At 72.5% G+C, this 109,878-nt stretch carries 114 protein-coding genes, 3 tRNA genes and 1 pseudogene (1 of these 118 only partly in view); 40 read left to right on the plus strand and 78 right to left on the minus strand.

Features of this window, described 5'->3' with window-relative positions:
- Positions 1-429 precede the first annotated feature (429 nt).
- Positions 430-1,695, minus strand: coding sequence for a tyrosine--tRNA ligase (gene tyrS, locus ASG76_RS05550; RefSeq protein ID WP_056601060.1), 1,266 nt, complete (start codon positions 1,693-1,695; stop codon positions 430-432).
- Positions 1,696-1,780: 85 nt separating this feature from the next.
- Here tyrS and ASG76_RS05555 point away from each other — a divergent pair, with 85 nt between their 5' ends.
- Complete coding sequence (locus ASG76_RS05555; protein ID WP_056601062.1) at positions 1,781-3,154, plus strand: serine/threonine-protein kinase; 1,374 nt, start codon at positions 1,781-1,783, stop codon at positions 3,152-3,154.
- 4 nt (positions 3,155-3,158) lie between these two features.
- On the opposite strand, the gene ASG76_RS05560 is transcribed toward ASG76_RS05555, so the two are convergent.
- The 5 genes and pseudogenes from ASG76_RS05560 to ASG76_RS19565 all read right to left on the minus strand — a co-directional run.
- Complete coding sequence (locus ASG76_RS05560) at positions 3,159-3,821, minus strand: response regulator (protein WP_056601064.1); 663 nt, start codon at positions 3,819-3,821, stop codon at positions 3,159-3,161.
- The gene (locus ASG76_RS05565; RefSeq protein ID WP_056601065.1) at positions 3,818-5,095 is read right to left on the minus strand and encodes a sensor histidine kinase; all 1,278 of its coding nucleotides are present in this window, start codon (positions 5,093-5,095) and stop codon (positions 3,818-3,820) included. The genes ASG76_RS05560 and ASG76_RS05565 overlap by 4 nt, the downstream gene beginning before the upstream one ends.
- 22 nt (positions 5,096-5,117) lie before the next feature.
- Positions 5,118-5,621: a hypothetical protein gene (locus tag ASG76_RS05570; protein ID WP_056601066.1), complete on the minus strand. Its 504-nt coding sequence runs from the start codon at positions 5,619-5,621 to the stop codon at positions 5,118-5,120.
- Positions 5,622-5,716: 95 nt separating this feature from the next.
- On the minus strand, positions 5,717-5,992 hold the full coding sequence (locus tag ASG76_RS19560) for a DUF2249 domain-containing protein (protein ID WP_235529466.1): 276 nt from the start codon (positions 5,990-5,992) through the stop codon (positions 5,717-5,719).
- 111 nt (positions 5,993-6,103) lie between these two features.
- Positions 6,104-6,505: pseudogene (locus ASG76_RS19565) on the minus strand (hemerythrin domain-containing protein); the annotation flags it as partial.
- Positions 6,506-6,547: 42 nt separating this feature from the next.
- Between ASG76_RS19565 and ASG76_RS05580 the strand changes: the two are divergent.
- The 4 genes from ASG76_RS05580 (at position 6,548) to ASG76_RS05595 (ending at position 12,483) form a co-directional block, all read left to right on the plus strand.
- Entirely contained in the window at positions 6,548-7,147 is a 600-nt protein-coding gene (locus tag ASG76_RS05580) for a helix-turn-helix transcriptional regulator (protein ID WP_157558975.1), read from the plus strand.
- Positions 7,144-8,271, plus strand: a complete 1,128-nt coding sequence (locus ASG76_RS05585) for a hypothetical protein (protein WP_056601069.1) — start codon at positions 7,144-7,146, stop codon at positions 8,269-8,271. The genes ASG76_RS05580 and ASG76_RS05585 overlap by 4 nt, the downstream gene beginning before the upstream one ends.
- Positions 8,268-10,904 (plus strand): multicopper oxidase domain-containing protein, encoded by a 2,637-nt coding sequence (locus tag ASG76_RS05590; protein WP_056601070.1) that lies wholly within the window; start codon positions 8,268-8,270, stop codon positions 10,902-10,904. Before ASG76_RS05585 ends, ASG76_RS05590 begins: the two co-directional genes overlap by 4 nt.
- Before the next feature lie 88 nt (positions 10,905-10,992).
- Positions 10,993-12,483 (plus strand): serine/threonine-protein kinase, encoded by a 1,491-nt coding sequence (locus tag ASG76_RS05595; RefSeq protein ID WP_056601071.1) that lies wholly within the window; start codon positions 10,993-10,995, stop codon positions 12,481-12,483.
- A gap of 233 nt (positions 12,484-12,716) precedes the next feature.
- Here the strand turns inward: ASG76_RS05595 and ASG76_RS05600 are convergent, their stop codons facing one another.
- The 3 genes from ASG76_RS05600 to ASG76_RS19360 all read right to left on the minus strand — a co-directional run bounded on the left by ASG76_RS05600 (position 12,717) and on the right by ASG76_RS19360 (position 14,504).
- Positions 12,717-13,034 carry a hypothetical protein gene (locus ASG76_RS05600; protein WP_056601072.1) on the minus strand — a complete coding sequence of 106 codons (318 nt, stop codon included), beginning with the start codon at positions 13,032-13,034 and terminating at the stop codon, positions 12,717-12,719.
- 170 nt (positions 13,035-13,204) lie between these two features.
- The gene (locus tag ASG76_RS19355) at positions 13,205-13,816 is read right to left on the minus strand and encodes an ankyrin repeat domain-containing protein (protein ID WP_200948078.1); all 612 of its coding nucleotides are present in this window, start codon (positions 13,814-13,816) and stop codon (positions 13,205-13,207) included.
- Positions 13,794-14,504: a hypothetical protein gene (locus tag ASG76_RS19360; protein ID WP_200948079.1), complete on the minus strand. Its 711-nt coding sequence runs from the start codon at positions 14,502-14,504 to the stop codon at positions 13,794-13,796. The genes ASG76_RS19355 and ASG76_RS19360 overlap by 23 nt, the downstream gene beginning before the upstream one ends.
- 519 nt (positions 14,505-15,023) lie before the next feature.
- Here ASG76_RS19360 and mobF point away from each other — a divergent pair.
- From mobF to ASG76_RS05620, 3 genes are all read left to right on the plus strand, one after another.
- Positions 15,024-17,669: a MobF family relaxase gene (gene mobF / locus ASG76_RS05610; protein ID WP_235529427.1), complete on the plus strand. Its 2,646-nt coding sequence runs from the start codon at positions 15,024-15,026 to the stop codon at positions 17,667-17,669.
- Between the two features lie 100 nt (positions 17,670-17,769).
- A complete protein-coding gene (locus tag ASG76_RS05615) occupies positions 17,770-17,979 on the plus strand; it encodes a helix-turn-helix transcriptional regulator (protein WP_056601073.1) in 210 nt (69 codons plus the stop codon).
- A gap of 115 nt (positions 17,980-18,094) precedes the next feature.
- Positions 18,095-19,330, plus strand: coding sequence for a tyrosine-type recombinase/integrase (locus ASG76_RS05620; protein WP_162254089.1), 1,236 nt, complete (start codon positions 18,095-18,097; stop codon positions 19,328-19,330).
- Positions 19,331-19,406: 76 nt separating this feature from the next.
- On the opposite strand, the gene ASG76_RS05625 is transcribed toward ASG76_RS05620, so the two are convergent.
- Positions 19,407-19,480, minus strand: a tRNA-Ile gene (locus ASG76_RS05625).
- A 114-nt stretch (positions 19,481-19,594) separates the two neighbouring features.
- On the opposite strand from ASG76_RS05625, the gene ASG76_RS05630 reads away from it, so the two are divergent.
- From ASG76_RS05630 to ASG76_RS05640, 3 genes are read left to right on the plus strand one after another with little or no spacing between them, the layout of a single operon-like run.
- Positions 19,595-21,043 (plus strand): DUF1800 domain-containing protein, encoded by a 1,449-nt coding sequence (locus tag ASG76_RS05630; RefSeq protein ID WP_056601083.1) that lies wholly within the window; start codon positions 19,595-19,597, stop codon positions 21,041-21,043.
- Between the two features lies 1 nt (position 21,044).
- A complete protein-coding gene (locus ASG76_RS05635; protein ID WP_056601084.1) occupies positions 21,045-22,334 on the plus strand; it encodes a DUF1501 domain-containing protein in 1,290 nt (429 codons plus the stop codon).
- A 28-nt stretch (positions 22,335-22,362) separates the two neighbouring features.
- On the plus strand, positions 22,363-23,112 hold the full coding sequence (locus ASG76_RS05640; protein ID WP_056601097.1) for a PIG-L deacetylase family protein: 750 nt from the start codon (positions 22,363-22,365) through the stop codon (positions 23,110-23,112).
- A gap of 16 nt (positions 23,113-23,128) precedes the next feature.
- On the opposite strand, the gene ASG76_RS05645 is transcribed toward ASG76_RS05640, so the two are convergent.
- The 6 genes from ASG76_RS05645 to ASG76_RS05670 all read right to left on the minus strand — a co-directional run bounded on the left by ASG76_RS05645 (position 23,129) and on the right by ASG76_RS05670 (position 28,367).
- Complete coding sequence (locus tag ASG76_RS05645) at positions 23,129-23,938, minus strand: hypothetical protein (RefSeq protein ID WP_056601099.1); 810 nt, start codon at positions 23,936-23,938, stop codon at positions 23,129-23,131.
- Between the two features lie 111 nt (positions 23,939-24,049).
- The gene (locus tag ASG76_RS05650) at positions 24,050-24,850 is read right to left on the minus strand and encodes a putative hydro-lyase (RefSeq protein ID WP_200948080.1); all 801 of its coding nucleotides are present in this window, start codon (positions 24,848-24,850) and stop codon (positions 24,050-24,052) included.
- Complete coding sequence (locus ASG76_RS05655) at positions 24,843-25,739, minus strand: biotin-dependent carboxyltransferase family protein (protein WP_056601100.1); 897 nt, start codon at positions 25,737-25,739, stop codon at positions 24,843-24,845. Before ASG76_RS05655 ends, ASG76_RS05650 begins: the two co-directional genes overlap by 8 nt.
- Positions 25,739-26,347 carry a 5-oxoprolinase subunit B family protein gene (locus tag ASG76_RS05660; protein WP_056601105.1) on the minus strand — a complete coding sequence of 203 codons (609 nt, stop codon included), beginning with the start codon at positions 26,345-26,347 and terminating at the stop codon, positions 25,739-25,741. The genes ASG76_RS05655 and ASG76_RS05660 overlap by 1 nt, the downstream gene beginning before the upstream one ends.
- The gene (locus ASG76_RS05665) at positions 26,344-27,117 is read right to left on the minus strand and encodes a LamB/YcsF family protein (protein WP_056602247.1); all 774 of its coding nucleotides are present in this window, start codon (positions 27,115-27,117) and stop codon (positions 26,344-26,346) included. The genes ASG76_RS05660 and ASG76_RS05665 overlap by 4 nt, the downstream gene beginning before the upstream one ends.
- A gap of 2 nt (positions 27,118-27,119) precedes the next feature.
- Positions 27,120-28,367 carry an NRAMP family divalent metal transporter gene (locus tag ASG76_RS05670; RefSeq protein ID WP_056601110.1) on the minus strand — a complete coding sequence of 416 codons (1,248 nt, stop codon included), beginning with the start codon at positions 28,365-28,367 and terminating at the stop codon, positions 27,120-27,122.
- A gap of 121 nt (positions 28,368-28,488) precedes the next feature.
- Here ASG76_RS05670 and ASG76_RS05675 point away from each other — a divergent pair, with 121 nt between their 5' ends.
- Positions 28,489-29,214, plus strand: coding sequence for a GntR family transcriptional regulator (locus tag ASG76_RS05675; protein ID WP_056601111.1), 726 nt, complete (start codon positions 28,489-28,491; stop codon positions 29,212-29,214).
- An 86-nt stretch (positions 29,215-29,300) separates the two neighbouring features.
- On the opposite strand, the gene ASG76_RS05680 is transcribed toward ASG76_RS05675, so the two are convergent.
- The 3 genes from ASG76_RS05680 to dnaG form a co-directional block, all read right to left on the minus strand.
- Positions 29,301-29,376 (minus strand) — tRNA-Asn (locus ASG76_RS05680).
- A 51-nt stretch (positions 29,377-29,427) separates the two neighbouring features.
- Entirely contained in the window at positions 29,428-29,970 is a 543-nt protein-coding gene (locus ASG76_RS05685; RefSeq protein ID WP_157558976.1) for a hypothetical protein, read from the minus strand.
- Complete coding sequence (gene dnaG / locus ASG76_RS05690; RefSeq protein ID WP_056601113.1) at positions 29,967-31,868, minus strand: DNA primase; 1,902 nt, start codon at positions 31,866-31,868, stop codon at positions 29,967-29,969. The genes ASG76_RS05685 and dnaG overlap by 4 nt, the downstream gene beginning before the upstream one ends.
- Before the next feature lie 129 nt (positions 31,869-31,997).
- Between dnaG and ASG76_RS05695 the strand changes: the two genes are divergently transcribed.
- The 3 genes from ASG76_RS05695 (at position 31,998) to ASG76_RS19040 (ending at position 33,088) form a co-directional block, all read left to right on the plus strand.
- On the plus strand, positions 31,998-32,405 hold the full coding sequence (locus ASG76_RS05695) for a phage holin family protein (protein WP_056601125.1): 408 nt from the start codon (positions 31,998-32,000) through the stop codon (positions 32,403-32,405).
- Positions 32,398-32,682, plus strand: coding sequence for a DUF3618 domain-containing protein (locus ASG76_RS05700; protein ID WP_056601127.1), 285 nt, complete (start codon positions 32,398-32,400; stop codon positions 32,680-32,682). Before ASG76_RS05695 ends, ASG76_RS05700 begins: the two co-directional genes overlap by 8 nt.
- A gap of 61 nt (positions 32,683-32,743) precedes the next feature.
- Positions 32,744-33,088, plus strand: a complete 345-nt coding sequence (locus tag ASG76_RS19040; protein ID WP_157558977.1) for a YtxH domain-containing protein — start codon at positions 32,744-32,746, stop codon at positions 33,086-33,088.
- A 31-nt stretch (positions 33,089-33,119) separates the two neighbouring features.
- On the opposite strand, the gene ASG76_RS05710 is transcribed toward ASG76_RS19040, so the two are convergent.
- The 6 genes from ASG76_RS05710 to ASG76_RS05735 all read right to left on the minus strand — a co-directional run bounded on the left by ASG76_RS05710 (position 33,120) and on the right by ASG76_RS05735 (position 39,241).
- Positions 33,120-34,394 (minus strand): deoxyguanosinetriphosphate triphosphohydrolase, encoded by a 1,275-nt coding sequence (locus ASG76_RS05710; RefSeq protein ID WP_056601129.1) that lies wholly within the window; start codon positions 34,392-34,394, stop codon positions 33,120-33,122.
- A gap of 53 nt (positions 34,395-34,447) precedes the next feature.
- Entirely contained in the window at positions 34,448-35,275 is an 828-nt protein-coding gene (locus ASG76_RS05715; RefSeq protein ID WP_056601131.1) for an SH3 domain-containing protein, read from the minus strand.
- 313 nt (positions 35,276-35,588) lie between these two features.
- Positions 35,589-36,728: a tRNA dihydrouridine synthase DusB gene (gene dusB / locus ASG76_RS05720; RefSeq protein ID WP_056601133.1), complete on the minus strand. Its 1,140-nt coding sequence runs from the start codon at positions 36,726-36,728 to the stop codon at positions 35,589-35,591.
- A gap of 37 nt (positions 36,729-36,765) precedes the next feature.
- Positions 36,766-37,395: a hypothetical protein gene (locus tag ASG76_RS05725; RefSeq protein ID WP_056601134.1), complete on the minus strand. Its 630-nt coding sequence runs from the start codon at positions 37,393-37,395 to the stop codon at positions 36,766-36,768.
- A gap of 51 nt (positions 37,396-37,446) precedes the next feature.
- Entirely contained in the window at positions 37,447-38,847 is a 1,401-nt protein-coding gene (locus tag ASG76_RS05730; RefSeq protein WP_082587300.1) for a glycine--tRNA ligase, read from the minus strand.
- A 64-nt stretch (positions 38,848-38,911) separates the two neighbouring features.
- Entirely contained in the window at positions 38,912-39,241 is a 330-nt protein-coding gene (locus tag ASG76_RS05735) for an antibiotic biosynthesis monooxygenase family protein (protein ID WP_056601139.1), read from the minus strand.
- A 74-nt stretch (positions 39,242-39,315) separates the two neighbouring features.
- Here ASG76_RS05735 and ASG76_RS05740 point away from each other — a divergent pair, with 74 nt between their 5' ends.
- Genes ASG76_RS05740 through ASG76_RS05755 form a run of 4 tightly spaced genes read left to right on the plus strand, consistent with a single transcriptional unit; the run spans position 39,316 to position 42,518 of the window.
- Positions 39,316-40,266 (plus strand): metal ABC transporter substrate-binding protein, encoded by a 951-nt coding sequence (locus ASG76_RS05740; RefSeq protein WP_056601141.1) that lies wholly within the window; start codon positions 39,316-39,318, stop codon positions 40,264-40,266.
- On the plus strand, positions 40,260-41,063 hold the full coding sequence (locus tag ASG76_RS05745) for a metal ABC transporter ATP-binding protein (RefSeq protein WP_056601143.1): 804 nt from the start codon (positions 40,260-40,262) through the stop codon (positions 41,061-41,063). The genes ASG76_RS05740 and ASG76_RS05745 overlap by 7 nt, the downstream gene beginning before the upstream one ends.
- Positions 41,060-42,124, plus strand: a complete 1,065-nt coding sequence (locus ASG76_RS05750) for a metal ABC transporter permease (RefSeq protein WP_056601145.1) — start codon at positions 41,060-41,062, stop codon at positions 42,122-42,124. The genes ASG76_RS05745 and ASG76_RS05750 overlap by 4 nt, the downstream gene beginning before the upstream one ends.
- Positions 42,111-42,518: a Fur family transcriptional regulator gene (locus ASG76_RS05755; protein ID WP_056601147.1), complete on the plus strand. Its 408-nt coding sequence runs from the start codon at positions 42,111-42,113 to the stop codon at positions 42,516-42,518. Before ASG76_RS05750 ends, ASG76_RS05755 begins: the two co-directional genes overlap by 14 nt.
- Before the next feature lie 3 nt (positions 42,519-42,521).
- On the opposite strand, the gene ASG76_RS05760 is transcribed toward ASG76_RS05755, so the two are convergent.
- The 3 genes from ASG76_RS05760 to recO form a co-directional block, all read right to left on the minus strand.
- Positions 42,522-43,298: an isoprenyl transferase gene (locus tag ASG76_RS05760; RefSeq protein ID WP_056601150.1), complete on the minus strand. Its 777-nt coding sequence runs from the start codon at positions 43,296-43,298 to the stop codon at positions 42,522-42,524.
- A 118-nt stretch (positions 43,299-43,416) separates the two neighbouring features.
- On the minus strand, positions 43,417-43,758 hold the full coding sequence (locus ASG76_RS05765) for a hypothetical protein (protein ID WP_056601152.1): 342 nt from the start codon (positions 43,756-43,758) through the stop codon (positions 43,417-43,419).
- Positions 43,759-43,822: 64 nt separating this feature from the next.
- Entirely contained in the window at positions 43,823-44,551 is a 729-nt protein-coding gene (recO, locus tag ASG76_RS05770; protein WP_056601154.1) for a DNA repair protein RecO, read from the minus strand.
- A 60-nt stretch (positions 44,552-44,611) separates the two neighbouring features.
- Between recO and ASG76_RS05775 the strand changes: the two genes are divergently transcribed.
- Entirely contained in the window at positions 44,612-45,913 is a 1,302-nt protein-coding gene (locus ASG76_RS05775; protein WP_056601156.1) for a serine/threonine-protein kinase, read from the plus strand.
- Positions 45,914-45,928: 15 nt separating this feature from the next.
- On the opposite strand, the gene ASG76_RS05780 is transcribed toward ASG76_RS05775, so the two are convergent.
- From ASG76_RS05780 to ASG76_RS05790, 3 genes are all read right to left on the minus strand, one after another.
- The gene (locus ASG76_RS05780) at positions 45,929-46,789 is read right to left on the minus strand and encodes an alpha/beta fold hydrolase (protein ID WP_056601157.1); all 861 of its coding nucleotides are present in this window, start codon (positions 46,787-46,789) and stop codon (positions 45,929-45,931) included.
- A gap of 75 nt (positions 46,790-46,864) precedes the next feature.
- A complete protein-coding gene (leuA, locus tag ASG76_RS05785; RefSeq protein WP_056601158.1) occupies positions 46,865-48,592 on the minus strand; it encodes a 2-isopropylmalate synthase in 1,728 nt (575 codons plus the stop codon).
- Between the two features lie 197 nt (positions 48,593-48,789).
- Complete coding sequence (locus ASG76_RS05790) at positions 48,790-49,548, minus strand: class I SAM-dependent methyltransferase (protein ID WP_056601160.1); 759 nt, start codon at positions 49,546-49,548, stop codon at positions 48,790-48,792.
- 33 nt (positions 49,549-49,581) lie between these two features.
- Here ASG76_RS05790 and ASG76_RS05795 point away from each other — a divergent pair, with 33 nt between their 5' ends.
- Both ASG76_RS05795 and ASG76_RS05800 read left to right on the plus strand, forming a co-directional pair.
- Positions 49,582-50,067, plus strand: coding sequence for a flavodoxin family protein (locus tag ASG76_RS05795; protein WP_056601162.1), 486 nt, complete (start codon positions 49,582-49,584; stop codon positions 50,065-50,067).
- Entirely contained in the window at positions 50,064-50,888 is an 825-nt protein-coding gene (locus tag ASG76_RS05800) for a septum formation family protein (protein WP_056601168.1), read from the plus strand. Before ASG76_RS05795 ends, ASG76_RS05800 begins: the two co-directional genes overlap by 4 nt.
- Before the next feature lie 61 nt (positions 50,889-50,949).
- On the opposite strand, the gene ASG76_RS05805 is transcribed toward ASG76_RS05800, so the two are convergent.
- The 11 genes from ASG76_RS05805 to ASG76_RS05855 all read right to left on the minus strand — a co-directional run bounded on the left by ASG76_RS05805 (position 50,950) and on the right by ASG76_RS05855 (position 61,628).
- Positions 50,950-51,936: a glycoside hydrolase family 26 protein gene (locus ASG76_RS05805; RefSeq protein WP_056601174.1), complete on the minus strand. Its 987-nt coding sequence runs from the start codon at positions 51,934-51,936 to the stop codon at positions 50,950-50,952.
- 109 nt (positions 51,937-52,045) lie between these two features.
- Positions 52,046-53,116, minus strand: a complete 1,071-nt coding sequence (era, locus tag ASG76_RS05810; protein ID WP_082587302.1) for a GTPase Era — start codon at positions 53,114-53,116, stop codon at positions 52,046-52,048.
- Complete coding sequence (locus tag ASG76_RS05815; protein ID WP_056601176.1) at positions 53,109-53,885, minus strand: siderophore-interacting protein; 777 nt, start codon at positions 53,883-53,885, stop codon at positions 53,109-53,111. Before ASG76_RS05815 ends, era begins: the two co-directional genes overlap by 8 nt.
- 20 nt (positions 53,886-53,905) lie before the next feature.
- Positions 53,906-55,207 (minus strand): class I SAM-dependent methyltransferase, encoded by a 1,302-nt coding sequence (locus tag ASG76_RS05820; RefSeq protein ID WP_056601177.1) that lies wholly within the window; start codon positions 55,205-55,207, stop codon positions 53,906-53,908.
- A complete protein-coding gene (locus ASG76_RS05825; protein WP_235529428.1) occupies positions 55,204-56,574 on the minus strand; it encodes an FAD-binding oxidoreductase in 1,371 nt (456 codons plus the stop codon). The genes ASG76_RS05820 and ASG76_RS05825 overlap by 4 nt, the downstream gene beginning before the upstream one ends.
- Before the next feature lie 88 nt (positions 56,575-56,662).
- Complete coding sequence (locus ASG76_RS05830) at positions 56,663-57,025, minus strand: hypothetical protein (RefSeq protein WP_056601180.1); 363 nt, start codon at positions 57,023-57,025, stop codon at positions 56,663-56,665.
- Between the two features lie 66 nt (positions 57,026-57,091).
- On the minus strand, positions 57,092-58,405 hold the full coding sequence (locus ASG76_RS05835; RefSeq protein ID WP_056601182.1) for a hemolysin family protein: 1,314 nt from the start codon (positions 58,403-58,405) through the stop codon (positions 57,092-57,094).
- 14 nt (positions 58,406-58,419) lie between these two features.
- Complete coding sequence (gene ybeY / locus ASG76_RS05840) at positions 58,420-58,881, minus strand: rRNA maturation RNase YbeY (RefSeq protein ID WP_056601184.1); 462 nt, start codon at positions 58,879-58,881, stop codon at positions 58,420-58,422.
- Positions 58,878-59,954 (minus strand): PhoH family protein, encoded by a 1,077-nt coding sequence (locus ASG76_RS05845; RefSeq protein ID WP_056601192.1) that lies wholly within the window; start codon positions 59,952-59,954, stop codon positions 58,878-58,880. Before ASG76_RS05845 ends, ybeY begins: the two co-directional genes overlap by 4 nt.
- Before the next feature lie 97 nt (positions 59,955-60,051).
- The gene (locus ASG76_RS05850; RefSeq protein WP_056601193.1) at positions 60,052-61,269 is read right to left on the minus strand and encodes a hypothetical protein; all 1,218 of its coding nucleotides are present in this window, start codon (positions 61,267-61,269) and stop codon (positions 60,052-60,054) included.
- Between the two features lie 5 nt (positions 61,270-61,274).
- Positions 61,275-61,628: an HIT domain-containing protein gene (locus ASG76_RS05855; RefSeq protein WP_056601198.1), complete on the minus strand. Its 354-nt coding sequence runs from the start codon at positions 61,626-61,628 to the stop codon at positions 61,275-61,277.
- Positions 61,629-61,703: 75 nt separating this feature from the next.
- On the opposite strand from ASG76_RS05855, the gene ASG76_RS05860 reads away from it, so the two are divergent.
- From ASG76_RS05860 to ASG76_RS05870, 3 genes are all read left to right on the plus strand, one after another.
- Positions 61,704-62,642 carry a Gmad2 immunoglobulin-like domain-containing protein gene (locus ASG76_RS05860; protein WP_056601199.1) on the plus strand — a complete coding sequence of 313 codons (939 nt, stop codon included), beginning with the start codon at positions 61,704-61,706 and terminating at the stop codon, positions 62,640-62,642.
- A 73-nt stretch (positions 62,643-62,715) separates the two neighbouring features.
- On the plus strand, positions 62,716-63,246 hold the full coding sequence (locus ASG76_RS05865; RefSeq protein ID WP_056601201.1) for a SigE family RNA polymerase sigma factor: 531 nt from the start codon (positions 62,716-62,718) through the stop codon (positions 63,244-63,246).
- On the plus strand, positions 63,243-64,331 hold the full coding sequence (locus ASG76_RS05870; RefSeq protein WP_056601207.1) for a Gmad2 immunoglobulin-like domain-containing protein: 1,089 nt from the start codon (positions 63,243-63,245) through the stop codon (positions 64,329-64,331). Before ASG76_RS05865 ends, ASG76_RS05870 begins: the two co-directional genes overlap by 4 nt.
- A 7-nt stretch (positions 64,332-64,338) precedes the next feature.
- Here ASG76_RS05870 and ASG76_RS05875 read toward each other — a convergent pair whose 3' ends face one another.
- Genes ASG76_RS05875 through hrcA form a run of 3 tightly spaced genes read right to left on the minus strand, consistent with a single transcriptional unit; the run spans position 64,339 to position 67,285 of the window.
- Entirely contained in the window at positions 64,339-65,079 is a 741-nt protein-coding gene (locus ASG76_RS05875; RefSeq protein WP_056601209.1) for a 16S rRNA (uracil(1498)-N(3))-methyltransferase, read from the minus strand.
- Positions 65,080-65,087: 8 nt separating this feature from the next.
- Entirely contained in the window at positions 65,088-66,266 is a 1,179-nt protein-coding gene (dnaJ, locus tag ASG76_RS05880) for a molecular chaperone DnaJ (protein ID WP_056601211.1), read from the minus strand.
- Complete coding sequence (hrcA, locus tag ASG76_RS05885; RefSeq protein WP_056601217.1) at positions 66,263-67,285, minus strand: heat-inducible transcriptional repressor HrcA; 1,023 nt, start codon at positions 67,283-67,285, stop codon at positions 66,263-66,265. The genes dnaJ and hrcA overlap by 4 nt, the downstream gene beginning before the upstream one ends.
- Before the next feature lie 68 nt (positions 67,286-67,353).
- Between hrcA and ASG76_RS05890 the strand changes: the two genes are divergently transcribed.
- A complete protein-coding gene (locus ASG76_RS05890) occupies positions 67,354-68,217 on the plus strand; it encodes an MBL fold metallo-hydrolase (protein ID WP_056601218.1) in 864 nt (287 codons plus the stop codon).
- 64 nt (positions 68,218-68,281) lie between these two features.
- Positions 68,282-68,602: a hypothetical protein gene (locus tag ASG76_RS05895; RefSeq protein ID WP_056601219.1), complete on the plus strand. Its 321-nt coding sequence runs from the start codon at positions 68,282-68,284 to the stop codon at positions 68,600-68,602.
- Between the two features lies 1 nt (position 68,603).
- Here the strand turns inward: ASG76_RS05895 and ASG76_RS05900 are convergent, their stop codons facing one another.
- Both ASG76_RS05900 and ASG76_RS19255 read right to left on the minus strand, forming a co-directional pair.
- On the minus strand, positions 68,604-68,912 hold the full coding sequence (locus ASG76_RS05900) for a hypothetical protein (RefSeq protein WP_056601225.1): 309 nt from the start codon (positions 68,910-68,912) through the stop codon (positions 68,604-68,606).
- A complete protein-coding gene (locus ASG76_RS19255; RefSeq protein WP_056601228.1) occupies positions 68,912-69,181 on the minus strand; it encodes a hypothetical protein in 270 nt (89 codons plus the stop codon). Before ASG76_RS19255 ends, ASG76_RS05900 begins: the two co-directional genes overlap by 1 nt.
- Positions 69,182-69,227: 46 nt before the next feature.
- On the opposite strand from ASG76_RS19255, the gene ASG76_RS05910 reads away from it, so the two are divergent.
- Positions 69,228-70,076, plus strand: a complete 849-nt coding sequence (locus ASG76_RS05910; RefSeq protein WP_056601229.1) for a DUF3097 domain-containing protein — start codon at positions 69,228-69,230, stop codon at positions 70,074-70,076.
- Between the two features lie 222 nt (positions 70,077-70,298).
- Here the strand turns inward: ASG76_RS05910 and hemW are convergent, their stop codons facing one another.
- The 3 genes from hemW to ASG76_RS05925 all read right to left on the minus strand — a co-directional run bounded on the left by hemW (position 70,299) and on the right by ASG76_RS05925 (position 74,501).
- Positions 70,299-71,516 carry a radical SAM family heme chaperone HemW gene (gene hemW / locus ASG76_RS05915; RefSeq protein ID WP_056601231.1) on the minus strand — a complete coding sequence of 406 codons (1,218 nt, stop codon included), beginning with the start codon at positions 71,514-71,516 and terminating at the stop codon, positions 70,299-70,301.
- Between the two features lie 47 nt (positions 71,517-71,563).
- On the minus strand, positions 71,564-73,384 hold the full coding sequence (locus ASG76_RS05920; protein ID WP_056601233.1) for an AMP-dependent synthetase/ligase: 1,821 nt from the start codon (positions 73,382-73,384) through the stop codon (positions 71,564-71,566).
- Positions 73,385-73,568: 184 nt separating this feature from the next.
- Positions 73,569-74,501: an aminoglycoside phosphotransferase family protein gene (locus tag ASG76_RS05925; RefSeq protein WP_056601235.1), complete on the minus strand. Its 933-nt coding sequence runs from the start codon at positions 74,499-74,501 to the stop codon at positions 73,569-73,571.
- A 104-nt stretch (positions 74,502-74,605) separates the two neighbouring features.
- On the opposite strand from ASG76_RS05925, the gene ASG76_RS05930 reads away from it, so the two are divergent.
- Positions 74,606-75,058 carry an XdhC family protein gene (locus ASG76_RS05930; protein ID WP_056601237.1) on the plus strand — a complete coding sequence of 151 codons (453 nt, stop codon included), beginning with the start codon at positions 74,606-74,608 and terminating at the stop codon, positions 75,056-75,058.
- Here the strand turns inward: ASG76_RS05930 and ASG76_RS05935 are convergent.
- The 3 genes from ASG76_RS05935 to lepA are packed head-to-tail and all read right to left on the minus strand — an operon-like array spanning position 75,055 to position 78,323.
- Positions 75,055-75,906, minus strand: coding sequence for an alpha/beta hydrolase fold domain-containing protein (locus tag ASG76_RS05935; protein WP_082587307.1), 852 nt, complete (start codon positions 75,904-75,906; stop codon positions 75,055-75,057). The genes ASG76_RS05930 and ASG76_RS05935 overlap by 4 nt on opposite strands.
- Positions 75,907-75,942: 36 nt before the next feature.
- On the minus strand, positions 75,943-76,449 hold the full coding sequence (locus tag ASG76_RS05940) for a HutD family protein (RefSeq protein WP_056601238.1): 507 nt from the start codon (positions 76,447-76,449) through the stop codon (positions 75,943-75,945).
- Positions 76,449-78,323: a translation elongation factor 4 gene (gene lepA, locus ASG76_RS05945; protein ID WP_056601240.1), complete on the minus strand. Its 1,875-nt coding sequence runs from the start codon at positions 78,321-78,323 to the stop codon at positions 76,449-76,451. The genes ASG76_RS05940 and lepA overlap by 1 nt, the downstream gene beginning before the upstream one ends.
- Positions 78,324-78,410: 87 nt before the next feature.
- On the opposite strand from lepA, the gene ASG76_RS05950 reads away from it, so the two are divergent.
- The gene (locus ASG76_RS05950; RefSeq protein ID WP_157558979.1) at positions 78,411-79,331 is read left to right on the plus strand and encodes a DMT family transporter; all 921 of its coding nucleotides are present in this window, start codon (positions 78,411-78,413) and stop codon (positions 79,329-79,331) included.
- Here the strand turns inward: ASG76_RS05950 and ASG76_RS05955 are convergent.
- From ASG76_RS05955 to ASG76_RS05965, 3 genes are read right to left on the minus strand one after another with little or no spacing between them, the layout of a single operon-like run.
- Complete coding sequence (locus ASG76_RS05955) at positions 79,307-79,837, minus strand: GNAT family N-acetyltransferase (protein WP_056601243.1); 531 nt, start codon at positions 79,835-79,837, stop codon at positions 79,307-79,309. The genes ASG76_RS05950 and ASG76_RS05955 overlap by 25 nt on opposite strands.
- A gap of 57 nt (positions 79,838-79,894) precedes the next feature.
- Positions 79,895-80,695, minus strand: coding sequence for a maleylpyruvate isomerase family mycothiol-dependent enzyme (locus tag ASG76_RS05960; protein ID WP_056601245.1), 801 nt, complete (start codon positions 80,693-80,695; stop codon positions 79,895-79,897).
- Entirely contained in the window at positions 80,692-81,333 is a 642-nt protein-coding gene (locus ASG76_RS05965) for a TetR/AcrR family transcriptional regulator (protein WP_056601246.1), read from the minus strand. Before ASG76_RS05965 ends, ASG76_RS05960 begins: the two co-directional genes overlap by 4 nt.
- 104 nt (positions 81,334-81,437) lie before the next feature.
- On the opposite strand from ASG76_RS05965, the gene ASG76_RS05970 reads away from it, so the two are divergent.
- The 3 genes from ASG76_RS05970 to rpsT all read left to right on the plus strand — a co-directional run bounded on the left by ASG76_RS05970 (position 81,438) and on the right by rpsT (position 83,772).
- Positions 81,438-82,400 (plus strand): phosphotransferase family protein, encoded by a 963-nt coding sequence (locus ASG76_RS05970; RefSeq protein WP_056601248.1) that lies wholly within the window; start codon positions 81,438-81,440, stop codon positions 82,398-82,400.
- A complete protein-coding gene (locus ASG76_RS05975; RefSeq protein ID WP_157558980.1) occupies positions 82,397-83,341 on the plus strand; it encodes an aminoglycoside phosphotransferase family protein in 945 nt (314 codons plus the stop codon). Before ASG76_RS05970 ends, ASG76_RS05975 begins: the two co-directional genes overlap by 4 nt.
- 170 nt (positions 83,342-83,511) lie before the next feature.
- Positions 83,512-83,772: a 30S ribosomal protein S20 gene (gene rpsT, locus ASG76_RS05980; protein ID WP_056601251.1), complete on the plus strand. Its 261-nt coding sequence runs from the start codon at positions 83,512-83,514 to the stop codon at positions 83,770-83,772.
- A gap of 61 nt (positions 83,773-83,833) precedes the next feature.
- Here the strand turns inward: rpsT and holA are convergent, their stop codons facing one another.
- From holA to ASG76_RS06010, 6 genes are all read right to left on the minus strand, one after another.
- The gene (gene holA / locus ASG76_RS05985; protein ID WP_056601252.1) at positions 83,834-84,820 is read right to left on the minus strand and encodes a DNA polymerase III subunit delta; all 987 of its coding nucleotides are present in this window, start codon (positions 84,818-84,820) and stop codon (positions 83,834-83,836) included.
- Positions 84,821-84,832: 12 nt separating this feature from the next.
- Positions 84,833-87,100 (minus strand): ComEC/Rec2 family competence protein, encoded by a 2,268-nt coding sequence (locus ASG76_RS05990; protein WP_056601253.1) that lies wholly within the window; start codon positions 87,098-87,100, stop codon positions 84,833-84,835.
- A 3-nt stretch (positions 87,101-87,103) separates the two neighbouring features.
- Complete coding sequence (locus ASG76_RS05995) at positions 87,104-87,958, minus strand: ComEA family DNA-binding protein (RefSeq protein WP_056601255.1); 855 nt, start codon at positions 87,956-87,958, stop codon at positions 87,104-87,106.
- A 168-nt stretch (positions 87,959-88,126) separates the two neighbouring features.
- A complete protein-coding gene (locus ASG76_RS06000; protein ID WP_056601259.1) occupies positions 88,127-88,984 on the minus strand; it encodes a DegV family protein in 858 nt (285 codons plus the stop codon).
- Positions 88,985-89,012: 28 nt separating this feature from the next.
- Positions 89,013-91,502 carry a leucine--tRNA ligase gene (gene leuS / locus ASG76_RS06005; RefSeq protein WP_056601261.1) on the minus strand — a complete coding sequence of 830 codons (2,490 nt, stop codon included), beginning with the start codon at positions 91,500-91,502 and terminating at the stop codon, positions 89,013-89,015.
- 294 nt (positions 91,503-91,796) lie between these two features.
- Positions 91,797-92,291, minus strand: a complete 495-nt coding sequence (locus ASG76_RS06010; protein WP_082587308.1) for a DUF4870 domain-containing protein — start codon at positions 92,289-92,291, stop codon at positions 91,797-91,799.
- A gap of 207 nt (positions 92,292-92,498) precedes the next feature.
- Here ASG76_RS06010 and ASG76_RS06015 point away from each other — a divergent pair, with 207 nt between their 5' ends.
- The 3 genes from ASG76_RS06015 to ASG76_RS06025 are packed head-to-tail and all read left to right on the plus strand — an operon-like array spanning position 92,499 to position 95,086.
- Positions 92,499-93,068: an ArsR/SmtB family transcription factor gene (locus ASG76_RS06015; protein ID WP_082587309.1), complete on the plus strand. Its 570-nt coding sequence runs from the start codon at positions 92,499-92,501 to the stop codon at positions 93,066-93,068.
- Complete coding sequence (locus ASG76_RS06020; protein WP_056601263.1) at positions 93,065-94,315, plus strand: MFS transporter; 1,251 nt, start codon at positions 93,065-93,067, stop codon at positions 94,313-94,315. The genes ASG76_RS06015 and ASG76_RS06020 overlap by 4 nt, the downstream gene beginning before the upstream one ends.
- Positions 94,316-94,324: 9 nt before the next feature.
- Positions 94,325-95,086, plus strand: coding sequence for an SDR family NAD(P)-dependent oxidoreductase (locus ASG76_RS06025; RefSeq protein WP_056601265.1), 762 nt, complete (start codon positions 94,325-94,327; stop codon positions 95,084-95,086).
- Between the two features lie 119 nt (positions 95,087-95,205).
- On the opposite strand, the gene rocD is transcribed toward ASG76_RS06025, so the two are convergent.
- The 8 genes from rocD to ASG76_RS06060 all read right to left on the minus strand — a co-directional run bounded on the left by rocD (position 95,206) and on the right by ASG76_RS06060 (position 100,177).
- Positions 95,206-96,441 carry an ornithine--oxo-acid transaminase gene (rocD, locus tag ASG76_RS06030; protein WP_082587310.1) on the minus strand — a complete coding sequence of 412 codons (1,236 nt, stop codon included), beginning with the start codon at positions 96,439-96,441 and terminating at the stop codon, positions 95,206-95,208.
- 92 nt (positions 96,442-96,533) lie between these two features.
- Positions 96,534-96,609, minus strand: a tRNA-Ala gene (locus ASG76_RS06035).
- Positions 96,610-96,663: 54 nt separating this feature from the next.
- Complete coding sequence (locus tag ASG76_RS06040) at positions 96,664-97,134, minus strand: DUF4112 domain-containing protein (protein ID WP_200948081.1); 471 nt, start codon at positions 97,132-97,134, stop codon at positions 96,664-96,666.
- Entirely contained in the window at positions 97,131-97,760 is a 630-nt protein-coding gene (locus ASG76_RS06045) for a histidine phosphatase family protein (RefSeq protein WP_056601267.1), read from the minus strand. Before ASG76_RS06045 ends, ASG76_RS06040 begins: the two co-directional genes overlap by 4 nt.
- Positions 97,757-98,116 carry a ribosome silencing factor gene (gene rsfS, locus ASG76_RS06050; protein ID WP_056601269.1) on the minus strand — a complete coding sequence of 120 codons (360 nt, stop codon included), beginning with the start codon at positions 98,114-98,116 and terminating at the stop codon, positions 97,757-97,759. Before rsfS ends, ASG76_RS06045 begins: the two co-directional genes overlap by 4 nt.
- On the minus strand, positions 98,113-98,694 hold the full coding sequence (nadD, locus tag ASG76_RS06055) for a nicotinate-nucleotide adenylyltransferase (protein ID WP_056601272.1): 582 nt from the start codon (positions 98,692-98,694) through the stop codon (positions 98,113-98,115). Before nadD ends, rsfS begins: the two co-directional genes overlap by 4 nt.
- Positions 98,695-98,743: 49 nt before the next feature.
- Positions 98,744-98,893, minus strand: coding sequence for a hypothetical protein (locus ASG76_RS19045; protein WP_157558982.1), 150 nt, complete (start codon positions 98,891-98,893; stop codon positions 98,744-98,746).
- Positions 98,894-98,926: 33 nt separating this feature from the next.
- Positions 98,927-100,177: a glutamate-5-semialdehyde dehydrogenase gene (locus ASG76_RS06060; protein ID WP_056601276.1), complete on the minus strand. Its 1,251-nt coding sequence runs from the start codon at positions 100,175-100,177 to the stop codon at positions 98,927-98,929.
- Between the two features lie 39 nt (positions 100,178-100,216).
- Here ASG76_RS06060 and ASG76_RS06065 point away from each other — a divergent pair, with 39 nt between their 5' ends.
- On the plus strand, positions 100,217-101,764 hold the full coding sequence (locus tag ASG76_RS06065) for a hypothetical protein (RefSeq protein ID WP_056601279.1): 1,548 nt from the start codon (positions 100,217-100,219) through the stop codon (positions 101,762-101,764).
- 63 nt (positions 101,765-101,827) lie between these two features.
- Here ASG76_RS06065 and ASG76_RS06070 read toward each other — a convergent pair whose 3' ends face one another.
- The 5 genes from ASG76_RS06070 to ASG76_RS06090 all read right to left on the minus strand — a co-directional run bounded on the left by ASG76_RS06070 (position 101,828) and on the right by ASG76_RS06090 (position 105,610).
- Positions 101,828-102,781: an electron transfer flavoprotein subunit alpha/FixB family protein gene (locus ASG76_RS06070; protein ID WP_056601283.1), complete on the minus strand. Its 954-nt coding sequence runs from the start codon at positions 102,779-102,781 to the stop codon at positions 101,828-101,830.
- Positions 102,782-102,794: 13 nt separating this feature from the next.
- Positions 102,795-103,577, minus strand: coding sequence for an electron transfer flavoprotein subunit beta/FixA family protein (locus ASG76_RS06075; protein WP_235529429.1), 783 nt, complete (start codon positions 103,575-103,577; stop codon positions 102,795-102,797).
- Between the two features lie 153 nt (positions 103,578-103,730).
- Positions 103,731-104,417 carry an Ig-like domain-containing protein gene (locus ASG76_RS06080; protein WP_056601287.1) on the minus strand — a complete coding sequence of 229 codons (687 nt, stop codon included), beginning with the start codon at positions 104,415-104,417 and terminating at the stop codon, positions 103,731-103,733.
- 44 nt (positions 104,418-104,461) lie between these two features.
- A complete protein-coding gene (locus tag ASG76_RS06085; protein ID WP_056601290.1) occupies positions 104,462-104,764 on the minus strand; it encodes a hypothetical protein in 303 nt (100 codons plus the stop codon).
- A 69-nt stretch (positions 104,765-104,833) separates the two neighbouring features.
- Positions 104,834-105,610 carry an enoyl-CoA hydratase/isomerase family protein gene (locus ASG76_RS06090; protein WP_056601292.1) on the minus strand — a complete coding sequence of 259 codons (777 nt, stop codon included), beginning with the start codon at positions 105,608-105,610 and terminating at the stop codon, positions 104,834-104,836.
- Positions 105,611-105,696: 86 nt separating this feature from the next.
- Here ASG76_RS06090 and glgX point away from each other — a divergent pair, with 86 nt between their 5' ends.
- The 3 genes from glgX (at position 105,697) to ASG76_RS06105 (ending at position 108,667) form a co-directional block, all read left to right on the plus strand.
- Positions 105,697-107,898, plus strand: coding sequence for a glycogen debranching protein GlgX (gene glgX, locus ASG76_RS06095; protein WP_056601293.1), 2,202 nt, complete (start codon positions 105,697-105,699; stop codon positions 107,896-107,898).
- Positions 107,899-107,999: 101 nt separating this feature from the next.
- Positions 108,000-108,311 carry a hypothetical protein gene (locus tag ASG76_RS06100; protein ID WP_056601295.1) on the plus strand — a complete coding sequence of 104 codons (312 nt, stop codon included), beginning with the start codon at positions 108,000-108,002 and terminating at the stop codon, positions 108,309-108,311.
- Between the two features lie 5 nt (positions 108,312-108,316).
- Entirely contained in the window at positions 108,317-108,667 is a 351-nt protein-coding gene (locus ASG76_RS06105) for a hypothetical protein (RefSeq protein WP_056601300.1), read from the plus strand.
- A gap of 7 nt (positions 108,668-108,674) precedes the next feature.
- Here the strand turns inward: ASG76_RS06105 and ASG76_RS19365 are convergent, their stop codons facing one another.
- The 3 genes from ASG76_RS19365 to ASG76_RS06120 form a co-directional block, all read right to left on the minus strand.
- Positions 108,675-109,181 (minus strand): hypothetical protein, encoded by a 507-nt coding sequence (locus ASG76_RS19365; protein WP_056601303.1) that lies wholly within the window; start codon positions 109,179-109,181, stop codon positions 108,675-108,677.
- Positions 109,182-109,186: 5 nt separating this feature from the next.
- A complete protein-coding gene (locus tag ASG76_RS19850) occupies positions 109,187-109,585 on the minus strand; it encodes a helix-turn-helix domain-containing protein (RefSeq protein WP_200948082.1) in 399 nt (132 codons plus the stop codon).
- Positions 109,586-109,649: 64 nt separating this feature from the next.
- Positions 109,650-109,878: the end of a MarR family winged helix-turn-helix transcriptional regulator gene (locus tag ASG76_RS06120; RefSeq protein WP_056601310.1), read on the minus strand. 245 nt of this gene lie beyond the right edge of the window; 229 of the gene's 474 nt are visible here — the last part of the coding sequence; its start codon lies off the right edge, out of view — the gene reads right to left on this strand; it ends in the stop codon at positions 109,650-109,652.

A 109,878-nucleotide genomic window follows, 5' to 3' on the forward strand; every position in this document is an offset into this window, starting at 1 on the left:
CCACCACCCAAAGGCAGCCATGACGTCAACGGGGCATAACAAACTAATTCGTCGACTAATCAAACACACTGTTGAGTTCTCAAGTATCAGACGCACCCACATCGCGATCCGGCGAGGATCTCGGTTGCGTGAGGCAACTGGTCAAACCTAGCGAGCGACTTTCTGTCCGCGCAAATCGCGGGCTGTTTCGCTCTGACCCGGTGGTGTCACCGTGACCGATGACCGCTTCGGGTTGTCCTGCCCGGGGCCGGGAGCCCGGCCTGACTGGCCTTGCTCCCCGCCGCTCCCTGGCGACAAAGAGAACATTAATGATCCCCGGGGGATCGTGCAAATCGAAACAGTGTGACCGCGGGCACATCGACGTCTTCGCAGGTCAGAGACCTGTTGTGACGCGTGGGACGGCGCGCGAGCGCGTCGCGTGGCCCCGGATCAGGGCACCTGGACGCCCGCGAACTTCTTCTTCCCGCGGCGCAGCACGAGCCAGGAGCCGGCGACCAGGTCGGACTCGGTGGGCCTGAGCTCGGGGTCCTCCACCCGCACGTTGTTGAGGTAGGCCCCTCCCTCCGCGACGGTGCGGCGCGCGTCGCCCTTGCTGCCAGCGAGCCCGCTGGACACCAGCAGGTCGAGGATGCCGGGCAGCTCGCGATCGGGGAGCGTCGTACCCCCGGCCTCGCGCAGCGCCGAGGCGAGCGTCTGGGTCGGGATGGCGGACAGGTCTCCCCCACCGAACAGCGCGGCCGCGGCGGCCTTGGCGTGCTCGACCTCCTCGGCGCCGTGCACGAGCGCCGTCACCTCGTCGGCCAGACGCTTCTGCCCGGCCCGGAGGAACGGCTTCTCCGCGGTCTGCTGCTCGAGGTCCTCGATCTCCTCGTGAGTGAGGAAGGTGAAGATGCGCAGCAGCTCGCCGACCTTCTCGTCCTCGACGTTGAGCCAGAACTGGTGGAAGGCGTAGGGCGAGAGCATCTCGGGGTCGAGCCACAGCGCGCCGCCCTCGGTCTTGCCGTACTTGGTGCCGTCTGCCTTGGTGACCAGCGGAGTGGCGAAGCCGTGGGCGCTCTCGCCGGTGACGCGGCGTACGAGCTCCGCGCCGCCGGTGATGTTGCCCCACTGGTCGGAGCCACCGAACTGCAGCGACACCCCGTGCTCGCGGAAGAGGCTGAGGAAGTCCATGGACTGGAGCAGGACGTAGGAGAACTCGGTGTAGCTGATGCCGGACTCGAGACGACGCCTGACCGTGTCGCGCGCCAGCATCCGGTTGACCGGGAAGTGCTTGCCGATGTCGCGCAGGAAGTCGATGGTGGACAGCGAGGCGGTCCAGTCGTAGTTGTTGACCGTGGTGGCGGCGTTGTCGCCCTCGAAGGACACGAAGCGCGAGACCTGCTGGCGCACCCGCTCGGTCCACTCCTTGACGGTGTCGAGGGAGTTGAGGGTGCGCTCGCCGGAGTCGCGCGGGTCGCCGATCATGCCCGTGGCCCCGCCGACGAGGATGTAGGGCGTGTGGCCGGCGAGCTGGAGCCGACGTGCCGTGACGAGCTGGAGCAGGTTGCCCATGTGGAGGCTCGGCGCGGTCGGGTCGAAGCCGACGTAGAACTTGACGCTTCCCTGGCCCAGCGCCGCGCGGAGGGCGTCGCGGTCGGTGGAGTGGGCCACGAGGCCGCGCCACTCCAGCTCGTCGAGTGCGTGGGGGGTCGTCACGGGAGTTCCTTCGGGTGGGGTCGGGTTCGAGGACGGGCACTAGCCTAGGGCGAGCACGGCGGAGGGTCGGGAGGGAGCACGGCACGTGATCGCAGGCAGGTACAGGCTCGAGCGGGAGATCGGTCGGGGCGGTTCCGGGACGGTCCACCTGGCCCTCGACGAGGTGCTCGGTCGGCAGGTCGCCATCAAGCGCATCGGTGCCACCCCCGGCTCCGACGACGCCGAGCTCGAGCGGGCCGAGCGGGAGGCGCGGCTGGCCGCGGCGCTCAACCACCCGCACGTGGTCGCGGTCTTCGACCTGGTCAACGACCATGACGTGCGCTGGCTGGTCATGGAGTACGTCGACGGCGAGACGCTCAGCGAGCGCGTACGGGGCTCCGGACCGCTCGACGCCACCGAGGCCGCCACCCTGCTGGCACAGACCGCCGACGCGCTGGTCGAGGCGCACGCCAACGGGATCGTGCACCGCGACGTGAAGCCCAGCAACATCATGATCGCCGGTGGTGCGGCCAAGCTCAACGACTTCGGCATCGCACGGTCGGAGGACGACCTGTCGCTGACGCAGACCGGTCTGGTGACCGGGTCGCCGGCCTACCTCGCGCCCGAGGTGGCCTCCGGGTCGTCCGCGACCGCGGCCAGCGACGTGTGGTCGCTGGGCGCCACGCTCTACCACTCGGTCACGGGCCGCCCGCCCTACGAGGTGGGCGACAACCTCATCGGCGCGCTCTACAAGATCGTGCACGAGGACCCTCCGCGCCTGCCGGAGGACCACCCGATGGCCGGGCTGCTGTCGGTGATGATGAACCGGGACCCCGAGCAGCGCTGGTCGATGCCCCGGGTGCGCGAGGAGCTCCTGCGCATCTCGCACGGCCAGACGTCGACGGTGCGGGTGGCACCCGTCGTACCCCCTCCGCCGGAGCAAACTGGCGTCCTCCCGCCCGTTCCGTTGGCGCCCGCGCCGGCTCCGGGCCGCCACCACCGCCGCTGGGGCTGGATCGTGGCCGCGGCGGTGCTGGCGGTCGCGGCGGTCGTGGCGGCGTACGTCCTGGCCGGGCGCGGCACGCCCGAGGCCGTCCCCGACGACCGCGACACCGGTGCACCGGCGTCCCAGGACTCGTCGCCGACGCCCAGCGCCTCTCCCGTGTCGGCGGAGGACACGCGCGCGCAGATGGACGCCTTCATCACCGACTACATCGCGACCGTGACCTCCGACCCGCGAGCGGCGTTCGAGCGGCTGACGCCGGAGTTCCAGCAGGAGAGCGGCGGCTACCCGGGCTACATCGGGTGGTGGGGCACGGTGCGGTCGGCCGAGCTCGCCGACGTCAGCAGCAACCCCTCGGACCTGACGGTCGGCTACACGGTGAACTACGTGATGAAGTCGGGCGAGCGCAGCACGCAGCGCGTGCGCCTGCAGCTCAAGCGGCTCGACGACCAGCTGCTGATCTCCGGCGAGGGCTGACGCCTCACCCGTCGAGCTCGTGACGCTGCACCCACAGCGCCGCCTGGGTGCGGTCGGCGACGCCGATGCGCTGGTAGGCCGAGGTCAGGTGGGCCTTCACGGTGCGCTCGGTGATGCCGAGGCGCTGGGCGATCTGCTTGTTGAGCAGGCCCTCGACCACCAGGCGCAGGACCTGTGCCTCGCGCGGCGACAACCCCGCGTCGTCGCGGGCCGCCGACACGCTCGGCGACGGCGTACGTCCTGAGGCGCGGGCGAGGAGGCGCCGGGCCGCGCGCGGGTCCAGCGGCGACTCGCCGCGCGCGACGGCGCGGATGCCCTCGAGGAGGACCTCGGGCTCGGCGTCCTTGAGGAGGTAGCCGACCGCGCCGGCCTCGAGCGCGGCGTCGATGCGCGCGTGGTCGGAGAAGGAGGTGAGCACGAGCACCTCGGTGCCGCCCCCGTCCTCCGCCTGCTCGGCCACGATGGCCCGGGTGGCCTCGACCCCGTCGAGCACCGGCATCTGGAGGTCCATCACGGCGACGTCGGGACGGTGCTCGCGCACCAGCGCGAGCGCCTCGCTGCCGTCGCGCGCCACGCCGACGACGACGAGATCGTCGGTCGACTCGATGAGCCCGGCCAGGCCACGGCGTACGACGGCGTGGTCGTCGGCCAGCACCACACGGATCATGCGAGCGGCACCTCCACGCGGACCGTGGTGCCGGCGCCGGGCGCGGACTCCACCTCCATCGTGCCGCCGTGCTCGCGCACGAGGCTCTCGGTGCCACGGAGGCCGAATCGGTCCTCCCCCACCACCGACGCGGGGTCGAAGCCCGCCCCGTCGTCGACGACCTCCAGCACCAGGACGTCGTCGTGGCGATGGACGGTGAGGGACATGCGGCTCGCTCCGGCGTGCCGCGCCACGTTGCGCACGGCCTCCTGCGCGGCCCGCCACACGAGTGCGACCGCCCGGCGCGAGGCGTCCTCGTCTCCGCTGACGTCGACGTCCACCGCGATCCCGGACGCCGCGAAGGGCGCGACGAGGTCGTCGAGCGCGGCTGCGATGCCGGTGGCGTGCAGGTCGGGTGGGTAGATCTCCACGAGCAGCGACCGGAGCGCGCGCATGCTGACCCGCAGTGACCGGCCGATCTCGTCCAGCTCCTGGCGCTCTCCCCCGTCGGTGCGTGCCGCGACGGTGGACAGCTGCATCGACGAGCCCGCCAGGTCCTGGACGACACCGTCGTGCAGGTCGCGCGCGATGCGGAGCCGCTCGTCGTCGGAGGCACGCACGGCCGCCTCGAGGAGCCGCTCGCGCTCGCGCGCCGCGCGGGAGAGGCGTCGTGACAGCAGGACGAGCAGGGGTGTGCTGAGGGCCACGAGGGCGAGCAGGGAGCCGATGGTGATGGGCAGGAACCGGCTCAGCACCTGCGCGCGGCGCTCGCGGACCTGGTCGACACCGAGGTAGGCCTCGAAGAGCAGCGGATCGCCCTCGGGCGCGTGGATGCGCGTGTAGACCTCGAGGAGGTCACCCCCGAGCTCGCGCTCGAAACGGTTCTCGGGCCGGGCGAGGTCGGAGAGCTCGGCGTCGGTGCCGCCGTCGCGGAGCACGTCGCGCTCGTCGCCGCCCAGGGGGTACGTCGCACCGATCAGCTCGGTGCGGTCGCTGTAGATGATGGTCCCGTCGGCGTCCCAGACCTTGATCCGCAGGACGTCGTCGACCAGCAGCCGGTCGAGCGCGGAGCGGTCGAAGCGGTCGATGGCCGCGGCGTCCCCGCGCACGAGCCCCCGAGGGAGGGCCGGCTCGGCCACCGACGTGCCGAGCACGCGGGTCAGCGAGCGCGCGTCGGCGATCGCCTCCTCGTCGGCTGCCGAGCGGCTCAGCGCGCCGGTCGCGACGAGGACGACCACGAGCGTGACGAATCCCGTGGCCAGGAACTGCGCCACGGGATTGGTCAGCCACCGCATGGGGTGCACCTCCTGGACGAGGTCAGTAGTTGACCACACCCCGGCACACCTGGCCGTCGCGCACGGCGCGGAGCACGACCGCGTCGGTGCCGGCGAGGTCGACCATCCGGCGCTCGACCTCGAAGGAGCCGCTGCGTCCGGCCGTGGTGCCCACCCCGCGGTCGCTCACCGACCCGTCGTGGCGCAGCATCCAGCGCCAGCGCTCGCCGGCGACGTTGCTGTCGATCTCGCCCTCGACCTCGAGGCGGCCGTCGTCGGTCTTCACCTTGAGCTTCCACGTGGCGCCGTCACTGCAGCTGCCGGTGCGGATGACGCGGTCGTCGCCGCCCGAACGGGTGCCGCCGTGGTCGTCGCCGGCCGGGTCGTCGTCGCCGCCGCTGCGCTGCGACACGAGCCCTCCCTGTGCGGAGGCGGACGCGGTGCCCGCGCCGACGAGACCGGCCGCGAGGCCGCCGACGGCGAGGGTGAGGGCGAGGGCGCGGGCGGCGCCCGTCACGGTGCGGGTGATGCTGGGGGTGGTGGTCATGGGTCCTCCTGGAGTAGGTGGGACCAGCCTCGTCGCGGCAGGCGACCTCCGCGAGATGTCCGATGGTGCTAGTACCCCAGCGGATCAGGCGCGGATCAGGCGCGGCGGACCAGCTCCAGGCGCCAGACGTCGGGTCCGGCGTCGCGGTAGTCGACGGCGTACGCCCCGGGCGTGCGCTGCTCGAGCTGGGCGAGCAGGGGCAACGGGTCGTGGTCGGCGACCAGGAGCAGGCCGGCGCCCGGGCGCAGGCCGTCCAGCGCGCCGAAGATCGTCGCGTGCCGGATGGCGTGGGGGATCACACGCACGTCGAGCTCAGGCAGGCCCGCCTCGTCGTGGCCTCCGCAGGCGCACTGGTGCCCGCCGTGGGCCACGTCGGCGGGCTGGGCGTCCTCCCCGTGGTCCGCGCGGCCGCCGAGGAGCTCGTGCATCCCGGCAAGCATCTCCGCCACGGAGTAGTCAGGCGAGGCGACGAGGGTGGGGATGAGCTGGTCGTTCTCCTTGGCGAGGTGGCTGTCGAAGACGGTCTCGAGGGCCCGGGCGAGCGCGGCCACCTCGACGGGGTCGGACGCGGCCTCGAGGTCGGCGACCAGGCGGTGGATGAGGACGTGCTCGGCGAGCATGGCCTCGACGAGCAGCCGGGACTCCGTGATCTGGCGTGCCGCGGGGTAGAGGGTGCGCTCCTCCGCGGTGGCGTGGGGCACGAGCTCGTCGCGCAGCCACGACAGCAGGTCCTGCCGCGCGGAGTCGGCGTGGCCGGTGCGCGCTGCACGCACGACGTCGGCGGTCAGCAGGTCGAGCCGGCCGGCCATCTCGGCGTGGTGCTGCTCGACCTTCTCGGCCGCCTCCGCGTCGGCGTGGTTGCTGGCAATGGTGACGGTGGACATGGTGCCTCCTCGGGTGGGCGAACGGTTCGCTAATAATCTACAATGAATCCCGTGGAAATAAATGAGCCCGGTCTCACCGCCGCCCAGGCGCGGGTGCTGGCCACGCTCCGCGCGGCCGGTCGCGCACTGACCCTCTCGGAGCTGCAGGACCTCACGGGCCTGCACCAGAACACCCTGCGCGGGCACCTCGACGCGCTGGTGGCGGCCGGCAGCGCGAGCCGCATCGCCAGCCGCGGTGGCGGTCGCGGTCGCCCGGCGTGGGGCTACCTCGCCCGCGAGCCCGAGTACGCCGCCCTCGCCATGGCGCTGGCGTCGGGGCTGGACGCCGGCGAGGGTCGCGCCCTCGACCCCGCGGCGGTGCGCGGCGGCCGGGCGTGGGGCGAGCGCCTTCGCGACCAGCTCGGGGCCGTCGAGGACGGTCACGAGCGGGTGCTGCTCGCGCTCACCCACACCGGCTTCTCCCCCGAGGCCGATGGGGACCGGGTGGTCCTGCACTCCTGCCCCCTGCTCGACGCGGCCCGCTCGCACCCGGCCGTGGTGTGCGCGGTGCACCTCGGCATGGTCGAGGGCGTGCTGGGCCGGGAGGGCGCCGGGCTCCGCCCGCGCCCGGAGTCCCTCGGTTGCGTCGTGAGCCTGCCGTGAGCGGGCGGCGCACGCCGGCGCCTCGCGCGCTGCTGGCCGTGCCGGCGGCCGTCGCCATGGTCGTCGGCGTCGACGCCGGCCTCTCGCTGCTGGGCGTGTGGGCCCCGGTGCACTCGGGGCGGCTGGGCGACGCCCACGGCCTGCTGATGGTGCTCGGGTTCGTCGGCACGCTCGTCGCGCTCGAGCGTGCGGTGGCCCTCGGCTCGACCTGGGGCTACGCCGTCCCCGCGCTCCTGGGATCCGGCGCCCTGGCGCTGCTCGCACCGCGCGTGGACCGCCTCGGCCACCCGCTACTGGTGGCCGGCACGGCTGGTCTGTGCCTGCTCTACGTCCCGCTGTGGCGCCGCCAGCGCGACGACGCGGTGCTGGTCTCCGCACTCGGCGCCGTCCTGGCGCTCGGTGGCGCGGTGCTCGTGCTCGGCGGCGCCGACGTCCCCCTCGCCCTGCCCTGGCTGGCAGGCTTCGTGGTGCTGACGATCGCCGGCGAGCGGCTGGAGCTGGCCCGACTGGCGATGCCGGCGGGGGCTGGGACCTCGCTCGTGCTGCTGGGTCTCGCGGTCACCGTCGGGGTGCCGGCCACCACGATGTGGCCACGTGCCGGAGCCGGCGCCCTGGGCCTGGTGGTCCTCCTGCTGGCGGCCTGGCTGGCGTCGTACGACGTCGCGCGGCGGACCGTCCGCGGTTCCGGTCTGCCCCGCTTCGCGGCAGCCTGCATGCTGGCCGGCCAGGGCTGGCTGGCCGTGGCGGGAGGCGTCTGGCTGGTCGCCGGGCAGCCGGCGGACGGGGTGGCGTACGACACGCTGGTGCACGCGGTCTTCCTGGGGTTCGCCCTCTCGATGATCATGGCGCACGCCTCCTCGATCCTGCCGGCGGTGACCCGGGTGCCGCTCCCCTACCGGCCGGCGATGTGGGCCCCGTGGCTCCTGCTCCAGGCCTCCCTCGTCCTCCGCCTGTGGGGCGGCGACGCCCTCGGCAGCGACCTGGCGCGCGAGGTCGGCGGGGCCGGCAACGCGGTGGCGCTGCTGCTGTTCTTCGTCGTCGCGGCCGCGAGCACGGCGATGGGTCCACCCGCGCCGCGCGCGGTCGTGGCGGCCACTGACCGCGAGCCGGAGGTGGCGCGATGACCGCCCTGCAGTCGCCGAGCGGGACACGTCCTGACGCGCCGACATCCGGGACGCGCGGATTCTGGCCGATCCGGGACCTGCCCGTGGTCGGCTGGCTGCTCGCGGCGGTGGTCGTGGCGCTCGTGCACCGGTGGGTGCCGGAGGCACGCTGGCTGCTGCTGCACCTGCTGCTGCTCGGCGCCGCCGGCCACGCGATCCTCGTGTGGAGCCGCTACTTCGCCGACACGCTGCTGCGGGGACCGGCGACGCCCCGACGGGAGCAGTCGATCCGGCTGGCGACCTTCGACCTCGGCGCCATCGCCGTGACCGTCGGCGTCAGCCTCGGCGGGTGGCTGCTCGTCCTGGCGGGCGCGGTGGCGGTCGCGGCCGCGGTGACGTGGCACGTGGTGTCGTTGGCGCGCGGACTGCGCGCCAGGTTCCGCTCCCGCTTCGCGCCAACGGTGCACTACTACCTCGCCGCGGGCGCCCTGCTCCCCGTCGGTGCGACGCTCGGCGTCTGGCTCGCACGTGGCCTGTCCGACCCCCTCGACGCGCGCGTGCGCATCGCGCACGCGAGCATCAACGTGCTCGGCTGGGTGGGCCTCACCGTGCTCGGCACCCTCGTCACCCTGTGGCCGACCATGCTGCGCACCCGGCTGGCCGAGGGGGCCGAGAAGGCCTCCCGCGTCGCGCTGCCCCTGCTGGTCGCAGGGATCGGCCTGGTGGCGGCGGCCTCGTGGGCGGACCAGCCACGCGGGGTCGCGGTCGGCCTGGCGACCTACCTCGGCGGCGTGCTGGTCCTGGCCCGTCCGATGGTGCACGCGGCACGGGTCAAGCCGCCGGCGAGCTTCCCGACATGGTCGGTGGGCGCAGGCGTGCTGTGGCTGGTCGGGATGCTCGCGGTGGTCGCGGTGCGCGTCGTGCTCGGTGGCGGGTGGGACGACGTGTCGCTCGCGCTGCACGACGCCGCGCCCTACCTGGCCGCCGGGTTCGTGGCCCAGGTGCTGCTGGGCGCCCTGTCCTACCTGGTGCCGGTGGTGCTCGGTGGCGGACCCGCCGCCGTCAGGTCCGCCAACGGTGCGCTCGACGCGGGCGGCGCGCTGAGGGTGACGCTGGCCAACGTCGGACTGGTGTGGTGCGTGCTGCCGGTGCCCAGCGGCGTACGCGTCGTGGCGTCGGTGCTGGTGCTCGGCGCCCTCGCGACCTTCGTGCCGCTCCTGCTGCGCGCCGTCCGCCTGCGGCACCGGGTCGCCCCGACCTCGACGGTCGTCGCACGACCCCGCGGCCAGAACACCGGTCTCGCCGCCGTCGGCGTCGCCCTCGCCGTGCTGGCGGTGGCGGTCGGCGGTGCCGTCGACCCCGCCGCCCTGGGTCGGGCCGTCTCCGCCGATGCGGGGGTCGCTCCCACTGGGCGCACCGTGGAGGTCGACGTGGTCGCGAAGGACATGCGCTTCACTCCCGACCACGTCGAGCTGCAGGCAGGCGACCGGCTCGTCATCACCCTGCGCAACGAGAGCGACGGCGACGTCCACGACCTGGTCCTCGAGACCGGCGCCGACACCGGGCGCACCGCTCCCGGCGAGGAAGCGGTGCTGGACGTCGGCGTCGTCGGCCGCGACCTCGACGGGTGGTGCTCGGTCGTGGGGCACCGGCAGATGGGGATGGTGTTCGCCGTCGACGTCAGCGGAGGCGCCGACGGCGCAGCGATCCACGCCCCGGGCGGCGCGACCGTGCCCCCGGGCCACGAGGACCACGGCCACGACTCGTCCGGTGCGCCGCTGCAGGCCCCGGGTGAGCCGGCGCCGGGCTTCGCGGCGTACGACCCGGTCGTGCCGCCGCTGGGCCCCGGGCGCGTGCACCGCGAGACCTTCCGGATCACCGAGCACGAGGCGGAGGTCGCCCCCGGGGTGACCCAGGAGGTGTGGACCTTCAACGGCACCGCGCCCGGCCCGGTGCTGCACGGACGCGTCGGCGACCGGTTCGTCATCACCCTCGTCAACGACGGGACGATGGGCCACTCGATCGACTTCCACGCCGGCGTGCGCGCCCCCGATGCAGTGATGCGCACGATCCCCCCCGGGGAGTCGCTGACCTACCGCTTCACCGCGACCCGGGCCGGGACATGGATGTATCACTGCTCGACGATGCCGATGACGGCGCACATCGCCAACGGCCTGTTCGGCGCCGTCGTGATCGAGCCGCCCGACCTGCCGCGCGTCGACCGGGCGTACGTGCTCGTCCAGTCCGAGCAGTACCACGGGGTCGACGGCGCGGTCGCCGACCTCGACAAGGTGGCGGCCGAGGAGCCGGACGCCGTGGTCTTCAACGGCTATCCCGACCAGTACGCGCACCAGCCCCTGCGCGCCCTCGCCGGCGACCGGGTGCGGATCTGGGTGCTCGACGCCGGACCGAGCCGCGCCTCGTCCTTCCACGTCGTCGGCGGGCAGTTCGACACCGTCTTCTCCGAGGGAGCGTGGCAGCTCGGCACCCGGCGTGGCCCCTCGCGCGACGGCGGCGCGCAGGTGCTGCCGCTGCTCCCCGCCCAGGGCGGCTTCGTCGAGCTGGTGCTCGACGAGCCGGGCGACTACCCGTTCGTCAGCCATTTCATGGTGGACGCCGAGCGCGGCGCGCGGGGGGTGCTGCGGGTCCAGTGACCCGGGGCACGGTGCACTGGTCCCGATGGGTGTGCGGCGATCGAGGCCGGCGTGGCAGCCTGATGTGACGCCACGGAAGGGGCAGGACGTGATCGCAGGCAGGTACACCCTCGAGCGAGAGATCGGGCGTGGTGGAGCGGGCGTCGTGCACCTCGCCCACGACGAGGTGCTGGGCCGCTCGGTCGCCATCAAGCGGATGGGACTCCTCCCGGGCACGACTGAGGACGACGTCGCCCGTGCCCAGCGCGAGGCGCGCCTGGCCGCGGGCATCAACCACCCCCACGTGGTCTCGATCCTCGACCTCGTCAAGGACGACGACTGCTACTGGCTCGTCATGGAGCTCGTCGAAGGGCGCACGCTCAGCGAGCTGGTCGCGGGCGAGGGACCTCTCGACCCCAGGCGCGCGGCCGCCCTCATCGCGCAAGCCGCCGACGGCCTGGTGGAGGCGAACCGGGCCGGGATCGTGCACCGCGACGTGAAGCCCAGCAACATCATGGTCGGTGACGCGGACCGCGTGAAGCTCGGCGACTTCGGCATCGCCCGGTCGGCGAACGACGACGCGCTGACCCGGACCGGCCTGGTCACCGGCTCGCCCGCCTACCTCGCGCCGGAGGTGGCCTCCGGACAGCCCGCGACCGCCGCGAGCGACGTGTGGTCCTTGGGTGCGACGCTGTTCCACGCCGTCGCCGGGCGAGCGCCGTACAACATGGGCCAGAACGTGCTGGGGGGTCTCTACAAGATCGTCCACGACGCGCCTCCGCGCCTGCCCGACGACCACCCGCTCGCCGCGGTGCTGGCCGGGATGATGACCAAGGACCCGGACGAGCGCTGGTCCGTGGTGCAGGTGCGCGACGAGCTGCAGCGCATCGCCCGCGGCGAGCCAGGTGGGCCGGCACCGGCCGACGGGCGCGGCGGTGCGGAGACGACCATGGTGCTGGACGCCGGGGACGCAGCACTGCCTGCCGGCCGCGACCCGGCACCGACGCCCGCGCCGACGCCCGTCGCAGCGGCCGCGCCAGCAACGATCACCGACCGCCCGGGCTCTCGACGGCGGCCGGTCGGCTGGTTGGTCACTGCTCTCGTCCTCCTGCTCCTGGCCGGACTGGGGGCGTGGCTCCTGTGGCCCGGTGACGGCGAGCGTCCCGACACCACGGCCGGCACCGAGAAGAGCACGACACCCGCTCCGTCCGACGAGCCGACGGAGAAGCCGACGGCGTCCGAGACGTCGCAGGAGCCGACGGCCGAGCCCAGTCCGTCCGCAGGCGGGACCGGAGCAGAGCGAGCGGCGATGCAGGCCTTCGTCGAGGACTACTTCTCCCGCGTCACCGCCGACCCGCGGTCGACCTTCGAGATGCTGACCCCGCAGTTCAAGACGGAGAGCGGCGGCTACGACCGCTACTCCGGCTTCTGGAGCACCATCAGCTCCGCCCGGCCCTACGGCATCACCGCCGACCCGAAGGCGATGACGGTGTCCTACACGATCGACTACGTCAAGACCAACGGCGACACCACCACCCAGCAGGTCCAGCTGCAGCTGCAGAAGCAGGGCGACCAGTACCTGATCGCCGGCGAGGGCTGACGCACCTCGCGGGAGTAGGGCGGGTGGGGCTCGAACCCACGACCCAAGGAAACGATCTGGGGCCCCTCACATCGCATCACCCGAGCCAGATTTACGCTCAGAACAGGGGTTCTGGCTCCATCCGTCGTCACGCCAAAAGGCCTCGAATCATCTCAAAGTGGGGAATAAGTCAGGAATAAAGACGTGACCTCGCGAGAGGGCGGCTCTGGCGATGGTCCTGGTGTCGTCGGTCCTCAAACTTCTTCGCTGAGGGACGACAGCACCTCGACGAACTGCTCCACGGTGGGCGACCCGCCGAGCCCCTGAGGCGTGGAGTAGACACGACAAGCCAGCCCCACCTGCTCGTCGCCGGTGGCGAATGGGTCGCGCCCGTCAATGAGCACGGTCGGCGACCCGGTGAACGAGACAGCGGAAGCCTCCTCGACGGTCTCGACCCTCCGGCGGTGAACCGTCAGGTCGTCACGTCCGATGACGACTAGGGCGCGAGCGAGGCGCTCGTCAGCCACTGTCCAATTCGGGCACCCGTCGAAGTACAACAGCTCGACCTTCAAGGCTGACTCCTAGAGTTCGCCGACCACCTGGTCATCGGCAGTATGCCCCAGCAGCGCTACGCGAACCCTGACGAGTGACGCTTGCACTCGGTACCTAGGTCCGGTTTACGCTCGACACAGTCGGGATCAATCCATCACTGGCCACAACACGCACGTCTGGGTATCGGGCGTCAGGTCGATTCGTGCTGTCGGGTGAGAAGTTCGTCGATGCGCTGGTTGCCTGTTGGTGGGGTGTGCCTGGTGGGCGCACCTTCAGCGACCAGCAGGGCGACTGTGTTCTCGTAGTCGCCGTCAGTGGCACGGTTGTTGCGCCAACCCCAGACGGCCGCGTCGAGCGGTGTCGGGCCCTCGTCGTCAAAGGCGCAGTCCTCCAAGTCGGCTCCGCGCTCGACCAGGAGCCGCACGACATCGAGGCGCCCATGCATGGCTGCTTGGTCAAGAGGGGTGAAATTGCTCCACCCGCGAGAGTCCACGGGAACACCGGCGTCGAGCAGCGACCGCACCACCTCGACTCGTCCGAGCAGCGCGAACTGCCCCAGCAGCCACCCGGAGTCGCGGCCGGGAATGCCGGGCATAGGAGGCGGTGCGTCGGGAAGTGTGTGGGACTGGCCGCGAGCTACCGCAAGCACGTCCTCTGCGACGCGGTCCAACACGCCGGTGGCACCAAGACCCGCGAGTAGGTCGTAGGCGGCCAAGTGGCCGACACGTGCGGCAGCCGCCAGGGGCGTCAGGCCAATGTCAGGGTGGGGCAGGTCGGGGTCAGCTCCTGCATCGAGCAGCATCCGCAGGATGCGTGTGCTGCGGCCCCGGCCCGATCGCCCAGTGCAAGGCCCCAAGGGCGTCAAGGTCGGGGTCGCGCGTAAGGAACCATGCCAGTCCGACCTCATCCTCGAAGTCGAGCTTGTGAGCGAGCATGTTCTCGTATCCGGGACGGTACAGGAGTTCGAGGAACGCAGAACCGCCACGCTCGCAGGCGTGATAGAAGGCGTCGTCGTCCGGCTCGGCGCCGCGCTGCAAGAGCAGTTGAAGCAGCGACACGTCCTGCCGTTCGACTGCGTAGTAGCAGGTCGTCAGTTCCCACTCGCCGTCTGTTGACGGGGTGGTGGCGAGCGGATCGGCCCCCGCGTCCAGGAGCAGCTCAGCGCATGAGCGGATATCGCCAGGTGCACCCGTGGAGTCAGCGAGCAGCCGAAGCAGCGGTGGCGTGTCGTGGATACGGGTGGTGGCGGCCGACGGGTTCTCGACGAGAAGGCTGCGCACGGCGGCTGGCTCGGCTAGGGCCAGAGCCCGTTCCATCCCCGACAAGCCGATGGACAGCACGTGTCGGACTAGCCGTGGCCAGCTGGCGAAGCCGTACTCGGCAGCCAGCTCGCGCTGCGCTGTGACCAATCCGACGCCTCGGGTCCGGCGTCGACGTTTGGCCTGCTTGCGCAGGTGTTCCAGGGATGGGCGCTTGGGCAGTTCACGCATGTCGAACCTCCGCTGCCCGGGTCCGCGTGCGCGGGCCGAGGTCCGGTCCGGTCACTGCTGAAGTCGAGTCGGTGGGATAGTCCCTTCCCCGCGGACAGGGTGCGTCCGACGACGCACCGCCCATTCTACGCAGCCGCTATTGCCACGTGCCGATTCAGCGCCTAAGCCGAAGAAAATGCGTGCTCGCGTCTCAGGCAAATCGGGACGTGCTCGGTCGTCCAGACCGGCGATAATGACTCGTGGGTCACCGCCTCGGAGTGAGCGAGTCGCAAACCATCTCGCGCGAGTGAAGATTGCACTGCGTATCTGCCGTTGCGCACCCATCTGCCGCGGACCCTCAGTCCACCGTCGTGGCTGGGCACCAGCCGGCTCACCGCGTCCGAACTGCACGCCGTCCCGATGCTTCTCAGAGCGGCACGCATGCTACGGAGTTCCGTAGTCGGTCCGTCCCTGATGGGCAGGTCGAACCTCACCTGCGCGCCGACAAGGGACGAGCGGGTGGGATGCGTGCACGGAGGCGTGAAGTTCTACCGCGGCGCCGCCGCGGCTGCCCGTCGCTACGTCGAAGCCGATCATTCGCGCGCGGACGATTACTACCTCGCCGAAGGGACAGGGTTGGCCGAGCGCTACACGGCGACACCCACCGTCGTGACCCTTGCGGGGAGCTTGGACGGTGACGCGTACGAGCGGTGGGTGGCTGGGTACGACGTCGACGCTGGCACACCAAAGGGGCGGCTGCGCAACAACGCGAATGCGTTGCGATTCGTCGAGGTCGTGGTCAACGGGCCGAAGACCTGGTCGATCGCCGCTGCGCTGGACGGAGAGATCGCGGCGGCATACGACGCGGCGATGGACCGCGCCTCAGCAGAGGTCGTCAAGTACGTCACAGCGACTGCGACTACGCGCGTCGGTCCGCGTGACCGGCAGGTTCAGGTCCCAGTCGAACGGCTCGAGGCGGCGGTTGTTCGGCACTACACGTCTCGTGCTGGCGACCCGCACCGACATCTGCACCTGCAGTTCAATGCCCGCGTCTTCGCTTGCGGGGAGTGGCGCGGACTGCACTCGGTCGGAGTCGTGGACAGCATCGAGGCCATCAACGGCATCGGGCACGCCGCGATCATGTGCGATCCCGAGTTCCGGCAGACGTTGGCAAAGAACGGGTTCACCCTTGACGACGCCGGCGAGATTATCGAGCTCCGGCCTTTCACTCCGGCCTTCAGCCATCGCGCCGCCCAGATCCACCGCAACGTCGACGAGTACGAGGCCGCCTGGCGAGCTGCCCATCCCGGCCAGGAACCAGGCCCGAAGCTGCGGCGGGCGTGGGACCGGCGCGCGTGGGCCGAGGGGCGACCGGACAAGGTCGCCCCTGCTGACGGCAGCGAACTGGTCGAATGGTGGAACGACGAGCTATCCGATCTCGGCTTCAAGCCGCCTCTGCGTGAAGCCCCGGTTGCTGGTCTCGACATCGGACTAATCCAGCGCGACGCCGTAGCGGCGGTAGCGCTGTCGCGCCTCGGCGCGCGGCGGTCGGCGTGGAACATCGCCGACGTACGCGGCGAGGTCGAACGACTCGTGGCCTCGGCCGGTGTTGTAGTCGAACCCGGCGTGCGCGGGGAGCTGGTTGCGGACATCGTCGACCGCGCCCTTTCGCGGTGTGTGCCGATGCTCGACCGAGATGACGTCCCAGCCCACATCCGACAGCTCACCTCACAACGAGTTCTCGACGTAGAGGCCGATCTGATCGAGTGCATCACAGCCCGCTCGCAACGAGCTCCTCGTGATGCCGAGCCGGGGCCGGGGCTCGAGGGCCTCGACCCTGCACAGCAGGCCGTTGTTGAAGCGATAGCCGATCGCGAGACTGGGCTTCTAGTGATCGAGGGCGCCGCCGGCACCGGCAAGACCACCACCCTCGCCGCGGCCGCTCACGCTCTTGCAGCTGACGGGCGACGGTTGGTCGTGGTCACGCCAACCCTCAAGGCCGCGCAGGCCGCGCAAAAACAGGTCGGCGCGGACGGGTTCTCAGCTGCGTGGCTGGTCCACCAGCACGGCTACCGGTGGGACGAGAACGGCCGGTGGAGTCACTTCGAGACGCACCCCGATCAGATTGCGTGCCTACGCTCCGGGGACGTGCTGCTGGTCGACGAGGCCGGCATGCTCGACCAAGACACCGCCCACGCAGTGTTCGAGATCGCCACTCGTGCGCACGCGACCATCGCGCTCCTCGGGGATCGTCACCAACTGCCCGCGGTCGGCCGTGGGGGCGTCCTCGACCTCGCCGCCCGTTGGGCACCGCCAGGAGCACGCTTAGAGCTCGACGCTGTACATCGGTTCACCGATCCCGGATACGCCGATCTCAGCCTGCTGATGCGCACGGGAGAGCGACCCGGCGAGGTCTTCGACGCCCTCCTGGACCGCGGTCAGATAGTCGTCCATGCCAGCGAGGTCGAGCGGACCGCAGCCCTAGCCAACATCGGGACCGACAGCGACCAGCTGATCGTGGCCGACACTCACGACCAGGTCGGCAACCTCAACTTAGCCATCCGCGATCGGCGCCGGCGCTGCCATGGGTCGTCTGGTTGGCGGCTTGGTGATCTTGTGACGCAACGCGGTGAGCTCGTTGGGGTCGGCGATCGCGTCTCCACCCGCCGCAACGACCGTGGGCTCGGAGTCGCGAACCGGGACACGTGGCAAGTGACCGGCAGCAACGCCGACCGAAGCTTGATCGTCACTGGCCGTGCTGGCATCCGGATCCTGCCTCACGAGTACGTCGTTCAACACGTCGAGCTTGCCTACGCAACAACGGCGTACGGAGCCCAGGGAGAGACCGTCGAGAGCGCCCACCTGCTTCTCGGCGAAACCACCAGCGCCGCGTCGGCGTACGTCGGCATGACCCGCGGCCGCAACACCAACACCGCCCATCTCGTCGCCGAGTCCGTCGACGACGCTCGCGCCCAATGGATCGACACCCTCAGCGGGGATCGCACAGACCTCGGGCCCGCGCAGGCCGCTCGTCGTGCAGCCGATGACATCGACCGCTACGGGAGCCAGGCACGCTCCCAAACCATCTCGATGCAAGCAGCCGCGCTGCGCGCCGCTCAGGCCTCCCGCGCTGGGCCTAACCACCCTGCCCGTTCGCCGGCCACGTCTCCAGAGCTGGGCCGATGACCTCCGCCGGCGCCCGACCGAGCCGAAATCGCTCGCGCACCGTTGCTTGTCCTGATCCGAGATGAGCCCTCCCCGCGCTCGAGACGACAAGGACCGATCCGTGAACCCCATCCACCGCAACGCCGAACCGCCCCGTGACCTCCTGACCGCAGCGGAGCTTGCCGACCGATGGGCCGTCACCGTGGGTCATCTGGCCAACCTACGAGCGCACGGTCAGGGCATCAGCTACATCAAGCTCGGCAACCGAGTGGCCTACCGCTACGCCGACGTCATTGCCTACGAGAACACCCACTACGTCGAGGTCGGCTGAGCGTTGTCCACAGGGAGCGTGCGGCAGTAGTTGTCCACAGATCCAACGCGGCAAGGTTGACGCCCCCGCAAGGACTCGCACCCTTGAACTATTCCCAACTACGGAGGCGATGACTGTGCCGCGACCGACCACCCCGGCGTACGAGCTGGGAAAGATCACACTTCGTCCTCACCCGACTCGTCCTGGCCAGTTCCAGGCACGCGGCTACTTCAAGGACCGTCGCAACATCCGCCGTGAGGCGAGCGCTGCCGGGAGCTCTCGAACCGCCGCCACTCGCGCCCTCCGTGCCAAGGTCACCGCTGCGGAAAGGCAGCACGCGGGAGGAACCAGCGAGCTCAACAACGAGACCCGCGTCGATGCCGCCGCGCAGGTATGGCTGACGCGCAAGCGAAGCCAGCGCAAGCGCGGTGGAGGCGCACTGTCACCCGTCACGATTGCGGACTACGAGGGCTACGTCAGCCGGGTCATCGAGGGATCTGCCATCGGCTCGCTGACCGTGTCGCAGGTCAATTCGATCGCCGTGATCGAGCATTGGCTCACCGAGATCGCCAACACCCGTGGCACCGTCGCTGCCCTCCAGTCGCGCAAGGTCCTCGGCGGCATCCTCACGCTCGCCGAACGACTCGACGCGATCCCTGCGAGCGTGATGCGCCGGGTCGAGCTGCCGGTCGCGGCGCCCGGCAGCGCCGGCGACAGGTCCTGTCGGGACCCCGAGGACTGCGACGGCAATTGCGGCGGCCGGCATCTCGACACCAGACGCGCGTTCACCATCGAGGAGATGAGACACGTCCAGCGTGCCGCCGATGCCTCCGGCGCTGACATCGGCGACCTCGTCGCGTTCCTCTTCGGTACCGGCGCCCGCATCTCCGAGGCACTGCGCAACACCGCGTGGGTCGACATCGACCTCGACGCCCGGCGGGTGCGCGTCCGGGGCACGAAGACGCGACAAGCCGACCGGGTGCTCGCCCTGAGCGAGTCGCTGACCGAACGGCTACGCCTGAGGGCCAGCAGGTTCGGCACCGAGGGACAGGTGTTCGGCACGACCAGGTTCTCGATCAGCCGGAACGGAGCCAACATCCTTGGCAAGCCCCGCGATCGCCAGAACGTCCTGAAGGCGATCAGAACCGTGCTCTCGGAAGCCGACGCCCGTTGGGCGGGCTCACATTCGTTCCGAAGGACCGTGGCCTCGTGGATGGACCAAGCCGGCGCACCGCTCGCCGAGATCGGGGCCCAGCTCGGTCACAGCGACCTGAACGTAACCGCGCACTACCTCGGTCGCACCACAACACCGACGCGTGCCGCCACAGTCATGGTGCTCCCCGCTGCGGGAGCGTCTGAAAGTGGGGAATAAGTCAGGAATTGGACCGCGAGCCAATCAACAGTGGGCCCAACCATTTGGAGTTTCCGCAGGTCAACAGCCTGTCGAGTGGGGCGGGTGGGGCTCGAACCCACGACCCAAGGATTATGAGTCCTCTGCTCTGACCGACTGAGCTACCGCCCCTCGGGGCGCACCCTAGGCGATGGTGGTCCCGACCTCGAACCAGATCCCGGTTTCGCGCGCGCCGCGCGCAGCCCGCGTGGGACAGTGGTGCCCCTCGGGACGGGAGGACCTCGGGTGGCACAGGATCGTGACGGGCTGCTGAGCCCGGCGCAGCGGCACCTCGTGACGCGCTTCGGCTATGGCATCGACGCCACGCTCGCCAAGGACGTACGCCGTGCCGGCGGTGCGTCGGCGTGGTTCGAGCGACAGCTCACCCGCCCCGGCTCCTTCCCCGACGCAGCCGCCGACGAGGTGCGGCGCTGGTGGCCCGACCTCGACCGTGGACCGGCCGAGCTCTGGCAGCGTCAGGTGCAGGAGATCCGCGGCGGCTGGGAGGTCATGGACGACTACGGCCGCTGGCTGCTGGTGCGCCGGATCCGCACGAGGCGTCCCGTGCTCGAGAAGATGACCGAGATCTGGGAGGGCATGCTCCACGTGCCCGTCAGCGGCGACGGGCACTTCACGTGGCGCGTCGACTACGGCGACACCGTCCGGCGCCACGCGCTGGGTCGCTTCGACCAGCTGCTCGCCGCGACCGCGACCCACCCGGCGATGCTCATCTTCCTGTCGGCGGCCACGTCCACGAAGCGTGCGCCCAACGAGAACCTCGGGCGCGAGCTGCTCGAGCTGCACACCCTCGGTGCGGGCAACTACTCCGAGGACGACGTCAAGGCCTCCTCCCGGATCCTCACCGGCTGGCACGTCGACCTGTGGAAGTCGTGGGCGGCGTCCTACGTCGAGGAGGACCACTGGACCGGCCGGGTGGAGGTCCGCGGATTCAGCCACGCCAACGGCAAGGCAGACGGGCGTGCGGTCACCAAGGAGTTCTTGCGCTACCTCGCCCACCACCCCGACACCGCGCACCACGTGTGCGAGCGGCTCGCGACCAAGCTCGTGCGCGACGACCCGCCCGCGTCGTTGGTCAGGCGGCTCGCGAAGGTCTACCTGAAGAACGACACCGCGATCGTGCCGGTGCTGCGCGCGCTCGTGGCAAGCAAGGAGTTCCGCGCCTCCTCGGGCGCCAAGCTGCGCGACCCCAGCGAGGACGTCGTGGCGACCTACCGCGCCCTCGGCGTGCGTGTCGGGCGGCCCGAGCAGGAGGAGTCCGGCGCCAACGCGATGCTCTGGCAGGCGTCCGGCCTGGGCCTCTCCCCGCACGCGTGGCCCCGCCCCGACGGCACGCCCGTGAGCGACGACGTCTGGGCCTCGCCCGCTCGCGCGCTCGCGTCGATGGGCATGCACTGGTCGATGGCCGGAGGCTGGTGGCCGGCGGCCGACCTGCGCTACCGCCGGCCCAGCGAGTGGGTGCCGGCGAGGAAGCCGATCCGGTTCGCCGACCTCGTCGACGAGGTCAGCCGCGACCTGCTCCACCGGCCGGCGAGCAGGAAGCTCCTCGCGACCGCGTGCCTGGCCACCGGGTGCCGCGCGAAGGAGAAGATCGACCGCGACCACGGCCTCTACCAGTGGGGCTTCCCGCGGCTGCTGGCCGCCGTCCTCGACTCCCCCGACCACCTGGCGTGCTGACATGACCTCCTCCGCGCAGACCCCCGCGAGCCGCGCCTGCGGCTGCCCCGACTACGACGCGGCGCGCACCCTGCTGAGCCGCCGCACCGTGCTGGGCACCGCCCTGGCCGGCGGCGCCATCGCCCTCGGCCCCGGGCTCAGCGGCTCAGGCCCCCGCGCGTACGCCGTCACCGGCCGGCCCGCCTCCCGCCTCGCCGCTCCCGGTGGGTCGGTGCTGGTGCTGCTGTCGCTTCGCGGGGCGGCCGACGGGCTGTCGCTGGTCGTGCCGCACGGCGACCCGGCCTACTACGCGGCGCGCCCGCGCATCGGCGTACCGCACACGGCGCTGCTCGCGCCCGACGCGATGTTCGGCCTCCACCCGGCCCTGGCAGCGCTGCTGCCCATGTGGCAGGCGGGCACGCTGGCCGCGGTGCACGCGACCGGGATGGCCACGCCCAACCGCTCGCACTTCGCGGCGATGGAGGCCATCGAGGACGCCGCGCCCGGCTCGAGCGAGCGCAACGGCTGGCTCAACCGCCTGCTCGGCGAGCTGCCGGGCGCGTCGCCGCTGCAGGGCACCGCGCTCGGCAACCAGGTGCCCACCTCGCTCTTCGGCGCCAACCCGGCCTTCGTCGTCGACCGCGTCGACCAGGCGAAGGTGGCCGGCACCGACGACGACGGTCGCCGTCTGCTCGCGCTGAGGCACGCGTGGAAGGGCAACGGCCGCATGGGCCAGGCCGTCCGCGACGCGATCGCGGGCGCGGAGACCTTCGGCGCCGCGCGCGACCTGCCGGCCGGCTCCCCCGCGACCGCCTACCCCGCCACCGACCTCGGCAAGGCGCTGTCGGACGTGTCGCGGATCGTGCGCTCCGGCGTCGGTGCCGAGGTGATCACCGTCGACCAGGGCGACTGGGACATGCACACCGACCTCGGCACCCTCGAGTGGGGCGAGATGAAGCGCAACGCCGGGGACCTCGCGGCCTCGGTCGCGGCGTTCTTCAGCGACCTCGGCCCCGCCGCTGAGCGCGTGACGCTGGTGACGCTCAGCGAGTTCGGCCGCCGGGTGAAGGAAAACGACGACTACGGCACCGACCACGGCTTCGGCAACGTCATGTTCGTCGCCGGGGCCGGGGTGCGCGGCGGTCGCTACCTCGGATCGTGGCCCGGCCTGGTCGACTCCCTCGACGCCGACCTGCTGGTGACGACCGACTACCGCAGCGTGCTCGCCGAGGTGGTCACCAGGCGCTTCGGCGTCTCGGTGGGGCAGGTGTTCCCCGGCTTCGCGCCGCAGCCCGTCGGCGTGATGGCCTGAGCGACCCGGCAGGTGCCATGCTCGGCCCATGACCGAGCGACCCGTGGCACCGTCGTACGAACCCCTCCCCGAGGACTGGGAGAGCGCGCTCTTCGTCGTCGCGCACCCCGACGACATCGAGTACGGCGCAGCCGCCGCGGTGGCGCGGTGGACCGGGCAGGGCAAGCGCGTCGTCTACTGCATGGTGACCAGCGGCGAGGCCGGCATCGACGGGGTGCACCCCGACGAGTGCGGACCGCTGCGCGAGGCCGAGGAGATCGCCTCCGCCGCGGCCGTCGGCGTCTCCGAGGTGGAGTTCCTGCGGCTGCCGGACGGCATCCTGGAGTACGGCGTGGAGCTGCGGCGCGTGATCGCCGAGGTCGTGCGTCGCCACCGCCCCGACGTCGCCATGACCATCAACTTCCGCGAGACCTTCGGGGGCACCAACCTCAACCAGGCCGACCACATCGCTGTCGGGAAGGCGCTGCTCGACGCGGTCCGCGACGCCGGCAACCGATGGGTCTTCTCCGAGCAGCTCACCGACGGGCTCGAGCCGTGGGGCGGCGTGCGGGCCGTGTGGGCCGGGAACTCGCCGGACGCCACCCACGCCGTCGACGTCACCGACACCTTCGACGCGGGCGTCGCGTCGCTGAAGGAGCACCGTGCCTACATCGAGGGCCTCGGCTGGGAGGGCTGGGACCCCGAGGAGTTCCTCGACGGCATCCTCCGCGCCGGTGGGCAGGGCCTGGGCGTGACCCACGCCGCGACGTTCGAGGTCTTCCCGCTCGGCTGGGGCTGAGGAGCGCCCACCCGCCTCAGCGGGCGAACCGGCCTCGCCGCGGTCGCTCCGCACGCTGGCCGCCTCCGAACCGGGCGCCGACCAGTGGTGGCGGCGCGACGACAGGCGCGTCGACGGCGGCGGCCGCCGGGACCTTGTCGACCTCCGGCGCAGCCGGCGGCGGGACGAGGGAGAGGTCGTGGCCCGCCAGCACGGCGCGCACCTCGTCGAGCACGGCGAGCAGGACGGCGTCGTCGGTCGCGCCGCACCGCACGACGAGGGCGTGGCGCCCCACCTGGGCGCCGACGACGGCGTCCTGCTCGAAGCCGAGTCGCACGAAGCCGGTCGCGTGCCGATCGCCGAGCGAGCCCAGCACCGCGAGCACGCGGTTGCCCGCCTCCGCGAGGTGGGGCGCGTCGTGCCGCTCCCCCTCCGCGGCGACGACGCGTGAGTCGATGAGCACCAGCACAGCCCAGCGCACGCCCTCGACCCCCAGCACGCGGGTGAGGCAGTGGCCCACCGCGGCGGAGGTGTCGACCGCCCCGACCACGGTGAAGGCCGGCACGAGGCGTGCCGGCAGTGCGGCATCGACTGCGCGGTAGGTGCCCTCGCCCGCGGGCGTCCAGGTCACGCCCACCGTGAGCCGGCGCCGACCGACGACCTCGATCGAGCGCAGGTCACCGACCCCGACCAGCTCGCCGACGCGTCGCGCCAGGCGTCCGGCGTAGGTCAGGGAGGCAACGAGCACTCCCCCGACCCCGTCGTCGCCCACGACCGTCGCGTCGGGGCGTACGACGAACTCGCGCAGGTCGACCTCGGCCGTGCCACTGCTGTGCTCAACGTCCATGGCGGCAGCCTGACGCGGCCCGTGGCGGGCCGGGCCGGGGTAACGCACAGTTCACGCGGCGAGGCACAGGCGTAACGCGACGGCAATGCACTGGTCCTCCTCCGCGGCGCCTCAGGGGACGATGTGCTCGCTCTCGCGGATGTCGGTGATCGCCATGTTGCCCGGGGCGTGCCCGATGGCCAGCGCCGGCCGCGACTGCATGACCGCGGCCTGCGGGGTCACCCCGCACGCCCAGAAGACCGGCACCTCGCCGGGCCGGACCTCGACCGGGTCGCCGAAGTCGGGCGCGTCGAGGTCGGTGATGCCGATCTCGCGCGGCGAGCCGATGTGCACAGGCGCCCCGTGGACCGCGGGGTAGCGCAAGGTCACACGGACGGCCGTGGCGACCTGCGCGGCGGGCATCGGGCGCATCGAGACGACCAGCGGGCCGGAGAGGGAGCCGGCGGGCCGGCACGCGACGTCGGTGCGGTACATCGGGACGTTGGTGCCCTGCTCGAGGTGGCGGATCGGCACGCCGGCGGCCAGGAGCGCGTCCTCGAAGGTGAAGCTGCAGCCGATGAGGAAGGCGACCATGTCGTCGCGCCACCGGTCGACGACGTCGTCGACCTCGGCGACGAGCTCGCCGTGCTCGTAGATCCGGTAGGCGGGGAGGTCGGTGCGCAGGTCGCCCCCGAACCGCAGGCTGCTCCACGCGCCGGGCTCGGTGACGTCGAGGACCGGGCACGGCGCAGGGTTGCGCTGGGCGAAGAGCAGGAAGTCGTAGGCCAGGTCACGCGGCACGGCCAGCAGGTTGGCCTGGGTCCACCCGGCACACCAGCCGGACGTCGGCACGCGCAGGCCCGCGCGGAACCGGGCGCGGGCCTCGTCGGGCGACAGGGTGTCGGGGCGGCTGGGGAGATCGGTCTCAGTCATCGCGTGCTCCTGGGGCGGGGTGGGCGGTCGGGACTCGGACGAAGGTGATGCGCTGGCCGGGCCGCACCTGGGCGGCGACCGGGAGGTCGGCCCCCACGACGACCGCGACGACCGGGTAGCCCCCGGTGACGGGATGGTCGGCGAGGAAGAGCGTCGGCTGGCCGGACGGCGGCACCTGCAGGGCGCCGCAGACCATGCCCTCGGGGGGCAGCTCGTCGTCGCGGCGACGGACGAGCTCGGGGCCCGCGAGCCTCATGCCGACGCGGTTGCTGTCGGCGGTGACGTCGTAGGGCTGGGACACCAGCGCCGCGAGGGCCTTGTCGGTGAACCAGTCGGCGCGGGGGCCGTCGACGATGCGGATGCGTACGTCGCCCGCTGCCGGGACGGCCACCGGGGCGAGGTCGACACCTGGCAGGGGGCCCGTGGAGGCCCGGACGAGCACCCGGTCGCCGGCAGCGAGCGGCGTCGGGCCCAGCGCAGCGAGGGTGTCGGTGGAGCGGGAGCCGAGCTGTTCGGGACCGCCGATCCCGCCGTGGACCGCGAGGTAGCTGCGGAGACCCGTGACAGGCGTGCCGAGCCGGAGGTGTGCACCGTCGGGCACCCGCACGGCCCCGAACGCCCAGTGGGCGCGGCCGTCGACCGTCATCGGGCACGGGGCACCCGTGAGCGCCACGGTCAGGTCGCCGTGGGCGACGACCTCCAACCCGCCGAAGGTGACCTCGAGCGCGGCGGCGCCCTCACGGTTGCCGACCAGCCGGTTGGCCAGTCGCAGCGCCGGCGCGTCGGCGGCACCGGAGTGCCCGACCCCCAGGGCGCCCAGGCCAGACCGGCCCAGGTCCTGCACCGTGGCCAGGGCGCCGGGGGCCACGACCTCGAGCCAGGACGTCATCACGCCTCCACGAACCTGACACGGGACCCCGGCACGAGCAGTGCCGGCGGGTCGCGTTGTAGGTCCCACGGCTCGAGGCTCGTGCGGCCGATCAGCTGCCAGCCGCCGGGTGACTCCCGCGGGTAGACGCCGGTGAACTCGCCGGCGAGGGCGACCGAGCGTGCCGGGACCCGGGTCCTGGGGACGTCGCGGCGCGGCACCGTGAGCCGCTCGTCCGCCCCGACCAAGTAGCCGAAGCCGGGCGCGAAGCCGCAGAAGGCGACCGTCCACTCCTGGGCGGTGTGGGCCTCCACCACGCCCCGCTCACCCAGCCCAGTGAGCCGCCCGACCTCGGCGAGGTCCTCGCCGTCGTAGGTGACCGGCACCTCGACCAGCCCGGAGTCGGGGCGGTGGGTCGACTGCGGCCGGACCGCCCGCACCGCGCGGGCGACCCCGGCCGGGTCGTTGCGGGTCGGGTCGATGCGCAGCATCAGGGTGCGAGCGGCGGGGACGAGGTCCACGACGCCCGCGGGCGGTTCCTCGACCAGCTCGGCATAGAGGGCGAGCACCTCGTCGAGGTCCTCCACCTCCACCAGCAGGCCGGACTCGCCGCACGGCAGGAACCTCACCCGGCGTCCTGGCCGACGAAGGACTCCACGCGCACCCCCGCAGCCTCCAGCCCGCGACGCACCGCGGTGGCCATCGCCACCGCGCCCGGGCTGTCGCCGTGCACGCACACCGAGCCGGCCCGCACCGCGACGACGGTGCCGTCGTGGGCCACCACCTCCTGGTGCGTGACCATGCGGACGCTGCGCTCGGCGACCTCGTCGGGGTCGTGGAGCACCGCGTCGGGCTCGCGCCGCGACACCAGCGTGCCCTCGGGCGTGTAGGCGCGGTCGGCGAAGGCCTCGGCGACCGGCACGAGCCCGGCCTCCTCGGCCACCGCGAGCCACACCGAGCCGGGCAGGCCGAGCACGGGCAGCGTCGGGTCGTAGCGGCGTACGGCCTCGGCGACGGCCTCGGCCTGCGCCTCGTGGTGCACGATCGCGTTGTAGAGCGCGCCGTGCGGCTTGACGTAGCGCACCCGGGTGCCGGCGACGCGGGCGAAGGCCTCGAGCGCGCCGAGCTGGTAGAGCACGTCGTTGGTCAGGTCGTGGGGGTCCATGTCGACGAAGCGCCGGCCGAAGCCCGCGAGGTCGCGGTAGCCGACCTGCGCGCCGATCAGCACGCCACGCTCCACGGCCCGCTCGCACGTGCGGCGCAGCACCGTCGGGTCACCGGCGTGGAAGCCGCACGCGATGTTGGCGCTCGTGATCACCTCGAGCAGCGCGTCGTCGTCGCCGAGGGTCCAGCTGCCGAACGACTCACCGAGGTCGGCGTTGAGGTCGATGCTCGTCACGGTCACAGCAGGTCCGCGATCCCGCCGAGGGAGTTCCAGCCGAGGTAGACCGTCAGCACCCACACGAGCGCACCGATGGCGAGCAGCGGCCGGGGGTAGCGGTAGCCGCGCATGAGGTCGGTGCGGCGGGCAGCGACCCACAGGATGATCGCGAAGCCGACCGGGAGGATCAGGCCGTTGAGGGCTCCCGCGAGGACCAGCAGGGTGACCGGCGCCTGGCCGAGGGCGAGGTAGACCGCCGTCGAGAAGAGGATGAAGCCGACGGTCACCAGGTTGCGACGCGCCTCCAGGCGGCGCGAGAAGCCGGCGAGGAACGACACCGAGGTGTAGGACGCCCCGATGACCGAGGTGATGCTGGCGGCCCACAGGATGATGCCGAAGACGCGCACGCCGACCTCGCCGAGCGCGGCCTCGAAGGCCGAGGCGGGCGGGTTCTCCACGGCCAGCGTCACGCCGCCGGCGACGACGCCGAGCACCGCGAGGAACAGCAGCGCGCGCATCACGCCCGTCACCAGGATGCCGGTCACCGAGCCGCGGGTGATGTCGCGGACGTGCTCGGGGCCGGTGATGCCCGAGTCGACGAGGCGGTGCGCGCCGGCGTAGGTGATGTAGCCGCCGACCGTGCCGCCGATGAGGGTGGTGATGATGAGGAAGTCGACGTCGTCGGGCAGCACGCTCTGCTTCAGCGCTTCGCCGACCGGGGGCCCGGACACGATCGCGGCGTAGAGCACCATCGCGATCATCACGACGCCGAGCACCACCACGATGCGGTCCATCGCGATCCCGGCCCGCTTGCTCAGGAAGATGGCGATGGCGATGAGGGCGGAGATCGCGCCGCCGATCTTGACGTCGAGGCCGAACATCGCGTTGGTGCCGAGCGCGGTGCCGCCGATGTTGCCGATGTTGAACACCAGGCCGCCGAGGACGACCAGCGTCGCGAGGAAGTAGCCGGCTCCGGAGAGCACCGAGTTGGCCAGCTCCTGGGCCCGCAGGCCACTCACGCCGACCACGCGCCACACGTTCATCTGCACCGCGACGTCGACGAGGATCGACACCACGATCGCGAAGGCGAACGCCGCCCCGAGCTGGGCGGTGAACACGGTGGTCTGGGTGATGAAGCCGGGACCGATGGCGCTGGTCGCCATCAGGAACATCGCGCCGAGCAGGGCGCCCCGGCTGGCTGCGGTCCGGCTCGCGGCGGTCGGCTGCCCCACCGTCCGGTCCTCGTGCTGGCGTGTCTCGTCGCTCATGTGGGTGTCCGTCCGTGTCGGTCCCGGGCCTCGGCGTCGGCGTCAGGAGTGGTCCCCGTCACACCAGGGTGAAGGATTGTTGAACAATCCGTCAATACCCCCGGTCCGATAGCCTCGGAGCGTGACCACCACCGACTGGCTCGAGGACCTGCGCCGCGAGCGCTCCGACCTCGGCCGCGCGAGCACCGCCGGGCGCGTCGCCGACGTGCTCCGCACCCGCATCACCGAGGGCCACCTCCGTCCGGGCACCCGGCTCTCGGAGGAGGACATCGGTGCCGCGCTCGGCGTCTCCCGCAACACCCTGCGCGAGGCGTTCCGGTTGCTCGGCCACGAGCGTCTCCTGGTCCACGAGTTCAACCGGGGCGTGTTCGTCCGCCGGCTCACCGTCGACGACGTACGCGACCTCTACCAGGTGCGCCGGATCCTGGAGTGCGGCGCCGTGCGCCGTGTGGCCGAGCGCATGGACGCCGACCCCTCGATCGCCGGGCGCTGGCCCGACCTGCTCGCGCCCGTGCGCGCGGCGGTCGAGGAGGGCGAGTCCGCCGCGTCCCGCGGCGAGTGGGTGGACGTCGGCACGGCCAACATGCACTTCCACCAGGCCGTCGCCGACCTCGCTCAGAGCCCGCGCGTCACCGAGGCGATGGACCACCTCCTCGCCGAGCTGCGGCTGGTCTTCCACGTGATGGACGCACCGCAGGCGTTCCACGAGGCCTACCTGCCGGGCAACCGGGCCATCCTCGAGCAGCTCGCGGCCGGCGACCTCGCAGGCGCTGAGTCGGGGCTCGCCGCCTACCTCGACACGGCCGAGGCGCAGCTCGTGGAGGCGTACGCCGCCGGGGCCGCCTGAGCGCTCGCCATCGCCTCTCTGCGGCGACCGCGGAGGACGAAGAAAGGCCCCGACGCGCGCGGTGCGCGTCGGGGCCTTCTTCTCTCTGGCTCCCCCGGTTGGACTCGAACCAACAACCCTCCGGTTAACAGCCGAATGCTCTGCCAGTTGAGCTACAGGGGATCGCTTGTGCAGCGAGGCGCAACATTAGCAAGGCCGATCACGGGTGTGAAATCAGGGCAGGCCCACGTCGCGCCGGGCGAGGTCGAGGGCCTCACGAGCGGCCGCCCGGACGGTCGGGTCCTCGGGCTCGACGCCCGCGTCGTACTCGTAGACCCACTGCACCCCGCCCGCTCCCGACGGCGCCCGGCGCGCGATCACCCGCAGCCCGCGACCGCGCGCGATGCGCACGTGGCGCTGCAGCACCACGCTCGCGGTGACCCGCTCGTGGACCAGCTCGAGGAGCCGGCCGGGCTCGTCGAGCTGGGCCGTGTGGACCGGTCTCTGCTCGCCCCAGGTGCCCACCTCGGAGAGGCGGAAGGTGTCGGTGTCGCGGTCCCAGCCCGCGGCCTCGACCTGCTCCCACGGCACCCGACGGGTCACCGTGCCGGAGACGACGTAGAACGCGTCGCGCGTGCCGGCCATGACGGTGCCGTCGGCGGCCGTCGCCGCGGCGAGGACCTTCTCCCCCGGTGCGACCTCGACCGGCGGCGTCGGCACACGCCCCCAGCGCCGGCCCCTCGCGCGACTCGGGTCGCGGCTCGGGTCGGGGCTCACGTGGCGGCTCCCGGCTGGCCCACAGCGCCCTCGCGGAGCCGGCGCCGGTGCTGCTCGAGGGTCACCAGCTCGCCGAACATCCGGTTGTAGTCGAGCGCCTGCTCCACGGGGTTGGTGCGCTGGAGCCTGGCCTTGACGTCGGCGATGCGCCGCGACGTGGTGAGCTCCTGGAGGCGGTAGACATAAGCCACCGCGAAGGTCGGGTTGGGGTCGGCGGTGCCGCGCACGGGCTCGACGCCGAGCTCGGTGATCGCGGCAACCACCGCCGGGTCGGTGGCGGCACCCCGGACCTTGTTGGACCACCCCGGGTCGTCGGCGCCGGCCGCCGGACCACCTGCCGCGCTCACCGCTTCCCAGACGCCGGCGAAGGTGGGATGGGTGAAGTCCGTGGTGGTGACGTGCGCGGTCGTGCGGCCGACCCCGGCCGGGTGCTGGATGACCAGCTTGAGCAGCTCACGCTCGATGAGGAAGCGTGGGTCGGACAGGCTCGGCAGCGCCGGGCGCTGCGGCTGCGGCTGCTCGGGGGCGTCGGGGGCGCGCGACGGGCGGCGCTCGTCGGTGCGCACGGGCCGGCTCGCGGCGCGGCGCACCTCGGCGCGCACCTCGTCGACGTCCATGCCGACCATGTGGGCGAGCTCGCGCGAGAACGCGTCGACCTTGGTCTTGTCGCGGATGCTCGCCACCAGCCCGGCGGCGTCGCGCAGCGCGTCAACGCGCCCGTCGGCACGGTCGAGGTCGTGGCGGGCCAGGATGTTGTCGAGCGCGAAGCGGTAAAGCGGAAGGCGCTTGGCGACCAGCTCGCGCACCGCCTCGTCGCCCTCCTTGAGCCGCAGGTCGCACGGGTCCATGCCCTCGGGCGCCACCGCGACGTAGGTCTGCGAGGCGAAGACCTGGTCGCTCTCCAGGACCTTCATGGCCGCCTTCTGCCCGGCGGAGTCGCCGTCGAAGGTGAAGATGACCTCGCCGCTGGTGGTGTCGTGGTCGCCCATGAAGCGCCGCAGCACCCGCGCGTGGTCGGTGCCGAACGCGGTGCCGCACGACGCCACCGCGGTGCGTACGCCGGCGAGGTGGCAGGCCATGACGTCGGTGTAGCCCTCGACCACGACGGCCTGCTGGGAGTCCTTCATCGCGGTGCGGGCCAGGTCGATGCCGTAGAGCACCTGGCTCTTCTTGTAGATCGCGGTCTCGGAGGTGTTGAGGTACTTCGCCTCGATGCGGTCGTCGTCGAAGATCCGGCGCGCACCGAAGCCGATCGTGTCTCCGTTGGCCTCCCGGATCGGCCACACCAGGCGGCCGCGGAAGCGGTCGTAGTGGGAGCGCCCGTGCGCGACGAGGCCGGCGGCGACCGACTCCTCGTCGGTGAAGCGCCGACCGCGCAGGTGGCGGGTCAGTGCCTCCCCGTCGCGCGGCGCGAAGCCGACGCCGAACATCTGTGCCGCGGCCTGGTCGAAGCCACGCTGGTCGAGGAACTGGCGCGCCACCACGGCGTCGGCGCTCGCCAGCTGCTCGGCGTAGAACTCCTGGGCGACCTTGTGCGCCTCGACGAGGCGACCGCGCGCCGGGCCTCGGGGCCGGACGGGCTCGTCGTCGCCGTCCTCGCGGCGCAGCTGCACGCCGACCTTCTCCGCGAGCCGCTCGACGGTCTCGGTGAAGGTCAGGCCGTCGACCTTCATCAGGAAGGCGATCACGTCGCCGCCCTCGCCGCAGCCGAAGCAGTGGAAGAACTGCCGTGCGGGATTGACGTTGAACGACGGAGTCTTCTCGTCGTGGAAGGGACACAGGCCCTTGAGCGAGCCGCCACCGGCGCGCTTGAGCGTGACGTACTCGCTGATGACGTCGTCGATCCGCGCCTTCTCGCGCACCTCGGCGATGTCGTCGTCGCGAATCCGGCCTGCCACGCCGGGGAGTCTACGGGCGTACGCCGACGCGCGACGGCCAGTCTCCCCAGACCCGCGACCCGACCGGTCGCCACCCCTTCGGGCGGGAGGGGGGTTGGTCGTCGGCGCGAGGGCTGGGAGGGTCGAAGCATGACCTCACAGCACGGAGCACAGGAGAGCCAGACCCTGGGCGCCCTGGTCCACCAGCTGTCGCAGCAGATCCCCGAGCTCGTGCGCTCCGAGATCCGGCTGGCGCAGGCCGAGGTGGCGGAGAAGGGCAAGCGGGCCGGGGTGGGCATCGGCATGTTCAGCGTCGCCGGGCTGCTCGGCTTCTTCGGCCTCGCCGCCCTGGTGACCACCGCCATCCTCGCCCTCGCCACGGTCTGGGACGCGTGGCTCGCGGCCCTCGTGGTGGCCGTGGCGCTGCTGGTCGTGGCCGGAGCGGTCGCGCTCGTCGGGAAGAACAAGGTCGCCGAGGCGACACCGGCCGCCCCCGAGAAGGCGATCCGCGGCATCAAGGACGACATCGCGACGGTGAAGGGAGACCACCATGGCTGACCCCCACGAGCAGGGCGCGCACGAGGGCACGCAGGAGCAGAAGACGCCCGAGCAGCTCGAGGCAGAGATCGCCCAGCAGCGCGAGCAGCTCGCCGACACCGTCGACCAGCTGGCCGCCAAGCTCGACGTGAAGTCCCGGGCGCAGGAGAAGGTCGGCGCCCTCAAGGACTCCGCGACCACGGACACCGGCCGTCCCCGCCCCGAGGTCCTCGGCGCGGCCGGCTCGCTCGTCGCGATGGCCGTGGTCCTCCTGCTGTGGCGCCGTCGCCGCAGCTGAACCACCACACCGCACCACCACACGAACCACCACCACTGGATCCTCGGGAAGGGAGACCCACATGAAGAAGCTCATGCTGCTCGTCGCCGGAGGTGTCGGCTACGTGCTCGGCACCCGCGCCGGACGCGAGCGCTACGAACAGATCAAGCGCACCGCCACCCGGGTGAAGGACGACCCGCGCGTCCAGGAGAAGGCGGCGCAGGCCGCCGACCTGGCCAAGGACAAGGCGCCGATCGTCAAGGACAAGGTGGCCTCGGCGGCCAGCACCGCGGCGGGCGCTGCCTCCACGGCGGCCGGGAAGGTCACGCCCTCGGGCGGCGACCACCGCTCCGACCTCGAGGACCAGCTCCACCCCGACAGCACCGCCCGGCAGGACAACCCCTACCCGCAGGGCGACCTGCCCTAGGCACCGGTCCGCCGGCGCCGGCCGACGCCCGTCAACGCGCGGTCAGCGCGGCATGGCGGGCGACGGCACTGGCGTCGGTGAGCGAGGCGACCTGGTCGATGACGACGCGGCGGCGAGCCGCGTCGTCATCGGCGTCCTCCCAGTCCCCCGCGAACACCGGGTCGAGGGCGTCGGCGCCGCGGTGCCACACGGCCTCGACGAGCTCGGCCACCAGCTCACGCTGTCGCTGCATGAGCGAGACCCGGTCGCCGGCCTGCATCACGTAGAGCGCCGCGATGCCCTTGAGCACCCCGATCTCGACCTCGGTCCGCTCGGGCACGACGAGGTCGGCGCGGTGCCGCACAGGCGGCTCCCCACCCGAGGCGGCGAAGGTGGCCTGCTGGACGCTGCCGCAGAAGCGGCCGATCAGGTCGCTGCTCAGGTTCTTGATGGCAGCGAGGCTGCGCCTGCTGCCGTCGTACGACGTCCGCGGCCAGCTCCCGACCGCGCGCAGGTCGCCGAGTGCCCGGTCGAGCGCGGAGTCGTCGGCGCCGGGCAGGTACCACGAGCGCACCGTCTCCCAGAGGGCGTCGCGATCGAGGCGGGTGAGGTCGAGCCGGCCGGCCACGATGCCGTCCTCGACGTCGTGCACCGAGTAGGCGACGTCGTCGGCGAGGTCCATGACCTGAGCCTCCAGGCAGCGCCTGCGCCCCTTGACGCCGGCGCGCAGCCAGTCGAAAACGGGCCGGTCGTCGTCGTAGACACCGAACTTCACCACGACGCGCGGGGTGCCGTCGGCGTGCACGCCGTGCGGACCAGTGGAGGCGCTGCGCGGCCAGGGGTACTTGGTGCAGGCGTCCAGCGTGGCTCGGGTGAGGTTGAGCCCGACCGAGCGGCCGCCCGCGTCGAAGGTCTTCGACTCCAGCCGGGTCAGCAGGCGCAACGTCTGGGCGTTGCCCTCGAAGCCGCCGCAGCCGGTGCTGAGCTCGGCCAGCACCCGCTCCCCGTTGTGGCCGAAGGGCGGGTGGCCCAGGTCGTGGGCCAGCGCCGCGGTCTCCGCGATGTCGGGGTGGGTGCCGATCGCCCGGGCCAGGTCGCGGGCGACCTGCGCGACCTCGAGGCTGTGGGTCAGCCGGTTGCGGACGAAGTCGTCGGTCTGCGGACCGACGACCTGGGTCTTGGCCGCGAGCCGGCGCGACGCCGCCGCATGGACGACGCGCGCCCGGTCGCGCTCGAACGCCAGCCGCACGGGCGCGTCCACGCGCTTGGGCGGCTCGGCGACCACGCGCTCGCGGTCGGCGTCGTCGTACAGGTCCTCGATGCTCATCGGCCGGTCAGCCTAGCGAGCCCCGAGGACACTGGACGGACGGCGGGTCCGGCTCAGTAGACCGTGACGTGGACGTGGTCGTAGTGGTTGGCGGTGACCGACCCGCGGTCGGGCATGCCGCGCCAACCCTCGCCGGAGCGCTCGACCGACCAGATCTGCTGGGAGTAGATGATGTACTCGATGCCCAGCGAGGAGTAGTTGGCGCGCAGGAAGTTGGCGACGTCCCAGCCGGTGGCGCCGCTGGTCATGATGTCGATCGCGCGGCCCTCGCCGTGCTCACCGTCGCCGCGCCACGTGCCGTAGGCGGTGATCTCCGGCCAGTTGGCGCACACCACGTCGTGGATGTCGTAGAGCGCGGCGTGGCCGGCGTCGATCACCGATCCGTTGGTGCACGCACCACCGAGGCTGGGACCGGCAGGCTCCGCGGGCTCGGGCTTCGGCTTGTCCTTGGCGAGGTAGTCGGCGGTGACCCAGCGCGACTGGCCGTCGAGGACGATCTGCACACGACCCATCTGGCGACGGCCGGTGAGCTTGACCTGGGTGAGCGCGTCGAGCACGCCCAGCTTGTCGGCCTTCTCGCTCGGGCCGTCCCAGAGGTTGAGGGCCGCGGTGGTCCAGAGGCCGGAGTCGACCTTCTTGGCGAGGCGGCGCGCCTGCTGGTCGACGCTCATGTCCCGGCGCACGGCCGCCTCGGCGCGGGCAGCGCTGCGGATCTGGCGGCGGACCTGGGAGCGCGAGGCGAGGTCAGCCCGGCGGCCCACCGCGGAGGTGGCGTTCGCGACCGACTGCGAGGTGCTGGACGACGCGGCCAGGAGGTCGGAGTCGGAGCTCGCAGGCTCCGCGCCGAGGACTCCCATCGTGACCGCGGACAGCGTCGCCACGACGGCGATCGGTGCGGAGACGAGGACGGAGCGGGGGACTCGGGACTGACGGGGGGTGGTGGTGCTAGCAGGGGTTTCCCGCTTGTGGCGATGCTGAGCCACAGCGCTGATCCTTTGCGGTTGCTGACAGGGACTGCGCCGAACCACGAGTCGGGGGAAACCGGGGGAAGACTCGTGCCCACGCCGGCGCGATCATCGAGTAGAGCACAGGATTTCGCGCCTGTCCCAATCTCTGACGGTAAAAACCGGGGTGTTCCGGCTCACGGGACGCCGATCTCGTCGCGCAGGGCAAGACCTCCCTGACGCCGGCCGATCAGCCGCCGGTGGCCTCGTCGGCGTCCTCGCGCAGGTGGGCACCACGGCCGTCGGTGTCGTCGAGCCAGCCGTCGGGCAGCACGACCTTCTTGCGCGGAGAGCCCTGCCGCCCGCGTGGCGTGCCGAGCTCGCGCTCGGGGAAGGGCGCGGTGTCGTCGAGCCCGTCGAGCAGCACGTCGAGGGTGGCGAGGGAGTCGACGAGGGCCAGCTGGTGGCGCAGGTCGCCGCCGGCAGGGAAGCCCTTGAGGTACCACGTGATGTGCTTGCGGAACTCCTTGCAGCCGCGCTCCTCGCCCATGTGCTCCGAGAGCAGCTCGGCGTGGCGGCGCATCATCGCCTTCACCTCGCCGAGGGTCGGCAGGGTCGCCACGTCCTGCCCGTGGAAGGCTGCGGCCAGGTCGCGGAACAGCCACGGACGGCCCAGGCAGCCGCGCCCGACGACCACGCCCGCGGCGCCGGTCTGCTCGACCATGCGCAGCGCGTCGGCGGCCTCCCAGATGTCGCCGTTGCCCAGCACCGGGATGTCGACGTGCTCGACGAGCGCGCCGATCGCGTCCCAGTCGGCCTCGCCGGAGTAGGCCTGCTGCACCGTGCGGCCGTGCAGCGCGATCGCCGCGACGCCGGTCTCCTGCGCGATGCGGCCCGCGTCGAGGTAGGTGAGGTGGTCGTCGTCGAGGCCCTTGCGCGTCTTCATCGTCACCGGGACGTCGTACGGCGCTGCCGCGGCGACGGCGTGGTCCAGGATCTCGCCCAGGAGCCCGCGCTTCCAGGGCAGCGCTCCCCCTCCGCCCTTGCGGGTCACCTTGGGGACCGGGCAGCCGAAGTTGAGGTCGACGTGGGCCACGCCGTGGTCGGCGCACAGGATCTCCACGGCCTTGCCGATGTAGACCGGGTCGGTGCCGTAGAGCTGCACCGAGCGGACCGTCTCGAGCTCGTCGAAGGTGAGCATCTTGCGGGTCACCTCGTCGCCCTCGACGAGACCGCGGCTGGTGATCATCTCGCTGACGTAGAGCCCGGCGCCCTGCTCGGCGCACAGCCGCCGGTAGGCGGCGTTGGTGATGCCGGCCATCGGCGCCAGCACGACCGGCGTCCCGACGCGCAGCGACCCCAGCGTCAGGGAGTCGGGCATGGCACTCATGCGCCCATTGTCGAGCGGGGCCCGCCCGCGGCCCAAATCAGCCGCGACGGCCCTTCTTCCCGGCCTCGTCCCTGGCCGGGCGCTTCTCCGGGGCCGCCACCTCGCCGGTCCACGAGATCGGGTCGTAGCCCTCGGTGGGCTCGAAGACCAGGTCGCGGATCCGGCCCCGGTCGGGCACGAGGTAGACCAGGCACATCTCGTCGGTGGCGCCGGCGGCGAACGGCGTCGGCAGCGGGCCGCTCTGGCAGGCGGTGAAGTCGCCGCCGAGGGTCCACGGCGCGCCGAGCCGGCCGGTCTCGTCGCGCAGGTAGAGCGGCACCGGCTGCCCGGCGAGGTCCCCCTCGCCGGTGTTGGTGAGCGTCACCGTCACGAAGTAAGGGCGCGACGCCGCCATCGCGTCGTCGCGCAGCCAGCCGTCGAACACCGACTGCCGCTGCTCGGCGACCGCGTCGACGCTCAGCTCGAGCTGTCCGGCCAGGTCGGCCGTCGGCTGCCACACGAGGGTGGCGGGGTCGCCGAAGGACAGCTCGGTGCCGGGCGGGGTCGACGCCTCGACAACCGGGGTCGCCGGAGAGGGTTCCGGGGTCGGCCCCGTGTCGTCGTCGGCCCCCGAGCACGCCGTCAGGACGAGCGCGAGGGCCGAGGTGAGGACTGCCGTGCGGAGCATGGCGACATGGTGGCACGTCGCCGGACGGCGACGGGCCACCCGCGCGGGGGCTCAGCAGCCGACGAGCTTCTCCGCGAACCAGCGCGTGATGCCGTCGAGGCTGACCCGCTCCTGGCTCATCGTGTCGCGTTCGCGGATGGTGACCGCGTCGTCGTCGAGGGTCTCGAAGTCGACCGTCACGCAGTAGGGCGTGCCGATCTCGTCCTGGCGGCGGTAGCGGCGCCCGATCGCGCCGGAGTCGTCGAAGTCGACGTTCCAGTTCTGGCGCAGCTCGGCGGCGAGGGCCTTGGCCTTGGGCGAGAGGTCGGCGTTGCGGCTCAGCGGCAGCACCGCGACCTTGACCGGCGCCAGGCGCGGGTCGAGCTTGAGCACGACGCGCTTGTCGACGCCGCCCTTGGTGTTGGGTGCCTCGTCCTCGGTGTAGGCGTCGATGAGGAACGCCATCAGCGAGCGGGTCAGGCCGGCGGCCGGCTCGATGACGTAGGGGATGTAGCGCTCGTCGGCGGCCTGGTCGTAGTAGGCCAGGTCCTTGCCGGAGAACTCGCTGTGCTGCTTGAGGTCGAAGTCGGTGCGGTTGGCGATGCCCTCGAGCTCCTCGAAGTCACGGCCCGAGAACCCGAAGCGGTACTCGATGTCGGTCGTGCCCTTGGAGTAGTGCGACAGCTTCTCCTGCGGGTGCTCGTAGTGGCGCAGGTTGTCGGGGTTGATGCCGAGGTCGACGTACCAGCGGGTGCGCTCCTCGATCCAGTAGCGGAACCACTCGTCGTCCTCGCCGGGCTTGACGAAGAACTCCATCTCCATCTGCTCGAACTCGCGCGTGCGGAAGATGAAGTTGCCGGGCGTGATCTCGTTGCGGAAGCTCTTGCCCATCTGGGCGATGCCGAACGGCGGCTTCTGGCGGCTGCTCGTGACCACGTTGGCGAAGTTGAGGAAGATGCCCTGCGCGGTCTCCGGGCGCAGGTAGTGCAGGCCCGACTCGTCCTCGATGACGCCGAGGTAGGTCTTGAGCATCATGTTGAAGTTGCGCGGCTCGGTCCACGCGGCACGGGTGCCGCAGTTGGGGCAGGCCACCGAGGCGTTGATGTCGACCGAGTCGGGGTCGTCGATCCCCTTCTTGGAGGCGTAGTCCTCCTGGAGGTGGTCCTCACGGAAGCGCTTGTGGCACGACTGGCACTCGGTCAGCGGGTCGCTGAAGGTGCTCAGATGGCCCGAGGCCTCCCACGTGCGGGTCGGCAGGATGACGCTGGAGTCGAGGCCGACGACGTCGTCGCGCCGGGTCACCATGAACTTCCACCACTGGCGCTTGATGTTCTCCTTCAGCTCCACGCCGAGCGGGCCGTAGTCCCAGGCGGACTTCGTGCCGCCGTAGATCTCACCGCAGGGGTAGACGAAACCCCGGCGCTTGGCGAGGGAGACGACGTTGTCCAGGGCGGTCGGAGCAGGCTTGGCCACGGTGCATTCCTTAGGGATCGGGCCGGCTGGCTGCCGGCTCGGCGGTGCTGTCGGATGGGAGCGGTCAGCCTAACGACCGCGGGCGCACCTCGTTGAGGTCGGTCCCCTCCTCGACCAGCTCGTAGGCGCTGGGCTCGTCGAGCGCATGCACCATCAGCGGCTGCACGTGCATCTTCGCCTCGTACGACCCGAGCGCGCGGCGGTAGGAACCGACGTTCTCCCAGCGCGTGGCCAGCACCCACAAGGTGGGGTCGTCGACGTTGCGGCCGACCTCGCCCCCGACATAGCCGGGCTTGGTCGCCAGGATGCCGAGTGCGCGCAGCAGCCCCTGTCGCATCTCACCCTCGGCTGCGAGGTCGGGGGCGGGCGTCCGGAGGCGGGTCACGACGAGCACGTCCCACAGGCTAGCCGGGTGGTCCGGCGGGATCGGTTTGACAACGGTTCTCAACTACCGTGAGAATCGTTCTCATGTCCGTCAGTCCTCGCGTCCTCCCGCTCGCCGTCGTCGGCGCGCTGCTGCTCGCGGCGTGCGGCGGACCTGGATCCGGCACCGGCTCGGGTGCCGGGTCGGACCACAAGGCCGTCGCGGCGTTCTTCCCCCTCGCCTGGGTCACCGAGCAGGTGGCGGGCGCGGACTGGACCGTCTCCAACCTCACCCGGCCGGGCGGCGAGCCCCACGACCTCGAGATGGGCATCGCCCAGACCGTCGACCTGGAGGAGGGCGCCGTCGTGGTCTTCGAGCGCGGTTTCCAGCCGGCCGTCGACGACGCCGTCGACACCGTCGCGGAGGGCGTGCTCGTCGACGCCGCCGACGCGGTGGCGCTGCGCTCGATGGACGAGCAGCACAGCCACGACGAGGACGGTGTCGACGAGCACTCCTCCGACGACGGGCACGACCACGGCGACACCGACCCGCACTTCTGGCAGGACCCGTTGCTGATGGCCGACCTCGGCGACACGGTGGCCGACGCGCTCGCCGAGGCCGACCCCGACGGGGCGACGGCGTACCGGGCCCGTGCGGACGACCTGCGCACCCGCCTGGAGGATCTCGACGCGGAGTACACGACCGGCCTCGCCGACTGCGAGCGCGACACCGTCGTGGTCAGCCACGAGGCGTTCGGCTACCTCGAGCGCTACGGCCTGCACTTCGAGGCGATCGCCGGGCTCTCCCCCGACGCCGAGCCCACGCCCGCGGTGCTCGCCGACCTCGAGCAGCTGATCGCCGACGAGGGCATCACCACCGTCTTCTCCGAGCGGCTGGCCTCCCCCGCGATGGCCGAGACCCTGGCGTCGGACACCGGGGTCGAGACGGCCGTGCTCGACCCCCTCGAGGGACCGGGCGAGGGCGACGCCGCGGGCGACTACGTTGCTCTCATGCAGCACAACCTCGCCGCTCTCCAGCGAGCCAACGGATGCTGAACACCACCGGCTCCCCCGTCGTCGAGGCGCGCGACGTCACCGTCGCCATCGGCGGACGTCCCGTCCTGCGCGGCAACGACCTCGTCGTGCGCGAGGGCGAGTTCGTGGCCCTGATGGGAGCCAACGGCTCGGGCAAGAGCACCCTCGTGCGCGCCCTGACCGGGCTCCGGCCGTTGACGCAGGGGACGGTCCTCCTCTTCGGCACCCCGCTGCACGACTTCCGCGCGCGGCACCGCCTGGGCTACGTCCCGCAGCGCGGCACCGCGACGGGCGGCGTCCCGGCCAGCGTGCGCGAGGTCGTCGCCTCCGGTCGGCTGACCCGGCGGGGCCTGCTGCGCCCCACGAGCCGCGCCGACCGCGCCGCAGTGGCCGACGCGCTCGACGTCGTCGGGCTTGCGGACAGGGCCGGCGACGGCGTCTCCACCCTCTCCGGAGGCCAGCAGCAGCGGGTCCTCATCGCACGTGCGCTCGCCGGCGAGCCCGAGCTGTTCTTCCTCGACGAACCGACCGCCGGCGTCGACCTGCCCAACCAGCAGGCCCTCGCGGACGCCCTCCACACCCTGTCCGGCCGCGGCGCGACCGTCGTCCTCGTCGCCCACGAGCTCGGCCCGCTGGCGCCGCTGGTCGATCGGGCGGTCGTGATGCGCGACGGGCGGATCGCCTACGACGGCACCCCGCTGTCGCACGAGGACGTCCACGGCCACCACCACCCCGTCGACGCCCACCACGACCACGTGCCGCACGTCGGCTCGCCGTTCGACAGGCTGTCCCACGACCACCGGGAGGGACACCGATGAGCCCCACGGAGCTGCTCGACCTCCTGCGCCACGACTTCATGCAGCGCGCCCTCCTCGCCGCGCTGCTCACCGGCCTCGCGGCACCGGGGATCGGCACCTTCCTCGTGCAGCGCCGCCTGGCCCTGCTCGGGGACGGCATCGGGCACGTCGCCGTCACCGGCGTCGCGCTCGGCCTCCTCACCGGCACCTCGCCGACCTGGACGGCCGTCGTGGTGGCGATCCTCGGAGCGGTGCTCATCGAGGTCATCCGCGAACAGGGGCACACCAACGGCGACGTCGCCCTGGCCCTGCTCTTCTACGGCGGCCTGGCGGGCGGCGTGCTGATCACCGGCCTGGCCGGTGAGGGCGCGGCCAGCCTGCAGGTCTACCTGTTCGGGTCGGTGACGAGCATCAGCGCCACCGAGGTCTGGTACACCGCCGGCCTGGCCGTCGTGGTCCTGACGCTCACCCTCGGTCTGCTCCCCCAGCTCTTCGCCGTGGCCTCCGACCCCGAGTTTGCCCGGGTCGCCGGGCTCCGGGTCCGCTCCTACAACCTGCTGGTCGCGGTGCTTGCCGCGGTCAGCGTCACCGTCGCCATGCGCACGGTCGGGCTGCTGCTGGTGTCAGCCCTGATGGTGGTGCCGGTCGCCACGTCGCAGCAGCTGGCGCGGTCGTTCCGCTCGACCCTCGTCGCCGCGATGGTCCTCGGCGGCGTCGCCGCGGTCGGCGGCCTGGTCGTCAGCGCCTGGCTCTCGGCACGGGCGACGGTGGCCCCTGGTCCGTCCATCGTGCTCCTGGCGCTGGCGATGTTCGCGGCCACCTGGCCCTTGGGGGTCTGGCTGCGCCGGCGCCGGCGCCTGGCTGAGCCCTTCCCGATCGTGGGAGACGAGTCGTCAGGAGACCCCGGCGTCCCCGACACGCACCGGATGGCCGGACACGACGACCGGGCGCACGACCACGAGCACGACCACGAGCACGGGGAGGCCTGCGGGCACCCGGCGGTCCCCCACGGCGACCACGTCGACTACGTCCACGACGGCCACCGCCACGCCCCGCACGGAGAGCACTATGACGAGCACTGAGCACGGCGCGCGGCCCGCGGTCCGGCCCACCCGGCAGCGGCTCGCGGTCGCAGCGGCCCTCGCCGGCTTCGACGACTTCCGCAGCGCGCAGGAGATCCACGACCTGATCTCGCGCCAGGGCGACTCTGTGGGCCTGGCCACCGTCTACCGCACGCTCGCGGCGCTCGCCGACGCGGGCGAGGTCGACATGCTGCGCAACGAGGACGGCGAGGCCATCTGGCGCAGCTGCTCCGACACGCACCACCACCACCTCGTGTGCCGCACCTGCGGCGCGACGGTCGAGGTCGAGGGCCCGGCCGTCGAGCGGTGGACCAACGCGATCGCCTCGGAGCACGGCTTCGCCGAGATCAGCCACACGCTGGAGATCTTCGGCACCTGCCCGGCCTGCCGCTAGGGCTCAGGCGTTGGGCAGCGCCCCGCCGTAGCGACGGTCGCGGGCGGCGTACGTCTCGATCGCGGCCCACAGGTGACGGCGGTCGACGTCGGGCCACAGCACGTCGGTGAAGACCATCTCGCTGTAGGCCGCCTGCCACAGCATGAAGTTGGACAGCCGCTGCTCCCCCGACGTGCGCCACACGAGGTCGGCGTCGGGCAGCTCGGGGACGTAGAGGTGGCGCGCGAAGGTCTTCTCGTCGACCTTGTCGGGGTTGAGCCGGCCGGCCGCGACCTCGCGCGCGATGGAGCGCGCAGCGTCGGCGAGCTCGGCGCGACCGCCGTAGTTGACGCACATCGTGAGGGTCAGGACGTCGTTGTCCTTCGTCAGCTCCTCGGCGACCTGGAGCTCCTTGATGACCGAGCGCCACAGCCGGGGCGCGCGACCGGCCCAGCGCACCCGTACGCCGAGCTCGTGCATCTCGTCGCGACGGCGGCGGATCACGTCACGGTTGAAGCCCATGAGGAAGCGCACCTCGTCGGGCGAGCGCGACCAGTTCTCGGTGGAGAAGGCATAGGCAGAGACGGCCTTGACGCCGATCTCGATCGCCCCCTCGACGACGTCGAAGAGCGACGACTCGCCCTGCTCGTGGCCCTTGGTGCGCGGCAGCCCGCGGTCCTTGGCCCAGCGGCCGTTGCCGTCCATCACGATCGCGACGTGCCCGGGCACGAGCTCCTTCGGCACCTGCGGCGGCGTCGCACCGCTGGGGTGCGGGGTGGGCGGCCTCACCTGTCGCTTCACGGCCGCCAGCGTAGTCGCGGACGGCGTGCGCCCAGCGAGCACTGGCCCTTGAGTCGCCCAGCGACTCAACGTGCAGGCCGGGCGTGTCGTACGGCCGTGGCTCGCGCCGGTGCCGGTGTCACTCGAAGACGAACGCCTCGAGGAGCGCGACGACCAGGACGACGGCCGGGAAGGCCGCCAGCGGCAGCCACAGGTGCCGCCACGGCTCGTGGCGGACCATTGCCACGACCGCGGTGAACAGTGCCGTGAACGTGCCGGCGAGCCCGGCGAACAACGCCACGACGACCGTCACGCCGACCCAGTTGTCGGAGACGGCGTCCTGGCCCCCGACCAGCCAGGCACCTGCGAAGAGGACTGCGCCGGTGAGCAGGACGACGAGCGAGAGGGCCGCCAGCTGCCGGGAGAACGTGGCGGCTGCCCGGCCGTCGTGGGACGTGGCCCCGTGGTGTGCATACCTCATGACTCCACGCTCCCGCTGTCGGAGCTGCGTCGCCAGAGCCGAAGGACCTGCGGGCGCGAGCGGGTCAGCGCTCGACGTACGCCATCGAGCGCAGCCCGCGCTCGAGGTGCCAGGCGAGGTAGGCCGAGACCAGCGTGCTCGCCTCGCGCAGGTGCCGCGGGTCGGCCGCGTGCACGACCGGCCAGTCGCCCACCAGCAGCGCGCCCAGCACGCGCACGGTCTCCGTCGCCGGGGTCGCCGAGCCGGGGAGGCGGTCGGAGGTGCAGAGCACGCCGCCGGCGGAGGGGTTGAAGAACCGGTGGGGCCCCTCCACCCCGCACTGCACGCAGTGGTCGAAGGACGGCGCGTAGCCGGCGACCGACAGCGAGCGCAGGAGGTAGGAGTCGAGGACCTGCTTGGCGGGGTGCTCGCCGCCGGCCATGGCGCGCAGGCCGCCGACCAGCAGCAGGAACTGCTGGACAGCCGGCTCCTTCTCCTCGGTCACCAGGCGCTCGGCGGTCTCCAGCATCACGGTGCCCGCGGTGTAGCGGTCGTAGTCGAGCCCGAGGCGGGCGTTGAACGGGTCCAGGGTCTCGGCCTGCGTGACCACGTCGAGGCTGCGGCCCTCGGCGAGCTGGAGGTCGACGTGGGTGAAGGGCTCGAGCCGCGAGCCCCAGCGCGACGTCGTACGGCGCACGCCCTTGGCCACCGCGCGCACCCGCCCGTGCTGACGCGTCAGCAGGGTGATGATGCGGTCGGCCTCACCCAGCTTGTGGGTGCGCAGCACGACCGCCTCGTCGCGGTAGAGGGGCACGCCCCCATTGTCCACCACGCCGGTGGTGTGGGCGTGTGGGCGACGGGGCAGGATGCACGCGTGTCGTTGCCAGAGCAGCTCGGTCGCCTCCGTCGCGTACGCCGGATCGGAACGGGCGGCTTCGCCACCGTCTGGCTGTGCCACGACGACGCCCTCGACTCCGAGGTGGCGGTCAAGGTGCTCGCGGACAACTGGGCGCAGGACGCCGACGTGCGCGAGCGGTTCCTCGACGAGGCGCGGCTGCTGCGCCGCGCGTCGTCGCCGCACCTGGTGCAGGTGCACGACGTGGGCGTCACCCCCGACGGCACGCCCTACTTCGTGATGACCTACGCCGACGGCGGCTCGGTGGCCGACCTGCTCGCGAGCGGTCACCGTCCCACCCCCGCCGAGGTCGTCGACATCGTCTCGCAGGCCGCGCAGGGGCTCGCGGCGCTGCACGCCCGCGACGTGGTGCACCGCGACATCAAGCCGCAGAACCTGCTCCTCGCCTCCCGGCCGGGGGGCGGCCGCACGGTCCTGGTGGCCGACCTCGGCGTCGCCAAGGCGCTGACCACCGACTCCGGAGCAACGCTCCACGTCGGCACGCCCGCCTACGGCGCCCCCGAGCAGGCCGACCCGGACGTCGCCGTCGACCCCCGGGCGGACGTCTACGCCCTGGGCGCGGTCACCCGTGCCCTGGTCACCGGTCGCCCGCCGCGTCCGGCGGGCCCCGGCACGCCGCTGCCGCCGCTGGCCGAGCTGGTGCCGGGCGTGCCCGAGGCGGTGGACGAGGTGGTGCGGACCGCCATGCAGCCGCGCCGCGAGCACCGCTGGCCCGACGTGACGTCGTACGCCCGCGCGCTGGCGGCCGCAGTCGCGGGGACCACCTCACCCGTGCCCGCCCCGCCGGCCCCTCCCGTGCGACCGACGCGCGGATCGGGCCCGCTCTGGCGGCGTCCGCTCCCCGTGGTGGCCGCGGCCTGCGCGCTCCTCGCCGTGGCCGCGCTGGCCTTCGCCCTGACGCGACGTGGCAGCGACGGCGACGGCAGCGTGAACGGCTACGAGGTGGCCGCGAAGCGGTTCCTCACCGCGCTGCAGGAGCGGGACTGCGACACCGCGGGCAGCATGATCGACCAGCCGGAGGGCTGGGACTGCACCACGCCGGCGGACGGCGAGTTCGACTACGCCGGGACGGCCGACTGGGTGAACCCCGAGGCGCCGACTCGGGTGGAGGACCTGGGCGACGGCCTGTTCCGCGTGGTGTTCGTCGACCAGGGCTACGTGCTGGTGCGCCAGCGCGACAACACGACGATGGCCGTCGAGGGCCTCGTCGGCGGCGTCGAGCAGGACCCCGACGGGAAGGCGACCCCGCCGCCCGGGTGACGGCTCAGGTGCGGCTCAGGTGCGGCTGCGCGCGCGGCGCGGGGGCGCGGCCTGCCAGCAGTCGAGCGCGAACTCGGCCGCGGCCTTGGTCAGCCGGTCGGGACGGAACCGCCACTCGAGGATCGACGACGCGCGCTCGAGGCGCACGTGCGGCAGCTCGGCGGCGAGCATGTCGGCGTCGACGAACGGGTGGATCGGGTCGATCGGGTGCCCGACGAGGAAGACCGGCGCGTGGATGCGCCGGCGCTGGCTCGACGACGGGGCCAGCCGGCCGAAGATGACGCCGTGCAGGACCGAGGCGATCGCGTCGGCGCGGTGGTCGACGGTGTCGAGGCAGACGCCGGCCCAGAAGGGCACGATGCCGCGCGGCACCGAGCGGGACACCTTCTGGAGCGTGTTGGCGGTGACCGGCAGGTAGCGCGCGGCCAGCATGATCGGCACGAACGCCAGGATCCCGGCCACCAGGGCGTTGTTGAGCACCGGCATCTCGACGATCAGTCCCCGGACCCGCTCCGGGGCCAGCACCGCGACCTCGAGCGAGACGTTGGCACCCAGCGAGGTGCCGCCGATGACGGCCTGCTCGGCGCCGAGGTGGTCGAGGAGCGCGACGACCTGCTCGCCGAAGGAGGTCATCGAGTAGACGAGCGGGTCGGCGGGCTGGTCGGAGCGGCCGTGCCCGAGCAGGTCGAGGGTGACGACGTGGAGGCCCTGCGCGGCCATCGCGCGCGCGAGCGGCTGCTGCATCCGCCGCGGCATGAGCAGGCCGTGCAGCAGCACGACCCACTCGTCGCCCGAGCCGTACTCGGTGTACTCCAGGCGGTCGCGCCCACCGTCGGACTCGACGAAGAACTGTCCGATCCGCTCGCTCACCAGCATGGCCTCAATGTAGTCCGCATCAAACGGCTCGTCCCGGACGTCCATTCAGGAGCTTCTTGATGCGGACTATCGGGCTCAGGCGCGGTTGACGGCGCTGATGACCGCCTTGAGGGAGGCGGTGACGATGTTGGCGTCGAGCCCGACGCCCCAGAGCAGCTTCTCGCCCACCGCACACTCGACGTAGGCCGCCGCGATGGCGTCGCCACCGGCCGAGAGCGCGTGCTCGGCGTAGTCGAGGACGCGGACGTCGTGGCCGAGGTCGGAGATCGCGTCGACGAACGCCGCGATCGGGCCGTTGCCCTCACCGGTGAGCTCCTGCCGCTCGCCGTCGACGAAGACGCCCACCGTGAGCTGGTCCTTCTCCCCCGCGGCGCTGGAGGTGTGGACGGTGTCGAGCTCCAGCGGCGTACGCCGGTCGAGGTACTCGGCGCGGAAGACCGACCAGATCTCCTCGGGAGTGATCTCGCCACCCTCGGCGTCGGTGTGCTGCTGGACAACCCGGCTGAACTCGATCTGCGCGCGGCGCGGCAGGTCGAGCTTGTGCTCGGACTTCAGCACGTAGGCCACGCCACCCTTGCCCGACTGGCTGTTGACGCGGATGACCGCCTCGTAGGTGCGCCCGACGTCCTTGGGGTCGATCGGGAGGTACGGCGCCTCCCACGGCAGCTCGCCCACCGGCACGCCGAGGGCCGCAGCCTTCTTGTCCAGGTCTTCGAGGCCCTTCTTGATGGCGTCCTGGTGGGAGCCGGAGAAGGCGGTGTAGACGAGGTCGCCGGCGTAGGGGTGGCGCGGGTGGACCGGCAGGTTGGTGCAGTACTCGACCGTGCGCCGCACCTCGTCGATGTCGGAGAAGTCGACCTGCGGGTCGATGCCCTGGCTGAACAGGTTCATGCCCAGCGTGACCAGGTCGACGTTGCCGGTGCGCTCGCCGTGGCCGAACAGGCAGCCCTCGACGCGGTCGGCGCCCGCCATCAGGGCCAGCTCGGTGGCCGCGACGGCCGTGCCACGGTCGTTGTGCGGGTGCAGGCTGATCGCGGAGTGCTCGCGCCGGGTCAGGCCGCGCCCGAAGTACTCGATCTGGTCGGCGTAGGTGTTGGGCGTCGACATCTCGACGGTCGCCGGCAGGTTGAGGATGATCTCGCGGCCCGCCTCGGGCTGCCACACGTCGGAGACCGCCTCGCACACGCTGAGGGCGAAGTCGGTGTCGGACTGGGTGAAGATCTCGGGGCTGTACTGGTAGCCGAAGTCCTGGCTGCCCACGATCGAGCCCAGGCGCTCCTCGGCGTACTTCATCACCATCTCGGTGCCGCGCACGGCGATGTTGCGGCACTCGTCGGGCGTGACGTTGAAGACCACGCGCTGGAAGAGCGGCGCGGTCGCGTTGTAGAGGTGGATCGTGGCGCGCGGTGCCCCGACCAGCGAATCCACGGTGCGCTCGATGAGGTCCTCACGGGCCTGGGTCAGCACGGAGATCTGCACGTCGTCGGGGATCCGGTCCTCCTCGACGAGCTTGCGCACGAAGTCGAAGTCGGTCTGGCTCGCGCTCGGGAAGCCGACCTCGATCTCCTTGTAGCCCATCTTCACCAGCAGCTCGAACATCGTGAGCTTGCGGGCCGGGGTCATCGGGTCGATCAGCGCCTGGTTGCCGTCGCGCAGGTCGGTGGAGAGCCAGCGCGGCGCCTTCTCGACCTTCCTCGTCGGCCAGGTGCGGTCGGGCACGTCGACGGGCACGAACGGCGTGTAGCGGCCGAACGGCATCGGGCTGCTGCCCTGCTGGTTCGCGGTGTTGCTCAGGTGGGTCATGACTTCCTCGCTGCGCTGATGAGGTGGCTGTAGGGGCGACCGGCACGCGCCACACTCCGCAACGAGGGGGCCGGGTCAGGCCTCGCTGCGGCAGCCAAGGAGGAGGGTGCGCATCATGATGGAGCCAGCGTACGCCGCCTCCCGCGACGCCACACCTCGCGTCCCGATCCGCGGACCGGCCGGGGTCAGGGCCGGGGTCAGGGCCGCCCGCGGCCGGCGTAGGCCACGGCGGTGATGTCGAAGGGCCCCGCACCGAGGTTCCTCCGCAGGGTCGCCTCGAGCCGGGCGCGGCGCTCCTCGTCCATCGCCGCGATGGCCTCGCCGGCCGGCCCGACGCCGTGGAGGTAGGGCTCCCACCACTCCTCGAAGCTGGGGTGCGTCACCGTCACCGGCAGCTCCACGGACTCCACGTCGCGCAGGCCGGCGGCCCCGAGGATGCCGACGAGGCTCTCGCGCGAGCCGCCCTGGAAGCCGCTCTCGTCGGGGTGCTCGGGCGCGACCTCGGCGACCGCCTGCCACAGCGGCCACATGGGTGCGCGCGAGCCGGCGAGGTCCCAGACCGTGGCCCCGACCCACCCGTCGTCGCGCGTCACGCGCGCCATCTCACCGACCCCGGCGGCGGGGTCGGACATGAAGTGCACGACCAGGCATGCGGCGGCGACGTCGAAGCTGTCGTCGGCGAAGGGCAGCGACTCGGCCGTGCCGCGGTGCACGTCCACGCCCGGCAGCCGCTGGCGGCAGGCCGCGACGAACGGCTCGGACGGGTCGACCGCGGCCACGTGGTCGGGCCCGAGCCGCTCGGCCAGCACCGCGGTCAGTGCGCCGGGACCGCAGCCGACGTCGACCGCTCGCTGGCCCGGGGACACGCCGAGCCAGTCGGCGAAGGCCGACGCCAGCGGCCTGGAGTAGCGACCCATGAACCGGTCGTAGGCCTCACCCGCCACCTCGAAGCTCATTGCTCGACGCTACTCGCCTCGTAGGCTCCCGTCATGCCTCGTCTGCTGGTGGTCCACCACTCCCCCACGCCCTCGGTCTCGGCGCTGACCGACGCGGTGGTCGCGGGTGCGCGCGACGACGCGGTGAGGGGCGTCGAGGTGGTGGTGCGCCACGCCCTCGAGGCGCGCGCCGACGACGTGCTCGGCGCGGACGGCTACGTGCTCGGCACGCCCGCCAACTTCGGCTACATGAGCGGCGCGCTCAAGCACTTCTTCGACTGCCTGTTCCTCGAGGTCGGCGGGTCGCTGTCCGACGACGGGTCGGCGGCCGCGGGCGCGGGCGGGAAGAAGCCGTTCGGGCTCTACGTCCACGGCCGCTACGACACGACCGGCGCCGTGCGGTCGGTGCAGTCGATCGTCGGCGCGCTGCCCTGGCGCCAGGCGGCGCCGGTGCTCGAGGTGCTGGGCGAGGTGGGCGAGGCCGAGCGCGAGTCGGCGTACGAGCTGGGCGGGACGCTCGCGGCCCTGGTGATGGGATGAGGGCGGCGCGCACCCTCGCCGCCCTGGTGGCGGCGCTCGTCCTGGTGGGCTGCACCGCGTCGCCCGACGAGGCGCCTGCGGCACCGGACGAGACGCCGACCGCCACGACGACGCCGTCGGAGACGGTGCCGCCCGACCCCGGGCCCACGCCGGAGGTCGGTGAGTGCCACGCGCTGACCTTCCGCCAGGCCGTCGCGGTGGTCGGCCGGACCGACCCGGTGGCGTGCCGCAGGAAGCACACCGCGCAGACCTACTTCGTGGGTCGGCTGCGCCTGCGGACGCCGGCCGGACGCACCCGACGCGTCGACTCCGACGCCGCACAGCGGCAGGCGCGTACGACGTGCACCTCCCGGCTGCCGCGGCACCTGGGCCTCGCGCCCCGCGAGCTGCGCCTCACGATGGCCCGCGCGGTGTGGTTCACGCCGAGCCCGCAGCGCGCCGAGGCCGGCGCCGACTGGTTCCGGTGCGACGTGGTGGCGGTCGCCTCCCCCCGCACGCTCCTGCGCCTGCCGCTGCGGACCAAGGGCTGGGGCGACGCGCCCGCCGTGGCGATGTGCGCGACCGCCGCGCCGGGGACCAAGGGCTTCCGCCGCGTGGCGTGCGGGGCGAGGCACAGCTGGCTGGCGGTGGCCACCGTCGACATCCCCGGTCGCAGGCTGCCTGCGCAGGGCGCTGTGGCGGACCGGATGGAGGGCCCCTGCGGCGACGTGGCGCGGGCCCGCGCTGCCGATCCGCTCGACTTCACCTGGTCGCAGGAGGTGCCCACGCGCGAGCAGTGGGACGCCGGTCAGCGCTACGGGATCTGCTGGGTGCCTGCCTGACCGGACGGGGACGAAGTGCCTCCTCGCCGGGTCGGACGGGCACGAAGTGCCTTCTCGGCGCTCAGTAGCGGCGGGCGCCCCTGCCCCAGGCCGCGAGCGCGTCGGCCGAGCTGTCGATGCGCCAGTCGACCTCCTTGTGGAGCGAGAACCAGGTGACCCCGCGCACCTCGGGGTGCGCGTCGAGCCAGGCCCACATGTCGGCGATCCAGGCCGCCTTGTCGCCGCCGGCGCCCTCGGGCGCAGCGGTCTCGTCGACGTGGACGGGTCGCGAGGTGAGCGACCTGAGCTCGGCCACGCCGGGGCCGAAGAGGTCACCGAACGCCTGCCACGACGACCACGGCTGGGTGGTGCCCCAGTTGTAGCCGTCGAGGCCGACGCGGTCGACGTAGGCGTCACCGGGGTAGAGCGAGGAGAGCGGGGTGGACCCGGGATAGGGCACGTTGGCCGACCAGCTCCACGTCACGTTGGTGACGTCGGCGCGCTGGAAGATCCCGACCACGTGGCGCCACGCGGCGGCGTGGTCGCCGGGACCGTTGCCGTTGACGCCCTCGGCCCAGGGATACCAGTCGCCGTTCATCTCGTGGGCGAAGCGAATGACGAGCGGCTTGCCCCACGCCCTGATCTGCCTCGCCCACCGCTTGAGGTAGGCGTCGTGGCGGCCGGCGGCGATCCGGTCGAGGGCGTACGCCGGCTGGTCCACGCCGTCGGCGGGGTCCCACGGCTCCCAGGTCAGCTCCGGCACCGCGCCGGACGCGACGACGCGGGAGGCGTCGGCCGCCGGGAAGTCGCCGCCGCGCGACCACGCGACGTAGAAGGTGATCTCGTCGAGGTCGGTGTCGGTGCGGCGCGCGAGCGACCTGGCCTCGGACAGGTCGCTCGGGGCGCCCGCGACCACCACGCCCAGCGATCGCTCGCGGGCGCGCAGGTGCTGCCCGGCTGCACGGCCCGCGGTCGCCGGCGCGTCGAGCGCGACCAGCGCGGACAGCACGGCAGCGAGCACCAGTCCCGTGGAGGCGACGGTGCTCAGGCGCGGACGGCGGGGCAGCACGGCTCTTCCTCCGGACGGTCAACTGGCTTCTCGGGGAGAAGCGTAGGTCGATCCGCGGCCCGGCGGGGCAGAACGCCCGGACCCGCCGCCCCCTGTGACGAGCGCCTCGTCAGAAGCCGAGCTTGCGCAGCTGGCGCGGGTCGCGCTGCCAGTCCTTGGCGATCTTGACCTGCAGGTCGAGGTAGACCGGCGTGCCCAGCAGCGCCTCGATCTGCTTGCGGGCGGCGGTGCCGACCGAGCGCAGCCGCGAGCCCTTGTGGCCGATCATGATCCCCTTCTGCGAGTCGCGCTCGACATAGAGGTTGGCGACGATGTCGAGCAGGGGCTTGTCGGCGGGACGGCCCTCGCGCAGGCCCATCTCCTCCACCACGACCGCGATGGAGTGGGGAAGCTCGTCGCGCACCCCCTCGAGCGCGGCCTCGCGGATCAGGTCGGCGGCCAGCGCCTCCTCGGGCGCGTCGGTCAGGTCGCCGTCGGGGTAGAGCGGCGGGCCCTCGGGGAGCAGCCCGACGAGCAGGTCGGCCAGCAGCTGCACCTGGTCGCCGGAAACCGCGGACACCGGCACGATCTCGGCCCACTCGGTCGAGGTCTCCGCACCCAGGGCTGCGATGTCCAGCAGGTGCTGGCCCAGCTGCTCGGGGGTGACCAGGTCGGTCTTGGTCGCCACCGCGATCCGCACCGTGCGCCGCACCTTGGCCAGCTCGGTGACCAGGAACCGGTCACCGGGCCCGATCTTCTCGTTGGCCGGGAAGCAGACCGCGACCACGTCGACCTCGGCCCACGTCGTGCGGACCAGGTCGTTGAGCCGCTCGCCGAGCAGCGTGCGCGGACGGTGCAGGCCGGGGGTGTCGACCAGGATCAGCTGGGCGTCGTCGCGGTGCACGATGCCGCGCACCACGTTGCGCGTGGTCTGCGGCTTCGAGGACGTGATGACGATCTTCTGCCCGACCAGGGCGTTGGTGAGCGTCGACTTGCCCGCGTTGGGCCGGCCCACGAACGACGCGAAGCCGCTGCGGTAGCCCTCGGGCGCGGTGTAGAACGCACCCGCCGGCGCGACGCCGGAGAGGTCGAAGTCCTCGTCCAGCTCGTCGTCCTCGTCCAGGTCGTCGTCGAGCTCGTCGGCGGGGTCGGCGTCCACGGGGTCGACGCCCTCGGTGATGTCGTCGTGCTCGTCAGCCATCGCTCGCCTCTCGCGCTGCGTCGTACTCGGCCCAGATCTGCTCGTCACTCTTCCCTGCCGCCTTGCCTGCGCGCCAGAGGGGGCCGGGGTCGACCGCCCGCGGCTGCCGGCCGGCGGTGGCGCGCCAGTAGCCCATGACGTCGTAGTGGCTGGTGGGCAGCCCGACCACGCGCATCAGGTGCTTGCGGATCGCGCGCATCTGCGCGGACTCCCCCGCCATCCAGAAGTAGCCCTCGCCGGGCGGCCAGTCGAGGCCCTCGACGACCTCGGCGAGCGCGCTCTGCCCGTGCGACGGGGGGCTGAGCCAGGTGACGTCGGGGCCCGCGGGGAGGTAGTCGGCCAGGTCGTCGGGCACCTCGGCCAGCACCGTGGTCGGCAGGTCGGGACGGGTCTCGACGATGCGCGCGATTGCCGGCATCGCGGTCAGGTCGCCCACGAGCAGCAGCCAGGAGGCGTCCGCCGGGGGCTCGAAGGAGGACTTCGGCTCGGTGATGGTGACCGTGTCGCCGACGCAGTCGCGCATCGCCCACTCGGTGACCAGCCCGACGTCGTGCACGACCACGTCGAGGGTCAGCTCTCCGCCGGAGAAGTCGCGCACGGTGTAGTAGCGGCTCTGGAACTGCCCGGGCACGACCAGGCCGACCCACTCGTCGGGCACGCCCGTGCTGGCGAAGCCGTCGAGGTCGTCGAGGACGAGCCGGACGAGGTGGTCCGTCAGCGGTTCGCGGCGCCGGACGGTCGCCTGGAACTGCGCTGCGCGGGTGCTCACCGCAGCAGGTTATCGGTGGCTCACCAGTCGGGACGCATCGGGAAGTCGGAGCGCCCGTCGGCGTGGTTGCGGGTCGCGAGCACCTGGTGCAGCTCGACCTCGTCGCGCTCGAAGCCGATCCGCGAGCCCGCGATGTAGAGGCCCCACACGCGGGCCGTGCCCTCCCCCACCTCGGCCACGCACTCGTCCCAGTGCTCGACGAGGTTGCGGTTCCAGTCGCGCAGCGTCGCGGCGTAGTGCAGGCGCAGGTTCTCGCTGTGCTGCACCTCGAGGCCCTGGTCCTGCGCCGCCGAGACGATCGTGCCCGAGCCGATCAGCTCACCGTCGGGGAAGACGTAGCGGTCGATGAAGGCACCGGTCTCCTGCCGGCCGTTGTGCGGTCGGGTGATGCAGTGGTTGAGCAGCCGCCCGCCCGGCTTGAGCCGGTCGCGCAGGTGGCGGAAGTAGGCGGGGTAGTTGCGCACGCCGATGTGCTCTGTCAGCCCGATCGAGCTCACCGCGTCGAAGCCGGACTCGACGACGTCGCGGTAGTCGAGGTGGCGCACCTCGGCGAGGTCGCCGAGGCCCTCGCGGTCGATGGCCTCCTTGGCCCACTGGGCCTGCTCGAGCGAGAGCGTGACGCCCAGCGCGCGTACGCCGTGCTCGCGGGCGGCGTGGCGCACCATCGTGCCCCAGCCGCAGCCGACGTCGAGCAGGCGCTGGCCCGGCTGGAGGGCGAGCTTGCGGCAGACCAGGTCGAACTTCGCGGCCTGCGCCTGCTCGAGGCTCGCCGACGGCGTCTCGTAGAGCGCGCAGGTGTAGGCCATCGACGGGCCCAGCACGAGCTCGTAGAACCGGTTGGACACGTCGTAGTGGTGGGAGATCACCTCTGCGTCGCGGGTCATCGAGTGGCGCAGGCCCTCGACCGCCCGGCGCCAGCGCGGCAGGTGCTCCTGGGGCGGCGGCGCGGGCGGGCGCAGGTGCGAGAGCCCGAGGTCGCGCGCGATCCGCAGCGCCTCGGTCGGCGTGGGCACCCGGAACTTCGTGTGGTCCTTGAGCAGCACCATCGCGTCGTAGGGGTCGCCGGGGTGGACGCCGGTGAGGTCGAGGTCGCCGCTGACGTAGGCGCGCGCCATGCCGAGGTCGCCCGGCGCGGTCATCAGGTAGGCCAGACCACGCTCGGTGCGCAGGTCCATGCCGAGCTCGGCGTCCGGCGGCCCCGCCGCGCTGCCGTCGTACGCCGTGAAGCGCAGCGGCAGCCCGCCCCGCACCAGCCGGTCCATCGCGTCGCCGATCGTCAGGCGCCCGCGGGCGCCGCCGTCGAGGTTGGATCCGAGGCTCATCGTCGTCGTACCACCTTGTCGTAGAGGGTCGTCAGCCGGTCGTCGGGATCGTGCAGGGCCTTGACGCGCGTGAGCTCCTCACCGCCGTAGAGGCGGTCGAACTCGTCGGCGTCGTAGAACGCCTCGGAGTAGAGGCTCTTGTGGCCGCCGAGCTCGGAGACCCTCGCCTCGATGGCACGGTTGCGCGGCGAGCGCGGGGCGTCGGGTCCGACGTTGACGACGCCCCAGAAGCCGACGTTGACGTAGGTCTCGCCGCTGCTCAGCGGGTATCCCGGCCACGGCCGTTCGGTGTCCGCGGCGACCCGGCGCAGCCGCAGCGGGCACAGCCAGACCGGCCGCATGCCGACCTCCCGGTCGAACCAGTCGAGGAACTCGGGCAGCCGGTCGACGGGAATCTCGACGTCCTGCACCACGCGCTCCCCCTGCGGGCGCCCGGCCCGGCGGTCGAGGCGGTCACCGATGCCGAGTCGCCGGTCGAGCGCGACGAGCCTCCAGTAGACGTCGGAGCGGCGCAAGCGGCGCGGCCAGAGACGGCGTACGACCGGGTGCTGGGCACCGAAGGCCCGCGAGCACCAGAACCAGTCGGTGTCCCAGCGCCAGAGGTAGTCGTGGATCGTGAGCCGGTCGGTGCTGCGCTCCTGCACGGAGCGGAAGAAGACCTGCTGCCGGGTGTAGTCGGAGGTGGGCCCCGGATCGTCGGTCCAGCGGGCCAGGGTGAGGTAGAGCTCGCCGGGCTCGAACGCCACGCCGTCGAGCCCGTCCACCTGCTCACCGGCCCAGGCGCCGTCGGCCACGATCCGCTCCACCGCCGCGGCGAGTGCGTCGGCGTCGTCGAAGCGCACGTGCCGCAGCGCGACGTAGGGGGCGACCGGCTCGAGCTCGATGCGCAGCCGCGTGGCGTAGCCGAGCGAGCCGTAGGAGTTGGGGAAGGCGTCGAAGAGCGCGTCGCCCGGCTTGGTGGTGACCACCTCGCCGGATCCGGTGAGCACGTCCATCTCGAGCACCGACTCGTGCGGCAGGCCGCTGCGGAAGCTCGTCGCCTCGATGCCGAGGCCGCTCACCGCCCCGCCGAGCGTGATGGTGCGCAGCTGCGGCACGACCAGCGGGATGCGGCCGTGGGCCAAGGTCACCTCGACGAGGTGCTCGTAGGTGCACATCCCCTGCACCTCGGCGACGTCGCCGTCGACCTCGATGACCCCCTCGAGGCCCGAGACGTCGAGTCCCGGGCCGGCCGCCGACCGGCCGCGGAAGAGGTTGCTGGTGCGCTTGGCCAGGCGCACCGGCGCGCCGCGGGGCACGGCCGCCCAGGACTCCCGGAGCCGCGCGACCCCCTCGGCGTGGACCTGCCAACCCACCGTCGTGCGCACGCCGCTCACGCTAGCGACTCGTGCGCCGCCTCGCGAGGGGGTTCACCAGCAGGTGGTCGGGGCCCCGCGACGAAGCACGTGTGGAGGCTCAGCCCGCGGAGGTGGCCGAGCGCGTGTGGATGCGCCCCGCCGGGTCGCCGACGAGCACCGGCACGCCCGCACCGGCGAGGTCGGCGACCGCGCGGGTGTCGGGCAGGTCGCCGTCGGTCAGCACGACAGCGGCCTCCAGGCCCGCGGCCGCGGACGCCACGGCCATCGCCACGCACACCTCCAGCGCCGACAGGTGCAGGTGCTCGAGGCGCACGCTGGCAGCGGCGTACGTCCGTCCGTCGAGGTCGCGCACCGCGGCACCCTCGACGGCGCGGGCGCGGACCCGCGTCGCGCGGGCGAGGGTCACCAGCTTGGCGTCCTCCGGGCTCAGCGCAGCAACGTGGTCGTCGTGGTCGCTCATGGGCGACACCCTAGTGAGCGACCGGACGCGGCACCGCGGAGACGGTGCGCCAGGAGCACGTCGTGGTCAGCGCCCGGCGGAGCCGACCGGCCCGGCCTCGTCGTCGACGTCCTTGTCGGCGAGCACCGTCACCAGCACGGTCTCGATCTTGTTGCGGCGACCTGTGGCGCGCTCGGCCTCCAGGCGCAGGCCGTGACACTCCACCACCGAGCCGGGGATCGGCACCTTGCCCAGGTGCTTGGCCATCAGCCCGCCGACGCTGTCGACGTCCTCGTCCTCGACGGTGAAGCCGACCAGCTCGTCGAGGTCGTCGACCGGGTAGCGCGAGGAGAGCCGGATGGTGCCGTCGTCGAGGCGCTCGACCTCGACCTCCTCCTCGTCGTACTCGTCGGTGATCTCGCCGACGATCTCCTCGAGCACGTCCTCGATGGTGACCAGCCCGGCGGTGCCGCCGTACTCGTCGACGACCACGGCGATGTGCTGGCGCCTGGCCTGGAGCTCGGAGAGCAGCGCGTCGACCGGCTTGGACTCCGGCACGTAGTGCACCGGGCGCATCACCTCCTCGACGCGCTGGGTGAACTCCACGTCGGGCGCCTCGAAGTCGCGACGCACCAGGTCCTTGAGGTAGGCCATGCCGACGATGTCGTCGAGGTTGTCGTCGACGACCGGGATGCGGGAGTAGCCGCTGCGCAGGAACAGCGAGAGCGTCTGGCGGATGTTCTTGTGGCGCTCGACGTAGACCACGTCGGGACGCGGCACCATCACCTCGCGGGTGGTGGTGTCACCGAGCTCGAAGACGGAGTGGATCATCCGGCGCTCGCCCGACTCGATCACCGCGGAGGCCTCGGCGAGGTCGACGAGCTCGCGCAGCTCGGTCTCGGTGGAGAACGGGCCCTCGCTGAAGCCCTTGCCCGGGGTGATCGCGTTGCCGAGCAGGATCAGCAGCGCCGGGATGGGGCCCAGGATCGTGGTGACGAGTGAGAGCGGGCCGGCCGAGAGCAGCGCGATGCGGGCGTCGTTCTGACGGCCCATGGTGCGCGGCGCCACGCCGATCGCGACGAAGGAGACGACCAGCATGACCCCGATGGTGGTGAGCACGCTCGGGACCAGGGAGCCGTGGTAGGCGTCGCGGGCCCAGGTGCTGACCAGCACGATCGCGCTGATCTCGCACAGCAGCCGCAGGAGCAGCGCGGTGTTGAGGTAGCGCGGCGGGTCGTCGAGGATCATCACCAGGCGCGTGGCGCCGGCGCGGCCCTCGGCCTTCAGCTCCTCCGCGCGGGCGCGGGAGAACCCGTTGAGCGCGGCGTCGGCGGCGGAGAACAGGCCGGCGAGCAGGACGAGGAAGGCAGCCGAGCCGAGCTGCCAGATGTCTGCGGTCATCTCAGGCGGTCACGTCAGGCGGGGTCGGGGTTTGAGCGCCACGCGTCGAGGAGCTCTGCCTGCAGGCCGAACATCACCGCGTGCTCCTCGGGCTCGGCGTGGTCGTAGCCCAGGAGGTGGAGGATGCCGTGGACGGTGAGCAGGTCGATCTCGGCCTCGCGCCCGTGGCCCGCCTCCTCGCCCTGCCGCTCGGCGACGGACGGCGCCAGCACCAGGTCGCCGAGCACGCCCTCCTCCGGCTCCTCGTTGACCTTGCCCGGGCGCAGCTCGTCCATCGGGAAGGCGAGCACGTCGGTCGGGCCGTCCTTCTCCATCCACTGGCCGTTGAGCTCGGCGATGGTGTCCTCGTCGACGGCCTTGATGCACAGCTCGGCCTGCGGGTGCACCCGCATGCGGTCCATGACGAAGCGGGCCAGGCGGGAGAGGCGGCGTACGTCGAGCTCGAGGCCCGACTCGTTGAGGACCTCGATGCTCATCGCGGACCTCCCTCGGTCTTCTGGACCGTGGTCGGGGTGGACGTCTGGGTCGTCTTCCGGGGCCCGGTGCGCTCGTTGTCGGCGTCGAAGACCTCGTAGGCCTCCACGATCCGCCCCACCAGGCGGTGGCGCACGACGTCGGTGCCGGTGAGGCGGCAGAACGAGATGTCCTCCACGCCGTCGAGGATGCCCTCGACGACCCGCAGCCCGGACTTGGTGCCGGAGGGGAGGTCGACCTGGCTGGTGTCGCCGGTGACGACGATGCGCGAGCCGAAGCCGAGGCGCGTCAGGAACATCTTCATCTGCTCCGGCGTGGTGTTCTGCGCCTCGTCGAGGATGATGAAGGAGTCGTTGAGCGAGCGACCACGCAGGAAGGCCAGCGGGGCGACCTCGATGGTGCCGGCGGCGAGCAGCTTGGGGATCGTGTCGGGGTCGACCATGTCGTGCAGCGCGTCGTAGAGCGGGCGCAGGTAGGGGTCGATCTTCTCGCTCAGCGTCCCGGGCAGGAACCCGAGCCGCTCCCCCGCCTCGACGGCCGGGCGGCTCAGGATGATGCGGTTGACCTCCTTGGCCTGCAGCGCCTGCACGGCCTTGGCCATCGCCAGGTAGGTCTTGCCGGTGCCGGCGGGTCCGATGCCGAAGGTGATCGTGTGCTTGTCGATCGACTCGACGTAGCGCTTCTGGTTGAGCGTCTTGGGCCGGATGGTGCGTCCGCGGTTGGACAGGATGTTGAGGCTCAGCACGTCGGCCGGGCGCTCCAGGGTCTCGGTGCGCAGCATCTGGATGATCCGCTCGACGGTCTCCCCCGTCACGCCCTGCCCGGTGCGCACGAGGGTGACGACCTCGTCGAGCAGGCGCTCGGCGCTGGCCACCTCGGCGGAGTCGCCAGTGAGGGTGATCCGGTTGCCGCGCACGTGAACCGTCGCGTCGAAGGCGCGCTCGATCAGCCGCAGGTGCTCGTCGCCCGGCCCGAGGACCGACACCATGTCGATGCTGTTGGGGACCACGACCGTGTGGGTCGGCTTGTCCTGGGGGGAGCCGGTGCGGCTCGTGCTGCGCGTGGTGTCAGTCATGGAGGCCCGATGTCGGGCGGCCTTCCGGGTCGGTGGCAGAGCCCCACCATGCTACCGAGCGTGCGACACGGGGCCCACCTGAACAGGGGTGGCCCCGTCAGGGCCGAGTGACCTGCAGCATCCCCAGGCACATCTCGTCGGTCGTGCCCTCGCCCCACACGACGTAGCGGTCGGGCTGGCCCTCGAAGGCGGGCAGCTTGTCGCGCAGCCACTGCACGTGGGTGCAGGTGACCTTGACCTGCTCGAAGGGCTGCAGGGTGATCGGCTCGATCGGTCGACTGCCCTGGTCGTCGAAGTCCCACACCGGGATGTCGAGGATGGTCTGCGCCTGCGGGGTGCCGGGCCGCACCTCGATCTTGATCGAGCGGCCGAGCAGGTGCATGTGGCCGGCCACGCCGTGGATGGTGATCGGCTCGCCGAGGGTGCGCAGGCACGACTGGGTCGTGCCCGGCTGCGGCTCGCCACCGCAGAGCAGGTGGAGCAGGTCGGCGGTGTTGCCCTCGGCGCCGAAGCGCTCCTTGACGTCGGCGAGCGCCGCGTCGCGGTCACACAGGGGGCCGTCGGAGTGCTGTGGGCGGCACGGCAGCTCGACCGGCGCGGGCAGCAGCATCGTGGTCAGCGCCTGGTAGGGGCGCTTGCCCGGGGCCAGCCGCAGCTGTGCCGCCGACGTGTCGGGCTCCTGGCCGGCGAGCAGGTTGTAGTGGACCTGCATCACGATCCGGCTCCCCTTCGCCAGGCGCACGCCGAAGCCCGGCTTGGTGACGGTCTCCTCGCCGCCGGGCGCCCACGCGCCGATCCACGACGAGTGGTTGACGTCCTGGAAGCGGTCGAGCCCGGTGCCTCCGAAGCAGGTCCAGCCCTCACCGTCCTCGGCGGCGTCCTTGGCCTCGGCCGCGGCGACCTGCTCCGGCGCGACCTGGAACAGGATCACGTGGTGGACGACGTCGGGGTTGCCGGGCAGGACCTGCGTGCCGGTGAGCCACGCGTCGCGCTCGAGCTCGGGGTCGAGCAGGAAGCAGCGGTAGTCGTCGGTGCCGGTGCCGTAGGGGGCCGAGGGGGTGTAGCTGCCGGGCATCGCGATCGTCGTACGCGTCTCTCCCGCACGCAGCGGCTTCGAGCGGGCGGGCTCGGCGTAGTGGCCGCCGTGTCCGGCCGCGCCTGCGTCGTCGGCGGCGTCGTCGGCCGACGGGGACGACGCGGGCTGGGTGGCGCTGCGGTCGGCACGGGGCTCGGCCGAGCCGCCGCCGCACGCGGAGAGGGCGAGCAGGCCCGTGGCGAGCAGGGCGGCGAGGGGAGCGGCGAGGGGGCGGCGCACGGCGCTCAGACCAGTCGCTCGGTCATGCCGGACGAACCGGCCAGGACGTGGAAGTGGGTGTGGAACACGGTCTGGCCGGCACCGCGGCCGGTGTTGGCGACCAGGCGGTAGTGGTCGTTGCCCGCCGCGCGGGCGACCTCGTCGGCGAGCGCGACGGCATGGCCGACGATCGACGGGTCGGCAGCCGCCGACGCGGCCACGTCGGCGTGGTGGGCGAGCGGCACCACCAGCGCGTGGAACGGCGCCTGGGGGTGGAGGTCCTTGAACGACACCGCGTGCTCGTTGCGGGCCAGCACGTCGGCGGGGATCTCCCCGGCGATGATCTTGCAGAAGACGCAGTCGTCCACGGGCTCGCTCATGCGCCCAGCCTAGGCTGCCGCGCCGCGGCGTGTGGGACCAAAGGACGGGGCGGCCGCACCACTACCGTGAGCGCCATGACCTTCGCCGCTCGCCGTCCGTCCGTACGACGCTGGGCTGGCGCGGGCGCCGCCGTCCTCGCCTGCACCCTGACGCTCGCGGCGTGCAGCTCCGACGACCCGGCGCCGGCCTCCGGCGAGTCCCGAGACCGCGCCACGGAGAAGCCGAAGCCCTCCGCGCCGCAGGACCCGACGAGCGAGCCGGCCGCCTCGGAGTCGCCTGCCGACGACACCTCGGACGACGGCACCACGGTCCCGGTCTACTTCGCCGGCGACGGGCCGAGGGGGACGGTGCTGTTCCGCGAGTTCCACCGCGTCACCGGCGACCCGCTGCTGGAGGCGGCCCGCCTGGTGGCCGGCGGCTCCCCCGACGACCCCGACTACCGCACCCTGTGGCCGCAGGTCGAGATCAGTGCGGTGACGGCGACGGACGGCGTGCTGCTCGTCGAGGTGCCGGGCGACGCGTTCACCGAGCGCCCCGACGGCATGACCGCGCGGGACGCCGAGCTCGCGGTCCAGCAGCTGGTCCGCACGCTGCAGGGCGTGCAGCAGGAGCGGGTGCCGGTGCAGCTCGAGCGGGGTGGCGCTCCCCTGTTCGGGCTCGCGACCGACGCGCCGTACGAGGCCTCGAGCGACCTCGAGACCCTCAACCTGGTCAACATCACCTCGCCCGCGGAGGGCGACACCGTCACCGGCGACACCCTCACCGTCACTGGCGTGGCGAACTCCTTCGAGGCCTCGGGCCCCTGCCGCCTGATCGTGGGCGGCCAGGAGGTGGCGCTGGAGGCCTACCAGTCCGACGGCTGGATGGAGGACCGGCTGTTCGCCTTCGAGGTGGAGATCCCGCTCGAGGGCGTGAGCGGCGAGGCCGTCCTCCGGTGCTCGACCGACGACCCGTCGGGTGGCGCCGAGGGCAACGGCCCGTCCGTCGACACCAAGAACATCACCGTCCAGTAGGTGTCAACCGCCCCTTGCACTGGGGCGTCCCACTCATGTGATGACGACCGGACCACACCGACGGGGGGCGCCCGTGGCCGAGCACCTCTCGCTGCACGGTGCTGACGCCGACGCCGCGGTGGAGGCGATGTACGCCGCCCACTGGCGCCAGCTCGTGCGCCTGTCCGCCCTGCTCGTGCACGACCAGGCCGCCGCGGAGGACGTCGTGCAGGACGCCTTCGTGGCGATGCACGGGCGCTGGTCACGGCTGCGCGACTCCGACAAGGCGCTGGCGTACCTGCGCCAGGCGGTCGTCAACCGGTCGCGCTCGGCGCTGCGGCACCGCGCGGTCGTCGAGAAGCACACCCGCCGCGAGCAGGCCGTCGGCACGGTCGTCACCGGGCCGTCCCTCGGCGGCGCCCGGCGCGACGCCGTACGAGCCGCGCTCCTCGAGCTCTCGCAGCGCCAGCGCGAGGTACTGGTGCTGCGGCACTACCTCGACTGGTCGGAGACACAGATCGCCGACGCGCTGGGCATCTCGCGCGGCGCGGTCAAGGTGCACGCATCCCGTGGCAGCGCCGCCCTGCGCGACCTGCTCAGTGTCTGGTGGGAGGACCCGTCGTGAACGACCAGAGGATCACTGACCTGCTCCACGAGGCGGCGGACGCCATCGAGCCCGGTGACCGGATCGAGGCGGTCCGTGCCGCCACCAGGCCGCCCGAGCGGGGTCGCGGCCGCAGCTGGTGGGCCGCAGGCGGCGCCGGGCTCGTCGCCGCCTCGGCCGTCACGGCGCTCGTGCTCGCGGCTGGGGACATGCCGGACGGCGCCGCGCCGGCACCGGCGGACGGACCGACATCCACGGCGACGCCGACCGACGACCCGACCTCCGCCGCACCGGACCGCTCCGAGCGCCAGGACAGGCTCGAGCAGATGCGCCGCGCCTCCCAGGGGGTCCACGCGGTCTACTACGTCGGAGACACCCCCGCGGGTCCCCGGCTCTACCGACAGCTCCTCACGATGGACCCTGCGGACCCGCTCGGTGTCGCCGTCGCCGCGGCCGTCGGCAGCACCCGCGACGGCAGGCGGCTGCCGCCCGAGGACCCGGACTACCGGGTGCTCTGGCCACCGCTCACCACCGCCTCGGCACAGCTCGCGTCCACCGGTGACGTCATCGACGTCTCGCTCGGCGGCGACCCGCAGGACGACCTCCGCTCGGCCGGCGCGCTCACGCCCGAGGAGGCGCGGCTCGCCGTCGAGGCCGTCGTCCGCACGGCGCAGGACGCGGTGGGCAAGCAGCTGCCGGTCCGCTTCCGGCTGTTCGGCGAGCTCGCCGACACCGTCCTCGGTGTAGCGACGTCGACGCCGGTCACGGCCGGCCCGGACCTCGACGTGCTCGCTCACGTCAGCCTGTCGACCCCGTTCGAGGGACAGGTGGTCGACAATGACGAGCCCTTCACCGTGACCGGCGCGGGCACCGGCTACGAGGGCAACATCGTGACGCGCATCCAGCGCTGGGAGGGGACCTACGTCGTCGACCAGGTCCCGACGATCGCGAGCGGTGAGGGCACGCCCCGGCTCTGGCCCTTCTCGGTGACCTTCGACCTGGGCGGCGTGGCGCCCGGCGACTACGTCGTGATCTCCCAGACCGAGGACCCGTCGGGCCAGGGTGACTTCTTCACCGACACCCGGCGCATCACCGTCATCGACTGACGCGGCGTCAGGACCAGCGCGGCGTGCGCGACAGCAGCGCCGCGACGGCCACGACGCCGGCGGTGGAGGTGCGCAGCACCTCGGCCCCGAGGCGTACGACGTGGGCGCCGGCGTCGGTGAGCTCGGCCAGCTCGTCGGGGGCGATGCCGCCCTCCGGGCCGACGACCACGACGATCCGGCCCGATGCGGGCACGTCGAGGGTGGCGAGCGGCTGGGTCGCGTCCTCGTGGAGCACCACCGCGAGGTCCGCGTCGGCGACGACCGCGGCCAGGTCGGCGGTCGAAGCGAGGGGCGTCACCGTGGGCAGCCACGACCGACGCGCCTGCTTGGCTGCCTCGCGGGCGGTCGCCTGCCACTTGGCGTGGGACTTCACGGCCCGCTCGCCCTTCCAGACCGCCACCGAGCGCGAGGCCGCCCACGGCACGACGCGGTCGACGCCGACCTCGGTGAGCACCTCGACCGCCAGCTCGCCGCGCTCGCCCTTGGGCAGCGCCTGCACGACCGTGATCGCCGGCTCCGGGCGGGTGTCGGTGGAGACCGACGCCACGGTGACGGAGAAGAACCTCTTGCCGGTCGAGGCGACCGCGCCGGTGACCGAGGTGCCGCGGCCGTCGGTCAGCACGACCTGCTCGCCCTCGCGCAGGCGGCGTACGGCGACGGCGTGGTGCGCCTCGTCGCCGTCGACCTCGACGACCGAGCCGGGGACGGCGTCCGTCAGCGAGTCGACGAGGTGGACGGGGAGCGACACCGGCCCGCTCAGCCCTGGAAGGCTTCGCGCAGCCGGCCGAACATCGACTTGTGCGGCGCCTCGTTCTGCCCGTCGGGCTGCTCCTCGCCGCGGATCGCCGCCAGCTCGCGCAGCAGCTCCTCCTGGCGCGGGTCGAGCCGCGTCGGGGTGTCGACGGAGATGCTGACGACCAGGTCGCCGCGACCGCCGCGGAGGCTGGGCACGCCGAAGCCGCGGATGACCTGCTCGCTGCCCGACTGGGTGCCGGGGCGGACGTCGAGGTCGTAGGTGGTGACGGGCCTCGAGTCGGGGTCGGAGTCCTTCGGCGGCTCCAGGTCGGCCTCGAGCAGCGGGAGCGTGAGGTGGGTGCCGAGGGCCGCCGCCGTCATCGGCAGCGAGATCGTGGTGTGCAGGTCGTTGCCGTGGCGGGTGAAGGTCTTGTGCGGCTCGACGTGGATCTCGACGTAGAGGTCGCCGGCCGGGCCACCGCCGGGGCCGACCTCGCCCTGGCCGGTCAGCTGGACGCGGGTGCCGTGGTCGACGCCGGCGGGGATCTTGACCGTCAGCGTGCGACGCGAGCGCACCCGGCCGTCGCCGGAGCACTCACGGCACGGGTCGGGGATGACCGACCCATAGCCGCGGCAGGCCGCGCAGGGGCGCAGCGTGCGGATCTCGCCGAGGAAGGAGCGCTGCACGACAGCGACCTCGCCCTGGCCGTGGCAGGTCTCGCAGGGCACCGGCTTGGTGCCGGGCGCGGTGCCCTCGCCCTCGCAGGCCTCACAGCGCAGCGCCGTGTCGACCTTGAGGTCACGCGTGACGCCGAAGGCGGCCTCCGCGAGCGTCACGTCGAGGCGGATCAGGGCGTCCTGGCCGCGCCGCGCACGCGAGCGCGGGCCACGCGCACCGGCGCCGGCGGCCGCGCCGCCACCGCCGAAGAAGGCGTCCATGATGTCGGTGAAGCTGAAGCCCTGGCCGGCACCGCCGAAGCCCTGGCTGAACGCGTCGCCGCCACGGTCGTACGCCGCCCGCTTGCCCGGGTCGCTCAGCACCTCGTAGGCGCGCGAGACGTCCTTGAAGCGCTCCTGCGTCTCCGGGTCGGGGTTGACGTCGGGGTGCAGCTGGCGGGCCAGCCGGCGGTAGGCCTTCTTGATCTCGTCGGCATCGGCGTCGCGGGAGACGCCGAGGATCTCGTAGGGGTCCTGGGTCACTGGTTTCCTTCATCGAGGATCCGCGAGACGTAGCGCGCGACGGCGCGCACGGCTGCCATGGATCCGGGGTAGTCCATCCGGGTCGGTCCGACCACGCCGAGGGAGCCGAGGTGCAGCTCCTGCGGTCCGTAGCCGGTGGCCACGACGCTGGTCGCGGCGAGCTCTGAGTAGGGGCCCTCGTGCCCGATGCGCACGGTGAGCGCGTCGACCCCCGACTCCCCCAGCAGCTTGAGCAGCACGACGTGCTCCTCCAGCGCCTCGAGGAGCGGTCGCACGGCGGTGTCGAAGTCGCCGTAGCGGGCGAGGTTGGCGGTGCCGCTGACGGCCACGCGCTCGTCGCTGCGGTGGTCCGACATCGCCTCGGTGAGCACCCCGACGACGGCGCGCGTGGAGTCTGCCTGCTCGGGGCGTACGTCGTCGGGCAGCGCGCCCAGCGCCGCCGCGGCGGCCGCGATCTGCACGCCCGCGGTGGCCTGGTTGACCGCGACCCGCAGCTCGGCGAGGTCGGTGTCGGCGATCGGTGCGTCGAGCTCGACCAGGCGCTGCTCGACCCGCCCGGTGCTGAGGATCAGGATGACCATCACCCGGGTCGGGGTCAGCGCGACGAGCTCCACGTGGCGCACCGTGGAGCGCGAGAGCGTGGGGTACTGGACGATGGCGACCTGGCGGGTCAGCTGGCTCAGCAGCCGCACCGACTTCTGCACCACGTCGTCGAGGTCGACCGCGCCGTCGAGCAGCGTCGAGATCGCGCGGCGCTCGGCCATGCTCATCGGCTTGAGGGTGGCGAGCTTGTCGACGAAGAGGCGGTAGCCCTTGTCGGTGGGCACCCGGCCCGCGCTGGTGTGGGGCTGGTGGATGTAGCCCTCCTCCTCCAGCACCGCCATGTCGTTGCGCACCGTCGCCGGCGAGACGCCGAGCCCGTGACGCTCGACCAGCGCCTTGGAGCCCACCGGCTCCTCGGTGGCGACGTAGTCCTCCACGATCGCGCGCAGCACGTCGAGCTTGCGGTCGTCGACCACGGAACCTCCTCGCTGGCACTCAACTGACGGGAGTGCCAACTCTACTAGCAGGCCGTAGTGTCCGGGGCATGCCCGACCTCACCCCCCGATTCGTCGAGGTGGCGCCCCGCGTCTGGGTGGCGCACTACGACTGGATGCACGTCAACATCACGCTGGTCGGAGGGTCCGACGGACTCCTCATGGTCGACACGCACGGCTCGGCGCAGCAGGCGCGCGTGGTCGCCGACGACGTACGCCGCCTGGGCGCGGGTCCGCTCACCGGGCTGGTCAACACCCACGAGCACTGGGACCACCACTTCGGCAACGCGACGATGGTCGAGCAGTTCGGCGAGATGCCGATCCACGCCACCGAGTGGGCCCGCGACCACGTCGAGGAGTCCGCGCGGCACACGTTCGAGATGTACGAGCAGGCCAGCGACCACCCGCGCCGCGAGGAGGTCCTCGCCACCACGCTGCAGCTGCCGACGCACACGTTCTCCTCGGCGGTCCAGGTCGACCTCGGCGACCGCGCGGTCGAGCTGATCCACCCCGGCCGCGGGCACACGGCGGGCGACCTGGTCGTCCGGGTGCCCGACGCCGACGTCGTGCTCGGCGGTGACCTCATCGAGGAGTCGGACCCGCCCTTCATCGGCGACGACTCGTGGCCGATGGATTGGCCGTTGACGCTCGACCTGGTGCTCGGGCTGATGACCGACGCCACCGTCGTCGTGCCCGGCCACGGGCAGGTCGTCGACAAGGACTACGTCCAGGCCCAGCGCGCCGAGCTGGGCGTCATCGCCGAGACCATCCGCGACCTCGCCTCGCGAGGTGTGCCGCAGTCCGAGGCGCTCGCCCAGGGCGAGTGGCCGTGGGAGCCGGAGCGGCTCGTCAGCGCCGTACGCCTGGGCTACGAGCACCTGCCCCGCAGCCAGAAGCGCCTCCCGCTCGTCTGAGCTCGTCTGCGCGGTCACCCCCCGGGGGCTGGCGCGGCCCGGTGCGCCTCGGTAGGACTGGGTGATGACCGACAACAACGAGTCCACCCAGAGCACCGACACCCCGCGCTCCCAGAGCGGCACCAGCCCCGCGGACGCCGACCACGAGGGCGGCACCGCCTCGCCGGACTCCTCCACTCTCGGCGGGATCTCCGACGACCAGCTGCCCGAGGACCTGCAGCCCGGCGAGGACAACCCCCTGGCCGAGCCGCTCGACCCCGACGACGAGGCGACCAAGAGCCGCGAGGAGCTCGAGATGGACGCCACCCAGGAGGAGGACGAGGCGATCGCGAACGGCGACGGGAGCGGCGACGGCGCCCAGGGCGCCGGCATCTCGCAGGGCTGAGTCAGCGCGTCAGCGCGAGCACGGCGATGAACGCGGCGTAACCGCCGAACACGAAGAGCACGATGCCGACGGCGACCAGGACCTCGGTCGAGGGCAGCAGCCGACCGAGACGGACCTGGTTGTCGTCGGCGTACTCCTCGTAGTGGTTGTGCGAGTCGCTCCAGTTGAGCCAGGCCGCGCTGCGCTCCCATCGGGTCATCTGCTTGCCGGGCTTGTCGGGCCCCTTGAGCTCCTCGGACACGAAGCCGCTGCGCCCGCCGAAGGACCGGGCGATCGCGGACTGCTGGGTGGTGCGCTGCCGCCGCGACATCAGGCTCCCCGCGTCTGCGCCAGCCAGACGAAGAAGCCGACGAAGGACGCGGCTGCGACGGCGATGATCGCGGCGGAGATCCCCCAGTCGGCCCAGACCGACAGCCGCACCGGCCGGAAGACGCCGTCCTCCTCGTAGTCGTCGCGCAGGCGCGCCCGGATGCGCTCGCGCCACGAAGTCCGTCGCAGGCGTGCCGCGCGACCCCCGTCGCTGCCCCCGACCCCCTGCGCCGTGTGCTCGTTCTCCTGCGTCGTCGCGCGTGCTGCCACGGCGTGCCACCCCCGATTGTGTCCGTTGGCCGCCTACCGTATCCCGGTGCCTGCGGATCGCTACGGAACAGACGTCCTCTCCGGCGACTGGCGTGTCCCGGCCAGGGGCCGTGCCGTCGAGACGCCCACAGAGCTCGGCATGGTGGTCGAGGAGGTCACCACCGACTGGTGCGGCGAGGTGGTCGCGGTCGACCGCGACATCGACACGCTGACGCTCGAGGACCGCCGCGGCAAGCGGCGTACGTTCCCCCTCGGGCCCGGCTTCCTGCTGGAGGGCAAGCCGGTCATCCTCACCCGCCCGGTGCGCGCAGGTGCGCCCGCCGCCCCCACGCGCACCGCGTCGGGCTCGGTCGCGGTCGCCGGCGCGAAGGCCCGCGTGGCCCGCGCCAGCCGGATCTTCGTCGAGGGCCGCCACGACGCCGAGCTGGTCGAGAAGGTCTGGGGCGACGACCTGCGCATCGAGGGCGTGGTGGTCGAGTACCTCGGCGGCGTCGACGACCTCGCCGACCACCTCCGCGACTTCAAGCCCGGACCGCAGCGCCGCGTGGGCGTCCTGGTCGACCACCTGGTCCCGGGGTCGAAGGAGGCGCGCATCGCCCAGGGCATCGCCCGCTCCCCCATCGGCAAGCACGTGCTCGTCGTGGGGCACCCCTTCATCGACGTGTGGCAGGCGGTCAAGCCCGACCGCCTCGGCATCCCCCGCTGGCCCGCGGTGCCCAAGGGCATCGACTGGAAGACCGGCACCTGCCAGCAGCTGGGCTGGCCGCACCGCAACCAGGCCGACATCGCGCGCGCGTGGAAGCACATCCTGGGCCGCGTGACGTCGTACGCCGACCTCGAGCCCGCGCTGCTCGGCAGGGTCGAGGAGCTCATCGACTTCACGACGCTTCCCTGAGCGCAGCGGAGGGAACATCACGTCGGGAGGTCGAGGAGGGCTCGCCCAGCCCTGAGCGGAGCGAAGGGCTGGCGACCCGTCACGAGACCCGCGGGCCGTCATGAGACCCGCGGACCCGGAGGTTCCAGATCAAAGCTGGAGCCTCACCCTCGAAGCTTCGGGGGTGAGGCTCCAGTTTCCCCGGATATCCGGGGAACGCGACAGGAGGGGCGGCGGGCCGTCTCAGTCGACGAGGTCGCGCACGACCGCGTCGGCGAGCAGCCGGCCGCGCTGGGTGAGCACCAGCCGCTCGGTGGCGAGCTCGACGAGCCCCTCGGCGACCAGCCGGGCGACGTGGGATCGACCCGTGGCGTCGAGCGCGGTCACCGGGAGACCCTCGACGAGCCGGATCTCGAGCAGCACCCGCTCGACGCGCTGGTCGCGGTAGCCGAGCACCTCGCGCCCGATGGCGGGTGAGACCCCGCGCCCGAGCCGTTCGGCGTACGCCGCGGGGTGCTTGACGTTCCACCAGCGCACACCGCCGACGTGGGAGTGGGCGCCGGGCCCGACCCCCCACCAGTGGCCGCCGGTCCAGTAGAGCAGGTTGTGGCGGCACCAGTGGTCGGGCGAGGTCGCCCAGTTGGACACCTCGTACCACTTCAGGCCCGCGGCGCTGAAGCGCTCGTCGGCCATGAGGTACTTGTCGGCAAGGTCGTCCTCGTCGGGCATCGGCAGCTCGCCGCGCCGCACCTGCCGGGCCAGGGCGGTGCCGTCCTCCACGATCAGGGAGTACGCCGACACGTGGTCCGGCTCGCACGCCAGCGCCGCCTCGACCGAGGTCTCCCAGTCGGCCAGCGACTCCCCCGGCGTGCCGTAGATGAGGTCGAGGCTGACGTCGTCGAAGCCCGCCCGGCGGGCCCAGTCGACGGCCGCGGGCACCCGCATCGGGTCGTGCGTGCGGTCGAGCGTGCGGAGCACGTGGTCGACCGCCGACTGCATGCCGAAGCTGATCCGGTTGAAGCCCGCGGTGCGCAGCTCCTCGAGGTCCCAGGCGGCGACGCTGTCGGGGTTGGCCTCGGTGGTGATCTCGACCCCGTCGGCCAGGCCGAACTCCGCGGCCGCGCTCGCCACGATCGCGCCCAGGTCGGCCGGCTTCAGCAGGGTCGGGGTGCCGCCCCCGAAGAAGATGGTCTCGATCGGCACGTCGCGGTGGCCCAGCACCTGCCGGGCGAAGCGGATCTCGCGGATCGCGGCCTCGGCGTAGGACGAGCGGCTGGCGCCGACCTCGTCACCGAGCTCGTGCGCGGTGTAGGTGTTGAAGTCGCAGTAGCCGCAGCGCACGCTGCAGAACGGGACGTGGACGTAGAGGCCGAACGGCTTGCTGCCGAACTCGGCCCACGCCTCGTCGGGCAGGAGGCCGTCCTCGGGGGCGACGTCGCCGTCGGGTTGAGCGGGGGGCACGCGGGTATCCAACCACGCGGGCACCCCCGCTCAGCAGTCCCGGCAGCTCAGGCGTACATCTCCTCGATGAGCGCCTGGTGGTTGTCCTGCACGACGTTGCGCTTGACCTTCATCGAGGGGGTCAGCTCGCCCGACTCGACCGTGAGGTCGTGGTCGAGGAGCTTCCACTTCTTGATGGTCTCCCAGCGGTTGAGGTGGCTGTTGAGCTCGTCGACGTAGTCGCCGACCATCTTCTGCACCTCGGGCGACTGCACGACCTCGGTGTAGGACTTGCCGCTCATGCCGTTCTCCTCGGCCCAGCCGGCCATCGCGTCCGGGTCGAGGGTGACGAGCGCGACGCAGTAGTTGCGCTCGTCGCCGAAGACCATGAACTGGCTGGCGTAGGGGCACACGGCCTTGAACTTCGACTCGATGGCGGGCGGGGCGATGTACTTGCCGCCGGAGGTCTTGAAGAGCTCCTTGATGCGCCCGGTGATGACCAGGTGGCCGTCCTCGTCGAGCGCACCCTTGTCACCGGTGTGCAGCCACCCGTCGGAGGTCAGCGTCTTGGCCGTCTCCTCGGGGAGGTTGTGGTAGCCGTCCATGACGCCCGGGCCCTTGATCATGATCTCGTCGTTGTCGCCGAGCTTGACCTCGCTGCCGGGGAAGACCGGGCCGACCGTGCCGAACTTGTTCTGGTCGGGGTGGTTGACGAAGGAGCCGGCCGAGGTCTCGGTGAGGCCGTAGCCCTCGAGGATCTTGATGCCGGCCGCGCCGAACCACTCGGCGATGTCGCGGTTGAGCGCGGCGGCACCGGAGATGAAGAAGCGGACGTTTCCACCGAAGCGGTCGCGGATCTTGGTGAAGACCAGCCTGTCGAACAATGCGTGCTGCACCTTGAGCCCCAGCGGCACCGACTTGCCCTCGCGCTTGAGGCGCTCGACCTCGAGGCCGACCTTGAAGGCGTTCTGGAAGATCTTCTCCTTCGCACCGCCCTCGGCGGCCTGCATCGTGACGATCCGGCCGTGGGCCTTCTCGAAGATGCGGGGCGCGGCGCCCATGAAGGTGGGCTTCACGACGCCCAGGTTGTCGACGATCTTGTCGACGCGGCCGTCGATGGCGGCCGCGAAGCCGCACGCCATCTGCGTCGACATCAGCACCTTGCCGAAGGAGTGGGCCATCGGCAGCCAGCGGAACTCGAGGTCGGTCTCGGACAGGATGCCCTGCGCGCGGATCGCCTCGCCCTCGTAGACCCACGACGAGTGACGCAGCCGTACGCCCTTGGGCCGGCCCGTCGTGCCGGAGGTGTAGATCAGCGTGGCCAGCTGGTCGGGAGCGATCGCCTGCGACGTCGTGCGCACCACGTCGGGCTGCTCGGCCAGCTTCTGCGCGCCCAGCGCCGCGAGGTCGTCGAGCGTGATCACCCAGTCGCCGTCGGCCTTGCCGTCGAAGGTGACGACCTTGCCGACGTGCGGCAGCTCGGCGCGGTGGGCGGTCAGCTTGGCGAGCTGCTCGTCGTCCTCCACGAAGACGACGCGGCTCTCGGAGTCGCCCAGGATGTAGACGGTGTCCTCGGCGTTGGTGCTGGGGTAGACCGTGGTCGTGGCGCCGGCGGCGCACATGATCGCCAGGTCGGCCAGGATCCACTCGTAGCGGGTGCCCGAGGCGATGCCGACGCGCTGCTCGGGCTCGACGCCCAGGGCGATGAGGCCAGCCGCGAGCGCCTCGACCTTGTCGCCGGCCTGCTTCCAGGTGACCGACTCCCACGCCTCCCCGCGCGGGAACCGGAAGGCCTCGCTGTCGGGCGACGCGGCCACCCGGTCGAAGAACTGCACGGCGACGTTGGCCGGCATCGTGTCGAGGAAGGTCGTGTCGATCGTGGTCGGCATCTGTTACCTACTCATTCGTCTTGGCGTGACGCGGCCGCGTCACACAGCGGGGGCTGGCTGCTGACTTGGCTGTAACCTAGATCACTGGGATTACCGGGGGGTAGCAAACAGGCCCAATTGTCCGGACCACGGACCCGAATGCGACTTTCGGCCCACCTGGTGGGCACTGCGCGGCGCCTGCGCCTCAGTCCTGGACGGCCTTGGTGATCGCGATGCAGCGGGTGATCCAGTCGCGCTCGTCCGCGTGGAGCCCGCGGTCGGCGCGGCGGGCGTCCTGGACGGTCCACCCGGCGTTGAGGACCATCCGCACCACCACCCAGTCACGCGCGCGCGCCTCGTCGAGCCCGCCGGCGTCGACGAGGGCGTGGAAGCGGCGGCGCAGCCCGTCGCGCACCGAACCGACCGCGAGCGGGCCGGTGAGCTCGTCCATCCGGTTCCACAGCATCGGTGCCGGCTCGTAGTGCGGGTCGCCGGCCATCGGCTTGGGGTCGATGGCGAGCCAATCGCCGGACTCGTCGGCCATCACGTTGTCGTAGTGCAGGTCCCCGTGCACGACGACCGGCTCGCGGCCGTCGGCCAGCAGGTCGCGACCCAGCGAGAGGGCCTGCTCGACGTAGCGCCGCGGCACCGGGAGGTCGCGACCGAGGCCGTCGAGCTCGCCCAGCCAGCGCTCGACGTACGACGCGACGGTGGCCAGCTGCGGCAGCGCGGGGACATGGAGGCGTCCGTAGAGACCGCCCACGACCTCACAGGCCTCGACGTCCCACGTGTCGGCGAGGTCGGGCCCGGGCAGCCAGTCGAGCAGCAGCGCGCGGCGGTGCGGGTCGGCACGCAGCAGACGTACGGCGCCGCGCCCGCCCCAGCGCTGCAGGGCGAGGCCCTCGTGCAGCGACTCGTCGTCACCGTCGAAGGTCACCTTGAGCGCCCCGGGCGTGCCGTCCGGGTCCACGACCGGGACCACCAGCGAGCAGAACCCGTGCAGCGAGGTCGCGACCGGCGTGAGCCGCCACTCCTCGACCAGCTCCACCGCCAGCCGTGGCAGCCGGTCGAGCCAGCCCGCCCAGTCGGCGCCGAGCGCCCGCTGCTCGAGCAGCCCCGGGGGGATGGCGACGGACATGCGCCGAGCCTAGGCTGCGTGTCATGGGCGAGCGCCAGCGAGCCCATCAACGAGGACAGCGCGCCACGTGCCTCATGCGCGCACGGAGCGAAGCGAGTACGCGTATGAGCATTCGGGAGCAGGCGTGGTCCGACGAGCGGGGCGAGCACGGGCGGATCCTGGTCCTCAGCGACAACCCGATCTCGCGGGCCATCGCCGTCATCGCCTCCACCGTGGGGCGCACGGTGGTCGTCGAGTCGGCCGACGACGGCGGCCCGGGCCTGGACCCGCGCCCCGGTGACGCGGTCGTGCTGTGCGACCACGACGCCCCCGACGCCCCGGCCGTGCTGCGCGCCGCACTCGCCTCGGACGCCGCCTACGTCGCCATGATGGCCAGCCGGCGCCGCGCCGCCGGGCTCATCGACGACCTGCGCGCCGAAGGCGTGGACGTGACCGCGCTGCACGTGCCGGCCGGGCACGACCTCGGCGGCAAGGCGCCGGGCGAGATCGCCCTGTCGGTGGTCGCCGAGATCGTCGCGGAGTCCTACGGCCGCCCCGGCGGCGCGATGCGCGGCTAGGCCGGCCCGACCGCGGCGCGGACCTCCCCCGCGACCATCGCCATCGTCGAGCGCGCCCGCACGGGGTCCTCGGTCAGGAAGTAGTGGTCGACCCCGGGCGTCACGTCGTGCACCACCCGTACGCCGGCCGCGCGCAGGCGCACGGCATAGGCGTCGCCCTCGGCGCGCAGCACGTCGCGCTCGGCCGTGAGCACCACGGCCGGCGGGAGGCCGGACAGGTCCTCGGCGAGCAGCGGCGAGGCGTAGGGCTCACGCCGGGTCGCCGGGTCGGGCAGGTAGACGCGGCGCACGAGGCGGCGCAGCGACGGCGAGACCATCCCGGGGTCACCGTCGCGCGGCTCGGCCGACAGGTCGAGGGCCGGGATGCCGAGCACCTGCAGCGTCGGGGCGAACGACCCCGCGTCACGCGCCTGCAGCGCGACGGAGGCAGCCAGGCCACCACCGGAGCTGAAGCCGCCGACCGACACCGGGGTCCCGTCGGCCGCCAGCGCCGCCGCGACGTCGTGCGCCTGGTGCTGGGCGACGGGGTAGGTGACGCGGGGCGCGACCTCGAAGTCGACGTTGGCCACGACGACACCGGCGGTGGCGGCGAGGTAGCGGCACCACCAGTCGTCCATCGCGGGGAACCGCATCAGGAACGCCCCGCCGTGCAGGTGCACGTGCACCGGCAGCGGGCCGGGCCCCGGCCGGTAGAGGTGGACCGGCACGTCACCGTGGCGGCTCGGGACGACGATCCGCTCCGCCGCCGGCAGGTCGCGGCCGGCGAACCTCAGCCCGTCGCCGTACGACACCGTGAAGCGCGCGGTGGCGCGCATGACCTCCACCCGGAGCCGGTCGTCGAGGCGCATGCCGGTCCTTCGCTGCCCGGGCCGCGACCGGATGGGTCAGGCGCGCTCGAGGGTGACGACGGCGACGGTGCAGCGACCCTCGACCTCGCCCGGGCCGAGCACCAGGCAGCCCGCCTCGGCACCCGTCAGGACGTAGGCCGCCTGGTCGGCGGCGAGCGGCAGCGCCGAGCCCCTGCCCAGCTCGAGGACGGTCACGAACGGGGCGACCGCAGCCGGGTCGACGACGACGTTGAGCGCGCGGACCGGTCCGTCGGGCACCGACGCGAGGACGGTGGCGTCCCCGGAGAAGGCGAACGGCCGGTGCGGCTCGACGACGTGCGTCTCGCCGTCGACCTCCAGCCCGAGGACCGGGCCGTCGACGACGGTGAGCAGGCGCCGGCGGCCGGGGAACGCCGAGAAGGGGCCGTCGCGCTCGACGTCGGCGACGCTGATCCGCCAGGCGTCGTCGTCGGCGCGCGCCAGCACCCGCGTCGTACCGCCCCCGTTGGCCCAAGGCTCGGGGCGTACGTCGCCCGGGCGCACGACGCGGTGCGGACCGGCCACTACTTCTTGCCGGTCTTCTCGGTCGGCTGCGTGGTGGCGAGGGCGGCGACGAAGGCCTCCGGCGGCACCTCGACCGAGCCGATGTTCTTCATCCGCTTCTTGCCGGCCTTCTGCTTCTCGAGCAGCTTGCGCTTGCGGCTGATGTCACCGCCGTAGCACTTGGCGAGCACGTCCTTGCGGATCGCGCGGATCGTCTCGCGGGCGATCACGCGGGCGCCGATGGCGGCCTGGATCGGCACCTCGAACTGCTGGCGCGGGATGAGGTCCTTGAGCTTGCCGGCCATCATCACGCCGTAGGAGTAGGCGGCCTCGCGGTGCACGATGGCGCTGAACGCGTCGACCGGCTCACCCTGGAGCAGGATGTCGACCTTGACCAGGTCGGCGGCCTGCTCGCCCGAGCGCTCGTAGTCGAGCGAGGCGTAGCCCTTGGTGCGCGACTTGAGCTGGTCGAAGAAGTCGAAGACGATCTCGCCCATCGGCAGCGTGTAGCGCATCTCGACGCGGTCCTCGGAGAGGTAGTCCATGCCCTGCAGGTTGCCGCGCTTGAGCTGGCACAGCTCCATGATCGTGCCGATGTAGTCGGACGGCGCGAGGATCGTCGCCTTCACCACCGGCTCGCGGACCTCCGCGACCTTGCCGTCGGGGTACTCGCTGGGGTTGGTCACCACGTGCTCGGTGCCGTCGTCCATCACGACGCCGTAGACGACGTTGGGGGCGGTCGAGATCAGGTCGAGGTTGAACTCGCGCTCGAGCCGGTCGCGGGTGATCTCCATGTGGAGCAGGCCCAGGAAGCCGCAGCGGAAGCCGAAGCCCAGCGCGCCGGAGGTCTCCGGCTCGTAGGTCAGCGCCGCGTCGTTGAGCTGGAGCTTCTCCAGGGCGTCGCGCAGCGTCGGGTAGTCGTCGCCGTCGATCGGGTAGAGACCGGCGTAGACCATCGGGTTGGGGTGCTTGTAGCCGCCGAGCGACTCGGTGGCGCCGTGGTGCTGCGAGGTGACGGTGTCACCGACGCGGGACTGGCGCACGTCCTTCACGCCGGTGATGAGGTAGCCGACCTCGCCGACGCCGATCTCGCGCGCCTTGACCGGCTCGGGGCTGATCACGCCGACCTCGAGCATCTCGTGGACCGCGTTGGTCGACATCATCTTGATCCGGTCGCGGTGGCTGAGCTTGCCGTCGACGACCCGGACGTAGGTGACCACACCGCGGTAGGTGTCGTAGACGGAGTCGAAGATCAGCGCGCGGGCCGGGGCGTCCGCGTCGCCGACCGGGGGCGGGGTCTGCTTGACGATCTCGTTGAGCAGCGTCTCGACGCCGACGCCCGTCTTGGCGCTGGTGAGCAGCACCTCCTCGGGCTCGCAGCCGACCAGGCCGGCCAGCTCGGCGGCGTACTTCTCGACGTTGGCGCTGGGCAGGTCGATCTTGTTGAGCACCGGGATGATGTGGAGGTCGGCGCCCATGGCGAGGTAGAGGTTGGCCAGCGTCTGGGCCTCGATGCCCTGTGCGGCGTCGACGAGCAGGACCGCGGCCTCGCAGGCCTCGAGGCTGCGCGAGACCTCGTAGGTGAAGTCGACGTGGCCCGGGGTGTCGATCATGTTGAGGACGTAGGTGCCGGGCTCGGCGTCCTCGGCGTTGCCGGCGGGCACGGTCCACGGCATCCGCACGGCCTGGCTCTTGATCGTGATCCCGCGCTCGCGCTCGATGTCCATGCGGTCGAGGTACTGCGCGCGCGACGCCCGCTCGTCGACGACCCCGGTCAGCTGCAGCATCCGGTCGGCCAGCGTCGACTTGCCGTGGTCGATGTGCGCGATGATGCAGAAGTTGCGGATGATCGACGGGTCGGTCGAGCCAGGCTGCGGCGCGTTTGTGAGGCTCACGGACTGCTTTCGGGAGTACGACGGCGGGGTCGGGTCATTCTTCCACGCGGGTCGGGCCCCGACGAACCGGCGCGTTAGCGTGCGGGGGTGAGCTCCCGGACCGCGACCGCGCTGCCGCTGGTCCCAGCAGGGATGTTCGTGCTCGTGTGGTCCTCGGGCTACATCTCCGGTCCCGCGGCAGTCCACGCGGCGGCGCCGTTCACGGTGCTCGGCTGGCGCTTCGCGCTGGCCGCGGTGCTCGCCGCCGGCCTGGCGCTGGCGCAGCGGCGCCCGACCCGCATGGACCGCGCCACCCTCGGCCGGGTCGCCGCCGTCGGCTTCGTGATGAACGCGGTGCAGTTCGGGCTGATGTACGTCGCCTTCGACCTGGGCCTGGGCGCCACCCTGGCCTCGCTGTTCCACGCCCTCAGCCCGGTGCTGACCGCACTGCTGGCCGCGGGCCTGCTGGGCGAGCGGGTCTCGCCGCTCCAGGTGGCGGGGTTCGTCGCGGGCGTGGTCGGGGTGCTCCTCGTGCTCGGCGCCGACCTCGACCACGCAGGCGGCGCGGTGGCCGTCGTGGTCGGGTGCCTGAGCATGCTGACGCTCAGCCTCGGCACGCTCGGTCAGCGCTGGATCGGAGCGCAGCCCGACCTGCTGTGGTCGGCCGCGGCGCAGTTCGCGGTGTCCGCGCCTCCCCTGCTGGTCCTCGGCTGGACCACCGAAGGCGCCTGGCCGGTGACCGACACGCGCCAGGCGCTGGTCGCCGTGGCCTTCATCGCGATCGTGAACTCGATCGTCGGGCTCGTGCTGCTCTCGCACCTGGTGCTGCGCGGCGGCTCCGGCGCCGCGGCCAGCCTGTTCTTCCTCAGCCCGCCGGTGACCGCGGTGCTCGCCTGGCTCGTCCTCGGCGAGACCCTGTCGGGGCTGCAGCTGGTCGGGCTCGTGGTCGCGGTCGTGGGCGTCGGCGCGGCCACCCGCATCCGGCGGGCGCCTGCCCCGACCCCCTACCCCGGGGTCGGCACCCAGTAGCGGCGCTTCACGCCGCGCACGTCCTCCAGCTCGCCGCCCGCCGCCTCGATGACCCGGATCGACCCGACGTTGTCGTCGTCGCAGGTGACCAGCGCCCGTTCGATGCCCAGGCCGCGCGCCCACGGCAGGGCCTCGCGCAGCATCGCGGTGGCATGCCCCTCGCGCCGGCGGGAGGGGCGTACGTCGTAGCCGATGTGCCCGCCGACGTCGAGCAGGAAGTCGTTGAGGACGTGGCGGATGGCGAGTCGGCCGAGGTAGTCCTCGCCGTCGACCCACCACAGCGTCGTGCAGGGCACGTGCCACTCGAGCCGTGGGGTCTCCTCCAGCGCGTCCGCGCGCACCGCCTCGACGAAGGAGACGAAGACGTCGGGGTCCTGCCAGCCGGGGGCGTTGTGCTCGATCCAGGCCGCGGTCTGGCTGAACTCCGCCCCCTCGGCGACGAACTCGTCCATCGCCTCCAGGAAGGACTCGCGCACGGACGGGGTCGGCAGGACGAGCTCAGGCATGGCGCCATCCTGTCGCGCCCGTCCTGCGGCCCGCACCCGGGTTTCGTCCCACGACGATCAGAACACCACCCGCGCCGCGCGCAGCCGGGCCGCCGCGGTCGGGTCGCCCTCGCACGCCAGCACGCACTCGTCGGAGCGGCCCGACAGCAGCCGCATCAGGGCGACGGCGTCCTCGCTCACCTCGGCGACAGGTGCGCCGTCGCCGACCCGCCACCGACCACCACCGCGGCCGGTCAGCGTGAGGACGAGGGCCGGGCCCGTCCAGTCGAGGTCGAGGTCGCGCACCACCTGGGCGACGACCTCGCCCTCCGCCGACGAGAGCGGCATGTCCGCCCCGGTCGCGCGGTGCAGGTCGACCCGGTGCAGCCACACGTCGCGCACGTAGACCACGTCGAGCAGGTAGGCCATGCGTGAGCCCGGCCGGAGCCCGGCGAACGCCGGCAGGGGCGTACGTCGCAGCAGCCCGGGCTGGCGGCGTCGACCGTCGGGCGCCCCGTGCGCCCAGCGGCGGAGGTCGGCGGCCAGGTCGGCGTCCGACATCTGCTCGCGGTCGCGGACCTGCACCTCGCACAGCAGGTCGACCAGCGGCCCGCGCCCGCGTCGTACGCCGGCCAGCGCCGCGGCCTGGTGGCGCAGCATGACCGGCAGCCGGCACCCCTCCTCCGCCGCGCCCGCGAGGTGCGCCACCATCTCGCGCACCCGCCAGCCCGTGCAGTCGGTCGGCCGCTCCCAGTCGCTGTCGGTGAAGCCGTCGACCATCGCGACCAGGGCGGCGTACTCCGCGACGGCGAGGTCACGGCCCCGGTCGGGGTCGGTCTGGGCGAGCCCGGCGGCCCGCGGTGCGGTGGTCGTGGTCATGGCGTGCTCCGTGGTGGGTGGGTGGAGGGGCGAGGCGAGTAGTGGTCGACGTACATCCGCACGAGCGCGGCGCGGTGGCGCGAGGTGCGTCCCTCGTCGACACCCACCCCCGGCTCGTTGGACAGCTGCTGGGAGATGACGCCCGTGGTGAGCGCGGCCCAGACCTGCACCAGCTCCTCGGGCTCGGGCGCCGGGTCGAGCAGGCCGAGCTCCTGGGCGCGGGCGAGCGCGGCACCCGCCCGGGCGAGCGCCCGCGCGGCGGGCTCGAACGCGGCAGGCGATGGCTGCCACCGGGCGATCGGACGCCAGAACATCAGCTGGGCGTCGGCGGGGTGCTCCAGCGCCCACCCGACCGCGACGTCCAGCGCTTCGGTGAGCAGGGCGTGGATGTCGGTGCCGTCCGTGGGCTCGAGGTGCGCGGTCGCGGCGCCGAAGTCGGCCCAGCCACGCCGGAACAGCTCGTCGCAGAGGTCCGCCCGCGAGGCGACGTAGCCGTAGAGCGACGGGGTCCGCATGCCCACGCGCCGCGCGACCTCGCCCAGCGTGAGCGCTGCCGCGCCCTCCTCCGCGATCACCCGCCGCGCCGCCGCCACAATCGTGTCGGTGGTGCGGGCCCGGCGCTCCGCGACGCTTCCCATGCGGTCGACGATTCTCCTAATGCCATTAGGAGTCAAGGTGCTCCCACGTGGTCTGGACCGATATCTGCTCGTGGACCACACGACGGTGGGGAAGGATGCCGCCCATGTCCCGCACCGCACCCGTCGCGCCCTATCCGCTGCCGCACGACCGCACCGCCCGGAGGCTCGAGTGGGCCTTCCTCCCGCCCAACCTGCGGGCGTGGATCGAGCGCAAGTGCGGCTCCCCGGTGGTCTCGGCGATCTCGCAGACCAGCGGCTTCACGCCCGGCTTCGCCTCGGTGCTCGTGTGCGAGGACGGCTCGCGCCACTTCGCCAAGGCCGCCTCGGTGAAGGCGCAGAAGATGTTCGCCGACTCCTACCGCGAGGAGGCGCGCAAGCTCGCCGCACTCCCCGCTGAGGTCCCGGCCCCGCGGCTGCTGTGGCACCTCGACGACGACTGGGTGGTGCTCGGCACCGAGTACGTCGCCGCCCGGACGCCGCACCGGCCCTGGCGCGCCGACGACCTCGACGCCCTGCTCGACTCGCTCGAGCTCGTCGCCGACACCCTCACGCCGCCTCCGGCCGACCTCGCCCTCGACGCCGCGGAGGACGACTTCGCGCCGCTGGTGGACGGGTGGTCCGCCATCCGGGAGACCCGCACCGACCTCGACCCCACGCACCTCGCCGAGGCCGAGGCGCTGGCCCGCCGCTACGCCGACGTGGTCGGGGGCGACACCCTGGTCCACACCGACATCCGCTCCGACAACGTGCTCATCGACGCGGGTGGCCGCGCCCTGCTGTGCGACTGGAACTGGCCGGTGCGCGGTGCCGCATGGTTCGACTCCTTCGCCGCGCTGATCGGACCGCGGGGGGAGGGCATCGACGTCGACGCGGTGATCGCCGGGCGCCGGCTGCTGCGTGACGTCGACCCCGAGGCGCTCGACATCAACCTCGCCCTCTACGTCGGCTACTTCCTCGCCCAGTGCGAGCTTCCGGTCCCGCCGAGCTCGCCCCACCTCCGCGACCACCAGCGCTGGCAGGGCGAGGTGTGCTGGGACTGGCTCGCGGAGCGCCGGGGCTGGTCGTGACCGCGCCGCGCGCCGTCGGCGTACGCCTGCCCTACGGCGCGGTGCCCGCACGCGTGCGGGCCTGGGTCGAGGAGACGCTCGGCTCTCCCGTCACCGAGGTGGCCGAGCAGGTCGGCGGGATGTCACCGGGCTGCGCGAGCCGGCTCACCTGCGCCGACGGCACCCGCGCCTTCGTCAAGGCGGTCGGCGTCGAGCTCAACCCCGACACCCCGCGGCTGTTCCGGCGCGAGGCCGCGGTGCTGGCCGCGTTCGGCGAGCACGAGCTGTGGGCGCCACTGCTGGCGTCGTACGACGACGACGCGTGGGTCGCGCTGCTCATCGAGGACGTCGAAGGCCGCCACCCCGACTTCGCCGACGCGACCGAGCTCGAGGCGGTCCTCCGCGCGACCGACCGGCTCGCCGAGGTGCTGCACGAGCGTGACGTCCCGGCGTCGGCCGACCTGGTCGACGTGGGCCACGTGATGGCGAGGTGGGCGGAGTCGCTGGAAGGGCTCGCGGCTGCCCCGGACACCGTGCCGGTGCCCGACTGGCTGCGCAGCGACCCGCACGGGTGGGCCGCGGTGCTGCGGGAGCAGGCCGGACGCCCGATGGGCCAGGTCTGCCACTGGGACATCCGCGTCGACAACCTCCTGCGCCGACCGGGCGGCGAGGTCGTCTTCGTCGACTGGGGTGTCGCCGCGCGCGGGCCCGCGTGGGCCGACCCGCTGCTGGCCCGGCTGGAGCGGGTCGACGAGCCGTGGTTCGACGACTCCGTCGCCTCCTCCCCCGCCCTCGCCGAGGCCGGCGACGAGGTCGTCACCGCCTTCCTCGCCGGGTTCGCTGCGCACCTGGCGGTGCGCTCGGTGGTGGCGGTCGACGTCAACCTCCCGACGCTCAACGATTTCCGGATCGCCGAGTCGCGCCGGATGATGGGTGCCGTCACCCGCCGGGCCGGTCGCTGACCGCGGTTGCCGGCGTACGACGGATTTGGGCGCGCACGCCGCCTGCCGGTAGTGTTTCTCCTTGCGTGTCCGGCGCCCGCCCCACACCGTCGCACCAGGTGGGGGTTGCCTGGCAGCCGACAGCACCAGACTTCCTTTTCAGACCAGTTCGAGCATCCGAGGATCCACACGTGGCGAACATCAAGTCCCAGATCAAGCGCAACAAGCAGAACGAGAAGGCGCGTCAGCGCAACCAGGCCGTGAAGTCGCGCCTGAAGACCGCTGTGCGCAAGTTCCGCGAGCTCTCCGAGGCTGGCGACAAGGACGCTGCCGTCGCGGCCAGCCGTGACGCGATGAAGGCCCTCGACAAGGCCGCCTCGAAGGGCGTCATCCACGCCAACCAGGCTGCCAACCGCAAGTCGTCGATCGCCAAGAAGGCCGCCTCCCTCTGAGGAGTCCCTTCCCCGCCGAGCACCCGCCCACGTGGCGGGTGTTTCGCATTTGGGGCAGGTGTCAGCGGGAGTCGCGCAGTCCCGCCACGGTGAGCACGAGCCGCTCCAGCGTGTAGGACGCGTCGTGGGCCTGGCCCTTGATGTCGGCGTCGGCCTTCGCGACCGCGCGGACCGCCGCGGCGATGCCCTCGGGGGTCCACGCACGCGACTGGTCGCGCACCGTGCGCACCTTCCACGGCGGCACCCCCAGCTCGCGGGCGAGGTCGCCGTCGCGGGCCCCGCGCGGCGAGCCGAGGAAGCGCGCCAGGCTCCGAGCCGAGGCCGCCATCGCCGAGGTCACGAGCACCCCGGCGGTGCCGGTGTCGAGGGCCCAGCGCAGCTCCTCGAGCGCGAGCGCCCGCTTGCCGGAGAACGCGGCGTCGGCGACGGTGAACGACTTGGCCTCGGCGCGGCCGCCGAAGTAGCGCTGGACCTTCTCGACGCTCAGCTGCTCGCCGGGGTAGTCGTTGGTGAGCTGGTCGGCGGCGGCAGCCAGCGAGCGCAGGTCGCTGCCTACGGCCTGCACCAGGAACGCAGCGGCGTCGGAGTCGATCCTCGACCCGTGCGAGGCCACCTCCGCGGTGACGAAGGAGGGCATCTCGCTGGCCCTCACCTCCTCCGACTTGGCCTCGGTCACCGCGGGCAGCTTGCGGAGCTTGGTCAGCACCCCGCTGCCCTTCGCGCCACCGGAGTGCACCAGCACGAGGGCGACGTCGTCAGCCGGTGCGGCGCAGTAGGCGAGGAACCCGTCGACGGACTCGTCCGGCAGGTCCTCCAGCGCCCGCACGACCACGCAGCGGATCGAGGAGAACAGCGACGGAGCCGACATCTCGCCGAGCGAGGCCAGGGTCAGGTCGGCGGCCGTGGACTCGGCGAGCTCGGCCTCCGCGTCGTGCGCCCGCACGGCGTCACGGACCGAGGCGACGGTGCGCGCGGAGAGGTATTCCTCCTTGCCCGTCACGAGGACGACGTGGCCGAGGACCTGGGCGGCGGTGGGGGTGCGAGCCATGGTGGCGCGATCCTATCCGCGGGTGACGACACCCACCTCCCCGTCGCGCGCCACGACCGCCACGTCACCGGCGAGGTCGGTGCGCCACACCTTCATGCCCGCGGCGGTCAGGGCGGTGACCACGTCGGGCGAGGGGTGCCCGTAGTCGTTGTCGGCCCCCACCGACACCAGCGCCACCCGTGCGCCCAGCGACGTCAGCCAGCCGAGGTCCTGGTGCCGGCTGCCGTGGTGGGGCACCTTGAGCACGTCGACCTGCAGCCCCGCCAGGTCGCGCTCCAGCACTGCCTGGGCCGAGGGCTCGACGTCGCCGGTCAGCAGGACGTGGATGCCCGCGACCTCGGCCACCATCACCACGCTGGAGTTGTTGGGCGCGCTCTCCCCCGCGTCCCCGGGCGGGGCCCCGGGCCGCGGCCACACGACCTGGAGCCGCACCAGGCCGAAGGTCCGCGTCGCGCCGTACGCCGCCACACCGGGGTCGCGACCGGTCGACTCCTCGACCACGCGCACCCCCGCCGCGGGGTCGAGGAAGCCGGTGCCCTCGACCGCGCCGACCTCGCGGCCGTCGAGCACGCCCGCCGCGCCGTCCACGTGGTCGGCGTGGAAGTGGGTGAGCAGCAGCAGCGGCACCTCGCGCACGCCGAGCCGATCGAGGCAGGCGTCCATCACCGCCGGGTCCGGTCCCGCGTCGACCACCACTGCCGCGTGCTCCCCCGCGCGCAGCACGAGCCCGTCGCCCTGCCCGACGTCGCACATCGCCAGCACCCAGCCCTCGGGCGGCCACCCCGGCGTCGGTGGCCGCACCAGCATCACCACGACCAGCAGGCCGGTGCAGGCCAGCGTCGAGCCGGGGCGCCCCAGCAGGCGCGGCGCGAGCGGCACCGCGGCCAGGCACAGCAGCGTGAGCAGCACCAGCGCGAGCGGGCCCGTGCCCCAGGCGACCGCGGCGGTCGGCACTCCTGCGCCCCACCGCGCGACCGCGATGATCCACCCCGCCGACCAGGCTGCCGGCGCCGCCACCACGACGCCCAGGGACGTCCAGGCCAGCCCCAGGACGCCCCCGCCCAGGCCCAGGACGGTCGCCGGCGCGACGGCAGGGGCCGCGAGCAGGTTGGCGCCCACCGCGACGAGGCTGACCTGCCCCGACAGCGCGGCCACCACCGGCGTGCAGGCCACCTGGGCGGCGAGCGGCACCGAGACGGCCTCGGCCACCCAGCGCGGCGTCCAGCGCATGAGCGCGTCGCGCCACGGCGGCGCCAGCAGCAGGATGCCCCCGGTCGCCATGACCGACAGCGCGAAGCCGGCCGTCACCGCCAGCCGTGGCCAGACCAGGAGCAGGAGCAGCACCGCGACGCCCAGGGCGCGGGTGCCGCGCGAGCGGCCGTTGCCGCCCATCCCCACGAGCGCCACGGCGCCCATCGCGGCGGCGCGCACCACGCTGGGCTCGGCCCGCGCCGTCATGACGAAGCCGGCGATCCCGAGGGCAGCGAGGAGGTGCAGCCAGCGACCGCGTACGCCGCCCCAGCGGGCGAGCACGAGGACCGAGCCGACCACGAGCGTCAGGTTGGTGCCGCTCACCGCGAGCAGGTGGGTCAGGCCGGTGGTGCGGAAGTCGTCGGCGAGGTCGGGGTCGAGTCCGCCGTCGTCGCCGACCACCAGCGCCGGCACGAGCTCGCGGGCATCGGCGTCGCGCCCGGCGACCGCGGCCCGCACCGATCGGCGTACGGCCGCGGCGGCGTCCCACCAGACGTCCGGCTCGGCGACCACGCGCGGCGCGCCCGTCGGTCGCACCAGCGCGGCCACGTCGCCGTCACCGGGCACCAGCCGCGCCGTCGTGTCGAGCACCGTGCCCAGGGGCAGCCGCGGCCACTGCGCGCCGGCCATGACCACGACCGGGGCCTCGAGCCGCCACGCACTCTCCCGGCCCTCGACGCGCGAGACCCGGGCGTGCACGACCTGCAGGTCGCCGAACTGACCGGTGACGACACGGGTGTCGGAGGTGAGCTCGAGGCGTACGTCGACGACCGCGCCCTCGGAGGCCAGGCTCGCGAGCGGCGAGGTGGCGAGCAGGGCCTGCTGGAGCGCGGCGACCCCCGCGACGGCCGCCAGCGCCGCAGCCGGACCGAGCCACCCGAGCCCGAGCCGACGACGTGCCACGAGCAGCCCGGTCGCCGTGAGGAGCAGCACGACGAGGGCGAGCGCGAGCCGCCCCGGCAGCAGCAGCGCAGTGAGAGCCCCGGCCCACGCGCCCACCCCGAGCGCGACCGCGCGCAGGTCAGGCACGACTCAGAGCGTCACGAGAGGAGCGAGGTCGGCCAAGGTCGCCTCGCCGATCCCGTCGACCTCGAGCAGCTCGTCGACCGAGGTGAACCCGCCGTGCTCCTCGCGCCACGACAGGATCGACTCCGCCGTCACCGGGCCCACGCCGGGGAGGGTGTCGAGCGCCGCCGCGTCGGCGGTGTTGAGGTTGACCAGCGTGCCTCCCGCGGGGGACGGCGAGTCGAGCGTGCCCGCGACACCCGCGACCGGCTGCACGCCGACGAGGATCTGCTCGCCGTCCACGACCGGTCGGGCCAGGTTGAGCGAGGTGAGGTCGACCCCGGGCCGCGCACCGCCCGCCGCCTCGAGCGCGTCCACCACCCGCGCGCCCGGCGGGAGGACGGCGATGCCGGGTCGGCGTACCTTCCCGGCGACGTCCACCACGAGCTCCGCGTCACGATCGGCCGCTCCGGAGGCGGGGGCCTCCTCGCCGGGACCCGCCGGGGTCACCGAGGTGAGCGGCGTGGCGGCGGGCCCGTCCGGCGAGATCGGCACCGCCTCGGCCTGGTCGCGCACCGCCCACCACGCGGCCAGGCCGACCGCCAGCGCCGCCAGGACGGCGACCACCGCGAGGTGGACCGGGCCCAGCTGGAGGCCACCGACGTGGAGCCGCCGCGACGCGTGGCGCCCCGGCACCGGCAGCTCAACAGGCGCCACGGCAGCGGTGGCGACCGGCTCGCCACCGTCCCGCACGCGGGTGTGGGCCGACGGCTCGTGCGCCGCGTCGGGCTCACCACGGACGGCCGCCAGCTCGGCGCTCAGCGTCGCCAGTCGCCGCGACACCGCCTCGGCGTGCTCGGAGGAGGACTGAGATCGGCGCATGCCTCCACGCTAGGAACGGCGCACGCCCGCCGACAGGGGTGCCGGGCGATCTGTGGACAGCCGGGCGATGCCACTCGAGGAACGCCCGGCGCGGCCTTGTCGACCGGGATGGACGCCTGACGCCCGGCATGCCGTGCGTCGAGCGGACCGTGGTCCGCTCGAGTCGCCCTACGGACGCGGCGACACGCAGACCGCGACCATGCCCGGCCCGACGTGCGCGCCCAGCACCGCGCCGAGCTCGCCGCACATCACCTCGCGGCCCTCGAGCCCCGCGGCCAGCCGGTCGGCCAGCGCGGTCGCGAGCTCGTGCGCGCGCTCGGCGTTGGCCAGGTGGGAGACGCAGACGTCGACGGGCTGGTCGCCCGCCGCCTCCACGGCGAGGTCGGCGAGCCGGGCCAGCGCGCGTGACGCCGTACGCACGCGCTCGCGCGGCGCGACCCGGCCCTCGGAGATCGCGAGCAGCGGCTTCACCGACAGCGCGCTGCCGACGATGGCGGCGGCGGCGCCGATGCGCCCGCCGCGACGCAGGTATTCGAGGGTGTCGACGTAGAACAGCGACGTCGCCGCCTCGCCGCGGTCCAGCGCCGCCGCGGCGGCCTCCTTCGCCGTGCCGCCGCTGTCGAGGACGTCGGCCGCCGTGAGCGCGGCGTAGCCCGTCGCGATGCCGACCTGGCCGGAGTCGACCACGTGCACGGGCACGTCGGCCTCGAGCGCGGCGAGCTGTGCGGACTCGACGGTGCCGCTCATCTCCCCCGACAGGTGCACCGACACGATCTCCTCGGCGCCCTCGGCCGCGAGCGAGCGGTAGAGCTCGGCGAAGAGCGCCGGCGCCGGGCGCGAGGTGCTCACCGGCACGAAGTCGCGCAGCGCCTCGGCCACGACCTCCGGCGTCGCGCCGTCCGGGCCCTCGTCCAGCACGCGCGCGCCGATCACGACCTGCAGCGGCACGACCCGGATGCCGCGAGCCTGCGCCACGTCCGTGGGCAGGCTCGCGGTCGAGTCGGTGACGACCACGACGCGAGGCATGCGGCGACCCTAACGTCCGACGAGACCGTCAGACGACGATGTTCACCAGCTTGGGCGCGCGCACGACGACCTTGCGCACGACCGCACCGTCGAGGGCGCGCTGCACGCCCGCGTCGGCCATCGCGGCGACCTCCAGGTCGGCCTCGGAGATGTCCGGGGACACCTCCAGGCGCGCCTTGACCTTGCCCCTGACCTGCACCACGGCGGTGACGGTGTCCTCGACCAGCAGCGCCTCGTCGACCTCCGGCCACCCCGCGCGTACGACGGTGGGCTGGTGGCCCAGCCGCTCCCACATCTCCTCGGCGGTGTAGGGCGCGACCAGCGAGAGCAGGATCGCCACGGTCTCGGTCGCCTCGCGCACCGCGGGGTCGGCAGGGCCGCAGCCGGAGTCGATCGCCTTGCGGGTGGCGTTGACCAGCTCCATCACCCTCGCGACCATCACGTTGAAGCGGTAGGCCTCGACGAGCTCGGCCGCGTCGTGCACGGTCCGCGCGGTCACGCGGCGCAGCGCCTGGTCGCCGGTCGTCACGTCGACGCCCGGCTCGGACGTCACGTCGCCGGACAGCCGCCAGGCGCGCTGCAGGAAGCGCAGCGACCCCTCGGGCGACATGTTGGCCCAGTCGATGTCGTCCTCCGGCGGACCGGCGAAGACCAGCGTGAGGCGCACCGCGTCGACACCGAAGGCCGACAGCTGCTCACCCAGGTTGACGCCGTTGCCCAGGGACTTGCTCATCTTCTTGCCCTGGTTGACCACGAAGCCCTGGTTGAGCTGCGCCGACCACGGCTCGCGGAAGTCCACCAGGCCCATGTCGTTGAGGACCTTGGTGAAGAAGCGGCCGTAGAGCAGGTGCAGCACCGCGTGCTCGACGCCGCCGACGTAGAGGTTGCAGGGCATCCAGGCGTTGACCTTGGCGCTGTCGAAGGCCTGGGTGTCGTCGTGCGGTGAGCAGTAGCGGAACATGTACCACGACGAGTCGACGAAGGTGTCCATCGTGTCGGTGTCGCGGCGCGCCGGGCCGCCGCAGGTCGGGCAGGTCGTCTCGACCCACTCGGTCGCGCCGCCCAGGGGCGAGGTGCCCTGCGGCTTGAGGTCGGCGCCCTTCAGCATCGGCAGTGTGACCGGCAGCTGGTCCTCGGGCACCGGGACCTCGCCGTCGACCGGGCAGTGGATGATCGGGATCGGCGCGCCCCAGTAGCGCTGGCGGCTCAGCAGCCAGTCGCGCAGCCGGAAGTTCACCGCGCCCGAGCCGCGGCCGTCGGCCTCCAGGCGCTCGATGATGGAGCGGATGCCCGAGGCCTTGTCGCCCAGCCCGTCCAGCGCTCCGCTGTTGACGTACGTCCCGTCGCCCGAGGTCGCGACGCCGGTCTCCTCCGGGTTGTCGTCGCCGGTGTCGATGACGCGGCGCACCGGCAGCCCCATCGCGCGGGCGAAGTCGAGGTCGCGCTGGTCGTGCGCGGGCACGGCCATGATCGCGCCGGTGCCGTAGTCGGCCAGCACGTAGTCGCTCGCCCAGACCGGGATCTCCTCGCCGGAGACCGGGTTGGTGGCGGTGATGCCCAGGTCGACGCCGGTCTTGGGCCGGTCGGTGGCCAGCCGGTCGATGTCGGAGGCCTTGCGCACCTCGACCAGGTAGTCCTCCAGCGCCTGCGCGCGGTCGGGGTGCACGATCTCGGCGGCCAGCGCCGCGTCGGCCGCGACGACCATGAACGTCGCTCCGTAGAGCGTGTCGGGACGGGTGGTGTAGACGTCGACGTCGCGCTCACCGGAGGCGGTGTGCAGCGTGAAGCTGACGTGCGCACCCTCCGAGCGGCCGATCCAGTTGCGCTGCGCGGTGACCACGCGGTCGGGCCAGGTCTCCTCCAGCTCGTCGAGCCCGTCCAGCAGCTCCTGGGCGTAGTCGGTGATCTTGAAGTACCACTGGGTCAGCTCCTTCTTCGTCACCTCCGCCCCGCACCGCTCGCACTGGCCGCCGACGACCTGCTCGTTGGCCAGCACGGTCTGGTCGTTGGGGCACCAGTTGACAGGTGAGTTCTTGCGGTAGGCCAGGCCCCGCTTGAAGAACTCCAGGAACAGCCACTGCGTCCAGCGGTAGTACTCCGGGTCGCTGGTGTTGAAGGTGCGCGACCAGTCGAACGACGCGGCGTACTTCTTGCACGACTCGATCGACTTGGCGATGTTGGCGCGCGTGTAGGTGTCGGGGTGCTCGTCGTGGCGGATCGCGGCGTTCTCCGCCGGCAGGCCGAAGGAGTCGAAGCCCATCGGGTTGAGCACCTCGTAGCCGCGCTGCCACCAGTAGCGCGCCACCACGTCGTGCAGCGCGAACACCTCGGCGTGGCCCATGTGCAGGTCGCCGCTCGGGTAGGGGAACATCGTCAGCGCGTAGCGCTTCTCGCGCGGGCTGTCGTCGTCGGCCCGGAACGGGTCGAGCTGCTCCCAGACGCGCTGCCACTTCGTCTCGGCGGCGGCGATGTCGTACGTCGCGCGCTCGGTCTCGTGGGTCCCGGTGTCCTGCGTCATGGCGTGTCTCCTGCGGTGCTGGCTGGTGGCAGTGGTGCTGGCTCTTGGCATGAAAAAACCCCTCACATGGAGGGGTGGCCGCGTGTCGGTCCTGGTGGGTGTCAGGACGCTATCAGCGCGGCTGTCGAAGAAGGAGCTGCTCGTGCACGGCACCAGCATACCTCCCGCGATGCTGCACGCATCGACCGCAGACCTGAGCACGTACGACGACGTGCTGGCGCTGCTGCCCGGCCCGGACCTCACGGTCCGGTCCCGGGCAGCAGTCGCGTGGCAGGACCGAGGTCCTGCGCGAGCTCACCTGACGAACGACGGGGTCAGCGGCGGGTCCCACCACTCGCCGTTGAAGGCCTTCACCGCGCCGATGACGTGCAGGATGCCGGCGAAGACCAGCGGCACGAGGAACACCGGCAGGAAGACGAAGAAGCCGACGCCCAGGGTCACGATCCCGAGGATGACATAGAGCACGGTCGCGACGACCAGCCAGATGAACATCGAGATCTGGACGTTGAGCGAGTTCGCCGCGTGGGCGCGGACGAACGGGCCGCGGTCCTTGTGGATGACGTAGACCGCGAGCGAGGCGAGGAAGCCGAGGAACCCCGCCGAGCAGATCATCGCGACGACCGCGCCGGCGTGGCTGATCGCACCCCAGGTGCGCTCGTCCTGCGGCGACATCGTCGTCGGCGTCGCCCGGTAGGCCGACGGCGCGGGCTGCTGGCCGTACGCGCCCTGCTGGGCCGGGTCGCCGGACCGGTAGGGGTCCTGCGGGTGCTGCGGGTACTGGTCGGACATCTCACTCACTCCTCGGCCGGCCCGGTGGCCGCGCCCTCGAGGTCAAGCCAAGCACGTCCACGGCCCCTGAGCACGCGTTCCCGGGGTCGGACCGGGGTGCGCTCAGGGTCGGTCGCGGGACCTCCATCACCCGCAACTGCCCAAGAAGTGTTTGACAGTGGACCGTCCACCCCGCACGCTACTCCCCAACGACTCTTGGAGGGTGGCATGGACGAGACCGACACCGACGCCGTGGCACGGCTGCGGGCGAGCGCGCACCCCGTGCGGCTGCGCATCCTGTCGCTGCTGACCGCCGAGGCGATGAGCGCCGCCGAGGTGGCGCGCGCCCTGGACCTCACCCACGCCAACGCGTCCTACCACCTCCGGGTGCTGCACGACGTCGGCGAGCTCGTGGTGGAGGGCGAGGAGAAGATCCGCGGCGGGGTCGCCAAGCGCTACCGCTACGACGCCACGCGCCAGCACCCCGACCGCCTCAGCGGCGTGGACGACCGGGTCGCCTACGCCCGCGCCAACGCCGTGGAGGTGGAGCGCCGCCTCCTCGGTGCCGGCACGGGCTCCGCGACGTCGAGCGACCTCGAGGCCTGGGTCTCCGTGGAGGCGTGGCACCGCGCCCTCGACCTGCTCCACGAGGCCTCGCACCTCCTGCACGACGAGGCGCGGCCGGCCGGCACGGCCGGCACCGTCCACATCAGCCTCACCACCCACGCCTTCACCATGACCGGGGGCCTCGAGGGCGAGGCCGCGCGCTGGGTCCCGCGAGAGGAGCAGGGCCGATGACCTGGAGGGCATCCGTCTCACCGCTCGCCGAGCGCAACTTCGCGTGGTACTTCTCCTCGCGGCTGGTCAACACCCTCGGCGCGATGATGGCCAACATCGCGCTGACCTTCGCGGTCCTCGACATCGACGGGCGCGCGATCGCGATCGGTCAGGTGCTCGCGGCCCACACGATCCCGATGATCCTGCTGCTGCTGTGGGGCGGCGTCCTGTCCGACCGCTTCCCCCGCGCCGTGGTGCTGCAGGTGTCCAACGTCCTGTCCGCCCTGTCGCAGGGCGCGATCGCGGTGCTGGTGCTGACCGGGCGCGCAGAGCTGTGGATGATCATCGTGCTCAGCGCCTTCCACGGCGCGGTGTCGGCGATGTCGATGCCGGCGATGGCCGGACTGGTCCCCCAGCTGGTGCCCCGCGAGTCGCTGCAGCAGGCCAACGCCCTGCTGTCGCTGACCCGCAACGGGCTCACCGTCCTCGGCCCGTCCCTCGGTGCGTTCATCGTGGTCACCTCGGGGCCCGGCTGGGCGCTCTTGGTGGACGCTCTCGCCTGGGCCGTCGCGGCCGTCCTGCTCGCCCCGGTGAAGATCCCGCCGCGACCGGCACGGGCCGAGGCCACCTCGACCTGGGCCGACCTGCGCGAGGGCTGGGCCTTCTTCCGCAGCGTCACCTGGCTGTGGGTCGTCGTGCTCGGCTTCGGTGCGCTCAACATGATCCACAACGGCGCCCTGTTCACCCTCGGTCCCGTGGTCGCCGAGGACACGATCGGGCGCCAGGCATGGGGATTCGTGCTCTCCGCCGAGGCGCTCGGCCTCCTGGCGATGGCGGTGGTGCTGCTGCGCTTCCGGCTGGAGCGGCCCCTGCTGTGGGGCATGCTCGCGATCACCCTCAACGCCGCACCCATGGTGATGCTCGGCGTCGACCCGGTCGTGGTGGCGCTCGTCGCAGCCGCGTTCGTGGGTGGCATGGGCATCGAGGTGTTCTCGATGGGCTGGTCGCTGGCGATGCAGGAGAACATCGACGACGACATGCTGAGCCGGGCCTACTCCTACGACATGCTCGGGTCGTTCATCGCCATGCCGATCGGCCAGCTCGCGTGGGGCCCGCTCGGCCTGGCGTTCGGCAACGAGCGGGTGCTCGTGGCCTCCGGGATCGCGTACGCCGTCATCTGCGCGCTCGTCCTCTGCTCGCGCTCGGTGCGCGACCTGCCGCGCGCACGGGTGACCCCCGCGGCAGACGTGAGCAGCGCCACGTCCTAGGGTCCCAACATGGGAGTCATGGACATGTTCCGCCTGGACGGCAAGGTCGTCATCGTCACCGGGGCCTCGAGCGGCCTCGGGGTCGCGTTCGCCCACTGCTTCGCCGACGCCGGCGCCGACGTGGTGCTCGGCGCGCGCCGTGTCGACAAGCTCACGCGGGTCGCTGAGTCCGTGCGCTCGACCGGGCGCCGCGTGCACACGGTCGCCACCGACGTCGCCGACCCCGAGCAGTGCCAGCGGCTCGTGGACGAGGCGATGGCGAAGTTCGGACGCGTCGACGTGCTGGTCAACAACGCCGGCATCGGCACCGCCGTCCCGGCCACCCGCGAGACGCCGGAGCAGTTCCGGTCCGTCATCGACGTCAACCTCAACGGCTGCTACTGGATGGCGCAGGCGTGCGGCCGCGTCATGCAGCCCGGGTCGAGCATCATCAACATCTCCTCGATCCTCGGCATCACGACCGGCGGCCTGCCGCAGGCGGCGTACAGCGCCTCCAAGGCCGGCCTGGGCGGCCTGACCCGCGACCTGGCCCAGCAGTGGACGGGCCGCAAGGGCATCCGCGTCAACGCCCTCGCGCCCGGCTTCTTCACCTCGGAGATGACCGAGACCTATCCCGAGGGCTACCTCGACCTCGCGCTCCAGCGCGTGCCGGCCGGCCGCAAGGGCGACCCGCACGAGCTCGCCGCCACCGCGGTCTGGCTGGCCTCCGACGCCGCCGGCTACGTCACCGGCCAGATGATCCCGGTCGACGGCGGCCTCACGATCGCCTGACGTCCGCTCCCCTGCTTGTGCGGTGGTCGTGGTGCGGCTGATGCACCACGATCACCGCACAGCCGTCGGGATCCCCGGATATCCGGGGATCGCAACGACCGGCGACCGCCGCGGAGAGGTCAGCCGCCCGCGAGGATCTCGGTGACCGCGGAGACCAGCAGCGCGACGTCGTCGTCGCTGGCGACCAGCGGCGGGGCGAAGCGCACGGTCGAGCCGTGGGTGTCCTTGGCGAGGATGCCGCGCGCCATGAGCGCCTCGGACATCTGCCGACCGGTCATCAGGGCGGGGTCGATGTCGATGCCGGCCCACGCACCGCGCACGCGTACGTCGACCAGGCCGCGGCCCACGAGGGGGCGGAAGCCCGCCTCGATCTGGTCGCCGATCTCGGCGGCGCGGGCCTGGAAGGTGCCCTCCTCGAGCATCGCGACGACCTCGGTGCCGATGGCCGCGGCGAGCGGGTTGCCGCCGAAGGTCGAGCCGTGCGAGCCGGGGGTGATGACGTCCATGACGTCGTGGTCGGCCGCGATGGCGGAGACGGGGTAGATGCCGCCGCCGAGCGCCTTGCCCATGACGTAGATGTCGGGCACGACGTCCTCGTGGTCGCACGCGAAGGTCTTGCCCGAGCGGGCCAGGCCCGACTGGATCTCGTCGGCGACCATCAGCACGTTGCGCTCGGTGCACAGCGCGCGCAGGTCGCGCAGGAAGCCCTCGGGCGGCATGACCACGCCACCCTCGCCCTGGATCGGCTCGAAGAGCACCGCGACGGTCGTCTCGTCGATGGCGGCGGCCACGGCGTCGATGTCGCCGTAGGCGGCGCGACGGAAGCCGGAGGTGAACGGGGCGTAGCCCGACGTCGCGACCTCGTCGTCGGAGAAGCTCACGATGGTCGTCGTGCGGCCGTGGAAGTTGCCCTCCATGGTCACGATCGAGGCCTGTCCGGCGGGCACGCCCTTGACCTCGTAGCCCCACTTGCGGCTGACCTTGATCGCGGTCTCGACGGCCTCGGCGCCGGAGTTCATCGGCAGGATCATGTCCTTGCCGGTCAGGCGCGCCAGCGCCTCGGCGAAGCCGCTGAGGCGGTCGTTGAAGAAGGCGCGGCTCGTGAGCGTCAGGCGGCCGAGCTGCTCGCGCGCGACCGCGACCAGGCGCTCGTTGGAGTGCCCGAAGTTGAGCGCGGAGTAGCCCGCGAGGCAGTCGAGGTAGCGCTTGCCGTCGACGTCGATGACCCAGGCGCCGTCGCCCTCGGCGAGCACCACCGGGAGGGGGTGGTAGTTGTGCGCGGCGTAGCGCTCGGTGGTCGCGATGTGAGCGGCGGTGAGCTCGGAGGTGCTGGCGGAGAGGTCGGTCGCGGTCATGAGCACATGGTGCCACCGACCATTTCAGAACGCCGACTCGGCGAGGCCTGAGAAAAACGAAGAAGTCCGGCGCTCTGCGCCGGACTTCTTGTTGGTGGAGCTGAGGGGACTCGAACCCCTGACCCTCTGCATGCCATGCAGATGCGCTACCAGCTGCGCCACAGCCCCAACAGCCGGAAACATTAGCGGACGCCCCCGCCGAGGTGAAATCGGGGTCCCCGGTCAGGTCAGCCAGCGCCAGAGGAGCCAGATCCCGAGCACCGTGGCGACCACGCCGGCGAGCACCGGGACGACCATGAGCGCCACCGCGCCGACGACGTAGGCCGGCGTCGGCGGCTCCCGCAGGGGCTCGCGCTCGAGCTCGCGCAGCAGCAGCCGGAGGTTCTTGCGGTTGGCGCGGTGGGCCACGTCGAGCAGGTCGCCGATGCCCGGGACCAGCCCGAGCACGGCGTCGAGGAGCAGGTTGAGGCCCATCCGGGCCAGCACCACCATCGGCACCCGGGCGCGGACCGCGTCGCGCACGATGACGGTCGACAGCGCACTCCCGAGCGCGTCACCGATGCCGGGCACCAGCCCGATGACGGCGTCGAGGCCCACCCCGATGCGGGTGCCGGGCACGGTGACGGCGTCGTCCATGACCCGCGCGACCTGCCGGCTCAGGGCCACGTCGACCTCGCGGGCGCGCTCGCTCACCCGACCACCCGGTTCCAGGCGGTCATCCGCCACCGCTCACGCCCGCCGGTCCAGAAGGAGGCGGAGTGCTCCAGCTCGACCCAGCCGCAGTTGGCCAGGCCACCGAGCGCGTCCTCCCCCGGGTCGGCGCCCCAGCCCAGGAACGCCGGCACGCACGTGCGCAGGGCGGCGCCGTGGGAGACCAGCAGGCCGGTCTCGCCCTCGCCCAGCGAGTCGGCGTACGCCGTCAGCGCGGGGAGGAAGCGGGCGAGCACGTCGTCGCGGGTCTCGCGCCCGGGGATCGCGGCGATGTCGCCGGCGACCAGGGCGGCGTGCTCGGCGGGGTGCGCGGCGGCGTACTGGGTCGACGTCAGGCCGACCCGGTTCGGGCCGACGTCGTACTCGCGCAGGCGGGCGTCGAGCACCGGCTCGAGGCCGCACTCGGCCGCGACCGTCGACGCCGTGCGCGCGGCTCGCGCGAGGTCGGAGGACCAGATCGCGACCGGCGCCATCGCGGCGAGGACGGGCGCGACCTCTTTGGCCTGCGCGGCGCCCACCTCGTCGAGGTCGACGTCGGCGTGGCCCTGGGCGCGACCGGAGTCGTTCCAGGCGGTGCGTCCGTGCCGCAGCAGGACCAGGCGCCTCACGTCAGGGTGAGCGGGATGACCGGGCAGTCGCTCCACAGGCGCTCGAGGGCGTAGAACATCCGCTCCTCCTCGTGCTGCACGTGCACGACGATCTCGCCGTAGTCGAGCAGCACCCAGCGACCCTCGCGGTGGCCCTCGCGACGGATCGGCTTTGCGCCGGCCTCACGCAGCTTGTCCTCGACCTCGTCGACGATGGCGCCGACGGCGCGCTCGTTGCTGGCGCTGGCGATGACGAAGGCGTCGGTGATGGCGAGCTGCTCGCTGACGTCGAAGGCGAGCACCTGGTCGGCCTTCTTGTCGTGCGCGGCCTGGGCTGCGACGGCGACGAGCTCGAGGGCGTGGTCGGTGGCTGTCATGCGGGGTCCTTGCTGTAGAGGTGGTGCTTGGAGATGTACTGCACGACGCCGTCGGGCACGAGGTACCAGACCGGCTCGCCGCGCCGGGTGCGGTCGCGGCAGTCGGTGGAGGAGATCGCGAGTGCGGGGATCTCGACCATGGTGACCTTGTCGGAGGGGATCTTGTCGAGCGTGGCTGCGTCCATGGCGTAGCCGGGCCGCGTGCAGCCGACGAAGTTGGCGAGCTCGAAGAGCTCGTCGACGTCGCGCCAGGTGAAGATGTCGGCCAGCGCGTCGGCGCCGGTGATGAAGAACAGCTCCGCGTCGGGCATGACGGCCTTGAGGTCGCGCAGCGTGTCGATGGTGTACGTCGGCCCGTCGCGGTCGATGTCGACCCGCGAGACGTTGAAGCGCGGGTTGGCAGCCGTGGCCACGACCGTCATCAGGTAGCGGTGCTCGGCCTCGGTGACGTCGCGGTCGCTCTTCTGCCAGGGGTCGCCCGTGGGCACGAAGACGACCTCGTCGAGGTCGAACCACGCCTGGACCTCTGAGGCGGCGACGAGGTGGCCGTGGTGGATGGGGTCGAACGTCCCGCCCATCACTCCGACGCGGCGCCCGGCCGCGGGAGCAGTCACGAGATCGCCGGCCTCAGCTGTGCTCGCGACCGCCGCCGAAGGAGACCACGGCCAGGAGCAGCACCAGCAGCAGGGCCAGCGCGATGCCGCCGACGACGAAGGGGCTGATCACGGGGTCGCCGTGCTCGGCCTCGGCGGCGAGGACAGTCAGGGAGCTCAACATGGGCGCGATCCTATCGCCTGCCCGCGCCAGCTCTCAGCGCACGTGCCCGTCGCCCACCACGACGTACTTGCTCGAGGTCATCTCGGGCAGGCCCATGGGCCCCCGCGCGTGCAGCTTCTGGGTCGAGATGCCGATCTCCGCACCAAAGCCGAACTCCCCACCGTCGGTGAAGCGGGTCGAGGCGTTGACCACCACCGCCGCGGAGTCGACGGCCGCCACGAAGCGCCGGATCGTCGCCTGGTCACGCGCCAGGATGGCCTCGGTGTGGCCCGAGGAGAAGCGCCGGACGTGCTCGATCGCACCCTCCACGTCGGCGACGACCGCAGCCGAGATCTCGAGCCCGAGGAACTCGGCGGCGTGGTCCTCGTCGGTCACCGGCACCACGCCGTCGTACTCCGCGAAGGTGGCGTCGCCGTGCACCAGCACGCCCGCCTCCTGCAGCGCCTCGACGACGCGGGGCACGAACTCGTCGGCGACGTCCTCGTGCACGAGCAGCGACTCGGCGGCGTTGCAGACGCTGGTGCGCTGGGTCTTGGCGTTCATCACGATCGCCAGCGCCTGGTCGAGGTCAGCGGAGGCGTCGACGTAGACGTGGCAGTTGCCGACGCCGGTCTCGATCACCGGCACCGTGGACTCCTCGACCACGCTGCGGATCAGGCCCGCTCCCCCGCGCGGGATGAGCACGTCGACCAGTCCCCTGGCCCTCATCAGCGCCTTGACGCTGTCGTGGGTGTCGCCCGGCACCAGCTGTACGACGTCCTCCGGCAGGCCGCTGCCCGCCAGCGCCTCCCGCATCGCCGCGACGATCGCGGCGTTGCTCGAGCGCGCACTGGACGAGCCGCGCAGCAGGACGGCGTTGCCGGCCTTGAGGCAGATCCCGGCGGCGTCGGCGGTGACGTTGGGGCGCGCTTCGTAGATCATGCCGACCACCCCGAACGGCACCCGCACCTGGCGCAGCTCGAGGCCGTTGGCGAGGGTGCTGCCATGCAGCACCTCGCCGACCGGGTCGGGCAGGCCCGCGACGTCGCGCAGCCCCTGCGCCATCGCGGCGAGCCGGGCGTCGTCGAGGCGCAGCCGGTCGACGATGTTGGCCGGGGTGCCGCCGGTCTCCGCACGCGCGACGTCCTCGGCGTTGGCCGCCAGGATCGCCGGCGCCGAGGCCAGCAGCGCGTCGGCCATCGCGTGCAGCGCGGCGTCCTTGACCGAACGGGTGGCCGTGGCGAGCACGTGGCTCGCGGTGCGGGCCCGGCCGGCGACCTCGCGGACTGCTTCCTCGCTGCTCATGACGTCCAGCGTAGGTCGATCGGACCTAGGGTGAGGCGCATGTCTCGCATCACGGGGGTGGTCGTCGCGCTGGCGACGGCAGCGACGGTCCTGTCCGGCTCGACGGCGGAGGCGGCCCCGCCGCCCGGCACGGGCGGCGTGGCCGGGACGGCGGACCTGCCACGCGAGATCCCGGGAGGGGTCGAGCTGAGGCTCGCCGACGGCGACCGGCTGCGTGTGTGGGCCTCGGAGAGCTACCGCACCGTGCGGGCGAGGCGCCTCGAGGCGACCACAGGGGTGTGGTCGGACCCGGTGGTCGTCCTGCGCAGGAAGCGGCTCTTCTGCGGCGACGTCGACGCTCGCACCGCCGGCGGCGCTGTCGCCGTCGTCGCCGAGTGCGACCGGGGCGGATACGCCGAGGACGAGGCGCCGACCTCCTCGCAGGCGCTGTGGTCGCCCGACACGGTCACGTGGTCGGCGTACGAGCTGGAGGGCGAGGCCTACGAGGAGCCGGGCATCTCCCCCGGGGGCACGCGCGCCATCTATCCCGAGGGCGGCGGCTACGTGACGTTCGGCCCGGAGGGGTTCGTCCGGCACCGGCTCGAGACCCCGGGCCAGGAGTACACCGCGACCGCCACCATCACCGACGACGCGCAGGTCTCCTACCTCTACGGGTCCGGGCTGGCCAGTCACTGCAGCATCGTCGTGCTGACGCGCACCGGCGACGAGGCGCCCGTGCGCCAGGAGCTCGCTCCCGACGACGCGTGCTCCGACACCGACTTCGCCAACGTCGACGCCTTCACCACGCTCTTCGGCTGGTTCGGCGACCCCGGCCAGGTGGCCGTCATCTCCCGGCCGGACGCTTCCTCGCCGTGGGCGGTCACGCAGGTCGCCCCCCAGGATGCCCCCGGGCTGGTGCTCCCCGACGAGTGGCCCCTCGACCGCCAGTTCTTCTCCGCGCCCGGAGTGCCGCTCGTCGCGCTCGGCTCACGGACCAGCCGACGGGTGCGTGCCCAGGTCTACGACCCGGTGGCCCAGGCGTGGGGCCCGGCGACCACGATCCACCAGGCGCGGGCGCGGTGCACGTGGAGCGACGCCGACCCGGTGGGCCCGCTCGCCGTGCTCGTCGCCGTCGTGACCTGCGGCGACGACAACGTCGTGCTCACCACCCGCGACGGCGTGTCCTGGCAGGCGCTGCGGATGGGACCGCGGCCGCTGGGCCAGTCCCGCGACGGGCGGTACGTCGCCGTGCCCAGTCCGACCAGCACGCACGTGATCTCGCCCGAACGGGGCGTCGTCACCCTCCCGGGCGGCGTGGGCGGCGCACGCTGCGACGTCGTGGTGCCCGACGGGCCGGACGCCGCCGTGCGCGTGGTCGCGACGCGCGGATCACGCCGGTGGCCGGTGCGCCTCGAGCGCGTGTCAGCCCTGGGCTCGGAGAGGCTGGGGCGCGTCGCCGCGCCGACCCCGGGCAGGTGCAGCGACGCCGACCAGTTCTACGACGACCCCGGCAGCTTCGACATGATCAGCACCGCGATCGACCGCGGGCAGGTCCTGCGCATCGTGAGGCGGGGCGACGGGTGGAAGGCGCGGGCGCAGGCCTGGTGACCCGGACGCACGAACGCCCCCGGCCGCTGCGGCCGGGGGCGTTCGTCGTGGGTCGGGCGGGGATCAGCCCTTGCGCTCCTTGACCTTCTCGGTCGCGGCGGGCAGCACGGTGTGCAGGTCGCCGACGACGCCGAAGTCGACGAGCTCGAAGATCGGGGCCTCGGGGTCCTTGTTGACCGCGATGATCGTCTTCGAGGTCTGCATGCCCGCGCGGTGCTGGATCGCACCCGAGATGCCGTTGGCGACGTAGAGCTGCGGCGAGACCGTCTTGCCGGTCTGGCCGACCTGGAACGCGTGCGGCATCCAGCCCGAGTCGACCGCGGCACGCGAGGCGCCAACGGCCGCGCCGAGCGAGTCGGCGAAGCCCTCGACGGGCTCGAAGTTGCCGCCGGTGCCACGACCGCCGGAGACCACGATGGCGGCCTCGGTGAGCTCGGGGCGCCCGGTCGACTGGCGCGGCTGGGTGGCCACGATCTGCGCGGTCTTCGCGGCGTCCGACACGGTCGCGGCGAACGCCTCCACGGTGCCGGCACCCTCGGCCTCCTCGGGGGCGGCCGAGTTGGGCTTGACGGTGATGATCGGGGTGCCGTGGGTGACCTTGGCCTGCACCGTGTAGTTGCCGGCGAACACGCTCTGCGTCGTCGTGCCGTCGTCGGCGACGTCGACGGCGTCGGTGATCAGGCCCGAGCCCAGCTTGATCGCCAGGCGACCGGCGACCTCCTTGTTCTCGAACGTCGAGGGCAGCAGGATCGCGGCCGGGCTGGTCTTCTCGGCCAGCTGCTGCAGGGCCTCGGCCTTCGGCGCGACGAGGTAGCCCTTGATCTGGGCGTCGTCGACGACGTAGACCTTCGCGGCGCCGTACTTCTTCACCTTCTCGGCCACGGCGTCGCCCTGCTCGGGCGAGCCGAAGAAGACCGCCGACGGCTCGCCGAGGCGACGCGCGATCGTGAGCAGCTCGAAGGTCGGCTTCTTGACCTCGCCGTCGGCGTGGTCGATGACAACAAGAACCTCAGACATGTCCAGCAGCTCCTCAGATGAACTTCTTGGAGGCGAGGAAGTCGACCAGCGCGCCAGCGCCCGAGCCGTCCTCGTCGGTGACGATCTCGCCGGCGGTGCGCGGCGGGCGGGCGGTGGTGTCCTCGACCTGCGTGTAGGCCACCGACAGGCCGACCTGCTCTGCGTCGAGGCCCAGGTCGGACAGCGACCAGGTCTCGAGCGGCTTCTTCTTCGCGGCCATGATGCCCTTGAAGGAGGGGTAGCGGGCCTCGCCCGACTGGTCGGTCACGCTCAGCACGATGGGGAGCGTCGCACCGATGACCTCAGTGGAGCCCTCGTTGTCGCGCTTGATGCGGACCTGGTCGCCCTGCGACTCGATCACCGAGGCCAGCGTCACCTGGGGCATGCCGAGGCGCTCGGCCAGCATCGCCGGCACGACGGAGCCCGACGCGTCGGTCGAGGCCATGCCGCAGAGCACGAGGTCGGCGCCGGAGTCGGCCTTGACCTTCTCGATGGCCTTGGCCAGCACCAGCGAGGTGCCGAGGTAGTCGGAGCCGGCGATCGCGTCGTCGACGACGTGGACGCCGGAGTCGGCACCCATCTGCAGCGCCTTGCGCACCGCGTCGACGGCCTTCTCGGGGCCCACGGTCAGCGCGGTGACGGTGATGTCCTCACCCTCGCGCTTCTCGCGGAACTGCAGCGCCTGCTCGACGGCGTACTCGTCGAGCTCGGAGAGGAGCCCGTCGACGCCGACGCGGTCGACGGTGTAGTCGTCCTCGAACTTGCGGTCGGCCGTGGCGTCCGGCACGTACTTCACACAGACAACAATGTTCATGGTGGTGTGGCCTCGCGGCCCCTCCTGTGGACTCGGGTGTGCTCGTGAGGTTACTTGCCCGTCCACCGGGGCGGAATGGCGATCCGGGTGGGGTCCCTCACAGTGGAACTGTCACGGTCGCGGCCGGGCGGCGGGTCAGGTGCCGCTGACGCGGAAGCGCTCGACCCGGCGCTGGCGCAGGTGGTCGGGGTCGCCGGTGTAGGTGACGACGGCGCGGTAGGCGCCGCGACGCAGCCGGCCGAACGGCGCGACCGCGAGGCCGGTGGCGTCCACGGGCACGACGACCCGGACCGTGCGCCGGGTGCCCGTGCGGTGGAGCACAACCCGGACCCGGCCGGACGGGCGCGTGCCGTACTCACCGTCGACCTGCGCCCGGACCGCGGTCGGGCCGGTGGTGCGGCGACCGGTGACCTGCACCGCGACGCGCGTGCGCACCTGCTGCACGACCCAGTCCACCGGCGCCGAGGTGCTGGTGACAGTCGGGTCGGGGTACTGCACGAAAGTGGCGACCACCGGGTGCGAGCCGACGTGGAGGCGCGGCAGGACCACGCTCGCGGTGCCGTTGCCCAGCAGGTTGGCCTTGATGTTGAGGTTGTCGACAGCGAAGTAGACGTCGCCGTTCGGCGCGCCCGCGCTGCTGGTGACCGACGCCGTCGCGGTGACCGCCTGGCCGTAGACGGACTGCACGGTGCTCAGGCTCACGACCGTCGTTGTCGTGGTCGCGTTCGCCGTCGCGGGCACGGCGTACGCCGCCCCGCCGCCGGTCGGGACGAGCCCCAGCACACCGGCGACGAGGAGGGAGGCTGACCGCGCGGACGACATGGCGCCGACCCTACGCCGTGCCGGCCCGGCGTGTCGGGCTCGCGTCAGGGCTTGACGATGCGGTCGAGGATGCGACCCACGACCAGCCAGGCGATCGCGCCGAGGCCCCAGTTGAACAGCGCGTTCTTCACCTCGGCGCCCTGGCCGCGGAACTGCTTGATGCCGTCGCCGCGCGAGAACACCCCGAGGTCGACCACGTCGGCGGCGCGCAGCACCGCGTCGACGAGGTCGTTGGACTTGTTGGCGTCCAGGGCGATGAGCAGCGCGCCCACGGCCAGCAGCAGCGCGGCGAGTGCGCACGCCAGCCACAGGACTTGGGCCACGGTCGCCCGGATCTTCGTTGCCACGGTGGTGGTCTCCTCGCGTCGGCCGCTCGGCGGCGGCCTGGTTCTGGGTGGTGGGTTGCAGCGGCGGGGTCAGCGACCCACGAAGGTGGCCTTGCCCGGCCCGACCTCAACGAACGAGGTGATGCCGCGGGTACGGTCCTCGGTCGCAAAGACTCCGGCGAACTGCTGGCGCTCGATCTCCAGGCCGGTGTCGAGGTCGACCTCGCTCCCCCGGTCGATGCACTCCTTGGCCGCACGGATCGCCAGCGCGGCCGCGTTGCTGAACTGGGCGGCGTACGCCGTCGCCTCGGCGAGGACCTGGTCGGCCGGGACGACCCGGTCGACCATGCCGATGCGCAGCGCCTCGTCGGCCGTGACGAAGCGGCCGGTGAAGATGATGTCCTTGGCCTTCGCGGTGCCCACGAGGCGGGTCAGCCGCTGGGTGCCGCCGGCGCCGGGGATGATCCCGAGCAGCACCTCGGGCTGACCGAAGACCGCGTCCTCGGCGGCGAAGCGGAGGTCGGCCGCCAGGGCGAGCTCGCAGCCCCCGCCGAGGGCGTAGCCGTTGACAGCGGCGACGACGGGCTTGGGGATCCGGGCGATCGCGGTCGTGGCGGAGCTGACGGAGGCCGAGACCTTCACCATGTCGGAGTAGGTCATCTCGGCCATCTCCTTGACGTCGTTGCCGGCCGCGAAGACGCGCTCGCCGCCCCAGAGCACGACGGCGCGCACGTCGTCGCGCTCGGTGAGCTCGGCCGCGGCCTCGCGGAGGTCGGCCTGCACCTGGACGCTGATCGCGTTCATCTTCGGCCGGTCGAGGCGCAGGACCGCGACCCCGTCGGTCACGTCGATCGAGACGAACTCCATGGCTTGCTCCCCTTCGTCGGTGCGTCGGTGCCGGGCTCGCGCCACGGCGTGGGCGCATTCTGCCGTGAGAGGTGTCAACCATCACAATGGCTCACGTGACACCGCCCCCCGACGTCGAATCAGTCTGGAACCACGATGGCGAGACCCGAGCGGTCTGGCCGGGGCGCAACTACCCCCTGGGGTCGACCTGGTCGCACGAGTCGACCAACTTCGCCGTCTACGCCCCCAACGCCACGCGCGTCTGGGTGTGCCTGTTCGACGACGACGGCGCCGAGACCCGCCACCTGCTGACCGAGCACTCCCTCGGCGTCTGGCACGGCGCCCTGCCCGGCGTGTCCCCCGGCGCGCGCTACGGCTACCGCGCCCACGGGCCGTGGCAGCCCGAGGCGGGCCTGCGCTTCAACGCCGCCAAGCTGCTGCTGGACCCCTACGGCAAGGCCGTCTCGGGCGACCTCGTGGTCGACGACGCGATCTTCGGCTACGTCCCGCGCGAGCCCGAGACGATCAGCGACCTCGACTCCGCGCCGTACGTCCCGCGCAGCGTGGTGGTCTACGACGACTTCCAGTGGGGCGCCGACACCTCGCCGAGACGGCGCTGGCGCGACACGGTGATCTACGAGATGCACGTGAAGGGCATGACCGCGCTGCACGACCGGGTGCCCGAGGAGCTGCGCGGGACCTACGCCGGGCTGGCGACGCCGGCGGTCACCGACTACCTCAAGGACCTGGGCGTCACGGCTGTGGAGCTGCTGCCGGTGCAGCAGTTCTTCTCCGAGCCGGCGCTGTCCGAGCGCGGCCTGGTGAACTACTGGGGCTACAACTCCCTCGGCTTCTTCGCGCCCCACAACGCCTACGCCCGCAGCGCGAGGTCGGAGGGCGGCGACCGCGGCCAGCAGGTGACCGAGTTCAAGCAGATGGTGAAGGCCTTCCACGAGGCCGGCCTCGAGGTCATCCTCGACGTGGTCTACAACCACACCGCCGAGGCGGGCCCGCTCGGACCGACGCTGAGCTTCCGCGGCCTCGACGACCTCGGCTACTACCAGCGGGTGGTGCCGCCGGCGCGCGAGGCCGACGAGGACCCGATGCCCGACACCTACTGGGACGTGACGGGGTGCGGCAACACCGTCGACGCCACCCACACCCAGAGCCTGCGGATGATCCTCGACTCGCTGCGCTACTGGGTCAACGAGATGCACGTCGACGGCTTCCGCTTCGACCTGATGAGCGCGCTGACGCGCACCAACCAGGTCGTCGACATGGGCAGCCACCTCATCACTGCGATCGGCCAGGACCCGGTGCTGCGCCACGTGAAGCTCATCGCCGAGCCGTGGGACGCCTCGATGGACGGCTACAAGGTGGGGCAGTTCCCACCGCCGTGGATCGAGTGGAACGACCAGTTCCGCGACACGGTGCGCGACTTCTGGCGCGGGCACTCCGGCGGCGTACGCACCGTCGCGACGCGGCTGGCCGGATCGAGCGACCTGTACGCCGACGACGGCCGCTCGCCCTACGCCTCGGTCAACTTCGTCACCGCGCACGACGGCTTCACCCTGCGCGACCTGGTGTCCTACAACGACAAGCACAACGAGGCCAACGGTGAGGACAACCGCGACGGCACCGACAACAACCGGTCGTGGAACTGCGGCGTCGAGGGCGAGACCGACGACCCCGACATCATCGCGATGCGGCGGCGCCAGGCCGCCAACCTGATGGCCACGCTGTGCTTCTCCAGCGGTGTGCCGATGCTCACCGCGGGCGACGAGCGCGGCCGCACCCAGGGCGGCAACAACAACGCCTACGGCCAGGACAACGAGACGTCGTGGATCGACTGGCGCCCCGACGACGCCTGGCTCGACGTCTACGAGATCACCAAGACCGCGCTCCGGCTGCGCCGCGAGCACCCCGCCCTGCGCCAGCGGCACTGGTTCGAGGGGCGGCCCACGATCCGCGGCGGCATCAAGGACCTGGTGTGGGTGCACCCCGAGGGCCGCGAGATGTCCACCGGGGACTGGAACGACGACTCGGTGCGCACCGTCGGGATGTTCCTCAACGGCGCGCCGCTGCGCTACCCCGGCCCGCGGGGCGAGCAGATCCGTGACAAGTCGTTCATGATCTGGCTCAACGCCGGCGCCGACGACGTGAAGCTGGTGCTCCCCGACAACCAGTGGGTCCACCACGGCGAGGTCGTGCTCTCCACCAACGCCGGGGTCGCCGAGGGCACGCCGGTGGTCGCCGGCACGTCGCTGCTGCTCCAGGCCCGCTCGGTGCTGGTGCTGCGCCAGACCTGAGCTTCCGCTGCACAGGACCTCCTGCCCGCGGCGGAGGGCCCACCGGCACTCCCCCTCCCGCCGGCGCGGCACGAGACTGGGGACGAGGAAGGGAGTCGGCCATGAACACCTCCACCCACCCGGTGGGCACCGCCCGCTCCTCCGACACCGCCAGCACCGTCACGCTGGTGCTCGGCGTGCTGTTCTCGCTGTCGGTGGTGCTCACCTACGTCCTGAGCCTGAGCGACGTCGTCGACCCGCCCAGCTGGGCCCGCGCCATCGCCCTGGCAGGCCTGCCGATCGGCCTCGGCGGCATCCCCGTCGCGTACGCCTTCGCGCGCCACGGCTCGGGGCGTGACCGCGCCCGGCTCGGGGTGGCCGTCGCCCTCGTGGGCCTGGTCGCCTTCGTCGCACTCGTCGTGGCGCTGGGGTGAGTGCGATGACGACCACCCGCCACCCCGCTCCCGGCGCGACCGCTCCCACCCGCCGCGCGTGGCTGTCCCTGCTCGGCTTCGTGCCCAGCTTCGGGCTGGCGTTCCTCGTCGGCGAGGGGCTGGTGTCCGCGATGGGCTACGACGTCGGCAGCGACCAGCCTCCGTGGCCGGTCGCGGTCGCGGCCGTCGTGCCGGCCCTGCTGGTCTTCGCGCTGCCGGCGATCGCCGCGGTCCACTTCGGCCGCCAGGCGCTCCGGCTCGGCGACCGGCGCGCCCGGGTGCCGATGACGATCGCGGTCGTCGTCGCGACGGCCTTCGTCCTGACCAACGCGCTGGCCCCGCTGCTCGGCGGCTGACGGCGCGCTAGCTCGCAGCGCCGGCCACCCACTCCATCGGGTCGCCGGCGTCGAGGTCGGTGATGCCGAGGGTCTCGTAGGCGCCGAGCACGACCAGGCGTCGTACGGCCGCGAAGGTCAGCACGTGGGCGATCATCCCGCCGTAGGTGAAGACCCGGGGTGGGTCGCAGGTGACGTCGACGAACGTGTCGTCGAGGCGCCCCTCCTCGACGGTCGCGCGCACCTGCGCCAGGAAGGTCGGGCCCTCCTCGGCGAGCTCGCGGCGCAGGGTGCTCACGGACTTGCCGCGCTCCTGGTCCCAGTCGTAGGACCGCTGAGTCACCGCGGCGTTCCACTGCGCGAGCTGCCCCACGAGCCTGCCGAGCACCGAGCGGATGGACATGTCGTCGTCGATCGTGCCGATCGGCACCTCGATCCGGGCGTCGAGCTGCTCGTCGGTGAGCCGTCCGGCCCGCTCGAGCAGCTCGGAGGTCAGCCACACGTGGTGCTCGATCATGCGCGTCATCAGGTCCATCGGTGTCACCTTTCGCCGGGTGGGCAGCCGCAGGCTGCCCGGTGGGTGGAAGTGCACGCCGCTCGGAGCCTCGATCCGGGTCCGGGTCGGCTGCTGACGCCAGCGGCTCGGGGCGGCGCCGTACTCCCGCGCGAACGCCCGGGTGAACGCCTCGTGGAGCCGAAGCCTGCCTCGAACGCGATGTCGACCACCGGCTGGTCCGTCGCGAGCAGCCGGTGGGCCGCCCGCTCCAGCAGAAGCCGGCGCCGCATCCGCTCCGGCGGCTCGCCTCCCGCCGCCGCCACGACGTGGTCGAGGTGCGAGCGCGAGAGGTGGAGACGCCGAGCACGCTCCTCGCTTCCCAGGTCGAGCGTCTCGGCCAGGGTGTCGAGGAAGGCGGTGAAGGTGTCCGCCGCTGTCGTCATGCCCACCACCCTGCTGGTCCGGGTCCTTCCGCGCTTGATCGCACCTGCGCAGTCTGCACCCGCCTCAGGCCGGCGCCATGGTCTCCCGGGTGGCGTCCTTCGCAGCGTCGATGACGCGCGTCAGCCGGTCGCGCAGCTCCACCAGCTCGTCGAGGTCCATCCCGAGGCGCTCCAGCACACGCACCGGGACGTCCAGGGCCTCCTCACGCAGGTCCCGGCCCCGGGCCGTGAGGCCGACGGCGAGGCTGCGCTCGTCGGCGGGGTTGCGCTCGCGCGTGACCAGCCCCGCCGAC

This window comes from Nocardioides sp. Soil774 (assembly GCF_001428125.1).
Taxonomy (GTDB): Bacteria; Actinomycetota; Actinomycetes; order Propionibacteriales; family Nocardioidaceae; genus Nocardioides.

Excerpts from the sequence above, each read along its gene's own strand:
- glgX (WP_056601293.1), top strand. The coding sequence starts at position 105,697 with ATGGCTCACGTGACACCGCCCCCCGACGTCGAATCAGTCTGGAACCAC.
- ASG76_RS05650 (WP_200948080.1), bottom strand. The coding sequence starts at position 24,850 with ATGACTGAGACCGATCTCCCCAGCCGCCCCGACACCCTGTCGCCCGAC.
- ASG76_RS05745 (WP_056601143.1), top strand. The coding sequence starts at position 40,260 with ATGCTGAACACCACCGGCTCCCCCGTCGTCGAGGCGCGCGACGTCACC.
- ASG76_RS05780 (WP_056601157.1), bottom strand. The coding sequence starts at position 46,789 with ATGCTGGTGAGCGAGCGGATCGGACAGTTCTTCGTCGAGTCCGACGGT.
- nadD (WP_056601272.1), bottom strand. The coding sequence starts at position 98,694 with ATGGGCGGGACGTTCGACCCCATCCACCACGGCCACCTCGTCGCCGCC.
- ASG76_RS05930 (WP_056601237.1), top strand. The coding sequence starts at position 74,606 with ATGAGCATTCGGGAGCAGGCGTGGTCCGACGAGCGGGGCGAGCACGGG.
- ASG76_RS05960 (WP_056601245.1), bottom strand. The coding sequence starts at position 80,695 with ATGACCACGACCACCGCACCGCGGGCCGCCGGGCTCGCCCAGACCGAC.
- ASG76_RS05955 (WP_056601243.1), bottom strand. The coding sequence starts at position 79,837 with ATGCCTGAGCTCGTCCTGCCGACCCCGTCCGTGCGCGAGTCCTTCCTG.
- ASG76_RS05560 (WP_056601064.1), bottom strand. The coding sequence starts at position 3,821 with ATGATCCGTGTGGTGCTGGCCGACGACCACGCCGTCGTACGCCGTGGC.
- ASG76_RS05845 (WP_056601192.1), bottom strand. The coding sequence starts at position 59,954 with ATGACTGACACCACGCGCAGCACGAGCCGCACCGGCTCCCCCCAGGAC.
- era (WP_082587302.1), bottom strand. The coding sequence starts at position 53,116 with ATGGCTGACGAGCACGACGACATCACCGAGGGCGTCGACCCCGTGGAC.
- ASG76_RS05935 (WP_082587307.1), bottom strand. The coding sequence starts at position 75,906 with ATGCGCCTCGACGACCGGCTCCGGGTGGAGGTCATGCGCGCCACCGCG.
- ASG76_RS05640 (WP_056601097.1), top strand. The coding sequence starts at position 22,363 with ATGACCGAGCGACCCGTGGCACCGTCGTACGAACCCCTCCCCGAGGAC.
- ybeY (WP_056601184.1), bottom strand. The coding sequence starts at position 58,881 with ATGAGCATCGAGGTCCTCAACGAGTCGGGCCTCGAGCTCGACGTACGC.
- leuS (WP_056601261.1), bottom strand. The coding sequence starts at position 91,502 with ATGACGCAGGACACCGGGACCCACGAGACCGAGCGCGCGACGTACGAC.
- ASG76_RS06020 (WP_056601263.1), top strand. The coding sequence starts at position 93,065 with ATGACCTGGAGGGCATCCGTCTCACCGCTCGCCGAGCGCAACTTCGCG.
- ASG76_RS05750 (WP_056601145.1), top strand. The coding sequence starts at position 41,060 with ATGAGCCCCACGGAGCTGCTCGACCTCCTGCGCCACGACTTCATGCAG.
- ASG76_RS06070 (WP_056601283.1), bottom strand. The coding sequence starts at position 102,781 with ATGTCTGAGGTTCTTGTTGTCATCGACCACGCCGACGGCGAGGTCAAG.
- ASG76_RS19360 (WP_200948079.1), bottom strand. The coding sequence starts at position 14,504 with ATGCGTGAACTGCCCAAGCGCCCATCCCTGGAACACCTGCGCAAGCAG.
- ASG76_RS06000 (WP_056601259.1), bottom strand. The coding sequence starts at position 88,984 with ATGCCTCGCGTCGTGGTCGTCACCGACTCGACCGCGAGCCTGCCCACG.
- ASG76_RS06090 (WP_056601292.1), bottom strand. The coding sequence starts at position 105,610 with ATGGAGTTCGTCTCGATCGACGTGACCGACGGGGTCGCGGTCCTGCGC.
- ASG76_RS05965 (WP_056601246.1), bottom strand. The coding sequence starts at position 81,333 with ATGGGAAGCGTCGCGGAGCGCCGGGCCCGCACCACCGACACGATTGTG.
- ASG76_RS05800 (WP_056601168.1), top strand. The coding sequence starts at position 50,064 with ATGAGGGCGGCGCGCACCCTCGCCGCCCTGGTGGCGGCGCTCGTCCTG.
- ASG76_RS19850 (WP_200948082.1), bottom strand. The coding sequence starts at position 109,585 with ATGACGACAGCGGCGGACACCTTCACCGCCTTCCTCGACACCCTGGCC.
- ASG76_RS05565 (WP_056601065.1), bottom strand. The coding sequence starts at position 5,095 with ATGCGGTGGCTGACCAATCCCGTGGCGCAGTTCCTGGCCACGGGATTC.
- rocD (WP_082587310.1), bottom strand. The coding sequence starts at position 96,441 with ATGACCGCGACCGACCTCTCCGCCAGCACCTCCGAGCTCACCGCCGCT.
- ASG76_RS19040 (WP_157558977.1), top strand. The coding sequence starts at position 32,744 with ATGAAGAAGCTCATGCTGCTCGTCGCCGGAGGTGTCGGCTACGTGCTC.
- ASG76_RS06015 (WP_082587309.1), top strand. The coding sequence starts at position 92,499 with ATGGACGAGACCGACACCGACGCCGTGGCACGGCTGCGGGCGAGCGCG.
- ASG76_RS06010 (WP_082587308.1), bottom strand. The coding sequence starts at position 92,291 with ATGTCCGACCAGTACCCGCAGCACCCGCAGGACCCCTACCGGTCCGGC.
- ASG76_RS05970 (WP_056601248.1), top strand. The coding sequence starts at position 81,438 with ATGTCCCGCACCGCACCCGTCGCGCCCTATCCGCTGCCGCACGACCGC.
- ASG76_RS05710 (WP_056601129.1), bottom strand. The coding sequence starts at position 34,394 with ATGAGCATCGAGGACCTGTACGACGACGCCGACCGCGAGCGCGTGGTC.
- ASG76_RS05755 (WP_056601147.1), top strand. The coding sequence starts at position 42,111 with ATGACGAGCACTGAGCACGGCGCGCGGCCCGCGGTCCGGCCCACCCGG.
- ASG76_RS06080 (WP_056601287.1), bottom strand. The coding sequence starts at position 104,417 with ATGTCGTCCGCGCGGTCAGCCTCCCTCCTCGTCGCCGGTGTGCTGGGG.
- ASG76_RS05890 (WP_056601218.1), top strand. The coding sequence starts at position 67,354 with ATGCCCGACCTCACCCCCCGATTCGTCGAGGTGGCGCCCCGCGTCTGG.
- ASG76_RS05900 (WP_056601225.1), bottom strand. The coding sequence starts at position 68,912 with ATGTCGCGGCGGCAGCGCACCACCCAGCAGTCCGCGATCGCCCGGTCC.
- ASG76_RS05855 (WP_056601198.1), bottom strand. The coding sequence starts at position 61,628 with ATGAGCGAGCCCGTGGACGACTGCGTCTTCTGCAAGATCATCGCCGGG.
- ASG76_RS05835 (WP_056601182.1), bottom strand. The coding sequence starts at position 58,405 with ATGACCGCAGACATCTGGCAGCTCGGCTCGGCTGCCTTCCTCGTCCTG.
- rsfS (WP_056601269.1), bottom strand. The coding sequence starts at position 98,116 with ATGACAGCCACCGACCACGCCCTCGAGCTCGTCGCCGTCGCAGCCCAG.
- ASG76_RS05580 (WP_157558975.1), top strand. The coding sequence starts at position 6,548 with ATGAATCCCGTGGAAATAAATGAGCCCGGTCTCACCGCCGCCCAGGCG.
- ASG76_RS05765 (WP_056601152.1), bottom strand. The coding sequence starts at position 43,758 with ATGAGGTATGCACACCACGGGGCCACGTCCCACGACGGCCGGGCAGCC.
- ASG76_RS06025 (WP_056601265.1), top strand. The coding sequence starts at position 94,325 with ATGGGAGTCATGGACATGTTCCGCCTGGACGGCAAGGTCGTCATCGTC.
- ASG76_RS05995 (WP_056601255.1), bottom strand. The coding sequence starts at position 87,958 with ATGCGCCGATCTCAGTCCTCCTCCGAGCACGCCGAGGCGGTGTCGCGG.
- ASG76_RS05725 (WP_056601134.1), bottom strand. The coding sequence starts at position 37,395 with ATGCTCCGCACGGCAGTCCTCACCTCGGCCCTCGCGCTCGTCCTGACG.
- ASG76_RS19045 (WP_157558982.1), bottom strand. The coding sequence starts at position 98,893 with ATGTTGAGCTCCCTGACTGTCCTCGCCGCCGAGGCCGAGCACGGCGAC.
- ASG76_RS05740 (WP_056601141.1), top strand. The coding sequence starts at position 39,316 with ATGTCCGTCAGTCCTCGCGTCCTCCCGCTCGCCGTCGTCGGCGCGCTG.
- ASG76_RS05695 (WP_056601125.1), top strand. The coding sequence starts at position 31,998 with ATGACCTCACAGCACGGAGCACAGGAGAGCCAGACCCTGGGCGCCCTG.
- ASG76_RS05895 (WP_056601219.1), top strand. The coding sequence starts at position 68,282 with ATGACCGACAACAACGAGTCCACCCAGAGCACCGACACCCCGCGCTCC.
- ASG76_RS05655 (WP_056601100.1), bottom strand. The coding sequence starts at position 25,739 with ATGACGTCCTGGCTCGAGGTCGTGGCCCCCGGCGCCCTGGCCACGGTG.
- ASG76_RS05925 (WP_056601235.1), bottom strand. The coding sequence starts at position 74,501 with ATGTCCGTCGCCATCCCCCCGGGGCTGCTCGAGCAGCGGGCGCTCGGC.
- ASG76_RS06065 (WP_056601279.1), top strand. The coding sequence starts at position 100,217 with ATGTCTCGCATCACGGGGGTGGTCGTCGCGCTGGCGACGGCAGCGACG.
- ASG76_RS05670 (WP_056601110.1), bottom strand. The coding sequence starts at position 28,367 with ATGAGCGACGAGACACGCCAGCACGAGGACCGGACGGTGGGGCAGCCG.
- ASG76_RS19365 (WP_056601303.1), bottom strand. The coding sequence starts at position 109,181 with ATGGACCTGATGACGCGCATGATCGAGCACCACGTGTGGCTGACCTCC.
- holA (WP_056601252.1), bottom strand. The coding sequence starts at position 84,820 with ATGGCTCGCACCCCCACCGCCGCCCAGGTCCTCGGCCACGTCGTCCTC.
- ASG76_RS19355 (WP_200948078.1), bottom strand. The coding sequence starts at position 13,816 with ATGCTGCTCGATGCAGGAGCTGACCCCGACCTGCCCCACCCTGACATT.
- ASG76_RS05860 (WP_056601199.1), top strand. The coding sequence starts at position 61,704 with ATGACCTTCGCCGCTCGCCGTCCGTCCGTACGACGCTGGGCTGGCGCG.
- ASG76_RS06100 (WP_056601295.1), top strand. The coding sequence starts at position 108,000 with ATGAACACCTCCACCCACCCGGTGGGCACCGCCCGCTCCTCCGACACC.
- ASG76_RS05590 (WP_056601070.1), top strand. The coding sequence starts at position 8,268 with ATGACCGCCCTGCAGTCGCCGAGCGGGACACGTCCTGACGCGCCGACA.
- ASG76_RS05700 (WP_056601127.1), top strand. The coding sequence starts at position 32,398 with ATGGCTGACCCCCACGAGCAGGGCGCGCACGAGGGCACGCAGGAGCAG.
- ASG76_RS05795 (WP_056601162.1), top strand. The coding sequence starts at position 49,582 with ATGCCTCGTCTGCTGGTGGTCCACCACTCCCCCACGCCCTCGGTCTCG.
- ASG76_RS05790 (WP_056601160.1), bottom strand. The coding sequence starts at position 49,548 with ATGAGCTTCGAGGTGGCGGGTGAGGCCTACGACCGGTTCATGGGTCGC.
- ASG76_RS05920 (WP_056601233.1), bottom strand. The coding sequence starts at position 73,384 with ATGCCGACCACGATCGACACGACCTTCCTCGACACGATGCCGGCCAAC.
- ASG76_RS05635 (WP_056601084.1), top strand. The coding sequence starts at position 21,045 with ATGACCTCCTCCGCGCAGACCCCCGCGAGCCGCGCCTGCGGCTGCCCC.
- ASG76_RS05830 (WP_056601180.1), bottom strand. The coding sequence starts at position 57,025 with ATGAGCGACCACGACGACCACGTTGCTGCGCTGAGCCCGGAGGACGCC.
- ASG76_RS06060 (WP_056601276.1), bottom strand. The coding sequence starts at position 100,177 with ATGAGCAGCGAGGAAGCAGTCCGCGAGGTCGCCGGCCGGGCCCGCACC.
- ASG76_RS05645 (WP_056601099.1), bottom strand. The coding sequence starts at position 23,938 with ATGGACGTTGAGCACAGCAGTGGCACGGCCGAGGTCGACCTGCGCGAG.
- leuA (WP_056601158.1), bottom strand. The coding sequence starts at position 48,592 with ATGACCCACCTGAGCAACACCGCGAACCAGCAGGGCAGCAGCCCGATG.
- dusB (WP_056601133.1), bottom strand. The coding sequence starts at position 36,728 with ATGAGTGCCATGCCCGACTCCCTGACGCTGGGGTCGCTGCGCGTCGGG.
- ASG76_RS05570 (WP_056601066.1), bottom strand. The coding sequence starts at position 5,621 with ATGACCACCACCCCCAGCATCACCCGCACCGTGACGGGCGCCGCCCGC.
- ASG76_RS06105 (WP_056601300.1), top strand. The coding sequence starts at position 108,317 with ATGACGACCACCCGCCACCCCGCTCCCGGCGCGACCGCTCCCACCCGC.
- ASG76_RS05820 (WP_056601177.1), bottom strand. The coding sequence starts at position 55,207 with ATGAGCCTCGGATCCAACCTCGACGGCGGCGCCCGCGGGCGCCTGACG.